Source organism: Micromonospora sp. NPDC000121, assembly GCF_042899165.1.
GTDB lineage: Bacteria > Actinomycetota > Actinomycetes > Mycobacteriales > Micromonosporaceae > Micromonospora.
Map to the genome: position 1 here is coordinate 54,617 of NZ_JBIAZP010000010.1, position 115,343 is coordinate 169,959.

General features: G+C 73.4%; 78 protein-coding genes and 3 pseudogenes. 43 read left to right on the forward strand and 38 right to left on the reverse strand.

All coding sequences use genetic code 11. The features are described 5' to 3' along the window. Positions 1-2,108 (reverse strand): tetratricopeptide repeat protein (locus ACFY23_RS24760; RefSeq protein ID WP_387051283.1); only part of this gene is annotated, 2,108 nt, incomplete at its 3' end. 173 nt (positions 2,109-2,281) lie between these two features. Here ACFY23_RS24760 and ACFY23_RS24765 point away from each other — a divergent pair. From ACFY23_RS24765 to ACFY23_RS24780, 4 genes are all read left to right on the forward strand, one after another. Further along, positions 2,282-2,464 carry a hypothetical protein gene (locus tag ACFY23_RS24765; RefSeq protein WP_350677049.1) on the forward strand — a complete coding sequence of 61 codons (183 nt, stop codon included), beginning with the start codon at positions 2,282-2,284 and terminating at the stop codon, positions 2,462-2,464. A gap of 10 nt (positions 2,465-2,474) precedes the next feature. Continuing rightward, positions 2,475-2,723: an aldo/keto reductase gene (locus ACFY23_RS24770; protein ID WP_350677047.1), complete on the forward strand. Its 249-nt coding sequence runs from the start codon at positions 2,475-2,477 to the stop codon at positions 2,721-2,723. A gap of 481 nt (positions 2,724-3,204) precedes the next feature. Further along, positions 3,205-4,722, forward strand: coding sequence for an alkaline phosphatase D family protein (locus ACFY23_RS24775; protein WP_350677045.1), 1,518 nt, complete (start codon positions 3,205-3,207; stop codon positions 4,720-4,722). Then, on the forward strand, positions 4,722-5,573 hold the full coding sequence (locus ACFY23_RS24780) for a polysaccharide lyase family protein (protein WP_350677042.1): 852 nt from the start codon (positions 4,722-4,724) through the stop codon (positions 5,571-5,573). Before ACFY23_RS24775 ends, ACFY23_RS24780 begins: the two co-directional genes overlap by 1 nt. Positions 5,574-5,852: 279 nt before the next feature. Here ACFY23_RS24780 and ACFY23_RS24785 read toward each other — a convergent pair whose 3' ends face one another. Further along, on the reverse strand, positions 5,853-6,005 hold the full coding sequence (locus ACFY23_RS24785) for a hypothetical protein (protein WP_350677040.1): 153 nt from the start codon (positions 6,003-6,005) through the stop codon (positions 5,853-5,855). Positions 6,006-6,186: 181 nt separating this feature from the next. Between ACFY23_RS24785 and ACFY23_RS24790 the strand changes: the two genes are divergently transcribed. Next, positions 6,187-6,450: a hypothetical protein gene (locus ACFY23_RS24790; protein ID WP_350677037.1), complete on the forward strand. Its 264-nt coding sequence runs from the start codon at positions 6,187-6,189 to the stop codon at positions 6,448-6,450. Positions 6,451-6,675: 225 nt separating this feature from the next. Here the strand turns inward: ACFY23_RS24790 and ACFY23_RS24795 are convergent, their stop codons facing one another. Then, positions 6,676-7,224, reverse strand: coding sequence for a hypothetical protein (locus ACFY23_RS24795; protein WP_350677035.1), 549 nt, complete (start codon positions 7,222-7,224; stop codon positions 6,676-6,678). A 95-nt stretch (positions 7,225-7,319) separates the two neighbouring features. Between ACFY23_RS24795 and ACFY23_RS24800 the strand changes: the two genes are divergently transcribed. Next, on the forward strand, positions 7,320-7,697 hold the full coding sequence (locus tag ACFY23_RS24800; protein WP_350677032.1) for a DNA/RNA helicase domain-containing protein: 378 nt from the start codon (positions 7,320-7,322) through the stop codon (positions 7,695-7,697). Positions 7,698-7,805: 108 nt separating this feature from the next. On the opposite strand, the gene ACFY23_RS24805 is transcribed toward ACFY23_RS24800, so the two are convergent. Continuing rightward, positions 7,806-9,620, reverse strand: a complete 1,815-nt coding sequence (locus ACFY23_RS24805) for a hypothetical protein (RefSeq protein WP_350677030.1) — start codon at positions 9,618-9,620, stop codon at positions 7,806-7,808. Positions 9,621-9,790: 170 nt separating this feature from the next. Here ACFY23_RS24805 and ACFY23_RS24810 point away from each other — a divergent pair. Beyond that, positions 9,791-10,371 (forward strand): annotated as a pseudogene (locus ACFY23_RS24810) (IS607 family transposase). Beyond that, entirely contained in the window at positions 10,368-11,747 is a 1,380-nt protein-coding gene (tnpB, locus tag ACFY23_RS24815) for an IS607 family element RNA-guided endonuclease TnpB (RefSeq protein WP_350677029.1), read from the forward strand. The pseudogene ACFY23_RS24810 and the gene tnpB overlap by 4 nt, the downstream one beginning before the upstream one ends. Positions 11,748-11,790: 43 nt before the next feature. On the opposite strand, the gene ACFY23_RS24820 is transcribed toward tnpB, so the two are convergent. From ACFY23_RS24820 to ACFY23_RS24835, 4 genes are read right to left on the reverse strand one after another with little or no spacing between them, the layout of a single operon-like run. Further along, entirely contained in the window at positions 11,791-12,615 is an 825-nt protein-coding gene (locus ACFY23_RS24820) for an SDR family oxidoreductase (protein WP_350677026.1), read from the reverse strand. Next, positions 12,612-13,454, reverse strand: a complete 843-nt coding sequence (locus ACFY23_RS24825; RefSeq protein ID WP_350677024.1) for an amidohydrolase family protein — start codon at positions 13,452-13,454, stop codon at positions 12,612-12,614. The genes ACFY23_RS24820 and ACFY23_RS24825 overlap by 4 nt, the downstream gene beginning before the upstream one ends. Next, entirely contained in the window at positions 13,451-14,638 is a 1,188-nt protein-coding gene (locus ACFY23_RS24830; RefSeq protein ID WP_350677021.1) for a mandelate racemase/muconate lactonizing enzyme family protein, read from the reverse strand. The genes ACFY23_RS24825 and ACFY23_RS24830 overlap by 4 nt, the downstream gene beginning before the upstream one ends. Then, a complete protein-coding gene (locus tag ACFY23_RS24835) occupies positions 14,638-16,020 on the reverse strand; it encodes an aspartate aminotransferase family protein (protein WP_350677019.1) in 1,383 nt (460 codons plus the stop codon). The genes ACFY23_RS24830 and ACFY23_RS24835 overlap by 1 nt, the downstream gene beginning before the upstream one ends. A 241-nt stretch (positions 16,021-16,261) precedes the next feature. Between ACFY23_RS24835 and ACFY23_RS24840 the strand changes: the two genes are divergently transcribed. From ACFY23_RS24840 to ACFY23_RS24900, 13 genes are all read left to right on the forward strand, one after another. Next, positions 16,262-17,077, forward strand: coding sequence for an IclR family transcriptional regulator (locus ACFY23_RS24840; RefSeq protein ID WP_350677016.1), 816 nt, complete (start codon positions 16,262-16,264; stop codon positions 17,075-17,077). Between the two features lie 252 nt (positions 17,078-17,329). Continuing rightward, positions 17,330-19,432, forward strand: coding sequence for a hypothetical protein (locus tag ACFY23_RS24845; RefSeq protein WP_350677015.1), 2,103 nt, complete (start codon positions 17,330-17,332; stop codon positions 19,430-19,432). Positions 19,433-19,457: 25 nt separating this feature from the next. Then, on the forward strand, positions 19,458-21,641 hold the full coding sequence (locus ACFY23_RS24850; RefSeq protein WP_350677013.1) for a hypothetical protein: 2,184 nt from the start codon (positions 19,458-19,460) through the stop codon (positions 21,639-21,641). 37 nt (positions 21,642-21,678) lie between these two features. Further along, complete coding sequence (locus ACFY23_RS24855; protein ID WP_350677010.1) at positions 21,679-22,941, forward strand: Gfo/Idh/MocA family oxidoreductase; 1,263 nt, start codon at positions 21,679-21,681, stop codon at positions 22,939-22,941. 23 nt (positions 22,942-22,964) lie between these two features. Then, on the forward strand, positions 22,965-24,197 hold the full coding sequence (locus ACFY23_RS24860) for a sugar ABC transporter substrate-binding protein (protein WP_350677007.1): 1,233 nt from the start codon (positions 22,965-22,967) through the stop codon (positions 24,195-24,197). A gap of 97 nt (positions 24,198-24,294) precedes the next feature. Next, the gene (locus ACFY23_RS24865) at positions 24,295-25,197 is read left to right on the forward strand and encodes a sugar ABC transporter permease (protein WP_350677005.1); all 903 of its coding nucleotides are present in this window, start codon (positions 24,295-24,297) and stop codon (positions 25,195-25,197) included. Further along, positions 25,194-26,096, forward strand: a complete 903-nt coding sequence (locus tag ACFY23_RS24870) for a carbohydrate ABC transporter permease (protein WP_350677002.1) — start codon at positions 25,194-25,196, stop codon at positions 26,094-26,096. Before ACFY23_RS24865 ends, ACFY23_RS24870 begins: the two co-directional genes overlap by 4 nt. Positions 26,097-26,104: 8 nt before the next feature. Beyond that, positions 26,105-27,127 (forward strand): NAD-dependent epimerase/dehydratase family protein, encoded by a 1,023-nt coding sequence (locus tag ACFY23_RS24875; RefSeq protein WP_350677000.1) that lies wholly within the window; start codon positions 26,105-26,107, stop codon positions 27,125-27,127. Positions 27,128-27,129: 2 nt separating this feature from the next. Next, positions 27,130-28,137, forward strand: a complete 1,008-nt coding sequence (locus ACFY23_RS24880; protein ID WP_350676998.1) for a dihydrodipicolinate synthase family protein — start codon at positions 27,130-27,132, stop codon at positions 28,135-28,137. Further along, positions 28,121-29,206, forward strand: coding sequence for a hydroxyacid dehydrogenase (locus tag ACFY23_RS24885; RefSeq protein WP_350676996.1), 1,086 nt, complete (start codon positions 28,121-28,123; stop codon positions 29,204-29,206). Before ACFY23_RS24880 ends, ACFY23_RS24885 begins: the two co-directional genes overlap by 17 nt. Positions 29,207-29,284: 78 nt before the next feature. Next, complete coding sequence (locus tag ACFY23_RS24890) at positions 29,285-30,124, forward strand: fumarylacetoacetate hydrolase family protein (protein ID WP_350676994.1); 840 nt, start codon at positions 29,285-29,287, stop codon at positions 30,122-30,124. Further along, positions 30,121-31,059, forward strand: a complete 939-nt coding sequence (locus ACFY23_RS24895) for a GNAT family N-acetyltransferase (RefSeq protein ID WP_350676992.1) — start codon at positions 30,121-30,123, stop codon at positions 31,057-31,059. The genes ACFY23_RS24890 and ACFY23_RS24895 overlap by 4 nt, the downstream gene beginning before the upstream one ends. Positions 31,060-31,129: 70 nt before the next feature. Further along, a complete protein-coding gene (locus ACFY23_RS24900; protein WP_350676989.1) occupies positions 31,130-31,984 on the forward strand; it encodes an SMP-30/gluconolactonase/LRE family protein in 855 nt (284 codons plus the stop codon). A 77-nt stretch (positions 31,985-32,061) separates the two neighbouring features. Here the strand turns inward: ACFY23_RS24900 and ACFY23_RS24905 are convergent, their stop codons facing one another. Genes ACFY23_RS24905 through ACFY23_RS24920 form a run of 4 tightly spaced genes read right to left on the reverse strand, consistent with a single transcriptional unit; the run spans position 32,062 to position 42,562 of the window. Further along, entirely contained in the window at positions 32,062-32,346 is a 285-nt protein-coding gene (locus tag ACFY23_RS24905; RefSeq protein WP_350676987.1) for an acyl carrier protein, read from the reverse strand. A 1-nt stretch (position 32,347) separates the two neighbouring features. Further along, a complete protein-coding gene (locus tag ACFY23_RS24910) occupies positions 32,348-35,434 on the reverse strand; it encodes an amino acid adenylation domain-containing protein (protein ID WP_350676984.1) in 3,087 nt (1,028 codons plus the stop codon). A 26-nt stretch (positions 35,435-35,460) separates the two neighbouring features. Further along, positions 35,461-36,969: an AMP-binding protein gene (locus ACFY23_RS24915; RefSeq protein WP_350676982.1), complete on the reverse strand. Its 1,509-nt coding sequence runs from the start codon at positions 36,967-36,969 to the stop codon at positions 35,461-35,463. A 1-nt stretch (position 36,970) separates the two neighbouring features. Continuing rightward, positions 36,971-42,562 (reverse strand): amino acid adenylation domain-containing protein, encoded by a 5,592-nt coding sequence (locus tag ACFY23_RS24920; protein WP_350819263.1) that lies wholly within the window; start codon positions 42,560-42,562, stop codon positions 36,971-36,973. Between the two features lie 183 nt (positions 42,563-42,745). On the opposite strand from ACFY23_RS24920, the gene ACFY23_RS24925 reads away from it, so the two are divergent. Beyond that, positions 42,746-45,565: a condensation domain-containing protein gene (locus ACFY23_RS24925; protein WP_350676977.1), complete on the forward strand. Its 2,820-nt coding sequence runs from the start codon at positions 42,746-42,748 to the stop codon at positions 45,563-45,565. An 81-nt stretch (positions 45,566-45,646) separates the two neighbouring features. Here the strand turns inward: ACFY23_RS24925 and ACFY23_RS24930 are convergent, their stop codons facing one another. From ACFY23_RS24930 to ACFY23_RS24965, 8 genes are all read right to left on the reverse strand, one after another. Then, positions 45,647-47,662, reverse strand: coding sequence for an amino acid adenylation domain-containing protein (locus ACFY23_RS24930; RefSeq protein WP_350819265.1), 2,016 nt, complete (start codon positions 47,660-47,662; stop codon positions 45,647-45,649). Further along, on the reverse strand, positions 47,659-50,547 hold the full coding sequence (locus tag ACFY23_RS24935) for a beta-ketoacyl synthase N-terminal-like domain-containing protein (protein WP_350687066.1): 2,889 nt from the start codon (positions 50,545-50,547) through the stop codon (positions 47,659-47,661). Before ACFY23_RS24935 ends, ACFY23_RS24930 begins: the two co-directional genes overlap by 4 nt. Then, positions 50,547-54,011, reverse strand: a complete 3,465-nt coding sequence (locus tag ACFY23_RS24940) for an amino acid adenylation domain-containing protein (protein WP_350819266.1) — start codon at positions 54,009-54,011, stop codon at positions 50,547-50,549. Before ACFY23_RS24940 ends, ACFY23_RS24935 begins: the two co-directional genes overlap by 1 nt. After that, the gene (locus ACFY23_RS24945; RefSeq protein WP_350687485.1) at positions 54,011-54,277 is read right to left on the reverse strand and encodes a phosphopantetheine-binding protein; all 267 of its coding nucleotides are present in this window, start codon (positions 54,275-54,277) and stop codon (positions 54,011-54,013) included. Before ACFY23_RS24945 ends, ACFY23_RS24940 begins: the two co-directional genes overlap by 1 nt. Next, positions 54,277-56,547: a beta-ketoacyl synthase N-terminal-like domain-containing protein gene (locus ACFY23_RS24950; RefSeq protein ID WP_350819267.1), complete on the reverse strand. Its 2,271-nt coding sequence runs from the start codon at positions 56,545-56,547 to the stop codon at positions 54,277-54,279. Before ACFY23_RS24950 ends, ACFY23_RS24945 begins: the two co-directional genes overlap by 1 nt. Then, complete coding sequence (locus ACFY23_RS24955; RefSeq protein WP_350681876.1) at positions 56,540-59,767, reverse strand: amino acid adenylation domain-containing protein; 3,228 nt, start codon at positions 59,765-59,767, stop codon at positions 56,540-56,542. The genes ACFY23_RS24950 and ACFY23_RS24955 overlap by 8 nt, the downstream gene beginning before the upstream one ends. 370 nt (positions 59,768-60,137) lie before the next feature. Next, on the reverse strand, positions 60,138-61,292 hold the full coding sequence (locus ACFY23_RS24960; protein WP_350681878.1) for a S8 family peptidase: 1,155 nt from the start codon (positions 61,290-61,292) through the stop codon (positions 60,138-60,140). 220 nt (positions 61,293-61,512) lie between these two features. Continuing rightward, on the reverse strand, positions 61,513-63,957 hold the full coding sequence (locus ACFY23_RS24965) for a hypothetical protein (protein ID WP_350681880.1): 2,445 nt from the start codon (positions 63,955-63,957) through the stop codon (positions 61,513-61,515). Positions 63,958-64,274: 317 nt separating this feature from the next. Between ACFY23_RS24965 and ACFY23_RS24970 the strand changes: the two genes are divergently transcribed. Then, positions 64,275-65,198: an ROK family protein gene (locus tag ACFY23_RS24970; protein ID WP_350681882.1), complete on the forward strand. Its 924-nt coding sequence runs from the start codon at positions 64,275-64,277 to the stop codon at positions 65,196-65,198. After that, entirely contained in the window at positions 65,195-65,896 is a 702-nt protein-coding gene (locus ACFY23_RS24975) for an N-acetylmannosamine-6-phosphate 2-epimerase (RefSeq protein ID WP_350681884.1), read from the forward strand. Before ACFY23_RS24970 ends, ACFY23_RS24975 begins: the two co-directional genes overlap by 4 nt. A gap of 108 nt (positions 65,897-66,004) precedes the next feature. Here the strand turns inward: ACFY23_RS24975 and ACFY23_RS24980 are convergent, their stop codons facing one another. Together ACFY23_RS24980 and ACFY23_RS24985 are read right to left on the reverse strand one after the other, a co-directional pair. Then, a complete protein-coding gene (locus ACFY23_RS24980) occupies positions 66,005-66,844 on the reverse strand; it encodes an aminoglycoside phosphotransferase family protein (RefSeq protein ID WP_350681886.1) in 840 nt (279 codons plus the stop codon). A 5-nt stretch (positions 66,845-66,849) separates the two neighbouring features. Then, positions 66,850-67,611 (reverse strand): response regulator transcription factor, encoded by a 762-nt coding sequence (locus ACFY23_RS24985; RefSeq protein WP_350681888.1) that lies wholly within the window; start codon positions 67,609-67,611, stop codon positions 66,850-66,852. 549 nt (positions 67,612-68,160) lie between these two features. Between ACFY23_RS24985 and ACFY23_RS24990 the strand changes: the two genes are divergently transcribed. After that, positions 68,161-69,408: an MFS transporter gene (locus ACFY23_RS24990; RefSeq protein WP_350819269.1), complete on the forward strand. Its 1,248-nt coding sequence runs from the start codon at positions 68,161-68,163 to the stop codon at positions 69,406-69,408. Positions 69,409-69,590: 182 nt separating this feature from the next. Here the strand turns inward: ACFY23_RS24990 and ACFY23_RS24995 are convergent, their stop codons facing one another. The 3 genes from ACFY23_RS24995 to ACFY23_RS25005 form a co-directional block, all read right to left on the reverse strand. After that, positions 69,591-71,129 carry a BCCT family transporter gene (locus tag ACFY23_RS24995; protein ID WP_350681892.1) on the reverse strand — a complete coding sequence of 513 codons (1,539 nt, stop codon included), beginning with the start codon at positions 71,127-71,129 and terminating at the stop codon, positions 69,591-69,593. A 420-nt stretch (positions 71,130-71,549) separates the two neighbouring features. After that, positions 71,550-73,157: an L-lactate permease gene (locus ACFY23_RS25000; protein WP_350681894.1), complete on the reverse strand. Its 1,608-nt coding sequence runs from the start codon at positions 73,155-73,157 to the stop codon at positions 71,550-71,552. 175 nt (positions 73,158-73,332) lie between these two features. Further along, positions 73,333-73,953 carry an L-threonylcarbamoyladenylate synthase gene (locus tag ACFY23_RS25005; RefSeq protein WP_350681896.1) on the reverse strand — a complete coding sequence of 207 codons (621 nt, stop codon included), beginning with the start codon at positions 73,951-73,953 and terminating at the stop codon, positions 73,333-73,335. A gap of 276 nt (positions 73,954-74,229) precedes the next feature. Between ACFY23_RS25005 and ACFY23_RS25010 the strand changes: the two genes are divergently transcribed. Then, positions 74,230-74,754 (forward strand): hypothetical protein, encoded by a 525-nt coding sequence (locus tag ACFY23_RS25010; RefSeq protein WP_350681898.1) that lies wholly within the window; start codon positions 74,230-74,232, stop codon positions 74,752-74,754. Positions 74,755-74,865: 111 nt separating this feature from the next. On the opposite strand, the gene ACFY23_RS25015 is transcribed toward ACFY23_RS25010, so the two are convergent. After that, complete coding sequence (locus tag ACFY23_RS25015) at positions 74,866-75,300, reverse strand: hypothetical protein (RefSeq protein ID WP_350819270.1); 435 nt, start codon at positions 75,298-75,300, stop codon at positions 74,866-74,868. A gap of 746 nt (positions 75,301-76,046) precedes the next feature. Between ACFY23_RS25015 and ACFY23_RS25020 the strand changes: the two genes are divergently transcribed. The 6 genes from ACFY23_RS25020 to ACFY23_RS25045 are packed head-to-tail and all read left to right on the forward strand — an operon-like array spanning position 76,047 to position 97,117. Then, entirely contained in the window at positions 76,047-80,414 is a 4,368-nt protein-coding gene (locus ACFY23_RS25020) for a peptidoglycan-binding protein (RefSeq protein ID WP_350681900.1), read from the forward strand. A 55-nt stretch (positions 80,415-80,469) separates the two neighbouring features. Beyond that, positions 80,470-84,057, forward strand: coding sequence for a DUF6603 domain-containing protein (locus tag ACFY23_RS25025; protein ID WP_350681902.1), 3,588 nt, complete (start codon positions 80,470-80,472; stop codon positions 84,055-84,057). 1 nt (position 84,058) lies between these two features. After that, complete coding sequence (locus ACFY23_RS25030) at positions 84,059-88,894, forward strand: hypothetical protein (RefSeq protein ID WP_350681904.1); 4,836 nt, start codon at positions 84,059-84,061, stop codon at positions 88,892-88,894. After that, entirely contained in the window at positions 88,894-93,411 is a 4,518-nt protein-coding gene (locus ACFY23_RS25035; protein WP_350819271.1) for a hypothetical protein, read from the forward strand. The genes ACFY23_RS25030 and ACFY23_RS25035 overlap by 1 nt, the downstream gene beginning before the upstream one ends. Continuing rightward, the gene (locus tag ACFY23_RS25040) at positions 93,408-95,252 is read left to right on the forward strand and encodes a hypothetical protein (RefSeq protein ID WP_350685983.1); all 1,845 of its coding nucleotides are present in this window, start codon (positions 93,408-93,410) and stop codon (positions 95,250-95,252) included. Before ACFY23_RS25035 ends, ACFY23_RS25040 begins: the two co-directional genes overlap by 4 nt. Positions 95,253-95,296: 44 nt before the next feature. Continuing rightward, complete coding sequence (locus tag ACFY23_RS25045) at positions 95,297-97,117, forward strand: hypothetical protein (RefSeq protein WP_350685982.1); 1,821 nt, start codon at positions 95,297-95,299, stop codon at positions 97,115-97,117. Positions 97,118-97,182: 65 nt separating this feature from the next. Here the strand turns inward: ACFY23_RS25045 and ACFY23_RS25050 are convergent, their stop codons facing one another. Both ACFY23_RS25050 and ACFY23_RS25055 read right to left on the reverse strand, forming a co-directional pair. Continuing rightward, positions 97,183-97,758, reverse strand: coding sequence for a DUF664 domain-containing protein (locus ACFY23_RS25050; RefSeq protein ID WP_350685980.1), 576 nt, complete (start codon positions 97,756-97,758; stop codon positions 97,183-97,185). A gap of 71 nt (positions 97,759-97,829) precedes the next feature. After that, a complete protein-coding gene (locus ACFY23_RS25055) occupies positions 97,830-98,354 on the reverse strand; it encodes an SMI1/KNR4 family protein (protein ID WP_350685979.1) in 525 nt (174 codons plus the stop codon). 263 nt (positions 98,355-98,617) lie between these two features. On the opposite strand from ACFY23_RS25055, the gene ACFY23_RS25060 reads away from it, so the two are divergent. The 7 genes and pseudogenes from ACFY23_RS25060 to ACFY23_RS25090 form a co-directional block, all read left to right on the forward strand. Continuing rightward, positions 98,618-99,322: a tryptophan 2,3-dioxygenase family protein gene (locus ACFY23_RS25060; protein WP_350685977.1), complete on the forward strand. Its 705-nt coding sequence runs from the start codon at positions 98,618-98,620 to the stop codon at positions 99,320-99,322. Positions 99,323-99,388: 66 nt separating this feature from the next. Continuing rightward, entirely contained in the window at positions 99,389-100,660 is a 1,272-nt protein-coding gene (locus ACFY23_RS25065) for a tryptophan 2,3-dioxygenase family protein (RefSeq protein WP_350819288.1), read from the forward strand. After that, positions 100,657-101,835, forward strand: a complete 1,179-nt coding sequence (locus ACFY23_RS25070) for an aminotransferase class V-fold PLP-dependent enzyme (protein WP_350685303.1) — start codon at positions 100,657-100,659, stop codon at positions 101,833-101,835. Before ACFY23_RS25065 ends, ACFY23_RS25070 begins: the two co-directional genes overlap by 4 nt. Then, the gene (locus tag ACFY23_RS25075; RefSeq protein WP_350685305.1) at positions 101,832-102,863 is read left to right on the forward strand and encodes a methyltransferase; all 1,032 of its coding nucleotides are present in this window, start codon (positions 101,832-101,834) and stop codon (positions 102,861-102,863) included. The genes ACFY23_RS25070 and ACFY23_RS25075 overlap by 4 nt, the downstream gene beginning before the upstream one ends. Before the next feature lie 202 nt (positions 102,864-103,065). After that, the gene (gene rpsD / locus ACFY23_RS25080) at positions 103,066-103,662 is read left to right on the forward strand and encodes a 30S ribosomal protein S4 (protein WP_350685307.1); all 597 of its coding nucleotides are present in this window, start codon (positions 103,066-103,068) and stop codon (positions 103,660-103,662) included. A gap of 79 nt (positions 103,663-103,741) precedes the next feature. Beyond that, positions 103,742-104,476 carry a VOC family protein gene (locus ACFY23_RS25085; protein ID WP_350685309.1) on the forward strand — a complete coding sequence of 245 codons (735 nt, stop codon included), beginning with the start codon at positions 103,742-103,744 and terminating at the stop codon, positions 104,474-104,476. A 376-nt stretch (positions 104,477-104,852) separates the two neighbouring features. Next, positions 104,853-105,587 (forward strand): annotated as a pseudogene (locus ACFY23_RS25090) (class I SAM-dependent methyltransferase); the annotation flags it as partial. Between the two features lie 108 nt (positions 105,588-105,695). Here ACFY23_RS25090 and ACFY23_RS25095 read toward each other — a convergent pair. The 9 genes and pseudogenes from ACFY23_RS25095 to ACFY23_RS25135 all read right to left on the reverse strand — a co-directional run bounded on the left by ACFY23_RS25095 (position 105,696) and on the right by ACFY23_RS25135 (position 110,426). Then, positions 105,696-105,944, reverse strand: a complete 249-nt coding sequence (locus ACFY23_RS25095) for a dihydrofolate reductase family protein (protein WP_350685326.1) — start codon at positions 105,942-105,944, stop codon at positions 105,696-105,698. Positions 105,945-105,959: 15 nt separating this feature from the next. Further along, positions 105,960-106,112, reverse strand: coding sequence for a hypothetical protein (locus ACFY23_RS25100; protein WP_350819273.1), 153 nt, complete (start codon positions 106,110-106,112; stop codon positions 105,960-105,962). 124 nt (positions 106,113-106,236) lie between these two features. Beyond that, positions 106,237-106,662: pseudogene (locus ACFY23_RS25105) on the reverse strand (RNA-guided endonuclease TnpB family protein); the annotation flags it as partial. Then, positions 106,566-107,348 carry a transposase gene (locus ACFY23_RS25110; RefSeq protein ID WP_350685311.1) on the reverse strand — a complete coding sequence of 261 codons (783 nt, stop codon included), beginning with the start codon at positions 107,346-107,348 and terminating at the stop codon, positions 106,566-106,568. The gene ACFY23_RS25110 and the pseudogene ACFY23_RS25105, both read right to left, overlap by 97 nt. Positions 107,349-107,361: 13 nt before the next feature. Next, complete coding sequence (locus tag ACFY23_RS25115; protein ID WP_350685312.1) at positions 107,362-107,640, reverse strand: hypothetical protein; 279 nt, start codon at positions 107,638-107,640, stop codon at positions 107,362-107,364. 452 nt (positions 107,641-108,092) lie between these two features. Beyond that, positions 108,093-108,506, reverse strand: a complete 414-nt coding sequence (locus ACFY23_RS25120; RefSeq protein WP_350685327.1) for a DUF6069 family protein — start codon at positions 108,504-108,506, stop codon at positions 108,093-108,095. Positions 108,507-108,530: 24 nt separating this feature from the next. Then, the gene (locus ACFY23_RS25125; protein WP_350685313.1) at positions 108,531-108,842 is read right to left on the reverse strand and encodes a hypothetical protein; all 312 of its coding nucleotides are present in this window, start codon (positions 108,840-108,842) and stop codon (positions 108,531-108,533) included. Between the two features lie 5 nt (positions 108,843-108,847). Next, positions 108,848-109,846, reverse strand: a complete 999-nt coding sequence (locus ACFY23_RS25130) for an RNA polymerase subunit sigma-70 (RefSeq protein WP_350685315.1) — start codon at positions 109,844-109,846, stop codon at positions 108,848-108,850. Between the two features lie 274 nt (positions 109,847-110,120). After that, a complete protein-coding gene (locus ACFY23_RS25135; RefSeq protein WP_350685317.1) occupies positions 110,121-110,426 on the reverse strand; it encodes a hypothetical protein in 306 nt (101 codons plus the stop codon). Positions 110,427-110,708: 282 nt separating this feature from the next. On the opposite strand from ACFY23_RS25135, the gene ACFY23_RS25140 reads away from it, so the two are divergent. The 4 genes from ACFY23_RS25140 to ACFY23_RS25155 all read left to right on the forward strand — a co-directional run bounded on the left by ACFY23_RS25140 (position 110,709) and on the right by ACFY23_RS25155 (position 114,576). Beyond that, positions 110,709-111,050, forward strand: coding sequence for a YciI family protein (locus ACFY23_RS25140; protein WP_387037961.1), 342 nt, complete (start codon positions 110,709-110,711; stop codon positions 111,048-111,050). A gap of 5 nt (positions 111,051-111,055) precedes the next feature. After that, positions 111,056-112,369, forward strand: coding sequence for a DUF6596 domain-containing protein (locus ACFY23_RS25145; protein WP_350685321.1), 1,314 nt, complete (start codon positions 111,056-111,058; stop codon positions 112,367-112,369). A 691-nt stretch (positions 112,370-113,060) separates the two neighbouring features. Further along, positions 113,061-113,366 carry a hypothetical protein gene (locus ACFY23_RS25150; protein WP_350685322.1) on the forward strand — a complete coding sequence of 102 codons (306 nt, stop codon included), beginning with the start codon at positions 113,061-113,063 and terminating at the stop codon, positions 113,364-113,366. A 259-nt stretch (positions 113,367-113,625) separates the two neighbouring features. Further along, a complete protein-coding gene (locus ACFY23_RS25155) occupies positions 113,626-114,576 on the forward strand; it encodes a DUF1152 domain-containing protein (RefSeq protein WP_350819274.1) in 951 nt (316 codons plus the stop codon). Positions 114,577-114,727: 151 nt separating this feature from the next. Here ACFY23_RS25155 and ACFY23_RS25160 read toward each other — a convergent pair whose 3' ends face one another. Next, positions 114,728-115,213, reverse strand: a complete 486-nt coding sequence (locus ACFY23_RS25160; protein ID WP_350686566.1) for a GNAT family N-acetyltransferase — start codon at positions 115,211-115,213, stop codon at positions 114,728-114,730. Between the last annotated feature and the right edge of the window lie 130 nt (positions 115,214-115,343).

Genomic DNA, 115,343 nt, shown 5'->3' on the forward strand with positions numbered 1-115,343 from the left:
GCGTCGGTGTCGCCGTGGCCGGCGGCCTGCTCGTACATCGTCAGGGCGCCGGCATGGTCGCCAGCCTCCTCCCGCCACCGAGCCAGAGCCGACAGCGCGCCGATGTCGCCGTGGTCGGCGGCCTGCACAACGGCCGCCTCGGCGCCGGCATGGTCGCCAGCCTGCTCCCGCAGATATGCCAAGTACCGCAGCGCGTCGGTGTCGCCGTGGCCGGCGGCCTGCTCGTACATCGTCAGGGCGCCGGCATGGTCGCCAGCCTCCTCCCGCCACCGAGCCAGAGCCGACAGCGTGCCGGTGTCACCGCGGTCGGCGGCCTCGCCGGCATCGGTGGGGTGGCGGCCGCTGAGCAGCTCGTGCAGCTCGACCACCGGCCACACCGCTTTCCTGTCGCCGTGGCCGGCGGCGTGCTCGTACATCGTCAGGGCGCCGTCGTAGTCGCCAGCCGCTTCCCGCAGATATGCCAAGTCCCGCAGGGCTCTGGTGTAGCCGCGTTCGGCGGCTTGCATTGCGAGGGCTTCGGCGCCGGCGTGGTCGCCGGCCTTCTCCCGTAGCTTTGCCAGATTCGACAGCGCGTCGACCCTGCCGCGGTGTACCGCTTGTTGGTAGAGCTGGGTGGCGCGGTGGTACCGGCCCCGCTGTTCGGCCTGTTGGCCGAGGTGGAAAAGGACGTTGGGGTTGGTGACGGTGCCGGCGGCGGCGATCCAGAATGCGGCGGGTGGGAAGGCGCCGGCACGTTCGCTGCGACCAGCTTGCTCGAGGTAGTCGGCAAGTCGGTAGTGCGGCTGCCCGCCGGAGAATGAGGAGTCGCCGGGTCGGGGTCGGATACGAGTCAACGGTCCCGGTACGCCGTGGCAAGGCCGCGCGGTGTAGGCCAGAGCCTGTTCCAGCCAGTCGTCGCCGGCCTGGTCCCAGTCGGTGTCGTTCATGTATCCGGGAGCGGCCTGCTCCAGCAGCGCGTGCGGGATCTCAAGGGCATTGCCAAGGCGCCGCGCGTCGATCGCGACATCGATGATGGCCCGCGCGGCGGGTGGGGCGTTGCGGTAGCGACGCAGTAGTTCGGGGACGCCGGCCAGGTGTTGAGTGATCCGTCCGGCCTGGGCATGCTCGGCAGCGTGACGCAATCGCGGGTCGCCGTCTGCAGCGGCTCGCAGGGCGCGCAGATCGGTGGCCCTGAACGTGTCCGGCACCGGGATCTCCACGGTCTCCGCAAGCAGGTCCCGCGCCTGTGGATACGGTTCATCTTCAGCGGCAGGGGGTGGGGCGGTCAGCGTTGTCCAGTACTTTGGCCATATTGTTCCCAAGATCAACACTGGTCCGCGGGCCGAGTCGCGTAGCAGGCTGCGCAGCCCAGCGCGGATTCGTTCCCCAACGCCACGATCCGGGGCGAGCAGGTAATGCTGGGCCTCGTTAAGCCACACGACCGTGTGCGGCCCGACCTTGTCCAAGTTCCGCGCCGCGGCATCAGGTCGGGACGGGTCGATCGGATGCCACAGCCACCACCTGTCCGGCAGGGACTGGATCGTCTCCCAGCAGGCCCGCGTTTTTCCCGTCGACGACCCGCCCACCAGCACCGCCATCCGGCTGGCTCCGCCAGCGGCAGCGTCTACCACCTGCCGCAGTTGCGCATCGTGGGCACGGGATACATACGGCGGCAACAGCGACAAACGGCCTCCGTGACCAGGCACATCGATCGCCCGATGTACCTCCAGCATCAGAGGCGTGTAATGGCCGATCGGCGCGCCCAACCGTGGCGAACGGCCCGACGATGTCCCTGTGGACGCTGCTGGCCGTCCACCTCGGTTAGTCCTCTTCTCAGCCCATGCCTGTTGGCGCAGCGTGAGCCACCAGTCCAGCGGGCGGGTCGGATACCCCTGCTGCTTGGCCGCCCAGCCCTGGAGAAAGGGCACCAGGAACCGCACCGCACTGGGGTCAGCGGGCACTGACTTGCCGCCGAGCCAGTCGCTGAGACTGCTGTCGGTCAGCTTTACCGGTGAGGGCTGCTGGCTGCCCTGCCTCACCACTACCCGATACTCCGGCGAGCCGGCCGCCTCGTATAACTCGCGTAACGCGGTAGCAAACCGCTCCGCGGCGGACAACAGTTGACTCATCGGGCGGCTGCCCAACACCGAGCTCCTGCTCCGGACCGGATCCGGACCGGAAAACTCTTCACCCCTCGCGGCCTGGGCATAGCCATACGGTAGTAGGCGGCCGCATCGCCGGAAACCGACCGGAGGCGCACAACGGAGGACACCAACCTCATCAAGACGCAGGAGTCCTCCCGATGTCGAGCCTTCCCGCCCTACTCCACGACAGCGCCCTCGGCGCAAGCATCGCTGCTGTGCTCTACGCCGCCACCGTCACGACCACGGCGCTCACCGCGCTGTTCGCTCGCACCCCTACCCGACGTCGGGCCGCCCAGACCGTTCTCAAGATCCTGCTCCGCCCCCGCAACGACCCCGAATGACAACGCGAAGTTGAGCGAGTTGGCTGCGGCGAAGGGAGTCACCGCCGGCCAGCTCGCCTTGGCCTGGGTGCAGCACCGGGGCGACGACGTGGTGACGATCCCCGGCACCCGGCGGCAGCGGTACCTGGAGGAGAACCTCGCAGCCCTGGACGTCGAGCTGTCCACCGAGGATCTCGCCGCCATCGAGGCCGCCACCCCGCCCGAGCAGGTCGCGGGTACCCGATACGACGCGACCAGCCTCATCTTCGTCAACGGCTGAGCCCGCCCGGCGCGATCTGGCTCGATCAGCTCACGGTCGTCCGTCAGGTCACGCCAGGAGGTCACGGCATGCGGCGGGTGACCACCCATGACCCGGTCATGTCGATCTGGAGCTGCAACCAGGCCAGCCGGACGAGACCTAGACGAGCTCCACCAGGGCTGATGACCTCGAACGACGCCTGATCCGACCGGCTCGCCGAGAGTTCACACCGAAGAGGTCTGCGGCGCCCACCTGAGTAACGCCTACTCCGTGTCCAGACGGTGGCCGCACCAGCCCTGGCCGGTTGTGATCTTCGACGGTCCACGGTGCCGTCAGTCCGGATTCACCTGCTGCTCACGGCCGCCCTTGACGCTGTCCGGGTCCAAAATCCCGAGCGATCGGAGTTGTCCGGGTGAACAATCCTTCCGACGACAACAGAATCGGCCCACCGCGCATAGGGCGACGCTCCTTCCTTGGCCTGACCGGTGTCAGCGCGGCAGCGGTGGCTCTCGGCACCGGCGTGCCCGCCGACGCCGCGCCGCTGGGCGGGGGGCGGGTGCCCGCCGATCCGTTCCGCCTCGGTGTGGCCTCTGGTGATCCCGAGCCGCACAGCGTCGTGCTGTGGACGCGGCTGGCTCCGGACCCGCTGGCCGCGGACGGGCATGGCGGGATGCCCGCCGCCGCGGTGGACGTCGAGTACGAGGTAGCTGAGGACGAGCGGTTCTCCCGAGTGGTCCGCCGGGGCCGCGCCGTCGCGACCGCGGAGCTGGCGCACTCCGTCCACCCCGAGGTGCACGGGCTGCGCCCCGGCCGCGAGTACTTCTACCGTTTCCGGGCGGGCAACCACATCAGCCCGACCGGTCGCACCCGCACCGCCCCAGCGCGGGAGGATCGCACGCCGGCTCTGTCCTTCGCGCTCGCCTCGTGCCAGGCGTGGTACCACGGGCACTTCACGGCCTATCGGCACATGGCCGCCGAGGACCTTGACCTCGTGTTCTTCCTCGGTGACTACATCTACGAGTACGGCATCAACTCCGGCAACCTGTGGCGCGCTGGCGTCCAGGTCGGGCCGGAGCATGACGCCGAGGTCCGGACCCTGGAGCAGTACCGGCTTCGGTACGCGTTGTTCAAGACCGACCCGCACCTCCAGGCGGTGCACGCACGCGCGCCGTGGGTGGTGACCTGGGACGACCACGAGGTGCAGAACAACTACGCGGACGTGTACTCGCAGTACGGAATCTCGCCCGCGGACTTCGAGCGGCGGCGGGCGGTGGCCTACCGCGCGTACTACGAGAACATGCCGCTGCGGAGCAGTTCGCTCCCGCAGGGGCCGGACATGCGGCTGTACCGCAGGATGACGTGGGGGCAGATCGCCGAGTTCAACGTGCTGGACACACGCCAGTACCGGGACAACTTTCCCACCGACAGCAGCGCCGGTGGCGAGCACACCGAGCCGAGCCGGTCGATCCTCGGCGCTGCCCAGGAACGCTGGCTGGTCGACGGCCTCCGCCGCTCCGAGGCCACCTGGAATGTGCTCGCCCAGCAGGTGGTGATGGCGCAGATCGACCGGGACACCGGGCCCGGGAAGACGTTCAGCATGGACCAGTGGGACGGGTTCTCGGCCAGCCGGGACCGGGTCCTCGACGCGGTGCGGCGGTATGACGTCGACAACCTGGTCGTGCTCACCGGCGACATCCACCGGCACGTCGCGGCTGAACTGAAGGCGGACTTCAACGACCCGGCCTCAGCCACCATCGGCACGGAACTCGTGGTGACGTCGATCGGTTCGGACGGCGACGGCTCGCCGACCGACAGCTACACCGCGCTCTGGATGGGTAACCCGCACGTCAAGTTCTACGACGGCCGCCGGGGTTATGTGCACTGCACGATGACTCCCGACCGGCTGACCTCCGATTTCAAGATCGTGGACTACGTCAGGCGCGACGACGCCGCTCCGCTGTCCACCGTCGCACGTTTCGTCACCGAGGCCGGCCGGCCCGGTCTGCGTCGGGAGGCGTGATGAGCAGCAACTGGACCCCGGTCCGCGACCTCGACGCGACGGCCGGGATCGGCCGGATCGATCTCACCTGGCAGGCCCGTTCCTACCGCCCGCTGGTCGACCACTTCGCGGTGTACGGCTCACCCGACCCCGGATTCCGGCCCGGCCCCGACACCCTCATCGGCAAGACCATCTACAGCCAGCTGCGCCACGACGGGCTCGGGCCGCGCGGCCAGACCTGGTACTACCGGGTGGTCACCGTGGACGCGGCCGGCGAGCGCAGCCGGGCCACGGACCTGCTGGCCGCCACCTCGGTCGAGTCGGTGACCATCAGCGGCCGGCCCATCGCTGTCATCGGTGACTTCGACCGCAAGAGCCTGGAATTGGCGTTGGCGCCCAACGGGTACCAGCAGTACTCCAGCACATTCCCCGACGGCGCCGACTACACCCACGGAGTGAGTACGCCGGAAGCCGACTGGCCGTACCTGCATCCGGGCCCGGCTGATCGGTGGGCGGGCAGCAGGTCCCACACGTTCCGTTTCCGGTTCCGGCTTCCCGAGCCGCCGGGGCGGGACCTCACGCTCGCGATCTGGCTGATCGACACGCATGCCAGCGCGCCCGGCCGCATCGCCGTGTCGTGCAACGGCCGGGCCGTGACCGACGTGCCGCTAGAAACGGGTGCCACGCGGGGGTCCTTGCAGGGCGACGCGACCGTACCGGGCAGCCCGCTACGCCCGTCCATCGTGGAGATCGCCCTGCCGCGGAACGCGTTCGTGGCCGGCGAGAACGTGTTGACGTTCGACAAGTCGGAGGGGTCATGGCACGCCTACGACGCGGTCGGCGTCTTCGAGCCGCCCGCCTCCGCGTCGTAACGTCGGCGGCCCGGTAGAGGCTGCCGGGTCACCAGGTGTGAGACGAGGAAAGGCCCGCGACCGCTGGCGGGCCTTTCCTCGTCGGTGCCGGAACCACGCGTACGCGCGGTGCACGGACGCCTCAGTTCAGCGTCGAGGTGTCGATCACGAACCGGCCCCGCACGTCGGAGGCGAGTGCCGCCCGTTAGGCCTCGTTGATCTTGTCGGCAGGGATGAGGCCAGAAGTCGCTGCCACCGAGCGTCATCGCCGCACACGACGCGGCTCGAAAACGGCACTCGTCACAGCGCATCCGAGTCGAGCACGTCATCGGCCACCTCAAGAACTGGCGGATTCTGGCCCGCTACCACGGCCGACGCGAACACTTCGACGCCTCCATCCGCGCCATCGCAGGCCTGCTGTCCGACCACCAACACACCGACCGCACCGAACACACCACCAAGCGACCGAAGGCCCTACCAGCGACAGCCCACCACCGATGAAGCGGCCAATCCCCGAGGAGACGGCGACTCCAGACAACGGTGCACGAGGTCGTTAGCCAGCAGGCAAGTCCAGCGGCGCCGTGATGGCGAGGAACTGCGGTTTGACCTGTCGAGCGGGTCGCGTTCACCGCGGATGCCTTACGGGCACCCGGACCTGCTGCTCGGTCGGGCCGCCGCCGCTGGCCTGATCACCGCCGAAGCCGCCGAGCTGATCAGCGCGACCCGATTCGGCGACGCACTGATCGAGCACCTGGCCGCTGAGCAGGGCGTGACCGCGTCGGCCCTGCGGATGCGGCGACGCCGTGCCGAGCGCGTCGTGGCCGCCGCCGTCACGCGAGGCGACCTGTCCGGCCCGATCCACTCGTCCAGCCGCCGCGAAGTCACCCTGGCGGCCTAAACTAAACAAGAGGATCATCAACCAAGGACTGCTTCCGTGGTAAACCCGGGTCCCCAATGGAGCCCGCAGGGGTTAAAGGTAAAGTTCGCTGCGGACGGCTCGTCTGACGGGTGGAGCACCAGTTTTGGAAGTCGGTGGCTGGTTGCCCCACGATGTCCGAATCTCCTGTTCAGCCGGTTGGCATTGGTGACCGCTAATGCCCTTGGTGACCGTTCGACGAACCAGTTATTGGCCCGTGGCTGGCCCACGGGTTCGGTGGCTGCCCGCTCTGGTCCGATGCCGCCACAGGGCCACGGCGACCAATCCAGCGGCGAGAACAGTCAGCATCGCACCGATCGCAAACCACCAACGGCCGGACCACTGCACAGGCGCAGGTGCTGCCACGACAGGCGTCGGGGTCGCTGCGGACGCGGACGGTGCGCCCGGCAACTGGCGGATCCCGAAACACAGCCCAGTGGCGCCGTCGACCGAATTCACCCGGTACCGGGTGCCAGCGCGAAAGTCGTAGCCGCAGCTGGCCTCGCCGCGGCTCACGGCCAGCCTGAGCGTGGCATCTGACCGACTGCCCTTCTCGACCGACTCGACCGCGAGTTGGACGACCCTGTCCGTCACCGCAGTGACAGTGCCGATGACGATAAGGTCCGCCCGCTCGTCCTCCTGGTCGGGCCGCAAGGCGCAAGAGCAGGCCCAAGCGGGCTGCACCGGTGAGACCAGCACGACGAGGCCGAGGCTGAGAGTGGTCAGGGCAACCAGAATCGCGGCGCGCAGCTTCATGCGATCACCGACGCGCGCGAAGCCCCAAGGGTTCCATCATTCGTGGAGTACGGGCCCTCATCGCCGTCACCGCACCCCGAATCCCCACCGACGCAATGCCCACCTGGCTCGCCCTGACCCGCCCCGCCATCACCCACACAGTCACCGCCGCCGCCGGCATCTTCCTCATGCGCGCAGCACTCACCCTCACCACCCCTGTCGCCCGCGACGGGCGGCTGGTGACTCGGCGGGACGAGTCGAAGGACCGGGCGTTCCGCAGCCGCAGGTCGGTCAGCGACGACGAGGCGGATCTGTTGATCCGCAACACCTACAAGGTGCTGCTGACCCGTGGCATGCGCGGCACCGTTCTCTACTCCACCGACGCCGAGACCCGGGAATTCCTGGCCTCGCTGGTCCGGTTGACGCGGAGTCTGGAGACCGTGTACGAGCCGGTCGCGCCCGGCGTCGTCGAGCGTCGTATCCCGCTGAACTGACGTCATGGGCTGATGTCGATCGACGACTCCCCCGAGTACCCGGAACTCGAGGGCGCGTACCTGATCGGAGTGAGTTCCCTCGGCGTTGGGGGCTCAGCGTGGCATGGGTCAGGTTTTGCGAACTGCGTTGGTGAAGCCGGCGATGAAGAGGGTGGCGAAGGTCCAGGCGAGCAGTTGCAGGAACCAGCTGGCGATGGTGATGGTTTGGCCGGCGGGGGTGTTGGTGGGTTGGCAGCGGTCGCGGGCGCTGGTTTTGATCAGTGGGGTGCCGAGGTCGAGGCCCACGCCGATCTGGTCGATGGTGGAGCAGGCGGTGACTGCGACCTCTCCGGCGATCGCCGGCTTCTGGGCGAGGCCGCCGTGGTGGCCGCTGGTGACGCTGAGGGTGACTGCGGTCGCGAGCGTGGCGAGGAGCAGGAGCAGGGCCCGCCAGGGCTGGTAGCCGTAGCCGAGGGTGATGCCGGTGAGGCGACCCCAGGCGCGTTCGGAGGTGGTCAGTCCGGCGCGCTGGATCTGGTCGCGGCGTTGGGCGATGAGAATGGTGCGGGCGTCGCGGTCGTGGCCGGCGGCGCGGTACGCGGCGGCGAGGTGCTGGTAGGGCTGGGCGGCGTAGCCGGGGGTGTGCTCGCGCAGCAGGGTCAGCCAGCGCGGCAGTGACGCTGGTCGCGGCAGGCCGCTGTAGGTGAGGCCGTCCAACTCGATCAGCGATCCCTGGTCCGGTGCCGTGTGCGTTGCTCGGTCGGTGTCGAGGCGGAGGGTCCCGCCGATGCGCGCACCGGTCAACACCAGCGCCGTCTGGCCGTCTGTGCTGGTGGCGGTGAACCCGTCGTCCAGGTGCACGTCCTGGTCGACCCGGAGGCCGTCGGTGTTGAGGGCGGGTCCGGTGGTGTTCTCCAGTCGTGCCCCGCCGCAGTAGAGGACGCCGCCGATGTGAGCACCGGGCAGCTGGATCGTGCCCAGCTCGCTGGCGCTGGTGGCGGTGAACCCGCCGTCCAGGGCCACGTCCCGGTCGACCTGGAGGTGGTCGGCTTCGAGGGCGGGCCCGTTGGTGTTCTTCAGCCGTGCCCCGCCGCAGTCCAATGTGCCGAGGTGGGCGGCGAGTAGCCGGATCGTGCCCTGCTCGCTGGCGCTGGTGGCGGTGAACCCGTCGTGCAGTAACACGTCATGGTCGACCTGGAGGTGGTCGGCGTTGAGGGCGGGCCCGGTGGTGTTCCGCAGCTGCGCTCCGCCGCAGTTCAGTTGGCCGCCGAGGCGGGCACCGAGTAGCCGGACCGTGCCTCGCTGGCTGGCGCTGGTGGCGGTGAACCCGTCGCGCAGGAACACGCTCTGGTCGACCTGGAGGCCGTCGGCGTCGAGGGCGGGCCCGGTGGTGTTCTCGAGCCGCGCTCCGCCGCAGTCCAATGTGCCGAGGCGGGCGGCGAGTAGCCGGACCGTGCCCTGCTCGCTGGCGCTGGCGACGGTGCTCCCCTCGAGCGAGAGCACCCGCGCGGCAAAGCGTGTGGCGTCGACCGGCGCGTCGTCCGAATCTGCCGCCTGCTCGATGCGGCATCCGGTCAGGGCAACCGCCAACAGGTGGGCATTGCGGAGATTCACGCCGCTGGGCAGCAAACAGTCGCGCAGCTCCAGCGCCAGGTCACTGGTGATGTTCTCCAGATCGACCTGACCGGCGATCCGGGCTCCGCGTAGCCGCAGGCCGTGTGGGTCGGGTTGGCTGACCAGACGGCCGCGGACGAGTTCGCGGATGACCGAAGCCGAGACCGTCCGCTCATGGCCCCAGGACCGCATCGCTGCCTCGTCGACCGGCCCGTCGCCGGCCAGATCGAGCACCTCGCCGCTGGCGACGGACTCGATCAGTCGCCGCTCGACAGGACTGTGCGCTCGACCGTCCGCATCCCTCACCCGCCGGCCGCCTGCTGACGTCATGGCGCCAATGATTGCAGCCACGTCAGCTACCGCGATCCCCTGACCGGGCCACGGCCCGCGACCCGTCGGTCGTTCGGCGTCGTGGACGATGGTAAGTGCGTCGGAGGGGGTTAGCGGCAGCTAGGGCGGCGGGGATCTTTGGTGCTCTCTGTCGCTCTATAGTGGAGTGTGTGAATTTGAAGGAGTGGGCGGCGTCGCAGGGCGTCGCGTACATCACCGCTCGTCGGCAGTACGCGGCCGGGACATTGCCCGTTCCTACATACCGGCTCGGGCGGCTCATCATGGTCGGCGATCCCCTAACGGGCGCCACTCGGAACGCCGGGCAGGTCGTGGTCTATGCCCGGGTGTCGTCGTCGGAGCAGAAGACGGATCTGGACCGGCAGGTCGCCCAGTCACCACGTGGGCGACCGGACGGCGTCTGGCCGTGGACCGGGTGGTGACCGAGGTCGGATCCGCACTGAATGGGCACGGCGAGAGGTTCCTGGCCCTGCTGCGCGACCCGGCCGTGACGACCATCGTCGTGGAGCACCGCGACCGGCTCGCGCGTTTCGGAGCCGAGTATGTCGAAGCCGCCCTCGCCGCGCAGGGGCGTCGGCTGCTCGTGGTCGACCCGGCCGAGGTAGACGACGACCTGGTGCGCGACGTAACCGAGATCCTGACGTCGCTGTGCGCCCGCCTCTACGGGCGGGGTGCCGCCGCGAACCGTGCCGGCCGCGCTGTCGAGGCCGCCACCAAGGACGACCCGGGGTGAAGACGATCCAGGCGTACCGGTTCGCCCTCGACCTGACCCCGGGCCAGGAGCGTGCGGTGCTGGCGCATGCCGGGGCCGCTCGCGTTTCGCACAACTGGGCGCTGGCGCGGGTCAAGGCCGTCATGGACCAGCGGGCCGCCGAACGAACCTACGGCGTGCCGGACGACCTGCTGACCCCACGCATGTCGTGGACGCTGCCCGCCCTGCGCAAGACGTGGAACGCCGCCAAGGAGCAGGTCGCCCCGTGGTGGAGGGAATGTTCGAAGGAGGCGTTCAACACCGGCCTGGATGCGCTCGCTCGCGGGTTGAAGAATTGGGCTGACTTTCGTTCCGGTAAGCGGGCCGGACGGCCGGTCGGGTTCCCCCGGTTCAAGTCCCGCCGCCGCACCACTCCGTCGGTGCGGTTCACCACCGGCACGATCCGGGTCGAGCCGGGCCGTAAGCATGTGGTGCTGCCCCGACTGGGACGGTTGAAGCTGCACGAGTCGGCCCGAAAGCTCGCCCGCCGCCTCGAAGCAGGCACCGCCCGGATCATGTCCGCCACCCTCCGCCGTGACGGCGGCCGGTGGCACGTCGCCTTCTGCGTCGAGGTTGAGCGATGCGAGCGAACGCCGGCCCGACCCGACAGCGTGGTCGGTGTGGACGTCGGGATCACGCACCTCGCGGTGCTGTCCACCGGCGAACTGGTCGACAATCCGCGCCATCTGAGCGTCGCGCAGGCCCGGCTGCGGACGCTGGGCCGGGCGCTGTCGCGCAAGCAGGGTCCGGACCGGCGTATCGGACGACGGCCGTCGAAACGGTGGGAACGCGCCGCTGCCCGGCTCGGCCGCGTCCACGCCCGCGTCGCGAATCTGCGCCGAGACGGCATACACAAGCTCACCACCCGACTCGCCCGCGAGCACGGCACAATCGTGGTCGAAGACCTCAACGTGGCCGGCATGCTCGCCAACCGCAGGCTGGCCCGGCACATCACCGACGCCGGACTCGCCGAGATTCGCCGGCAGCTCACCTACAAGACCCAGTGGAACGGCGCACGACTGATCATCGCCGACCGCTGGTACCCATCCAGCAAGACATGCTCGGGTTGCGGCGCGACGAAAGCCAAGCTCGCCCTGTCCGAGCGCGAGTACCACTGCCAGGCGTGCGGCCTGGTCATCGACCGCGACCGCAACGCTGCGCTGAACCTCGCCGCCCTCGCGGCCGAGCTCGACCCCGCCGGGAGTGGCCCGGTGGCAGCACGTGGAGCCGACCATAAGACCCGCGTACGCGGGCAGGTGGCCATGAAACGTGAACCCGGCACGGCATCCGCCGGTCAGACCGGGACCGTCCCACCGCAAGGTAGGACTGCCGATCGCGCGCTCACCAGAGCGCACTGAAGGTAACGGTGAGGCCGTCAGCGCGCCGGCAGTGTCGGCGCCGTCAGAGGCTGCTGCGGTACGGCGGCATGAACCGCAGTCTGGGCATCTGGTCGGCGAGCACTCCCCCGTCGACGACCAGGTGGGTGCCGTTGATGTAACGGCCGGCGTCGGAGGCGAGTAACAGGAGCGCGCCGACGCAGTCGGCCGGCGTGCCGTAGCCGCCGCGCAACGGGATTCGCTCCTCCCAGGCGGCGTCGAACGCCTGCCGGTCCAGGGAGAACTCGCCGTCGATCGGGGTGGCGATCATCCCGGGGGCGATCGTGTTGGCGGTGATGCCGTGCGGCCCCAGCTCGGCGGCGAGCGACCGGGTGAGCAGCTCGACGGCGCCCTTGGAGGCGTTGTAGTGGGCCAGTCCGGCCTCCGCCACCAGCCCGTTCTTCGAGGAGATGTTGACGATGCGGCCAGCCACCCCGTCGGCGATCATGTGCTCGGCGACGCGTTGCGCGAGGAAGAAGACGGCGTCCACGTTCACCCGCATCACCTCCCGCCAGTTGGCGACGGTGATCTCGTTGAAGTGTTCCAGCCGGGCCACCCCGGCGTTGTTGACCAGGACGTGCACCGGCCCGTGGGCACGCCGCAGCTCGTCCACCCAGGGGGCGATCGCCTCGGTGTCGGCCAGGTCGAAGGCGTACGGGTGGCAGGCGCGGCCGCGGTCGGTGATCGCGGCGGCGACCGCGTCGAGGTCGACGCCGGGCCGGTCGACGACCACGACGTCGGCGCCGGCGGCGGCGAGCCCGGTGGCGAAGGCCGCCCCGAGCCCGCGCGCCGCACCGGTCACCACGGCCAGCCGGCCGGACAGGTCGAAGGAGGGCGGTACGACGGTCATGCCAACACCAGCAGGTCGAGCGACGGGCGGTGGATCAGCTGCTCGATCTGCTCGGTGTCGAGCGGGTCGAGGCCGGGGATGCCGGGCACCCGGCCCACCGCCCGCAGCCCCTCGATCGAGGCGTCGACGGTGGTGAAGGGGTAGTCGCTGCCGAACAGCAGTTTGTGCCACACCCCGTAGTCCTGGACGAGCCGGAGGCTGTGCCAGAGCTGGAAGGGTCGGTAGTGCAGCGCGGAGACGTCGGCGTAGACGTGCCGGTGCTTACGGATGACCGCGATGCACTCCCCCTCGTACGGGTGGCCGAGGTGGGCCAGCACCATCCGCAGCTCGGGGTGGCGGATCGCCACCTCGTCGAGGTGCACCGGCAGGGCGTAGCGCAGCGGTGCGGCGGAGACGAAGGTGGTCCCGGTGTGCACGAGCAGCGGCAGTCCGTGCCGGACGGCGTAGGTGTACAGGTCGTCGTAGGCCGGGTCGGCCGGGTCGAATCCGGCGTACATGGGCATCAGTTTGATGCCGCGCAGGCCGAGGTCGCGGTGCCCGTGCTCCAGCTCGTCGCGCCAGCCGGGCTGGGTGGGGTCCAGGGCGAGGTAGCCGACCAGCCGGTCGGGCTGGGCGGCGACGTACGCGGCCACGGCGGCGTCGTCGACCCAGAGGCCGGAGCGGCGGGCCTTGCCGCCGACCACGATCGTCTTCGTGTCCTGCGGTGCGGTGGCCGCGTACTCCGACCACCGCACCGTCAGGTCGACCTCGCCGCCGTGTGCCCGGGCCGCCTCGGCGGCGAACGGGTCGCCGACGTGGTCCGGGCAGTCGAACAGGTGCGAGTGCACGTCGACGATCATCGGCGGTCCCGCTTCTCCCAGCCCTCGGCGAACATGTTCCAGAAGCCGTGGCTCGGCGGGTGCTCGACGAACACCTCGTCGACCAGCTCGACGCCGAGGCCGGGTGCGGTGGGCAGGTCGATGTGCCCGTCGACCACGGGCAGGGCGCCGCGCACCGCGTCGAAGACGTACTCCTCCAGCAGGCCGTCGAACGTCTCCAGGATCTTGAAGTTCGGCATGCCGAGGACCGCGTGCACCGAGGCGGTGGTGCACAGCGGCGAGTTGGAGTTGTGCGGGGCGACCACCATGGCGTGCTGGTCGGCGATGGCGGCGAGCTTGCGCACCTCGGTGAAGCCGCCGGCCATGGAGAGGTCGGGTTGGATGATGTCGACCGCGCCGGTGGCGAACAGCCGGGCGTACTCGTAACGGTTGTGGAAGTGCTCGCCGCCGGAGATGGGCATGGTGGCGCGGGCGCGCAGCTCGGCGTACCGCTCGATGTGGGTCCACGGCAGCGGTTCCTCGAACCAGCCGAGGTCGAACGGCTCCAGCTCCCGGACGAGCCGGGCGGCGGTGTGCATCGCGAAGCGGGCGTGGCCCTCGACGAACAGCTCGGTCTCGGGCCCGACGGCGTCGCGGACGGCGGCGACGATGTCGACCGAGCGGCGCAGCTCGGCGCGGGACAGCTCGCCGAGGCCGGCGCCGAACGGGTCGAACTTCAGCGCGGTGTAGCCCTTGGCGACGGTGGCGACGGCCCGTTCGGCGAAGGCGGCGGGCTCCCGGTCGCCGGTGTACCAGCCGTTGGCGTAGACCCGGACGCGGTCGCGGCAGGCCCCGCCGGTCAGCCGGTAGGCGGGCACGCCGAGGGCCTTGCCCATGATGTCGTAGAGGGCCTGGTCGACGCCGGAGACGACGATCCCGCCGACGTCGCCGCCGCGCAGGAAGTCGCCCTGGTACATGCGCAGCCAGATCTCCTCGACGTCGAACGGGTCGGCGCCGATCAGGTGCCGTCCGGCCATCGCCTCGGCGAGCTGGCAGGTCTCCCGCGACCGGTACGGGTGGGTGATCTCGCCGACGCCGGAGAGCCCGGCGTCGGTGTGCACGCGTACGTAGGAGAAGTCGCGCCAGGCGGTGCCGAGGGTGAGGGTCTCCACCCGGCTGATCCGCCCGGCCGGGCCGACCGGGCGTGTCTTGTCGACGGTCAGCATCAGCGCCGCCCTCCCCCGGTGGCGGTCGCGCCGCCCATGGTGGCGGTGCCGGCCAGCTCGGTCACCCCGCCGGCGGCGAGGGTGTCGCGGACGGCCGCCCGGGTGGCGTCGACGAGGTGGTCGATGTCGGCGTCGGTGTGGGCGTACGAGATGTGGTTGCGCTTGAGGTTCAGCGGCAGCTCGAAGATGCCGTGCTCGGGCATCCGCCGCCGGTAGCCGATGAACATGCCGGCATCGTTGCGGAGCAGGTCGTCGTAGCTGCGCGGCGCCGGGCCGGGCATGAAGTACGTCACGAAGACGGAGCCGTGGCCGGTGACCACGGCGGGGACGCCGAGGTCGGCGAGGACCTCGGTGATGCCGGCGCGGGCCCGCTCGCCGAGCCGGTAGACGTGCTCGTGCACGGGTTCGGCGCGCAGCTTGTCGAGGGTGGCGATGGCGGCGGCGACCACGGCCGGGTGGCCGTTGTAGGTGCCGGCGAAGAACGCGGGCGCGCCGGGGTGGGTGCTGAACAGGTCCATCAGGTCGGCCCGGCCGCCCAGGGCGCCGATCGGGTAGCCGTTGGCGATGGCCTTGCCGAGGGTGGTCAGGTCGGGGGTGACGCCGCTGATCTTCTGCCAGCCGCCGAGGTCGTGCCGGAAGCCGGTGATCACCTCGTCGAAGACGAGCACGCTGCCGGCCCGGGTGCACTCCTCGCGCAGGGTGCGCAGGAATTCCTGGTCGGGCAGGAGGCAGCCGACGTTGTGCGGCACCGGCTCGACGATGACGGCGGCGATGTCGTCGCCGTGCGCGGCGAAGGCGGCCCGCACGGCGGCCACGTCGTTGAAGCGCAGCACGAGGGTGGCGTCGAGGACCTCGGGCAGGATGCCGGTGGAGATCGGGTCGGCCACGCCCACCTTGTCGGGGGCGGAGATGACGTTGAGGCTGACCGAGTCGTGCCAGCCGTGGTAGCAGCCCTGGAACTTGACCACCAGGCGCCGGCCGGTGGCGGCGCGGGCGACCCGCAGGGCGTGGAAGGTGGCCTCGCTGCCGGTGCTGGTGAGCAGCACCTTCTCGATGCTGGGCACCAGCTCGGCGAGGGTCTCGGCGAGCCGGACCTCCCCGTCGGTGACGGCCACGCCGCACAGGTCCAGCCGTCTGCCGGCCTCGGTGACGGCGGCGTTGACGTCGGGGTCGTTGTGGCCGAGCAGGGGTGGCCCGAAGGCCGCGTGGTAGTCGGTGTACTGGCGCCCGTCGGTGTCCCAGAAGTGCGCTCCGGAGGCCCGGGCGATCACCAGCTCGGTGAGGCCGGGGATGCTGCGCTGTCCGCTGTTGACGCCGCCGGGGATGACGCGGCGCGCCCGCTCGGCGAGCGTGGCGTCGGTCGGGGCCGATCGTGAATTCACACCTTCTCCTCATCGGTGCGGCGCGGCGACCCAGCCCGGTCGCGCGCCGCGGGGGTGTCCGCCGCAGGAGGAACTTTTCGAGATTTCGGAACACTGTTCGGCATTGCCAAACGATGTTCGGGATACTAAGCACGCTTGATCGCGGTGGTCAACAGGTCGGGTGCCAAAATCTCGAACAGCTTTGTTACGCTGTTCGGCCTTGGCGAACAGATTCGGCTTCCCCCTGCCCGAAAGAAGGACCATGACCACCACCGAAGACGGAGACAGCTCCCGCTACCTGGTGCGCAGCGTCAGCCGCGCGGCCGAGGTGCTGGAGGCGCTGTCCGCCGCCACTCCCGGCGAGGGGCTCAGCGTCACCGACGTCGCCCGCGCCTGCGGCCTGTCCAAGAGCGCCGCGTTCGCCACCCTGCACACCCTGTGCCACCACGGCCTGGCCGCCGACGACGGCGAGGGGATGAACCGGCGCTACCGGCTCGGGATGTCCCTGGCGCGCCTCGGCGTCCGCGCCCAGGAGCAGCTCTCGCTACGCGACATCGCCCGCCCGGTGCTGGCCCAACTGACCCGCGACACCGGGCTCAGCTCCCGCCTGGCCGTCCCCGAGGGATCGCACGCGGTCGTCATCGACCAGGTCAGCAACGGCGAGCGGATCCAGATCGAGCTGCGGATGGGCACCCGCGAGCTGCCGCACTGCACCGGGCTGGGCAAGGCCCTGCTCGCCGAGATGACCCCGCCGCAGGTCGCCGAGCTGATCGGCCGCGTCGGGCTGCCCCGGCGCACCGACCACACCATCTGCGACCTGGACTCCCTGCTGGCCCACCTGGCCGACGTCCGCCGCGCCGGGTACGCCCTCGACGACGAGGAGGACGCCGAGGGGGTGTTCTGCATCGGCAGCGCCCTGCGCGACCACACCGGCGGATGCTGCGGAGCCATCAGCGTGACCGGGCTGAAGCTCGGCCTGCCCAGCTGGCGGTACCAGGAGCTGGGACGACAGGTGCGCCAGGCCGCCGACGCCATCTCCGCCCGGCTCGGCCACGTCCCGGCGGAGCAGACCCCTTGACAGCGGGTTCACCAGCTGTTTAACGTTCCGCCAACGTCGCGGCCCCGCCGCGACCGTCTCGGGCGAACCAGCTGACTCCCGACGTGCCGCAGCCCCGGCACCGGGCGTTCCGGTCAGCAGCTCCGCCGCCTGCGCGCCTCGCGCGTTTGCCCGACCTTCCCCCGTCCTGCGACGCCTCGCGGCGCCCGCAGACCCCCAGCACCGCCGTCCGGCGCCCGCCGGCCGGCGGTACCGCGAAGGTTGAGGCTCTCCATGGGTCTACTTGGCACGTCCGTTCCCACCCCCCACGACCAGGTCCTGCACGTCGACACCGTCGCCGACCTGGCCGACCTCACCCCCGCCTCGCTGACGACCCGCACGCTGGCGCGGGTCGCCGGCTACCACACCCCCGGCGACGGCGGCGGCATGCTGCTGCGCTGGGACCCCACCAGCACCGCCGCCGGCAACGGCGGCACCGTGCACGACCCGTACCCGGGCGGGCGCGGCGACCGGCGCGGCCGGTGGTTGGCCCTGCACGACGGGGTCGGCGACTTCCGGATGTTCGGGATCCTCGGTCGGGACACCCCCGCCGACGCCGCGCTGGACGCGATGGTCGCCGACCCGGCGATCCACCGGGTCGAGGCCCACACCGATCTGCGCTTCGTCAAGCGGCACACCTTCGGCCGCGGCGACATCGAGCTGGACTTCGGCGGGCACACGGTGCACACCGACGGCATCGAGCGCAACACCCACGACAACCCGTTCGGCGCGGTGCTCTACTTCCGGGGCGCGGTGACCGACACGACGATCACCCACACCCTCACCGAGACCGTCCCCGAGCTGACCGACGTGTTCCCGGTGCCCGACTCGGGGCGCTTCACCGTCGGCCAGTGGTGGACCGCCACCAGCAACGCCCTCACCGGCGCCGACGAGCGCGAACTACAGAAGATGGTCCAGGTCACCCAGATCGTCGACGGCACCCACATCCGGGTGGGCTACCTCAACGGCTGGACGCTGGAGCCTGGGCGCACCATCACGTGGCGGCGGGTCGAGCCGGTCCAGCGCGCCCACGTGCGCAACATGGTCTTCCTCGGCCACGTCGCCTTCACCGGCGAGTACCCCGGGTCCGGGCCGGACGACCGCGAGTACAGCGGCTCCCACCCGGTCGCCTACGAGTACGCGGTGCGCTGCGACGTCTCCGGTATCGACGCCACCGGCACCTGGTGGCCGGTGATCATGCGCCGCTGGTGCACCCACTTCACCACCGCCAACTGCACCCTGAAGAACCCGCCGACCGTGATGTACGGCGGCGCCGGCTACCTCACCCAGCAGATCTACTGCCTGTACGGGCACGTCGTCGACTGCCGCAGCTCCAACGCCCGGCACCTCAACGACCTCACCGCCTCGGCGTACTGCACGGTCGAGAACTGCCACGGCGACGGCGACGACGCCGGGGGCAACCCGTTCACCACCCACGGCCAGTACGAACACGACCTCGTCTTCACCGGCAACTCCGGCCTGATGGACATCGCCAACAGCGGTGGCCAGTGGGGCATCAGCGCCAAGCGGATCACCGTCCGCCGGCATGTCTGCTCCTGGTTCGTCGCCGGCACCAAGATCACCGACCTGACCCTGGAGGACGTGCGGGTCATCGCCCGCTCCACCTTCGACCCGGCCGGCACGCTCCAGGTCAACGCCGACGGCGCGCAGCTACGCGGCTGCTCGGCGCGGACGCTGAGCATCGCCCAGCGCTCGGCCCGTTCCCGCCGGCCCACGATCATCGCCGACTGCGACTTCGACCAGCCCGCCGGCACCGTCATCGTGCAGACCCCGGTGAGCAACCCGGTGCACTTCGTCCGGACCACCTTCCGCGGCCTGGACGGCGCGGTCATGCGCGGCGCCGGCCCGGTCCACTTCACCGACTGCACGCTGACCGGGGCGCCGGACGCGGCGCCGCTGCTGATCGGCGCGGCCGAGGTGGTGATACGCGGCGGCACCCTGACCGACACCGGCATCGAGCTGTCCGCCGTCCGCGACCAGCGCCTCGTCGTCGACGGCGGCACGCTGGTCACCGGCACCAACGCCCGCCGGGCGCTGCTCACCCGGGCCGCCGGCACCGGCGCGGTCCGGATCGAGCTGGGCGACTACCGCAGCGCGGCGGCCGACGCGGAGACCGCGCACGTGCGCATCGACACCGGCGTCAACCGGTACCGGGCCGCCGGCGCCCGCTTCTCCGGCGGGCGGCTGACGCTCACCGACGCGGCCTTCGGCGCCGCCTCCACCCTGCTGCACACCGGGTGCGTCGAGGAGGGGGTCGCCCGCGAGCTGCCCGCCGACTCCGCCCGCGTCGCCACCGGCGACAACCTCACCCTCTGATCCCCCCGCACGAGGAGACACCCCCATGGACCGCTCCGAACCGACCTCCCGCCGCACCCTGCTGCGCGCCACCGGCGTCGGCGGGCTCGCCCTCGCCGGTGCCGCCCTCGCCCTCGCCCCCGCCACCGCCGCGTCCGCCGCCCCCGAGCCCGACAGCACGGCCAACCCCCTGGCCCCCGGCCTCGACGCGGTCCTGCACGTCGGCACCGTCGCCGCCCTGCTCGGCCTGAACCCCGACACCCTGCACGACGGCCAGGTCGTGCACGTCGACGGGCACTACGCCGCCGGCGACGGCGGCGCCCGCCTCGTCCGCTGGAACGCGGCCAGCACCGCCGCGGGCAACGGCGGCACCGTGCTCGACCCGCACGGCGACCGGCCCCGCCCCGGCCGCTGGCTCCACCTGCACGACGGCGTCGTCGAGTTCCGGCACTTCGGCATCTTCGACGCGAAGACCCCCGCCGACGCCGCGCTGGACGCCATGGTGGGCGACCCGTCGGTGCACCGCATCGAGGCCCACTCCGACCTGCACTTCGTCAAGCGGCACAGGTTCACCCGCAGCGATCTCGTGCTCGACTTCGGCGGGCACACCATGTCCACCGACGGGATCGAGGACGCCGGCCGCGACGACCCGTTCGCCGCCGTGCTGTTCTTCCGCGGCAAGGTCACCGACGAGGTGCGCACCCACACCCTGACCGAGACGGTCCGGGAGGGCTGGGACTCGTTCCAGGTCGCCGACTCCGGCGCGTTCGCCGTCGGCCAGTGGTACGCCGTCGAGGTCAACCAGCTCGCCGGCCGCTGGGAGAAGGAGCTGCAGAAACTCGTCCAGGTCACCCAGATCGTCGACGGCACCCACATCCGGGTCAACTACAAGAACGGCTGGGAGCTGGCCCCCGGGCGCACCCTCACCTGGACCCGGGTCGAGCCGGTCAGCCGGGTGCACGTGCGCAACCTGGTGTTCACCGGCAACGGCGCCGACCAGTTCACCGGCTCCCACCCGATCGCCTACGAGTACGCCGTGCACTGCGACGTCGCCGACGTCGACGCCACCGGCTCGTTCTGGCCGGTCATCATGCGCCGCTGGTGCACGTACTTCCACACCACCCGGTGCACCCTGACGAACCCCACCTCGGTCACCTGGGGCGGCGCGGGCTACCTGACCCAACAGATCTACTGCCTGTACGGGCACGTCGAGGACTGCCGCACCTCCAACGCCCGGCACCTCAACGACTGGACCGCCTCGGCGTACTGCTACGTCACCAACTGTCACGGCGACGGCGACGACCAGGGCCCGTTCGTCACCCACGGCCAGTACGAGCACGACCTCGTCTACACCGGCAACTCCGGGCTGATGACCTTCGCCAACTCCGGCGCGGCCTGGGGCTCGGCGGCCAAGCGCATCACCGTACGCAAGCACGTCTGCTCCTGGTTCGTGGCCCGGGTGAAGGTCACCGACCTGACCCTCGAGGACGTGCAGGTCATCCGCAAGGCCGGGCTGGCCGGCTCCGGGATGATGTGGGTCAACGCCGACGGCGTGCAACTGCGCGGCTGCTCCGCCGACGACACGCTGATCATCTCCCAGCAGTCCACCCGGTCGCAGCGGCCGAACGTCATCGAGGGCTGCTCCTTCACCCTCGCCACCCCCGGTACCGACGTGGTGCAGGCCAGCGTCACCACCCCCGTGCACCTGGTGCGCACCACGATCCGCGGGGTCAACGGCCACACCTTCAGCGGCACCGGGCGGCTGCACCTGACCGACGTGACGTTCGTCGGCGCCCCCGACGCCGCGCCGGTCACCGTGAAGTCCGCCGACCTGCGCCTGTCCGGCGGCACGTTCACCGACACCGGCATCCGCCTCGCCGGCGCCGCCGACCAGCGGATCAGCGTCGGCGGCGGGGCGCTGTTCAGCGGGACGAACGCGGCGAAGGCGCTGCTGTCCCGCGCCGCGGCCACCGGCGTCGTGCGGTGGGAACTGGGCGGCTACCGCAGCAACACCGGCGACGCCGGCACCGCCCACGTCAGCGTCGACGCCGGCACCAACCGGTACTCCGCCGTCGGGACGCAGTTCACCGGCGGGAAGCTGCGGCTGGCCGACGCCGGCTTCGGCGAGGGGTCGTACCTGCACCACACCGCGTGCGTCGAGGAGGGCGTGGCCCGGGAACTGCCCGCCGCGTCGCCCCGGGTGCGCGACACCGGAAACCTGACGGTCTGACGCCGGCGACAACAAGCGAGAAGAGAGCGAGGAGCAGGTGGAACAGCAGGACCGGCCGGTGCGGGTGGCGCTGGTGGGCGCCGGGAACCGGGGACAGACGTACGCCCGGTGGGTGGCCGCCAACCCCGCACGTGCGCGGCTCGTCGCGGTCGCCGACCCGCGCCCCCACCAGCGGGGGCTGATCACCGCCGCCCACCCCGGCGCGGCGGAGTACGCCGACTGGCGGGACCTGCTGGCGGCGGACGTGCCGGCCGACGCGGTCGTCGTGGCCACCCAGGACCGGATGCACGTGGAGCCGGCCGTCGCGTTCGCCAAGGCGGGCCGGCACCTGCTGGTGGAGAAGCCGCTCGCGCCGACGGCGGAGCAGTGCCGGGAGATCGTCGACGCGGTCCGCGCCACCGGGGTGCTGTTCGCCGTCTGCCACGTGCTGCGCTACACCCCCTACACCGACCTGGTGAAGCGGGTGGTGGACAGCGGGGTGCTGGGCGAGATCGTCAGCGTCCAGCACCTCGAACCGGTCGGCTGGTGGCACTACGCCCACTCCTACGTGCGCGGCCCGTGGCGGCGGGAGGACCTGGCCACCCCGATGCTGCTGGCCAAGTCCAGCCACGACCTGGACTGGCTCGGCTACGTCACCGGCCGGCGCATCGAACGCGTCGCCAGCTTCGGCGGGCTGCGCCACTTCCGGCCCGACCAGGCCCCGGCCGGCGCCGCGCAGCGGTGCCTGGACTGCCCGGTCGAGCCGGACTGCCCGTACTCGGCGCCGAAGCTGTACCTGCCGGTGCTGCGCCAGCACGGACCGATCTGGCCGGTCAGCGTGGTCACCGACGGCACCGACGAGGCCGCGCTGGTCGACGCGCTGCGCACCGGCCCGTACGGGCGCTGCGTCTACGGCGGCGACAACGACGTCGTCGACCACCAGGTCGTGGCGATGGAGCTGACCGGCGGGGCCACCGCCACCTTCACCATGGCCGCCTTCACCGAACAGACCCACCGCCAGACCCAACTGTTCGGCACCCACGGCTCGCTCTCCGGCGACGGCGAGCGGGTCCGGGTGCACGACTTCCGCACCGACCGGATCGAGGTCCTCGACGCCGGCACGGTCGGCGGGTCCACCGCCGCCGACGACCACGGCGGCGGGGACACCGGACTGATGGACGCCTTCGTCCGCGCCGTCGCCACCGGCGACGGCCGGCACATCCGGTCCGGACTGGACGAGACCCTCGCCAGCCACCTCGCGGTCTTCGCCGCCGAGGCGGCCCGGCACACCGGCACGGTCGTCACCGTGCCCGCGCAGTGAACCACTCAGAGAGGAACGGACAGATGCGAGTTCGCAGGTTCGCGCCGGTCGCGGTCGCCGCGCTGGCGGCCGGGCTGCTCACCGCGTGCGGCGGGTCCGACGCCGGCGGCGACAAGCAGACCGTCACCATGTGGATCTACCCGGTGATCCCCGACGAGGCCACCCACCGGGGCTTCTGGGACAAGCAGGTCGCCGCGTTCGAGGCCGACCACCCGGACGTCGACGTGAAGGTCGAGATCTTCCCGTGGGCCAAGCGGGAGGAGTCGCTGACCACCGCGATCGCCGGCGGCAAGGGCCCCGACGTGGTCTACCTGATCCCCGACCAGCTCGGAAAGTTCGGCAAGATGATCGAGCCGGTCGACGAGTACCTGCCGGCCGACGCGAAGGCCGACTACCTGGACAACCTCCGCGAGGCGGTCACCCAGGACGGCAAGATGCTCGGCGCACCCATCCTGACCAGCGCCAACCCGCTGATGTGCAACGCGAAGGTGTTCACCGCCGCCGGCGTCACCGAGTACCCGCAGACGTGGGCGGACCTGCTCGCCCTCGCGCCGACGTTCAAGGCCAAGGGCTTCGACGTGACCAACTACTACGCCGACCCGAGCGCCACCCTGAACCAGTCCTTCTACCCGCTGCTGTGGCAGGCCGGCGGGGACGTGTTCGGCGCCGACGGCAAGTCGGTGGCGTTCGACGGCCCCGAGGGCGTCAAGGCGCTGACCTTCCTCAAGCAGCTCGTCGACGGCGGCTACGTGGAGAAGGAGCTGATCACCAGCATCCCCACCTTCGAGCAGACCAACGTCGCCAAGAACAAGGTGGCCTGCACCTGGCAGCACGTCCCGGCCGACGTCGAGGCGTTCTGGGGCAAGGAGAACATCAAGATCTTCCCGCCGCTGACCGACGTCAAGAGCGTCGGCTACGGCGCGGTGGGCAGCCTGTCGATCCTCAAGGGCAGCAAGGCCAAGAAGGCCGCCGGTGAGTGGATCACCTTCGCCACCCAGCCGTCCGTGGCCACCGCGTACGACACGGCGGGCGGCTACTTCTCCACGAAGAAGTCCGCCGGCTCGCTCTACTCCCAGGACCCCGTCAACGGGGCGGTGGAGAAGACCCTGCCCAGCATGACCGTCGGCTCGCTGAACGAGAAGAGCCGCGAGGTGATGGGCGTGCTCGGCCCCGAGATCCAGGCCGCGCTGATCGGCAAGAAGACCCCCGAGCAGGCCCTCGCCGACGCGGCCAAGGCCGCCGACGCGCTGCTCTGACCCCCACCGGCCCGCCGTCGCCGCGTCGCGGCGGCGGGCCGGGCACCACCCGAACCGGCCACGTCGGCCGGTCCGTACCCGCGAAGAGGATGGCGAGATGGCCGTACCTGCTCAGCTGCCGGCCCGCAGGGCCCGGCGGGTGATCGCCCGGCGCGAGGCACGATGGGGTCTGCTCTTCGTCCTCCCCGCGTTCCTGCTGTTCCTAACGTTCCGCTTCGGCCCGGCCATCGCCGGGCTGGTGCTCGGCTTCATGGAGTACACGATCGGCGGCGACGCCGAGTGGACCGGGCTGGACAACGCCCGCCACCTGGTCGACGACCCGGTGTTCTGGCAGTCGCTGCGGGTCACCGTCGCCTACACCCTGCTGTACGTGCCGCTGACCGTGGCCGTGTCGGTCGGGCTGGCGCTGCTGGTCCGGCGCGGCTTCCGCGGCGTCGGCTTCTTCCGGTCGGTGTTCTTCCTGCCCGTGGTCACCAGCCTGGTCCTGGTCGCCACCGTCTTCTCCTGGGTGTTCTCCTCCGCCGGCCCGTGGTCGCGGATCATGGGCTGGCTCGGCCTGCCCGACGATTCGTGGCTGGCCTCCAGCGCGCTGGTGGTGCCGGCGCTGGCGCTGGTCGGCGTGTGGTCGCACTTCGGCTACGGCATGCTGATCGTGCTGGCCCGGCTCCAGGACCTGCCCCGCGAGCAGGAGGAGGCGGCGCTCACCGACGGCGCTGGCCCGTGGCAGCGGTTCCGCTGGATCGTGCTGCCCCAGCTCAAGCCCGTCCTGTTCTTCCTGCTGGTGATCGAGACCACCGCCTCCTTCCAGGTCTTCGACCTCGTGTACGCGATGACCGGCGGCGGCCCGGCCCGCGCCAGCTACACCCTCGTCATGGCCCTGTACGACCAGGGCTTCAAGTACTTCGACCTCGGCTACGCCAGCGCGATCGGGGTGGCCCTGTTCGCGATGACCCTGGTCGTCGCCCTGGTCCAGCGGCTGGCCATCGGGAGAGACAAGTGACCGCCACGAGCACCGCCCCCACGCCCGCGCCCACCGTGCCAGCCCCGCCGACAACGCGGCGGCGCCGGTCGTACCGGGCGTTGCAGCCCGGACCCGCCGGCACCGCCCTGCGGTACGTGCTGCTCGCCGTCGCCAGCGTGGTCACCCTGTTCCCGTTCTACGCGATGGTCGTGTTGAGCCTGAAGCCGACCGCGGCCGTCGAGTTCCCCGGCAGCCTGCTGCCCTGGCCGATCGACCTCGACGCGTACGCCACCGTGCTCGACTCGCGGGACATCCTGCGGTGGCTGCTGAACACCACGATCTACTCGGTGGTCAGCGTCGTCGCCGTGCTGCTGCTCGCCGCGATGGCCGGGTACGCGTTCGCGAAGAAGCGCTTCCCCGGCCGCGAGACCATGTTCTGGTCGTTCCTGGCGATGGTGATGGTGCCCTACCACGTCACCCTCATCCCGACCTTCATCCTGATCGCGAAGGTCGGCGGGGTGGACACCTACTGGGGGCTGATCCTGCCGACGCTCGCGAACGCGCAGGCGGTCTTCCTGATGCGGCAGTTCATCCAGGGCCTGCCCGACGAACTGTTCGAGGCGGCGCGCATCGACGGCGCCTCGGAGTGGCGGATGTTCGTGCGGATCGTGCTGCCGCTGTGCAAGCCGATCCTGGCCACCCTCGGCGTGTTCGTCTTCCTGTGGCACTGGAACGACCTGCTCTGGCCGCTGATCATCGGGCAGAGCGGGGACATGCGCACGCTCACCGTCGGCATCGCCTCCCTCCAGCAGGAGAACGTGCCGCTCAACGTCATGCTCGCCGGCTCGGTCGTCGCGTTCGTGCCGATCTTCGCCGCCTACCTCGTCGGCCAGCGGTACTTCACCGAGGGCGTCACGATGTCCGGAATCAAGGGGTGAGAAGACCCGTGTTCAACAGTGAGTCCGAGTTGGAGGCCCGGCTGACCCGGCCGTCGGCGGCGCTCGTCGCCGACCTGGCCGGCGACTCCGGCGACCTGGTGGTGCTCGGCGCCGGGGGCAAGATGGGCCCGTCGCTGTGCCGGCTGGCCCGCCGGGGGCTCGACGCCGCCGGCCGCACCACCGACCGGGTGTACGCGGTGTCGCGCTGGTCGGACCGGGCGGCAGCCGACGCGCTGGCCGCCGACGGGGTGGAGCCGGTGGCGTTCGACCTGCTGGGCGACGGCGACCTGGGCGGCCTGCCCGACGCCGCCGACGTCATCTTCATGGTGGGCGCGAAGTTCGGCACCGCCACCGCCCCCTACCTGGCCTGGATGGTCAACGCGGTGCTGCCCGCCGCGGTGGCCCGCCGCTACCCGGCCGCCCGGATCGCCGCGTTCTCCACCGGCAACGTCTACCCGATGGTGCCGGTGGCCTCCGGCGGCTGCGTGGAGACCGACCCGACCGGCCCGGTCGGCGACTACGCGATGAGCTGCCTCGGCCGCGAGCAGGTCTTCGCGCACGCCGCCGCCACCCGGGGCACCCCCGTCGCCGTGCTCCGGCTCAACTACGCCGTCGACCTGCGCTACGGGGTGCTCGCCGACATCGGGCAGGCGGTGCTGGCCGGCGACCCGGTCGACGTCACCACCGGCCACGTCAACGTGGTCTGGCAGGGCTACGCCAACGAGGTCGCCCTGCGGGCGCTGCGGCACGCCAGCGCCGACGTGTGCACCCTGAACCTGACCGGCCCGGAGACCGCGCCGGTGCGCCGGATCGCCGCCCGGCTCGGCGCGCGCCTGGGCAGGCCGGTGACGTACGCCGGCACCGAGGCGCCCACGGCGCTGCTCAACGACGCCAGCCGCTGCCACGCGCTGTTCGGCTACCCGGACGTTCCGCTGGGCACCCTGGTCGACTGGCAGGCCGACTGGCTGGCCGCCGGCCTGCCGACCTCCGGCAAGCCCACCAAGTTCGCCGTCCGCGACGGGAGGTTCTGACCGTGTCCCTGGAGCTGCTGCGCGAAGGCACCGTCATCCCGGCGCACCCGCTGGCGCTGACCGCCGACCGTCGCCTCGACGAGCGGCGGCAGCGGGCGCTGACCCGCTACTACCTGGCCGCCGGGGCGGGCGGGCTCGCCGTCGGCGTGCACACCACCCAGTTCGCCGTCCGGGAGGCCGGGCTGCTGCGGCCGGTGCTCGCCCTGGCCGCCGAGACCGTCGACGCCGAGGCCGGCCGGCCGGTGGTGAAGGTCGCCGGGGCGTGCGGCCCCACCGCCCAGGCCGTCGCGGAGGCCGAGCTGGCGGCCGGGCTGGGCTACGACGCCGTGCTGCTGTCCCCCGTCGTGCCGGGCGCCGACGAGGCGTACCTGCTCCAGCGGGCGCGCGCGGTCGGCGAGGTGCTGCCGGTGATCGGCTTCTACCTCCAGCCGGCGATCGGCGGCCCGCGCCTGTCCCCGGCGTTCTGGCGGGCGTTCGCCGACCTGCCGTCGGTGGTCGCGGTGAAGCTGGCCCCGTTCGACCGGTACCGCACCCTGGAGGCGGTACGCGGAATCGCCGCCGCCGACCGGGGCGCGGAGGTGGCCCTGTACACCGGCAACGACGACCACATCCTCGGCGACCTGCTCGGCGAGTTCGCCGGCCGGCGGTTCGTCGGCGGGCTGCTCGGCCAGTGGGCGGTGTGGACCCGCGCGGCGGTGGCGATGTTCGACCGGGTGCGGGCGGCCCGCTCGGGCGACGCGGCGGCGCTGGCGGAGCTGACCGCCCGCGCGGCGGCGCTCACGGACGCGAACGCCGCGGTGTTCGACGCCGCCAACGACTTCGCCGGCTGCATCGCCGGGGTGCACGAGGTGCTGCGCCGGCAGGGGCTGCTCGACGGGGTGTGGTGCCTCGACCCGGCCGAGGGGCTGTCGCCCGGCCAGGCCGAGGAGCTGACCCGGGTGACCACCGCCTACCCGTGGCTGACGGACGACGACTTCGTCGCGGAGCGTCGCGATGACTGGCTCCGGTGAGCCGCCCGGGGCCGGCAGGCCCGGTCCGCTGGGCGGCCGGCCCGTGACCACGCTCCCCGGCGGGTACCGTCCGGTCACCGTGGTGTCCGTACCGGCCACCCTGCGCGCCCAGTTCTTCCCCGACCGGGTCGGCGACCGGCTGGCCGCCGTCACCGACGCCACGCTGGTCGACGACCACGCGGCACTCACCCGCACCGACCTGGCGCCGCTGCTGGCCCGGGCCGAGGTGCTGGTGACCTCCTGGAGCGTTCCCCGGCTCGACGCGGCCCTGCTGGACCGCGCCCCCGCGCTCCGGCTGATCGCGCACACCGGCGCGTCGGTCAAGCCGTTCGTGACCCCCGAGGTGTTCGCCCGCGGCATCACGGTCACCCAGGCGGGGCAGGGCATGGCCCGCTCGGTGGCCGAGGTCGCGCTCGCGTTCACCCTGGCCCTGCTGCACCAGACGCCCCGCTTCGACCACGCCCTGCACGGCGGCACGAGCTGGAGCCGGGCGGAACAGGCGCCACCCCGGCACGAGATCCTCGGCTGCCCGGTCGGCGTCGTCGGCGCGTCCCGCACCGGGCGGGCGTACCTGGAGCTGGTCCGGACCCTGGGGGCGGAGGTCAGCGTGTACGACCCGACCCTGACCGCGACGGACGCCGCCGCGCTCGGCGTCCGGCTGGTCGGCCTGGACGAGCTGCTCGCCGGAAGCCGGATCGTCGCGCTGCACGCGCCGACCCTGCCGGAGACCCGGCACCTGCTCGGTGCCCGCGAGCTGGCGCTGCTGCCCGACGGCGCCGGGCTGGTCAACACCGCCCGGTCCTGGCTGGTCGACGAGGCGGCGCTGGTCGCGGAGCTGTCCCGCGGCCGGATCGACGCCGCGCTGGACGTCTTCGACGAGGAGCCGCTGCCCACCGGCCACCCGCTGCGGGCGCTACCCAACGTGCTGCTCACCCCGCACCAGGCCGCCGGGACCGTGCAGGGTCGCCGACGGCAGGGCGAGATCGTCGTCGACGAGATCATCCGGCATGTGACCGGTCGGTCCCTCGCCCACGCGGTGACGCCCGAGCTGCTGGCCCGCACGGGCTGACCCGGCGTCCCGCCACCCCACCCGTACGTGATCGAGCGGGCCCCGCCCGCGGCCCCGCCGTCCACCAGAGAGGAAATCATGAAGTTCATGCGGATCGGCCCGGTCGGCGCCGAGCGGCCGGTGCTGTTCGACGGCGCCAGCCACTTCGACCTGAGCGGGATCACCGCCGACATCGACGCGGCGTTCCTCGCCGCGGACCCCGTCGAGCGCGTCCGAGCGGCGGGGCCGCTGCCGCCGCTCGACGTCACCGGGGAGCGGATCGGCGCCCCGATCGCCCGGCCCGGGGCGGTGCTCTGCATCGGGCAGAACTACAGCGCGCACGCCGCCGAGTCCGGAGTCGCCCCGCCGGACGAGCCGATCCTGTTCCACAAGTCGCCGAACACCGTGGTGGGCCCGTACGACCAGGTGCTGGTGCCGCGGGGCTCCACGAGGACGGACTGGGAGGTGGAGCTGGCCGTGGTCATCGGCAGACGCGCCCGCTACCTGGACTCCCCGGCCGAGGCGCTCGCCCACGTGGCCGGGTACGCGGTCACCAACGACGTGTCCGAACGGGACTACCAGTTCGCGGACCCCGGCGGCCAGTGGTCCAAGGGCAAGTCGTGCGAGACCTTCAACCCGCTCGGCCCGTGGCTGGTCACGCCGGACGAGGTGGGCGACCCGCAGGCGCTGCGGCTGCGTTCGTGGGTCAACGGCGAGCCTCGGCAGGACTCCCGCACCGCCGACATGATCTTCGACGTTGCCTATCTGATCTGGCACCTGTCCCAGTTCACCGTGCTGGAACCGGGCGACGTCCTCAACACCGGCACCCCGCAGGGGGTGGCGCTGTCCGGCCGGTTCCCCTACCTGGCGGCCGGCGACGTGATGGAGGTGGCGATCGACGGGCTCGGCCGGCAGCGCAACGTGCTCGCGCCGGCGTGACCGCCCCCGTCGAGTTCCGTCCGGCCACGCCGGCGGACGTGCCGTCCCTCCACGCCACGTGGGCCGAGGCGTTCACCAGCGCGCACGTGACCCGGCTCTACGCCCACGACCGCGACCGCTTCCGGCGCACCTTCGTCGCGGTGGAGGCCGGAGCGGTCGTCGCCGCCGTCTACTACCTGCCCCGCCGGGTACGCGACGCCGCCGGCGGCGTCGACCTGGTCGGCGGCGTCGCCAACGTCGCCACCCGGGTCCAGGCACGCGGTCGAGGTCACATCCGCCGCCTGCTCGACCTGGCCGTCGCGGCGATGGCCGCGGACGGCTGCGCCTGGTCGTTGCTGTTCACCGACACACCGGGCGTCTACCGGAGCAGCGGCTACGACACGTTCGCCCTGCGCCACCCGAGCGGTCGACCGGCGGCGGGCGGCCCCCTGCCGCCGGACTGGACCGTGCGCGCGGAGTCCCCGGTGGACTGGGCGGAACTCGCCCCGGTGCACGAGTCGTTCAACGCCCACCGGCCACTGAGCACCGTGCGGAACGCCGACGACTGGCGGCTCCGGGTGCCGGTCTGGTACGCCCCACCCACCCAGATACTGGTGGCCCGGCACCACGGCCGGACGGCGGGTTACCTGGCCGCGCAATGGGCCCCCGGGCGCGTCCGGGTACTCGAGGTCGCCACCTCGCCCGACCGGCCGGACGCCCTGCGCGTCCTGTTCAGCGCCGTCGCCCGCACCGCCGCCGAGCGCGACGTACGGCACTGCGCGGCCCGACTGCCGGCCGACCCGGCGATCGAGGCGGCGCTGCCGTGTCTCCTGACCGATCCGGTGACGGAGACCGACACCACCGGCATGGTCCGGCCGATCCACGCGGCGCCCGACCACCTGGCCGCGATCACCGGGGCGCCCGGCGCCTTCCACTGGCCGGCCGACTACTTCTGAACACCGGACGAGCCGCACCCCGCCGGCGACGGTGACAGGGGCAGCCCGCGCCACACACCAGGGAGGTTCGATGGACGTCGCGGAACAGGTCACCCCGCCGGTCGCCGGGCACGGCGAAGGGCCGGTGTGGTGCCCCGCCGACCAGCGGCTGCGCTGGGTCGACATGCTGGCCGGGGACGTCCTGGCGCTGGACCCGGTCACCGGGGCGGTCACCCGCCGGCACGTCGCCCAGGTGGTCGCGGCCCTGCGCCCGCGAGCCGGCGGTGGCCTCGTCGCCGCCGTCGAGCGGGGCTTCGCACTACTCGGGGACGACTCGGTGGAGCTGCTGCCCGAGCTCTGGTCGGACCCGTCGATCCGGATGAACGACGGCGGATGCGACCCGCTCGGACGCTTCTACTGCGGTTCGATGGCGTACGACGCCGCGCCGGGTCGGGCCGCGCTGCACCGGCTCAGCCCGGGCGGCACCGTCGAGACCGTGCTCACCGGGCTCACCGTCTCCAACGGACTGGCCTGGACCCGGGACGGCGGGACCGCCTGGTACGTCGACTCGGCCACCCACCGGATAGACGCCTTCGCCTTCGACCTGGCCACCGGCGAGCTGCGCGACCGACGGCCGGTGGTGGCGGTGCCGCCCGACGTGGGCACGCCGGACGGGCTCTGCCTCGACGTCGAGGGCGGTGTCTGGGTCGCCCTGTGGGACGGGGGCGCCATCCACCGGTACGCCCCGGACGGCCGCCTCACCGCGGTCGTGGAGCTGCCGGTTCGGCGTCCCACCGCATGCGCGTTCGGCGGCCCCGACCACGCCGACCTCTACGTCACCACCTCCCGCCAGGGCCTGCCGGCCGACGACCGTTCCCCGGCCGGGTCACTGTTCCGGATCCGACCCGAGGTGCCGGGATTCCCCGACCACACCTTCGCCGGCTGACCGCGCCGGGGAAGGTGCACGGATCTGGCGGCGGCCGGCGCGGCGTCGCAGCCACGATTCGCGGCGGATCGGCGCAGCTACCCGCCCACCCCACCGGACCCCGTGACAGCTCGCCCGGCCCCGGCCGCGCGCACCAACGCCACGACGTCGTCGAGGGTGTCCAGGGGGCGGCCGGGGCCGTTCAGCTCCACCTCGACGCCGTACTCCAGCTCGATCGCGTCGACCAGGCGCAGCAGGCCGAGGGAGTCCACGCCGAGGGCGACCATCGACCCGCCGGCCAGCACGTCGGCCGCCGCGACCTCCCCGGCCGTGGCCTCGCTCACCAGCTCGGCGATCCGCTCGCGCAGGTCGGTGCCAGCCATGTCAGAACTCCTTTGCGGACTGCCGGACGATCTCGGCGATCTCGGCGATGGTCGGGGTCTCGAAGAAGTCGTCCAGCGGCACCTCGACTCCGAGCCGCTGCTGGATCCGGCCGCTGATCCGGGTGATGGTCAGCGAGTGCCCGCCCAGGTCGAACAGGTCCTCGTGCACCCCGATGTCGGGGACGCGCAGCACCTCCTGCCAGATCTGGCGCAGCTGCTCCACGACCGGGTCGTCGCCGGTTCCGTCGGCGGCGGTCCCGCCCGGGGCCACCCCGACCGGGGCCCGGGGCGCCGGGGCGGGCAGTGCGGCCCGGTCGACCTTCCCGTTCGGGCTCAGGGGCAGTTGGTCGAGCATCACGTAGTCGGTGGGCAGCACGGCCTGCGGCAGGCTGAGCGCCAGGTGCTGTCGCAGCTCCGCCGGCTGCGCGGCCGCCCCGGCGCGGGCCACCACGTACGCGACGAGGCGCGGCTCGTCCGCGTCGTGCCGCAGCGCGGTGGCCGCCGCCGCCACGGCCGGGTGATCGAGGAGCCGGGCGTCGATCTCCCCCAGCTCCACCCGGTGCCCACGGATCTTGACCTGGTCGTCGAGGCGGCCGAGGAACTCGATCCGCCGGTCGGGCAGCCACCGGCAGCGGTCGCCGGTGCGGTAGAGCCGCTCGCCGGCCCGCCCGAACGGGTCCGGCACGAACCGCTCGGCGGTGAGGTCGTCCTGCCCGAGATATCCGGCGGCCAGCCCGGCGCCGGCCAGGTACAGCTCGCCGGGCAACCCGAGCGGCACCGGTCGGCGGGCCTCGTCCAGGACGTATGCCCGCACGTTCGGCAGCGGCCGACCGATGGTGACCTCGTCGGCGCCGGCGGGGATCTCCGCCATGGTCGCGTAGACGGTCGCCTCCGTCGGCCCGTACCCGTTGACCAGGCGGGCGGTGCGGGCCCGCAGGTCCCGCGCGAGGGCGACCGGTAGCGCCTCCCCGCCGGCGACCGCGACCAACGGCGCCGGCGTGCCCCCGGCGTGCGGGGCCGGCGCGCCGAGACCGGCGTCCAGCAGCACCCGCCAGCCGGACGGGGTGGCCTGGGCGTGGGTCACGCCGGTCTCGCGGACCAGCCGCAGCACACCCGCACCGTCCAGCGCGCCGACGGCCGAGGCGACGACGACCCGGCCGCCGGTGACCAGCGGCAGGAACACCTCCACGGTGGAGATGTCGAACGACAGCGACGTCAGGTGCAGCCACCGGTCCTGTGGCCCGCTGCCCAGCAGGTCGCGGACGCCCAGCAGCAGGTTCGCCAGCGCGCCGTGCCGCACCGCGACGCCCTTGGGCCGGCCGGTCGACCCGGAGGTGTAGAGCACGTACGCGAGGTCGTCGGCGTCCGGCGGCCCGTCGGCGGGCCCGGCCGGGACCGGGCCGTCGAGCAGGTCGGTCCCGTCGAGGGCGAGGGTGGGCCGGCCCGTCTCGACGGCGGGGCCCGTCACGACCAGCGCCGGGGCGGCGTCGGCGAGGATCGCCTCCCGCCGGGCCGGCGGGTTGCCCGGGTCGACCGGCAGGTAGGCGGCGCGGCAACGCAGCACCGCCAGCACGGTCACCACCGCCTGCCAGGAGCGGTCCAGCACGACGGCCACCAGCGTGCCGGGGCCGACCCCGCGCCCGCGCAGCAGCGCGGCGAGCCGGAGGACGGCGGCGTCGAGCTGGGCGTAGGTCAGCGTCCGGTCGCCGTCGACGAGGGCCGGCGCGTCCGGCTCGGCGGCGACCCGGGCGGCGAACAGCGCCGGCACCGTCACGGCGGGGTACGCCCGGATGGTGTCGTTGACGGCGCGGGTGACCTGGTCGAGTTCGTCGGCGGGCAGCAGCGGCAGGTCCGCCACCGGGCGGTCGGGTTCGGCGACCACGGCGGCGAGCATGGTGCGCAGGTGCCCGCCGATCCGGCGTACGGAGGCGGTGTCGATGGCCGCCGGGCTGTGCTGGAGGCTCACCGTGACGCCCGTCGGGGTGTCGACGATCTGCACGTGCAGGGCGTTGCGGGCGGCGCCGCAGAACAGGGTCCACTCGACCTCGCTGGCCACCCCGGGGAACGCCGGTTCCGCGCCGCGCCGCCGGTAGGCGACGCTGACCGGGGTCAGGGCCGGGGCGGGCCGCAACCCGGACACGGCATGGGCCAGCGGCACGGCGCGGTGCCGGTACACCTCGCGCAGCCGGGCCCGGACGGCGAGGGCGTGGTCGCGGAACGTGCCCCGCGCCGGGGCGGCCGCGACGGGCAGCTCGTTGACGAACAGCCCGACCTGGTCGGCCTGGTCCGGGGTGCGGGTGGACAGGGCCACCCCGACCGGCGTGCCCTGGTTGCCGTAGCGCTCAAGCAGGGCATGCAGCACGGCGAACAGCAGCTCGAAGCGGGTCACCCCGATCGACCGGGCGGCCCGGTCGACGCCCTCGACCAGGCCGGGGGGCAGGTCCAGGGGCACGGCCTCGCCGGGCTCGGCGGCGGTGGGCAGCCGGCGCAGGCCGGGCAGGACGACGTCACCGGGGCCGGACCAGTGCCGCGCCCAGTGGTCTCGGGCGGCGGGCAGGTCGGCCGCGACGCGTTGCTGCTCGGCGGCCGCGAGGCCGGCGTACCCGTCGGCGTGGGGTGACGGCGCGGCCGGGACGCCGGCGCGGGCGGCGGCGTAGGCGGCGGCCAGGTCGCGCACGAGGACATCCTTGGACGTGCCGTCGAAGGCCAGGTGGTGCGCGGTGACGAGAAGCAGGTGGCTGCCGTCGGCAGCGGTCAGCAGGGTGAACCGGGCGAGCGGGCCGGTGCCCAGGTCGTGCGGGCGGGCGATCTCCTCGGTGACGCGGGCGTCGGTCCACTCGCCGACCGCGACCGTCGGGCGCGTGTCCGCGGGGGCCAGGTGGGGGATGCCCTCGTCGTCGGTGACGACGCGGGCGGCCAGGACCGGGTGCCGTTCGGTCACCGCGGCGCACGCCGCGACGAGGGCTCGACGGTCGAGTTCGGCGGCGAACCGTACGCCCACCGCCATGTGGTACGCCGTGCCGGCGACGCCGGCCTGCTCGGTGAACCAGACGGCGTGCTGCGCGGAGGTGGCCTCGGCGGTACCCACATGTGCTCCCATGGTCGTGCTGGTGGTCAGTTGTCGAAGAGGTCGGTGAGCTGCCGCTTGAGCACCTTGCCGCCCTCGTTGCGGGGCAGCCGGTCCAGCAGCAGGAGCCGGGAAGGCAGCTGGTAGTCGGCCAGCCGGTCGGCGAGGAAACCGCGCAGCACCGGCAGGGACAGCCCGTCCGGGCCGGCCGGTGGGCGGGGCACGACGGCGGCGGCCACGGCCGAGCCGAGCACCGGGTGCGGAACGCCGAGGACGGCCGCCTCGGCGACCAGGGGATGCTCGTGCAGGGCGGCCTCGACCTCGATGGTGGAGACCTTGAACGCGCCGGTCTTCACGACGTCCTGGTGCCGGTCGGTGAGGTACAGGTAGCCGTCGGCGTCGATCCGGCCGACGTCGCCCATCCGCACCCACCCGTCGCGGAAGGTGGCCCGGTTGGCCGCCTCGTCCCGGTAGTACGCGCGGGGGTGGGGGGCGCGCAGCCACACGTCGCCGGTGGCCCCGGCGGGCAGCGGGTTCCCGTCGGCGTCGGCGACCATCAACTGCCCACCGACCGGCCGCCCGACCGCGTCCCGGCGCGACGGGTCGTAGATCATCGTGGTCTGGGCCGGGGCCGCCTCGGTGGAGGTGTAGTAGTTGACGATCGTGGCCTGCGGGAACGCCTCGGCCAGCCGGGCCGCGACCGCCGGGGCGAGCGGGGCGGCGGTGGAGCCGATGAGCTGCACGCCGCCGGTGTCCCGCCCGCGCAGCGCCCCGGAGTCGAGCAGCTCGACGGCGATCGACGGGACGACGAACACCGTCCCGGTGCCGGGCGTCTCGACCAGCCGGGCGAACCGGGCCGGGGTGAAGCGGGGCAGGGTGAGCGCGGTGGCCTTCGCGGTGAGCGCGTTGACCAGCATGGTCTGCCCGGCGTTGGTGCCGATGGCGAACGCGTGCAGGAACCGCTGCGAGTGGGCCAGCGCCAGCCGGCGCGGGTGGGTCGGCGCGCCCACGGTGAGGTTGGCGTGGCTGGCGGCCACTCCCTTCGGGCGGCCCGTGGTGCCCGAGGTGTAGAGGATCTGGGCGAGGTCGCCCGGGCGGGGGCCGTCGGGGTCGGGGCCCGTGCCGGGACCGGCGAGCAGGTCACCGACCGTCCAGGTCGACACGCCGGGTGGTACCGGCGGGGCGGGGGTGTCGTCGCCGTGCAGGACGGCGGTGGCCGCGCAGTGGGTCAGCGCGTACCCGAGTTGCCCGGCGGCGAGCCGGTCGGACAGCGGCACGGCGACGCCGCCGGCCCGCAGGACCCCGCAGTACGCCACGGCGAACCGGGTCCAGTCGCGGGCGCCGAACAGCAGGCCGACCCGGTCGCCCTGGCGCAGGCCCCGGTGCCGCAGCGCGGCGGCCACGGCGGTCGCGCCGGCGGACCACTGGGCGAAGGTCAGCGTCGCCACGCCGTGCACCTCGACCGCGATCTGGTCGGGGTGCAGGCCGGTGCGCCAGTTGAGCAGCTCGGGCACGGTACGGAAGAGGCTCCGTCCGGTCGTCGTCGCGGCGGTCATCTCAGGCGGCCCTCCGTCCGGTCGTGGCGGGTTCCCGGCGGTCCTGGACACCGGTGACCCGCGCGCGGCGCTCCTCGATGCCGACCAGGTCGTCCGGCGGCGCGTCGGGCACCTCGTCGTCGAACCGGGCGAGGGCCGGCGTGAGCAGCGACACCAGCGCCGTCAGCGCGATGCAGACCCCGAACAGCACGTACAGCAGGCCGTGGCCGCGGCCCGGACCGACGCCGATCACGACGCCGACCGTGGCGGCCAGCGCGCCGTCGGGCAGCAGCATCGGCTCGGCGACCCGGGCGGCGAACGGGGCGACGACGCCCCAGCCCAGCGGCAGGGTGGACTGCGCGACCATCTGGTTGAGCGCGAAGACCCGGCCGTGGACGCGCGCCGGCACCTTGGTCTGAATGATCGTGTTGTAGACGCCGTTGACGATGCCGAGCGCCAGGTACATGCCGAACGCGCCCGCGCCGACGAGCAGCAGGTTCGGTCGCAGCCCGGTCAGCACGGCGGCCACCGCGATGCCGCAGGTGCCCAGCAGCACCGCCCGCATCCGGCGCCGGCGGGGGCCGCCCCAGACCAGCATCACCAGGCCGCCGACGGCCGCGCCGACCCCGCCGGCGAGCGCGACCCGGGCCACCTCGTCCAGGTCGGCGAAGCCGAGCACGAGTGGGGAGAGCAGGAACAGCACCGGGAACAGGAAGAAGTTCAGCGCCGCGAAGAACGCCAGCATGGCGCGGAACTCCCGGCGGCGCAGCGAGTACCGGAAGCCGGCGACGATCTCGGCGCCGAGGCCCTCGCGCCGTCGCAGCGCCAGGGTGCGCGGGAACCGTACGGCCGCCAGGACACCGATCGCGAACAGGTACGACGCCACGTCGATGAGCAGGATGCCGCGCAGCCCGACAGCCTGCAGCAGGGCCACGGCGAGCAGCGGCACCGTGAACTGGGTGAGGCCGACGGCCGTCTGGGTGAGACCGTTGGCGTGGCCGAGGTAGCGCTTGGGCACCAGTTGCGGCACCGCCGAGACGAACGCGAGGCGCTGGAACGCCAGCGCCACCGACAGCCAGGCCGTCAGCGGGTAGAAGTGCCACACCTCGGCCCGGTCGGCCAGCACGAGCCCGGCCATCACCGCGTTGGCGCCGCCGGCGGCGACGTTCGCCAGCAGCAGGACGCGCCGCCTGCTGGTCCGGTCGACCAGCGCCCCGGCCAGCGGGGCGACGAGCAGGCCGGGCAGCAGACCGAGCACGGCGAAGAGGGCAAACCGGGCGAGCGATCCGGTCTCGGTGTAGATCCACAGAGGGATCGCGAAGGTGGTCAGCGCGGTGCCCAGGCCGGAGACGACCTGGCCGGTGGCGACAAGGCCGAAGCGGCGCATGCTGGGCGGCGGCGCGGTGTCCGCCGGGGTGTCCGCGCCCGGTGGCGGGGGGCCGGCGGGTCGGTGGGAGACGGCGGCGAGCTGCCAGGCGGGCCGAGCGGCGTCCGGATCGTCCGGCGCGTCGAGGCGCCGGCGCACGTCGGTGACGATCTCCGGACCGGCCGGCGCGGGTGGCGGCACGTCGAGGCGCCGGTGCACGCCGGTGACGATCTCCGCCAGCTCGGCGGCCCGGTACTTGAGGAAGTAGTGCCCGCCCTCGTCCACCACCACCAGGGCGGTGCGGTCGGCGAGGAAGTGCCACTCCCGGTACCGCTCCTCGTGGTAGTCGGTGCTGCGGTCGCGTTCGCCCACCACCGAGATGACGGGCGCGCGCAGCGGGGTGACCCGCTGGCGCATCAGGTCGGTGAAGTAGTCCTCGGAGACCTCGGCGTCGTGGCGCATCGCCCGGACCAGGAACCGGACCTCGTCGGGCGCGAGCGACCCGACGGCGGTGCCCTGCGCCTGCAACCAGGTGCGGTAGATCCGGTCGCTGCGCAGGCGTTCGGCCAGCCGCAACCGCAGCAGCGGGCCGAGCGGCCCGCCGGCCGGCCGGGCGAACGGGAAGACCGCGCCGAGGTACACCGCCAGCAGGTCCCGGCCGGCGGCCTCCAGCCGGCGGGCGACCTCCACGGCCAGCGCGCCGCCGGGGCCGCAGTGTCCGTAGATGATCAGTGGGCCCTCCACCCGGGCCAGGATCTCCGCGACGACATCGGCGGCGACGTCGGCGACGGGCGCGGGCTCGTCGGCAAGGCCGATGTCGTGCCCGGGCACGGCCACCGACAGCAGCCGGTACCCGGCCGGCAGCGCGTCGGCCAGCGGTTGGTACACCACGGCGCTGCCACCGCCGTACGGGACGCAGACCAGGGTGGCGACCCGGTCGGCGGCCGGCACCGGCGGGGTCAGCTCGTGCAGCAGCCCGGCGGGGCCGGCTCCGGCTCCGGCGACGAGCGCCGCCAGCTCGCGTACGGTGCGGTGGCGGAAGAGGTCCATCACGCTGACCGCCGGCGCCTCGGCGCCCACGACGGCGGGCAGCTCCCGGCGCAGCCGCGCCACCACCTGGGTGGCCAGCAGCGAGTGCCCGCCCAGGTCGAAGAAGTCGTCGGTGGCGCCAACCTCCGCCACCCCCAGCACGGCCCGCCAGATGCCGGCCACCAGCGTCTCCACCGGCCCGGCCGGCGCCACCCGCTCCCCGTCCGGCGGTGCGTCGGTCGGCTCGGGCAGGGCCCGCCGGTCCACCTTGCCGTGCTCCTGCAGCGGCAGCCGGTCCAGGACCATCCAGCGGGTCGGCACCATGTGCTCGGGCAGCCGGTCGGCCAGGCGGCGACGCAGGCGCGCGGGGTCCGGCCCGTCCGCGTCGGGCGTCGGCTCCAGATAGGCCACCAGCCGGTCCTCGCGCAGCAGCACCGCCGCCTGCCGTACGCCGGGACAGTCCCGCAGGGTGGCTTCGATCTCCCCCAGCTCGACCCGGTAGCCGCGGATCTTCACCTGGTGGTCGCGGCGGCCGAGGAACACCAGTTGCCCGTCGGCGTTCCAGCGGCCCAGGTCGCCGGTGCGGTAGAGGCGGGCGCCCGGGGGTCCGTACGGGTCGGGCACGAACCGCTCGGCGGTGAGGCCGGGCCGGTTCAGGTAGCCCCGCGCGAGCCGGTCGCCGCCAAGGTACAGCTCGCCGGGCACCCCGACCGGCACCGGGCGCATCCGCTCGTCGAGCACGTACACGCGGGCGTGCGGCAGGGGCCGGCCGATCGGCACCGGGCCGGTGCGCGGGCCGTCGGCGACCACCTCGTGGGTGGCCACGCCGACGGTGGCCTCGGTGGGGCCGTAGTGGTTGAACACCCGGGCCGGGCCGGCGGTGGCGAGCGGCCCGATGCGCTCCAGGTCGGACGCCTCGCCGCCGAGGATCAGCGCGCGGGCGGGCAGCAGCTCGGCCGGCTCGGCGTCGGCGGTGAGCGCGGCCAGGTGCGACGGAGTGATCTTGAGGTAGTCGATGTGTCCGGCGCGCAGCCGCTCGGCCAGTTCGGCGCCGGTGCAGCGGCGGGGCAGCAGGTGCACCGCGCCGCCGGTGGCCAGCGCCAGGTAGAAGAGGGTGACGCTGAAGTCGAACGACATCGACTGCAGCAGCCCGTACCGGGCGGCCGGGACGACCGCGAACCGGTCGGCCACCCCGTCGAGGTAGCGCAGCACCTCCCGGTGCGCGACGGCGACGCCCTTCGGCGTGCCCGTGGAGCCGGAGGTGTAGATGACGTACGCGAGGTTCCCGCCGGTCGCCCCGGTCTGCGGTGGGGTGTCGGGCGCCGCGGCGACCTCGACGGCGATCTCGTCGAGGCAGGCGGCCGGGACCTCGGCGGGCAGCCGGTCCCGCAGGTCCGCGCTGGTGAGCACCACCGTCGGACGGGCGTCGGCGAGCATCAGGGCCAGCCGGGCGGCAGGCTGCTCCGGGTCCAGCGGCAGGTACGCGCCGCCGGCGCGGAGCACCCCGAGCAGCGTCGCGGCCAGGTCGACGGACTGCTCCAGCAGGACCCCGACCAGCCGGTCCGGGCCGACGCCGCGGGCGCGCAGCACGTGGGCCAGCCGGTTCGCCCGCTGGTCCAGCTCCCGGTAGGTGAGCGTGTCCGGCCCGCAGACCACGGCCGGCGCGTCGGGCGTGGCGGTGACGAAGGGGGTGACGAGGTCGGCCAGGGTGGCCGCCGGGCCGGTGACGCCGGCGCCGGCGGCCGGGTGGTCAGGGCGTGCCTGGTCCGCGCCGGCGTCGCCGCGCTCGGGCCGGGCGAGGGCGAGCACCCGGTCCCGCTCGGCGGGGCCGAGCAGGTCCAGGTCGACGACGGGCAGGTCCGGCCGGGTGACCGCGGCGCGCAACAGCGTCTCGAAGCTGCCGGCCAGCCGGCGTACGGTGGCGGTGTCGAACAGGTCGGTGTTGTGGACGACCATGCAGCGCAGGCCGTCGGGGGTCTCGCCGACGTAGAGCGACAGGTCGAAGCGGGCGGTGGTGGCGTCGGTGCCGACGCCCTCCGCGCGCAGGCCGGCGGGCCAGGGGTCGCCGCCGCGGGCGTAGTTCTGCAGGGTGAACAGCACCTGGAACACCGGGGCGCGGCTGACGTCGCGGGCGACGTTGAGCTCCTTGACCAGTCGTTCGAACGGAATCTCCTGGTGGGCCAGGGCCCGGACCACGGTGGTGCGGGTGCGCCGCAGCAGGGCCGCGAAGCTGGGCTCGGTGGCCGGGGCGTCGGCGGTCGCGGCGACCGGCGAGAGGTCGGCGCGCAGGGCGAGGGTGTTGACGAAGAGACCGACGAGGTTCTCCAGCTCCGGCACCACCCGGCCGGCGACCGGGGATCCGATCGCGAAGTCCCGCTGCCCGCTGTACCGGAACAGCACCGCCTGGAGGCCGGTGAGCAGGGTCATATAGAGGGTGGCGCGATGGGCGCGGCTGAGCCGGCGCAGGCCGTCGGTGAGGTCGGCGTCGAGCGCGAAGCGGTACGTGGCACCGGCGTACGACTGCACGGCCGGCCGGGGCCGGTCGGTGGGCAGCTCCAGCGCAGGCACGCCGGTCAGCGCGCGGGTCCAGTACGCGAAGCCGTCGCCGGTGGCCGGCCCGTCGAGGCGGTCCCGCTGCCAGGCGGCGTAGTCGACGTAGTCGACGGCCGGGGCCTGGGGCGGGGCGCCACCGTCGCGCAGCGCGGCGTAGGTGGCGGCGATCTCGCCGAGGAGCAGGTCCAGTGACCAGCCGTCGCTGACGATGTGGTGCATCGCGAGGTGCACGAGGTGCTCCTCGTCGCCGAGCCGGACGACCAGGACACGCAGCAGCGGGGCGTGGCCGAGGTCGAAGGGGGTGGCGACGGAGGCGTCCACCAGCGCGCGGGCGGCGGCCTCCGATGGTGCGGCGGTGACGGTGACCGGCACCCGCACCTGCGGGAGCACGTGCACGACGGGTTCGCCGTCGGCGTTCTCGACGAACCGCATGCGCAGGCTGTCGTGCCGGCCGGCGGTGGCGTCGAGCGCGGCGCGCAGGAGGTCGACGTCCAGCGGCCCGCGCAGCCGGGTGGTCGAGTAGACGACGTACGCCGCGGTGCCGGGGGTGAGCTGTTCGGTGAACCAGATCCGTTCCTGCCCGAACGACAGGCGGGGGTCTGCGGGGGGACGGGTGGCGGCCGGCGCGAGGACGGGGCTCCGCGACGGTACGTCAACGTTGGTCACGCGTGCCTTCTCGGTGCGGTGACGGACGGGAGCCAGTAGTGTGCACGCCGCAACCAACCGGATGGATCGGCTGATCGGTCCACTGTGGACAAGATGATCGAGGCGATCCGGACGCTGATCGGTCCACGGTGGACAAGATGATCGAGCGATCCGGAACCGGAACGGACCGTCGTACGGTCGGGAATGCGATTCACCGACATGGTCGTGCCCGCCGAATGGGCGTCGGACGCCCTCGTGCACGCCGAGTTCACCGGCGCCGGGGCCGGAACGGCGCCGCTGACCTGGGCCCAGCAGGTGCTGTGGCGAGCGCTCACCCGGTTCGGGTCCAACCACCGCTTCCTCAACCTGCGGCGTACCGTGGCGGTCTCCGCGCGGGCCGGCGCGGACGTGGCCGGTGCGGCCCGCGCGGTGGGTGAGCTGGTCGGCCGGCACTCCGCGCTGCGCACCCGGCTGCGCGTGAGCGACGGCGAGCCGCGCCAGGAGACGGCGTCGGCCGGGGTGCTGCCACTGCTCGTCTGCGCGGGCACCGACGACGGGTCCGCAGCCGCCCGCGAGGCCGCCGGCCGCCTCGGCGACGTCGCGTTCGACCACGCCGAGGAGTGGCCGCTGCGGGTCGCGCTGGTCACGGTGGACGACCGGGTACGGCAGATCGTGGTGGTGTTCAGCCACACCACCGTGGACGCGCACGCCGCCGAGGTGGTGCTGCGCGACCTGCGGCTGATCCTGCTCCGGGGTCCGCTGCCCACGCCGCCCGGCCCGCAGTCGGCGGAGGTGGCCCGCCACCAGCACGGGGCCGACCGGCGCCGCTCGGAGCGGGCCGTCGCGTACTGGCTGCGGGAGTTCCAGCGCCTGCCCCGCCGGCCGCTGACCCCGACCGGGCCGGGGCTCGATCCTCCGCTGCGCCGGGGCGTCCTGGTCTCCTCCGCCCTCGACACCGCCGCCCGTCTGATCGCGGCCCGGCAGCGGGTCAGCGTGTCGGCGGTGCTGCTGGCCGGGTACGCGGCGATGGCCGCCCGCGATTCGGGGCCCGACCTGTGCGGCCTGTTCCCGATGGCCCACAACCGGTTCCGCAGCCAGTACGCCGACGCGGTCGCCAACCTCGGCCAGATCGGCTTCTGCGTGGTGGACCTGGCCGGGCGTCCCGACTTCGACGAGTTGGTGTCCCGGGTCTGGGCCGCGTCCCTGGACGGCCTGCGGCACGCCTACTACGCCCCGCCCGCGCTGCGCCACGCCTTCGAGGCCCAGGGCGTCGACATCGACTCGGCGTTCCTGCCGTACCACTACTTCAACGACGTCCGACTGGCCACCGGCGGTGTCGAGCCGGCGCCCCGGGTGACCCCCGGCGAGCTGCGGGCCGCCAGGGACCGCAGCACCTTCTCGTGGACCGCCGGCCTGCAGCAGGCGGCCTGGCACCTGCTGGCCCACGTGGTCGACGAGCCGGCCGGGGTCGGCGTCACGCTCACCGCCGACACCCGCCACCTGCCGATGGACTCCGTCGAGCCGTTCCTGCGCGGGCTGGAGGAGCTGCTGGTCGAGGCGGCCTTCGCGGCGGTGCCGTGGCCGTGGTCGTCCGCCCGCGCCGGGCTCCCGGCGGCCGCCGGGCCGGTCGCCCCCGACGTCACGGGCGCCGAGCAGGTGGCGTACGCGTCGTTCCACGGCGGACGCGCCGCGAGCGCGCCGCTGACCTGGGGGCAGCGCGCGATGTGGCGCACCGTCGAGGAGTTCGACTCCCCCGCCGCATACCGGGTGCTGGGCCTCCCCCGCACCCTGACGGTCCCCGCACGGGCCGACGTCACCGTGCCCCGGGCGCTCGGCGCCGTCGGCGCGCTGGTCGCCCGGCACGAGTCGCTGCGTACCCGGTTCCGCCTCCGCGACCGCGAGCTGCACCAGGAGGCGGCGGCGACGGGCCGGCTGCCGGTCCTCGTCCACGCGGTGGCCCGGCCGGCCGACGACCCGGACGGCCGGCACGCCGCCACCGCCCTGACCGCCCGGCTGCACGAGCCGCGCTTCGACCACGTCACCGAGTGGCCGCTGCGCGTCGCGCTGGTCACGGTCGACGACCGGGTGCGGCGGATCGTCGCGGTGTTCAGCCACTCCGTCGTGGACCTGCACGCCGCCGACACCGTGCTGCGTGACCTGCGGGCCCTCCTGCTGAGCGGCGCGCCGGACACGCCGCCCGGTCTCCAGTCGCTGGACCTCGCCGAGCGGGAGCGCCACGTCGAGGCGCGGCGCTCGCAACGGGCGGTGGCGTACTGGGTCCGGCAGTTGGACGGTCTCACCGGGAGCCTGGCCGACCCGGACCGGTCCGCGGCGGAGTCCCGCCACCTGCGCGGCTCGCTGGTGTCCGCGGCGCTGCACCACGCGGCCGGGCTGGTGGCGGCCCGGCACGGGGTCAGCACCTCGGACGCCCTGCTGGCGGCGACCGCCGCCGTGCTGGACGCGGACAGCGGGCGGGACGCGTGCGGGATCGTCGTCATGGCCAACAACCGCTTCCAACCCGACCACGACCGGGCCGTCGGCACCCTGAACCAGATCGGGTTCTGCCGGGTGGACCTGGCCGACCGGCCCGGCTTCGCCGAGCTGCTGTCCCGTACGCGCCGCTCGGTCCTGGAGGCCTACCGGCACGCCTACTACGACCCGGCCGCGTGGGAGCAGGCGGTCACCGAGCTGGGCCACGACCACCGGACCTTCCTGGCCCCGTTCTGCTACCTCAACGACGCCCGCCTGTCGCGCCCCGCCCGACCCTCGGCGGCCGACCCGGACGAGGCCGACGTGCGGGCCATGCAGGCCCGGAGCACCTTCCGGTGGCTGCCGGACCTGGCGGAGTTCCCCTGGCGCTGCCGCCTCCAGGTGCGCGACGCGCCCGGCGCCGTCGAGCTGGTCGTCACCGCCGACACCCGGTACCTGCCGGCCCCGCGGGCCGAGGGGCTGCTGCGCGGCGTCGAGGCGCTGCTGGTCGAGGCGGCGTGCGGCGCCACGGCGCACATCGCGGCTCCCCGGTGACCGGCGGGACGACCGCGCCCGCCGGTCCCCCTCTCCCTCCTCCGGTGACGCCGGCGGCCACGGGCGACGTCACCGGCCCGGTCATGGATGCCCGACGTTCGACAGTTCGGCGGCGACGTCGGCGGTCGCGACGCGCCGGCGGACCCGGGCCGGCGGGGCGGGCAGGGCACGCCGGTCGACCTTGCCGTTCGCGGTCGCGGGCAGCTCCGGCAGGACCACGTACCGCAGGGGCACCATGTAGTCGGGCACCTGCTGCGCCATGAAGGCGCGCAGCGCGCGTTCGGCCACCCCCTGCGGGTCGGCGTCGCGCTCGGCCACCACGTACGCCACGAGCGTCGCCGCGGCGCCCAGGTCGTCGCGCAGCAGCACGACGCTGTTGGCGACGGCCGGGTGCCGGTTGAGCACCGACTCGATCTCGCCGAGTTCCACCCGCTGACCGCGGATCTTCACCTGCGTGTCGATGCGCCCGCCGTAGTGGAGGTGCCCCTCCGGCGACCACCAGGCCAGGTCGCCGGTGCGGTACACCCGCTGCGGCCACCCGGCGACATCCGTCTCGACGAACCGCTCCGCGGTCAGGTCGGGCCGTCCGGCGTACCCCCGGGCCAGGCAGTTGCCGCCGAGGACCAGTTCCCCGGGCAGGCCCAGCGGGGCGAGCGCGCCGTGCTCGTCGAGGACGTACGCGGCGACGTTCGTGATCGGCCGGCCGATCGGGACGGTGTCGTCCGGTTCGGGCCGGCGACACGGCCAGGCGGTGACGTCGATGGCGGCCTCGGTGGGCCCGTACAGGTTGTGAACCTCGACCCGCGGCAGGACGGTGGTGAGCTTGTTGACGAGCTTCGGTGGCAGCGACTCCCCGCTGCAGACGACCCGGCGCAGGCCGGTGCAGCGGCCCAGGCCGGCCTCCTCGACGAAGAGGGCGAGCATGGACGGCACGAAGTGCACCGTGGTCACCGACTCGCGGGCGATGACGTCGACCATCTCCTGCGGGTCGCGGTGCGCCTGCGCCTCGGCCGTGACCAGGGTCGCGCCGGTCATGAACGCCCACAGCAGCTCCCACACCGACACGTCGAAGGTGTACGGCGTCTTCTGCAGCACCACGTCGCCGGGGCCGATGCGGTACTCGTCCTGCATCCACACCAGCCGGTTGGCCAACGACAGGTGCGTCATCTGCACGCCCTTGGGCGCCCCGGTGGAGCCGGAGGTGAAGATGACGTACGACAGCCCCCGCACCACCTCCTCCGGGGCCCGGTAGTCGCGCCAGTCGACGGGCGCGGCGGGCAGGTCACCGCCGGTCAGCGGCCGTACGGGCACGGCCGGCCCGCCGCCGGCGCCCAGCGCCGCCCGCCCCGCGTCGTCGGCCAGCACCAGCGCCGCGTCGGCCGCGCGGAGCATGAGGTCCAGCCGGGGACGCGGGTGGGACGGGTCCAGCGGCAGGTACGCCCCGCCGGCCAGCAGGACGCCGAGCACCGCGACCACCATCTCGGGGCTCCGCTCGGTGCACAGCCCGACCACCGACCCGGGTCCCACGCCCTCGGCGCGCAGCCGCCCGGCCAGCGCCGCCGCCTCGTCCAGGAACTCGCGGTAGGTGCGGTCCCGTCCGCCGCCCCGCAGCGCGACGGCGTCCGGGGTGAGCGTCGCCTGACGGCAGATGGTCTCGTGCACGGGCGTGCGCGGCGCGGGCGTCGGGGCGGGGTTGAAGCCGAGCAGCGTCCGGCGCTCCGCCGGGCCGACCAGCGCGGCCTCCCGCACCGGCCGGTCCGGGTGGGCGGTGAGCCAGGCGTGCAGGGTGTCCAGGCGCTCCTGCAGGTACGCGGGCTCGCCGTGGTGCCGGGCGAACCGGACCGGCACCCCGGCCAGGACCGCCTCCGCCCCGGGGCGACCCGTCGTGGGCGCGGCCAGCACGACGTCCGCGGACACCGGCTCCTGCTGTCGGCGGCGCGCCTGCTCGCGTACCTCCGTCAGGGTGCTGTCCGGGCAGACGCGCACCAGGACGTCGCCCCGCGGGCCGTGCACGGCGACCGACGTCGCGGCCGAGAGGCGGTGGCAGAGCACGGCCGCCACCGCCGCGACCAGATCGAGATCGTCGTGGCCGCTCATGCCGTCACCATCCCCGCCAGCGCCCGCGGCGTGGGGTCGGCGGACAGGGCCTCCACCGCGATGCGCACCCCGAACCTGCGCTGCACCTGGGTGATCATGCGGATGAACAGCAGCGACTCGCCACCCAGCACGAAGAAGTTCGCGTCCGGGTCGATGTCGGGGGTGCCGAGCATCCGGCCCCACAGCTCCATGATCTCGTCCACCACCTCGGTCTCGCCGGTGCCGGCGGAGGGCGGCGCCGGTTCCTGCAGGTCGGCGGCCGGTGTCGCCGGTGCGGCGTCGAGCCAGTGCCGGGTGCGGGCGAACGGGTACGTGGGCAGCGCGACCCGCCGCGCGCCGGTCTCGCCGCGCACCGCGGCCCAGTCCACGGCCGCTCCGGCGGTCCACAGCCCGCCGAGTCCGGCGAGCACGTCACCGGCGTCGACCTGCGCCCTTGGCCGGGGTTGCAGGGCGAACGTGGGCACCCGCCCCCGGTCCTGCGTCGTCTGCCGGGCCATGCCGGTCAGCGCGGTGCCCGGCCCGACCTCCACCAGGACCGGGTCGGGTAGGCCCAGCGCGGTCAGCAGCGCGTCGTGGTAGCGCACCGGGCTGCGCAACTGCGCGGCCCAGTAGCCCTCGGCACGGGGCAGCCCCTTGCCGAGCAGTACGCCGTCGATGCTGCTGACCACCGGAACGGTGCGGGGGTGCTGGACGATGCGGTCGGCCTCGTCGCCGAGCAGTCGTGCCGCGTCGGCCATCATCCGCGAGTGGAAGGCGCGCTGCGCGGGCAACGCCCGGCAGTGCACCCCGGCCGTTGCCAGGCGCTCCCGGAGCGCGGCGAGCTGCGCCACCGGCCCGGCGACCACGACGAACTCGGGGGCGTTGCGCGCGGCCACGTCGAGGCCGTCCAGGCCCGCGAGCTGCTCCTCGACGGTGGACAGCGGCGCGAGCACGGCCAGCATGCCGCCCTCGGGCGCGTCCTGCATCAGCCTGCCGCGGGTCGCGACCAGGCGCAGCATGTCGTCGGCGGCCATCTCACCGGCCAGCGCCGCGGCCGCGAACTCGCCGATCGAGTGGCCGATCAACGCCGCTGGGCGGACGCCCCACGACACCAGCAGTTCGCCGAGGGCGAGTTCGTGCAGCGCCAGCGCGGGCTGGGTGACGTCGGTGCGGTGCACGATCCCGTGCGGGTCGTCGTTGACCAGCACGTCGCGCAGGTCGAGCCCCAGGACCGGGGCCAGCAGCTCCGCCCCGTGGTCGAGGTCGGCCCGGAAGGACGGGTAGCGGTCGTAGAGGCCCCGCGACATGGCGGGGAACTCCGCGCCCTGCCCGGGGAACAGGAACACCACGCTGGGCCGGCGCGCCGCCTCGCGGACCGGCGCCTTGGGCAGCCGGGCCAGCGCCGCGGGGACGTCCCGCGCGGCGACCGCGAGCCGGTGCGGGAAGTGCCTGCGGTACGTCTGCGACGTCAGCGCGACATCGCCGACGGCCAGGTCGGGGCGCTGCCGCAGGTGCTCACCGAGCTGCTCGGCGGCCTCGCGGGCCGCCTCCGGGCTGCGCGCGGACAGCACGATCAGCTCGGTGCGGGCCTCGGGCACGGCGGGACCGGGCGTGGCCGAGGCGTCGCCCTCCTCCAGCACGACGTGGGCGTTGGTGCCACCGAGGCCGAAGGAGCTGACCGCCGCCCGGCGTGGGCCGCCCGGAGAATCCCACTGCCGGGCCACGCTGTCCACGGTGAACGGGGTCGACCCGTCGAGCAGCTCGGGTCGGGCCTGCTTGAGCCCGGCCAGCGGCGGGATCTGCCGGAAGTGCAGCGCCAGCGCGGCCTTGATGAGCCCGGTGACGCCGGCCGCCGCGTCGAGGTGGCCGACGTTGGCCTTCACCGAGCCGATCGAGCACGGCTGCTCGCCGCGACGGAACACCTCGGTCAGCGCCGCCAGCTCGATCGCGTCGCCGACCTCGGTGGCGGTGCCGTGCGCCTCGAGGTAGCCGACGGTCGCGGGGTCGACGCCGGCGGCGGCGTACGCGCGCGTCAGCACGTCGATCTGTCCGGCGATGCCGGGCGCGGTGTAGCCGACCTTCATGCCGCCGTCGTTGTTCACCGCCGAGCCCTTGATCAGGGCGTACACGGTGTCTCCGTCGCGGCGGGCGTCCTCGGCGCGTTTGAGCGCCACCATGGCGACGCCGTTGCCGGGGACGGTCCCGTCGGCCGAGGCGTCGAAGGGTCGGCACGTGCCGTCGGGCGACATGATGCCCTTCGTCTCGTAGAGGTAGCCGGCCCGCTGCGGCACGGCCACGCAGGCGCCGCCGGCGAGCGCGACGTCCGAGTCGCCGGTGCGCAGGCTCTGGCACGCCAGGTGCACCGCCACCAGCGACGTCGAGCAGGCGGTCTGCACGGTGACGGCGGGACCGCCCAGGTCCAGCCGGTACGCGACCTTCGCGGCCAGGTGGTCCTTCTCGTTGCCCAGCACCACCGACAGCAGGCCCTGGGTCTCGACCAGGCCGGGCTGCGCGAACACGTGGTGCAGCGCGTAATAGTTGAATCCGGCCCCGGCGAACACGCCGACCCGGCCGAAGGGTTCGCGGGTGGCCAGGCCGGCGGACTCCAGCGTGGCCCACGCCGTCTGCATCAGCAGCCGGTGCTGCGGATCCATGGTCTCGGCCTCCCGCGGCGTGATGCCGAAGAAGGCGGCGTCGAACAGGTCCGGGTCGGCCAGCACGCCGCGCGCCGGCACGTACGCCGGGTCGTCGAGCCGGTCGGCGGGCACGCCCGCGGCCAGCAGCTCGCCGCGGGTCAGCTCGCTGATCGTGATCTTCCCGGCGGCCACGTTGGACCAGTACTCCCAGACGTCGGCGGCGCCGGGGAACCGGCCCGCCATGCCTACGATCGCGATGTCGCCGTTCATCAGGATGTGCCTGCTCCTTCGGTCTGTGCGTGCAGATGCCGGGCCAGCGTCTGGACGGTCGGGAAGCGGTAGAGGTCGGTCAGCGGGACGGCCCGGCCGGCCAGCCGCTCCTGGAGCAGCCGGCGCACGATGGCCAGCCGCAGCGACTCCCCGCCGACGTCGAAGAACGCCTCGTCGACGTCGAAGTCGTCGGTGCCCAGCGCCTCCACCCAGGCCCCCGTCACCAGCTCCTCGAACTCGGCGAGTGACGCCGAGCGCTGGGCGGGAATCCGCGCCGACTGCCCGGCCGTCGCGTCGGCGGTCGCCGTCGCAGCGGCGGGCAACGCGGCAACGGCGGGCGTCGGGGCGGCGGGCTGCGGCACCGTGGCCAGCGCGCCGAGGGCACGGAAGTCGACCTTGCCGTTGCGGTCGAGCGGGAACTCGGCCACGGTCACCCACTGCCGCGGCCGGGCGTAGGGGGCCAGCTCGGCCTCCACCGCGCGGCGCACGTCGGCCACGACAAGGCCGTCGGGCGCGGGCTTCAGCGCGGCGCACAGGCGTACGCCCGTCACCGGGTCGCCGGTGGTGAACACCACCGCGTCCAGAACGCCGGGCTGCGCCCGCAGCCTGCGCTCGACGTCGACCAGTTCCACCCGGTGCCCGGCGATCTTCACCTGGCGGTCGTTGCGGCCCAGGAAGCGCAGTTGCCCGTCCGCACCCCAGCGCACCAGGTCCCCGGTGCGGTACAGGCGCAGTCCCAGGCCCGCGTGCCGTAAGAACGACGCGTCGGTGCGTGCGGCGTCGTCGAGGTAGCCGTCGGCGAGCCCGGTGCCCGCCGCCCACAGTTCGCCGACCGCGCCCGGCGGGACGAGACGCCCCGACGGGTCGACGACGTACAGGTCGGTGCCGTGCACCGCCGTGCCGATCGGCAGCGGGTCGGGCGTCGCGTCGGCGTGGTCGACCGAGTACGTCGTGGTGAACGTGGTGTTCTCGGTGGGGCCGTAGCCGTTGGTGAGTCGCAGCCCCGGGCAGGCCCGCAGCACCCGGCGCACGTGCGCCGGGGAGACCACGCCGCCGCCGGTGAACACCTGCCGCAGCCCGGCGAACGCGTCCGGGCGGTGGTCGGCGACCAGGTGGAACACCCCCGAGGTGAGCCAGGCGTGGGTGATCCCGGCGGTGCGCAGGAACCCGGCCAGGCCGCTCGGCGTCGGCTCCCCGGGTGGGAACACGACCACGGTGTCGCCGTTGGCCAGCGGCACCAGCAGCTCCAGCGTGGACGCGTCGAACGCCAGCGGGGACAGCCGCATCATGCGCATGCCCGCCGGGTCGGCGAACAGCCGCAGGTCGTCGGCCAGCCGCAGCACCGCGCGGTGCGGCACGACCACGCCCTTGGGCACGCCCGTGGAGCCCGAGGTGAAGGAGACGTACGCGGTCCGCGCCGCGTCGGCCGGCGCCGCGTCGACCGGACCGTCTTTCGGCTGCGCCGCCCCGTCGAGGCGGGCGAGCGGGCAGTCGGCCGCGCCCGACCACTCGGGGCCGGGCGCGCCCGCGCCGAGGCGGGCCCGTGGCGCGACGGCCGCGGCCAGGTGCGCCCGCCACTCGGCGGTGGCGTGCTGGTCGACTGCGACGTAGTGCGCGCCCAGCCGCAGCACCCCCAGCACCGCGACGGCCTCGGCGGCCGAGCGCGGCACCTCCAGGATCACCGCGTCGCCGGCGCGCACGCCGTGCGCGTGCAGCAGCCGCGCCTGCTCGACCGCGTGCTCGTGCAGGTCGCGGTAGGTCAGCGTGAGCCCGGCGTGCGCGTCGACCAGCGCGGTCCGCTCGCCCGCGGCCTGCGCGTGGGCCGCGAACCGGCTCCACACGTCGTCGGCGGTGTCGTGCGACCCGCCCGCGCCCAGCGCCCCCAGCCGGGCGTGCTGCCCCGCCGACAGGGTCGTGACGTCGCGCAGGGCCGCGTCCGGGTCCGCGGCCATCTCCCGCAGCGCCGCCTGGAACGACTCGGCCAGCTCCCCGGCGTCGGCGGCGGTGAGCGCCGACGTGGCGTATTCCAGGGCGAAGCGGGGACGGTCGGACCACGACTGGAGGTAGAGCAGCGCGTCGAACACCGCGCCGTGGCAGTGGCCCTCGTGCACCCGCCAGGTGCGGCCGCCCGCGACCAGCTCGTCGGGTACCAGCTCGTGGTGGGCGGCGAAGCCGAGCTGCGCGAGCGGGTTGCGGCCGGGGTCGGTGCTGACGCCGAGCCCGGAGACGACCCGCTCGAACGGCACGTCGGCGTCGGCGGCCGCCTCGGCCAGCGCGGCGGCCACGCCGCGTACGTGGTCGCGTACGCGGACGTCGTCGGGCGCGGCGCAGCGCACTGGGACGACCCGGGTGCACAGGCCCACGATGGTGTCCATGCCCGCCTCGAACCGCCCCGCCGCCGGCACGCCGAGGACCAGGTCGGTCAGGCCGGCGCGGCGGGACGCGGCCAGCGCCCACGCCGCCATGGCCACCGACGTCACGGTCACCCGGCAGTGCCGGGCCAGCTCGGTCGCGGCCTGCGCCGTCGCGGCGTCGAGGTGGAAGGGCAGGCGCGCGCCACGCCCGTCGGCCTCGACGACCGGCGGCAGGTCGGTGGGCAGCGCCACCGTCCACGGCGCGCCGTCCAGCCGGTCCGCGACCCGGGCCAGCGCCTCGTCCACCGCCCCGGCCCTCTCCCGCGCGGCGAGCCGCGAGCCGACCCAGTCGGGCGACGGCGCGGGGCTGGCCGGAGCGGCGCCCGCGTAGAGTTCGGCGAACTCGCGCCAGAGCACCCCGATGCTCCAGCCGTCGCTGATCGTGTGGTGCACCAGCATGGTGAGCAGGTCGCGCTGCCCGGCGCGGGTCAACACGAAGACGACCGGCGGCTGTTCGAAGGGGCGCAGCAACCGCGCGGCCGACCGGCCGTAGAGGTCGTGCATGGCGCGTACCGGGTCGTCGCCGGGCAGCGTCTGGTGCAGCAGCCGGGGCTCGTACGGCGCGGGCAGCACGATCCGGGCCTGGCGTGGGTCGCGGACGAACCGGGTGCGCAGCGCCTCGTGCCGGGTCGCCAGCTCCCGCAGCGCCGAGCGGGTCCGGGCCGCGTCGAGCGGCCCGTCCGCCTCGAGGGTGAACATCAGGTGGTACGGCGCGTCCCGGTCGAGCAGGTGCGCGGCCAGCATGGACCGTTGGCCGGGCAGCAGCTCCAGTTCGGCGGGCCGCTGGGCGGCCACCGGCGGCGCGGTGTCCACGTGGTCCACCGCGCCGGCCAGCGCCTGCGCCAGCGGCAGCGCCGACAGCAGCCGGGCGCTGTCGACGTGCGCGCGCAGCTCGCGCTGGCCGAGCGAGACCAGCGCGATGGCCTGCAGCGAGGTGCCGCCCAGGCCGACAAACGACTCGGTGGCCGCCGCGTCCCGGAGCTGCTCGGGCGCGAGGCCGAGCAGCTGCGCGGCGAGCGGCGCCCAGGCGGTGAGGTCGGGTGCCGCCATCACACGCTCTCCGTCACGGGCTTGTCCAGCGGCACCTGGCTCGCGATGTCCCGCAGGTCGGCGAAGCGGGGATTCTCCAGCACGTGGCCGAACATCACCGCGAGGTTGAGTTCCTGGCGGATCAGGGTGCTCAGCCGCAGCGCGCTGAGCGAGTGGCCGCCGAGGTCGAAGAAGTCGTCCTCGTCGTCGACGGTGTCGACGCCGAGCACCTCCATCCACAGCTGTTCGAACTCGGCCGCCCAGGTCCGGTCGTGTACGTCGCGCATCAGTGGTGCCTCTCTGTGTCCAGTCGGGTCGCGGGGGCGTCCAGGTAGTGCCGGGTGGCCGCGAAGGGGTAGGTGGGGGCCGGCACGCGGCGCCGGCCGGTGTCGTGCGTGGGGTCCCAGGCGTCGACGACGCCCAGTTGCCACAGCGCGCCGACGGTCGCCAGCAGCCGGGCGTGCCGGTCGGCGGGCAACACGGGCTGGTCCGGGCCCAGGTGCGGGGTGACGCTCGTGCCGACCTCGATCCAGAGCACCTGGTCGAGGTCGACGGGCGGCGTCGCCGGCGCAGGCGGTTCGGCCGCCTGCGCCCGCCAGTACGCGAGGTCGTCGTACTCGGTCAGCGGCTCTCCGCCGGACGTGTGGACGGGCAGGTCCGGCGGGCGGAGCCGGCTGCCGTCGACGTCGGCGCCGCGGATCAGCGCCAGCGCGTCCGCGACGGACATGATCCCGGCCACGACCGCGCAGGCCAGCGCGCCGAGGCCGGTGCCGGCCAGGGCGCGCGGGGCCACGCCCCGGCTGCGCAGCGACCACGCCAGGCCGACGGAGGCCAGCAGCCGGGTGCAGCGCTCCCGGACGGCCTCGTCGAGGTCGCGCCCGCGCAGCAGCGCCACGCCCTCGTCGACGACCCGGCGGTACACCGGGTCGGCGTCGTAGTTGGGCCGGTTGCCAGTCAGCTCGCCGGCCCCGGTGAGGTGCAGCGCCACGCCGCGCGCCCGCGCCTTGGCGGCGACCTGCCGGACCGTCGGCGGTGAGCCGTGCGGCCCGGTCAGGAACGCGGCCCGCCACGGCAGTTCCGCCCGGCCGGTCCGCAGCGTGTACGCGAGGTCGGCCAGCTCCCCGGGCGCCGTCCCGGCTGCACACGCCACCACACGGTCCACGCTGTCCTGCGCCGCGGCGGCGGTCTTGGCGGAGACCAGGACCAGCTCGGTCACGTGGCGGCGCGGCCGGGGCCGGGCGGCCGGGGCCTCCTCCAGCACGACGTGGGCGTTGGTGCCGCCGATGCCGAAGGCGCTGACGCCGGCCCGGCGTACGCCGTCGATCGGCGTCCAGGGGCGGGCCGCCGCCGGCAGCTCGAACACCGAGCCGTCCAGCCGGACCGCCGGGTTGGGCGTGGCGAGGTGGGCGATCGGCGGGATCATGCGGTGCTTCAGCGCCAGCACCGTCTTGATAAGGCCGATCACCCCGGCGGCGGTGTCCAGGTGCCCGACGACCGACTTGGCCGCGCCGAGCGCGCAGGGCGCCCGGTCGGGCCGGTCGGTGTCGAAGACCTGCCGTAGCGCCGCCACCTCGATCGGGTCGCCGAGCGCGGTGCCGGTGCCGTGGGTCTCGACCAGGCCGATGGTGTCGGGGTCGACGCCGGCCACGTCCAGCGCGGCCGAGATCACGCCGGCCTGGCCGGTGGGGCCGGGCGCGGTGAAGCCCGCCTTGCGGGAGCCGTCGTTGTTGATCGCGGAGCCGCGGATCACCGCGTGCACGGTGTCGCCGTCGCGCAGCGCGTCGGCGAGTCGCTTGAGCACCACCACGCCCGCGCCGTCGCCGGGCACGGTGCCGTCGGCCGCGGCGTCGAAGGCCCGGCAGCGGCCGTCGGCGGAGAAGATCCCGCCGGGCTCGTGCAGGTGCCCGCGCCGTGTCGGCGGGGCCACCGTGGCGCCCCCGGCCAGCGCCAGGTCGGCGTCGTACGTCAGCAGGGCCTGCGCCGCCTGGTGGACCGCGACCAGCGACGTCGAGCAGGCCGTCTGCAGCGTCAGCGCCGGGCCCTGCAGGTTCAGCTTGTACGCGATCCGGGTGCTGGCGAAGTCCTTGTCGCTGCCGATGATCAGCCCCAGGCCGCCGGCCGCCTCGACGGCGCGCTCGTCGGGCCACACGTTGTCGAGCAGGTAGACGTTCAGGCCGGTGCCGACGTACACCCCGATCCGGTTGCCGTCGGGGGCGACCGGCGGGTGGCCGGCGTGCTCCAGGGCGGCCCACGCGCACTCCAGCAGGATCCGCTGCTGCGGGTCCATCAGGGCGCTGTCCGACGGCGAGTAGCTGAACAGCCGGTGGTCGAAGCGGTCCGCGTCGCGCAGCACCGCCCGGGCGGGCACGAAGTCGGGCCGCTCCACCAGGTCCTTCGGCACGCCCCACCCGACGAGCTGCTCCGGGGTGAAGAAGGTGACCGCGTCGACGCCGTCGACCACGTGGTGCCAGAACAGGTCCAGGTCGCGTTCGGCGCCGGGGACGCGGACGGCCATGCCGACCACGGCCACGGCCGCGCTGTCGTCGAGCTCAGCCACGGCTGCCTGCCCCGGCCCGGCGGGCGGCGAGCAGGGCGCGGCCCTGGCGGCGCTGCGCCGCGTGGGCGTCGGCGACCACGGGGGCCGCCTGTTGCAGGTGCGCGGCGCAGCCGGCGACCGTGCCGGCGCGGAACAGGTCCGTCACGGAGATCTCCAGGCCCTCCTCGGACAGCCGCTGCTGCAACGCGATCAGCGCGAAGCTGTGCCCGCCCAGGTCGAAGAAGTTGTCGTGCAGCCCGATGTCGCCCCGGTCGAGCACCTCGCCCCAGGCGGCCCGGATCCGCTCCTCCAACCCGGTGCCGGCGGTGTGCTCGCGTCGCGCGGCGGGCGCGGCGGCCGTGCGCGCGGCGCGGCTGTCGGCCAGCAGCCGGGCGGTGTCCACCTTGCCGTGCGCGGTGAGCGGGATCGCCGCGACGGTCAGGATCCGCGACGGCACCATGTACGCCGGCAGGATCGCCCGCACGTGGGCGCGCAGCTCGCGTTCGGCGTCCGGGCCGACGTCACCGACGACGAAGGCGATCAGCTGGTCGTTCTCGGCCGCGACGGCGCACGAGCGCACCGCCGGGTGGGTCAGGAACGCGCCCTCGACCTCGGCCAGCTCGACGCGGTAGCCGCGCAGCTGCACCTGGGTGTCGTTGCGGCCGAGGTACACCATGTTTCCGTCGACGCCCCACTTGACCACGTCGCCGGTCTTGTACATGACGCCCCCGCCGTACGGGTCGGGCAGGAAACGTGCCTCCGTCAGCTCCGGGTTGTCCACGTAGCCGTGCGCGACGAGCACGCCGCCGCAGTACAGCTCCCCGGGCACGTTGAGACCGGTCGGCCGCAGGTCGTCGTCGAGGACGTAGCAGCGCCCCGACGGCAGCGGCACGCCGATGTCGCCCTCCCTGACCCGGGCCAGGTCGGCGGCGGGCACCTGGACGATCGTGACGTGGATGGTGCCCTCGGTGATGCCGTACATGTTGACGAACACCGCGCGCATGCCCGGCGCGCCGGCGACCAGCGACGTGACCCGCGACCAGCTCAACGCCTCGCCGCCGAGGACGACGTAGCGGATGCTGGAGACCTCGTCCGCGCGCAGCAGCCGCAGGTAGGGGGGCAGCAGCCGGTAGAGCGCGCCCGGGGTCTGGAACACCACCGTGACGGCCTCGCGGCGCACCAGCGCGGCGAGCCGCTCCCGGTCCACCAGGTCGGCCTGGTCGGCGATGACCAGCCGGCCGCCGGTGGTCAGCGCCCCCCACATCTCCCACACCGAGGCGTCGAACGAGAACGAACTCGCGGCCAGCCACACGTCGGCGGCGGTGACGTCGAGGCCGGCCGGGGTGGGGCTGTTCAGCGCGTCCAGGCCGCCGTGCCCGACCATGACGCCCTTGGGCACCCCGGTCGAGCCGGAGGTGTAGATGACGTACGCCTGGTCGCCCGGCCCGGGGAACGTCTCCGCGACGACGGACGCCCCGTCGAGGGTGTGCGCGTCGGCCAGCCGGATGTCGCGGCCCCGCGCCAACGCGGCGGCGAGGTCGGCGGTGCCGGCCTCCACCAGCATGATCGGCATGGCGGCGTTGGCCGTGATGAGTTCGAGGCGCTGCTGCGGGTACTCGGGGTCCAGCGGCACGTAGACGCCGCCAAGCTTCCACACGCCGAGGATCGCCGCGATGACCGCGGGCGAACGGCGCAGCAGCAGCCCGACGCGGTCGCCGCGCCGCACGCCCCGGTCGGCCAGGCCCGCCGCGATCCGCCCGGCCCACCGGTCCAGTTCGGCGTAGGTGACCTCGACGTCCCGGTGGCGCACGGCCACCGCGTCCGGGGAGTTCGCCACATGGCCGGCGAACCGGCGCAGCACCGACGGGTGCGCGGCCGGCTTCTCCGGGATCGGCGGGTTGAGCCCCTCGGTCAGCAGCAGCCGCTCCGCCGCGTCCACCATGGACGGCTCGGCGTCCGGCTCGTCGACGACCGACCGGAGGAAGGTCAGGTAGTGGGTGAGCAGCGTGGTGACGGTCTCCGGGGTGAACAGCTCGGTGCTGTACTCGGCGCGCAGGAACGGCGCGCCGGTGGACACGTCGAGGGTCAGCCCCAGGTCGAACTTGGTGACGTCGATCTCGACGTCGACCTCGGTCAGCTTCACCCCGTCGAACTCGGGGAACGCGAACGGGAAGTTCTGCACGGTCAGGGAGGTCTGGAACAGCGGCGCGTGGCTGAGCTGCCGCTCCCCCACGGTCGCCCGCACGATCTGCTCGAACGGCACGTCCTGGTTGGCGAACGCGGCCATGCTGGCCCGGCGGGCCCGCTCGACCAGCTCCGCGAAGCCCGGCCGGCCGGACACGTCGAGCCGGATCGGCAGCGTGTTGACCAGGCAGCCGACGATCCGCTCCTCGGCCTCGTCCATCCGGTTGGCCACCGGCACCCCGACCACCACCTCGTCCTGGCGCGCGTACCGCGACAGCACCGAGGCGTACGCGGCCAGCGTCACCGCGAACAGCGTCGCGCCCCGCGACCTGGCCCAGCCGGTCAGCCGCTCGACCAGCGCGGGCTCGACCGGGCGGCGCAGCACCGCGCCGCGGGCGCTGAGCACGCTCGGCCGGGGGAAGTCGGTGGGCAGCGCGAGCTGCGGGACGTCCCGCAGCTCGGCGCGCCAGAAGTCCAGCCCGGAGCTGTCGCGCTCCCAGGACTCGCGCTGCCGCCGCGCGTACGCCAGGTAGGACTCCGCCGGTTCGGCGTACGCGTGCGCGTCCGGGCCGGACACCGCGGCGTTGTACTCCGCGGCGAGGTCCCGCAGCAGCAGGCCCACCGACCAGCCGTCGCAGGCGATGTGGTGCACCAGCACCGCGAGGGTGTGCTCGTCCGGGCCCCAGGAGCGCAGGAAGGCGCGCAGCACCGGCCCGTCGTCGAGCCGGAACGGGCGTCGGGCCTGCTCGGCGACCAGGGTGTGCAGGTAGGTCTCCTGGGTGGCCCGGTCGGCCCACCCGCCCGCCTGGACGTCGATGTCCGCGTGCGGGGTGGGCGACACCCGCTGGGTGAGCACCCCGTCGTCCAGCGCGAAGGTGGTGCGCAGGGCGTCGTGCCGGGCGACGACGCGGATCAGCGCCCCGCGCAGCGCCTCGGGCCGCAGCGCGCCCCGCAGGTGGACCGCGAAGGCCACCACGTACGCCGGATTGCCGGGCTGGAGCTGGTTGAGGAAATAGAGTCGTTCCTGAGCGAAGGAAGCACGACCGGTACGAACCATGCGTCGATCGTGGTCCGCCGCACGTCCCGTCCGGCAGAGCGACCTTCCCCGCCCCGGCGGGGAAAACCTCCCGGTCAGGTGCCGGACAGCCGCACGACCTCACCGCCTCGGCGGTGCTGCGCGCCCCGACCCGCCGCGCCGGCGGGCCCGGGCCGCGCCTTCGCCGGACACGGCTCGGCCCCCGGTCCGGCGGGTCGACCGTCGGACCGGGGGCCGGTCAGGGGCTGGGCATGCCGGGCAGGTCCCGACGGGACCAGCCGGCGGAGGGTGGGGAGGGACGGTCCGACTGCTCGCCGGGTGCGGGCAGGGACCGGAGCGGTGCGTGGGGTGGCCGACTGGTGCCGGCCACCCCACGAAGGTCGGTGCGCGGTCAGAGGCCGCCGGTGAAGACCAGCCGGTTGGGCGTGCCGGCCAGGTCGCCCTGGACGACGCCGGTGGTGGCGTTGCCGACCAGCCAGCTGTGCAGGGTGGCCTGGGAGGTGTCACCGTTGACGCTCTTGTAGAGCGCGGCGATGCCCGCGACGTGCGGGGTGGCCATCGAGGTGCCGTTGAAGACGGCGGTGGTGTTGTTCGGTTGGGTCGACAGGATCGCCGAGCCGGGGGCGTAGAGGTCGACGCAGGCGCCGGTCGAGGAGTAGCTGGCCCGAGCGTCGGTGCTGGTCGACGCGGCCACGGCCACGGCGGCGGTCACCGCCCGGGGCAGCCGGTCGCAGGAGTCCGCGCCGGTGTTGCCCGCCGAGGTGGCCAGGAAGACACCAGAGTTGATCATCCCGGTGATCGCGGCGGCCATCGTGTCGGAGTAGGTCCAGTTCCACGAGGTGTTGGCCACCGCCGGCTTCGCCGCGTTGGCGGCCACCCAGTCGATCGCGGCGATGGTGGCCGAGGTCTTGCCCGACCCCTGGCAGTTGAGGATCTTCACGGCGTGCAGCCGGACGCCCTTGGCCACCCCGTACGTCTTCGAGCCGATCGTGCCGGCGACGTGGGTGCCGTGCCCGTTGCAGTCGGTGTTGCGCCGGTCGACGGCGTTGTAGTCAAAGCTCGCCCGGCCCTCGAAGTCCGGGTGGTTCACGTCGATTCCCGAGTCGATGACGTAGGCGTGCACACCGGAGCCGGTGGCGGTCGTGGTGTAGCTGTTGGACAGCGGCAGGGTGCGCTGGTCGACCCGGTCCAGCCCCCAGGACGGCGGGTTGGCCTGGGTGCCCTCGGCGACGTTGTCGAGCCAGGCGTCCTGCTCGACGCCGAGCACCGCGGGATCGCGGCGCAGCGCCTGCACCTGCCCGGCGGTCAGCTCGGCGGCGAAGCCGTTGACAGCCCGCTCGTAGACGAACCGCGGGGTGATCGACAGGGCACGGGCGAGGCCGCGCGGTTCGGCGCCCGGACGCAGCCGGACGATGTACTCGCCCGACACCGGCCGCACGCCGGGCGCCGCGGACGCCGCGCTGACCGGTGCCGACGACGGGGACGCGGGTGCCGCCGCAGCCGGTGCGGCGACCAGGGTGCAGCCCGCCGCCAGCAGCGAAGCCATCAGGACTCTTGATCTCACATTGCCTCCCAGACTCACCCGACGTCATCGCTGGATGACGCCGCGGTGAACGGGACGCTAGTCGGACCACTGTCGAGCGTCAATGCCTTGACCCGGATCGATCAAGTAGGACGAGCCCCGACGTTCCGCACCTGGACATCAGGCGTGCCACGGCCGGCGCTCCGGATGTCATCCGGGGCACCGGCCGTGGGACCAAGCGGGGTCAGAGCATGGCGCACTGCCCCTGCACGGGGCCGGTCACCTCGTTCTGCTGGCCGTCGTCCTGCGGTGCCGGTTCGTTGCCGGTGCAGCGCAGGGGGCCCTCGATCACGTTGCCCGCCAGTACCGACGGCCCTCGTCCGTCGACCACGGTCACCGGTCCCGCCACCGACGAGTCGACCAGCCTGAAGTCACCGGTGGTGCCGCTGGCGGAGAGCGGCCCGACCACCGAGCTGTCCCGCACGGTCACGCCGGCGGCCCGCTGGGCCACGACCGGTCCCTCGATGGTGCTGTCCCGGACCACCAGCGCCGCCCCGTCGCCCACCGAAACCTGCCCGGACACCGTGGCGTCCCGCAGGCAGGTGGTGCCCGTCGTGACGTCGAGCGGCCCCGCGTACGTGCCACTGACGACGCGACTGCACACGGCGGGGAGCGCGAAGTTCCACCGGTACAGGCGGGACACCCGGCCGTAGTAGAGGTTGCCGTCGCCGCCCTTGACGAGGAAGGCCACCCGGCCGGAGGCCAGCTCCACGGCGTCCCACGTCGCCGGGTCGATCCGCCAGAGGCTGTCGGACACCGACGCGTAGAAGAAGCCGTCGTCGGCGAGGACCAGACCCCGCTCGTGGCCGTACATCGTCGTCTCGTTCGGGAAGAGCCGTTCCGACCTGGTGACCGTGCGGGTCGCCGGATCGAAGGTGAACAGCGTCCCGTCGGACAGGCCCCAGATGGTGCCGGCCGAATCGACGACCAGTGCGTTCACGGCCGAGCCGCCGGGCGCGGGAACCACGCGCTCGACCACCTGCCGGGTCCGCGGATCGAACACGAACAGTTCGGCCTCGGTGGCGGTCGCCTCGATGCCGTATCCGCCGTTGACGGAGGTGCCGCCGTAGAGCAGTCCGTCGTGCTCGACCAGGCTGACCACGCTCTGCTGCGGCACGATGTCCCGGTAGGTCTGCACCGCACCCGTCGACGGTGTCCAGAAGCTCAGTGCGCCGCCGAGGCGACCCGCGCGGGGGATGCTGCCGACGGCGACCGTCTCACCCAGGTCGACGAAGGCCTGTGCCCGCTGTTGCTCGTCACCGAGGACCGCCTTGGGAGCCGGGTTGGACCCGTACGCCCATGGTCTGGTGGTGTCGTAGGAGAGCAGGTTGCCGTCCGGGTAGCGACCGTAGAGCAGGTGGTCGCCGCGGATTCCGAATCCCTCCACCTGCCCGGCGCCGGACAGCAGGGCCATGGAGTCGTCGGCCGGGTCGAAGCGCGCCATGCCGGGCGGGGAAAGGAACCCGCCGATGTAGATCGACCCGTCCGGCCCGGTCCCCATCGCCTGGATCGGGTTGGGGGCGCCCTCCAGGTCCTGCTCGCCGATGTACCGGGTCGCCCGGGTCTGCGGGTTCCAGAGGTAGACGCGGCCGTAGTAGTACGTCATGGACAGGGTCGGTCCGGGCCACGCCGGGTCGGCCAGGTCGATCCATTCCCAACTGCCCGGCAGCGCGTTCGGCTTCCATCCGACCGGCGTGTAGGTGTGGGTCTGGAGGTCGTACCGGACGATGCCCTCGGCCACCATGCGGAAGTAGACGTACCGGCCCGTGGGATCGGCCTCGGAGACCATCCGACCGGAGATCGCGGGCACGATCTTCACGACGGCTCCGTCGCCGAGGCGGTAGACGACGAGGTCACTGGAATGGTCGAGCCGGATGAACAGGTATCCGCCGGCGAGGGTGAGGTCGTAGACGGCTTCCTCGTCCGCGTACTGTGCGGGCAGCGTGATCGGCCGCACCTCACCGGTGGCGCGGTCGAAGCGGGCCAGCTTCGCGTTCGGCTTGGTGCCGAAGTAGACGTACCGGTCGTCGATCGCGAGCGCCTGGCCGTAGGTCTCGCCCGGGACGATCTGACCGTGGTCGGTGAACCGCTTCGTGGCGGGGTCGTAGGAGAAGAGCTTCCCGCTGGGGTACGTCCCGCCGTAGACGACACCGTCCGGTGCTGCGGCCATCCGCCAGATCTGCTCGCCCGGGTACGGCACGCCCAGGGACGTCACCGAGGTGTCTCCGGGGGACCAGGTGTAGACGGCGCCGTTGGTCATGCCGAAGTAGACGGCACGTTGCGGCTTGGCGAAGGTGACCGCCCAACTACCGGTACCGGAGGGCAGTCGCTGGCCGAAGACCACCTTTCCCGACCTGATGTCCGTGACCTGGAACATCGCCGTGACCTCGCTGTTGCCGGCGGTCACCCAGTACGCCTGCGGGCGCCCCTGCTGGTCGACGCCCTGCGCCTGGTACTGCGAGAGCACCCGCGAGTTGATGGCGTGGCCCAGGTCCTGTTCCGCACCGACGATCGGGGCGGGAGGCGACGGGGCGGCGTGCACCGCACCGCCGGCGGTGGCGACGAGGAAGCCGGCGAGCAGCCCGCCGGCAGTGAGTAAGGCGGCGAACCGCGGCCTTGTCCGTTTCATTGGTCTCCTTCATTGATCAATGGAGCGTGGCTTGAAACTTGCGGCCGGGTCCGTAATTTCCACGGGGTCGCCCCGCCCCCGGGATCAAGAGCCTGGACCAGCGCCGGCGGCGCCGCAACTCCCCACCGAACGCGGACGGATCGCAGCGGGCAGGCGGTGAGGACCCGATCCCGGTACACGTCTCCGATCCGCCGCAGCGTAACTTACGGTCTAGGCCGATACCAGGCCTACGAGGGCGGCTTCGGCCCGGCGGCGTTGGTCGCCGCCGGTCAGCCAGGACGACGCGACAATCACCGGCCATCCCGAGAGACGGAACCATGATCGACAGCTTCGCAGCGGGGAACGCGGACGTCGCGTATCTCGGCATCGACATCGGGGGCACGAAGACGATCGCCCTGCTGCTCACCCCCGACGGACAGGTGGCCGCCCGGGTCCAGGCCCCCACACCCGCCCGGCACGGGCCGGCGATGGTGCTCGACACCGCCGCCGAACTGGCCGGGCGACTCCTGGACAGCGGTCGGGTCGCGGGCGTCGGGGTGGGCGCTGCCGGCACGCTGGATCCCGCCACCGGCACCGTCCGGTACGCCACGGACAGCCTGCCCGGCTGGCGCGGCACCAAAATCGCCGACGAGTTGGGCGCCCGACTGGGCCGCCGGGTGCACGTCGACAACGATGTGAACGCGGCCGCGCTCGCAGAAGCGTGGACGGGCGCGGGGCACGGCCGGGAGCACCTGCTCCTGGTCGCCGTCGGGACCGGCCTCGGCGGGGCTCTAATCCGGCGCGGCAGCCTCGAACGCGGCGCCCAGGGGGCGGCAGGCGAGGTTGCCCACCTGCCGGTTCCCGGCGCGGGGCAGCTGCGCTGCGGGTGTGGGCGCCGGGGGCACCTGGAGGCCGTGGCGTCCGGTAGTGGAATCGCCGCCGCCTACGCCCTGGCCGCCGGCGAGCAGGTGAGCGGGCGGGAGGTCGCCGGCCGCGCCGCAGCCGGCGAAGCCGCCGCCCAGCGGGTGCTGGATCACGCCGGCGAGACGCTCGGGGCGGCCCTCGCCGGACTCGTCGCGTTGCTCGACCCGGAGGCGGTCGTCCTGGCCGGCGGCGCGGCACCGGCGGTGCTGTCCGCCGCGACCCGGGCCTACCAGGCGGAAGTGCTACCGCCCTGGACCCACGTACCGCTGCTACCGTCCGCGCTGGGTGACGACGCCGTGGCGATCGGGGCAGCCCGAATGGCGATGGAGGACAAGTGACAGTCTTCGACGTCATGCGGGGTGGTCTGGTGGTTTCCTGCCAGCCGCTGCCCGACGAGCCCGACGACCCGATGCGGGACGCCTACGTGCAGGCCCGGGTGGCCGCCTCGGCCGCGATGGGCGGCGCGGTGGCGATCCGCGCCAACGGGTCGAACGACATCGAGGCGATCCGCGCCACGGTCGACGTGCCCGTGATCGGCCTGGTCAAACACGGCACCGCCGGGGTGATGATCACCCCGACCCCGGCACACGCGGTGCAGGCCGCCACGGCCGGGGCGCACGTCGTGGCCGTCGACGCCACCGACCGGCCCCGCCCGGACGCGGGCAGCTTCGCCGACACCGTACGCGCGGTGCACTCGCGCACCGCCGCCCTGGTACTGGCCGACATCTCCACCCTGGCTGAGGGCCTGGCCGCAGTCGACGCCGGTGCCGACGCGGTGGCCACGACACTGTCCGGCTACACGCCGGCCAGCCCGCCGACGGAGGGGCCCGACCTGCGACTCGTTGCCCAGCTCGCCGAGCGGCTGGAGGTACCGGTGATCGCGGAGGGCCGCTACCGCACGACGCAGCAGGTCCGACAGGCTTTTGAGGCCGGGGCCTACGCCGTCGTCATGGGCAACGCCGTCACCTCACCACTGTGGATCACGCGGCGTCTGATCGAGGCCACTCCTCGCGCGCCCGAGCCCGGTGGGCGGTAGCGCAGCCGGGGTGCCGGCACCCGGGCGACCCGGGCGGTACCGCACCGGCGAGGCGCCGGGTGCGGCCCGAGTTCGTCATCTGGTACCCGGTGCGCGGCGTGCACCCGACTAGTATTCGCCGCGCCCGAAGGCGGCCAGCTCCGCCGAGTGGCCGGGGTTGCTGACGTACGTCGCCCCGATCGGGGCGGTCACCCGGCACCACATGTCGAGCCGCTCCACGTCGATGCCGGCCGCCTCGGCCAGCTCGTCGCGGCGGCGCAGCATCTCCGCGCGGTCCAGGCCCTCCAGCACGTAGTCGACCGCGTCGAAGCACGGGTCACCGGCGCAGGCCATCGGGTCGATGGCGACCAGGCCCTTCGCGCCGCCGCTGAGCACGTTGCCCAGGTGCAGGTCGCCGTGCAGCAGCACGGTGTCGGTGGGCACCGCGAACAGGTCGTCGCGCAGCCGCTTCGACTCGGCGAGGTCGGCGCCCCGCCGTACCGCCGAGTTGAACAGCACGTCGATCCAGTCCTCCAGCCGCCGCGGCGCGGCGGCCGGGTCCCCGGCGCCGTGCAGGTCGTTGAGGAACGCGGCGTACTCCCCCGGCGACGGCGGCTGCGGCATCTTCTCCACCAGCGTGCCCGGATGGATCGACTCGAGCAGCACGGCGCCCCTGACGGCCGCCAGCACCGACGGCACCCGCCCGCTGGGCGCGAACTGGCGCAGCATGTCGACCTCCTCCCGCACCGCGTAGCTGTCGGGCGACAGTTTCAGCACCGCGTCGCCCTCCGGGCCGCGACACCGGAACACCACCGAGGAGTTGCCGGACTTGAGCTGGTCACCGAGGTCGAGCTCCCACTGTGCGACGAGCTCGTCGAGCCGCTGGGTCAGCGTGCCGACCCAGCGGTGCGCCGCCTTGCCGAACCGCGGCTCCAGCCGGTCTGCGATCGCTTCCAGATCCAGGGTCATCCCACTCACCTCTCCATCGATCGCGCGCCGGCGCAGGCGGCGGAGCCGCCCCCGGGCAGGGACATGGCGCCACGCCTGCGGGTCAGCGGTACGCCGCCACGGGTCACCGTGTCGAGACTCGACGCGTACGGCCCCGGGCGCTCCAGCCTGGCCTTGCGGGCGACCTCGATCGCCTCGTGCCGGTCCGACACGTTCAGCTTGTTGAAGATCATGGAGATGTGGTTGCTGACCGTCTTCGGCGAGAGATTGAGGCGCGTGGCGATCGCCCCGTTGCGCATGCCCGACGCGATCAGCTCCAGCACCTGCCGCTCGCGCGTCGTCAGCTCCGGGAAGAGCTGCTGGTTGCGCGGCTCCCGGCCGAGTTGCGCGACGAGCTGGTCGGCCACCCGGGGTCCGAGGATCACCTCGCCCGTCGCGACGCCCCGGATCGTCCGCACGATCCCGTCTCCCGGGCAGCTCTTGAGCACGTAGCCCCGCGCGCCCGCGCGCATGGCCGCGAAGACCGCCCCCTCGTCCTCCACCGCGGTGAAGACCAGCACGGCGGTCGAGGGCGACATCCGGGCGATCTCCTGCAGCGTCACCCCCACCTGGAAGCCCGGCAGCTCGATGTCGAGCACGAGCACGTCCGGGCGCAGCGACGCCACGCATGTCATCGCCTCCCGCGTGGTCCCCGCCTCAGCGACCACGCTGACCTCAGCCGAGGGGGACAGCAGGGCATGCAGGCCCCTGCGTACCACCGGCTGAGCGTCGGCCAGCACCACCGTCACGGCGCGAGGTCGTGCCTCGTCCGCGGCACCTCCCGGATCCCGCCTCATCGTATGAGCCAGTTCCGAGGTCGAGCCAACGCTGACCATTACGACACCTCACCCCGTCCCAACCGGCCCGCGGCGCCTCCCTCCCGGAGGCGCCGCGGACGCGCCGACCTCCGCGTCGGCGTGAACATCTACTGACGGCGAACAGAACAACACATGAAGTCAGCCCGGCGAAAGCCATGTCAATCTTCTGACGCATTTTCCGAAATCGATTAAATGCGGGGCCTTCGGAGGCGTTTCTCACTGCCGGAACGGGCCACACAGACCCGGAACTGCGGGACGACATACCGGCAGGCCCCGCCTATGCACCACGCGAGGAAACCCCGCGCGTCCGCCCCGATCAGGCCGGGCGGCTAGCGCACCGCGTGCCGGACGTCCACGGGCAAAGTTCCCCGCCCACCCGGGAAGTCGTCCCGCCCCCGGTCCGCCGAACGCCCTGTCCCACCCGGTGCCGCCACCACGAGGATTGACGCCGGCCGCTCCACCACACAAGGATGTGCGAATATGCCCTTGTCACGAATGATTGATTTTTCGTCCCGTTTGGTGCCGACCGATCCGCTACGCAGGAAACTGATCGCGATCCGGCTGGCCGAATCGATCGGCAAGGGAGTCTTCCTCAGCGGCAGCGTCGTCTACTTCACGCTCCGCGTCGGGCTCGACCCCAAGCAGGTCGGCCTGGGCCTGTCCGCGGCCGGCCTGTCCGCCTTCATCTCCTCGGTCGTGTTCGGCGTGATCGCCGACCGGGTGGGCGCGCGCAGGCTGCTCGTCATGCTGTTCGCCGCGCTGGCGGTGGGCTTCGGGCTCTACTCCCTCGTGGACAACGCCATCCACTTCTTCGCCCTGGTCATCGCCGTCGGCTTCATCGAGTACGGCACCGGCCCGACCAACGGGGCCCTCGTCGGCAACCTCGTGCCCGCCGAGGAACGGGTCAAGCTCAAGGCCATGATGCGGTCGGTGTTCAACATCGGCTTCAGCATCGGCATCGGCGTGGCCGCCGTCGCCGCGCTCGACCAGCGGCTGCTCGTGCTGATCCCGCTCACCACCGCCGCGCTGATGGCCAGCGCCGCGCTGCTGGTCACCCGTCTGCCCGACACGCCGTCGCGTCCCGTCCCGGTGGGCTTCAAGCGCTTCGCCGCCGTACGCGACCCGCGCTTCCTCGCCGTCATCGGCGTCTCGACGGTGCTCGCCTCCCACGTCACCGTCATCCTGGTCACGATGCCGCTGTGGGCGCTCGACCGCACCTCGCTGCCGCACTTCCTGATCCCGTTGCTGCTGATCTTCAACACGGTGTTCGTGATCCTGTTCCAGGTGCGGGCCAGCCGGGGCGCGGACACCGTGGAAGGGGCCGGCCGGCTCGCCCGGCGCTCCGGCTACTGGCTGGCCGGCGGCTGCGCGGTCATCGCGGTGACCGCGCTCGACGACAACGTGGCGCTGGTGTCCGTCGCGATCGTCGCCGCGGTGCTGATCCTGTCGGTGGCCGAGGTGATGCAGGCCGCCTCGGGTTGGGGCCTCGCGTTCGGCCTCGCCCCCGAGCACGCGCAGGGCGAATACCTGGGCGCGTTCGACCTGCACGTCATCACGCAGAACATCATCGGCCCGGCCGCGCTGTCCGGCCTGGTCATCGCCTTCGGCTTCTGGGGTTGGCTCGGCATCGCGGTCGCCGCCCTGGTGGCGTCCGCGCTGATCATCCCGGTCGCACACCGCAGCCAGGCCACCCTCGTTCCGGAAACGGCCTCCGCGACGAGCGCGTAGGCCGCAACGCCGGCCGGGTCCTCCCGGCCGGCGGCGCGTACGGCAGCGCGCCGAGCGCCACGAGCGGCCGTCGCGCCGGGCGGCGGAACGCGGGCCGGCCCCGAGGTGGGGACGGCCCGCGCCCGCGTGGCGGCGGGGGTGGAGCGGGGTCTGCCGGTGTTGTCGGCGGAGGACCCGGAGGCTCAGGAGGCGTCGAGGCCCGTGGGCGCCGGCCGCGCGGCGGAGGTCACCAGGTCACGGATCTCCGGGGCCATCGTCGCGCTGAGGGGTTCGCGACGCAGCTCGCGCAGCAGCCCGGCAACCATGCCGACCATCACGAACAGGAACGGCAGTGCGGCGAGGATGGTCAGCGACTGCAGGGCCGACAGTCCACCGGCGAGCAGCAGCACCGCGGCCACCAGGCCGGTCAGGACGCCCCACATGGAGACCAGCCATGCCCTCGGTTCGAGGTTGCCGCGCGAGGAGAGCGTGCCCATCACCACCGACGCGGCGTCCGCTCCGCTGACGAAGAAGAGGGCGACCAGCACCATCACCAGGATCGCGGTGACGGTGAAGAGCGGGAACTCCCGCAGGACCGCGAAGAGCGCGGCCTCCGGGCTCTCCGCCACGGCGGCCGACAGGTCGGTGCCGCCGAGTTGCAGGTCGATGGCGGTACCGCCGAACACCGAGAACCAGACGAAGCTGACGAGGCTCGGAATGGCCACCACGCCGAGGACGAACTGGCGGATGGTACGGCCCCGGGAGATCCGGGCGATGAACGCGCCGACGAACGGGGTCCAGGAGATCCACCACGCCCAGTAGAAGATGGTCCAGCCCGCCATCCACTTCTCGCCCCCGAAGGCGCCCGTACGGAAGCTCATCGGAATGAGGTCGTAGAGGTACCCGCCGGTCGACGCGGTGAGGCTGTTGAGGATGAAGACCGTTGGGCCCGCCACGAGCAGGAAGAACATCAGCGCCACCGCGAGCACCATGTTGATGTTCGAGAGGAACTGGATGCCGCGCTTGACGCCGGTGACGGCGGACACCACGAACGCCACGGTGAGCACCGCGATGATCCCGATCGCCAGCGGCGTGGACTTCGGCACGTCCCAGAGGTTCGTCAGGCCGCTGTTGATCTGGAGGGCGCCCAGACCGAGGGAGACCGCCGACCCGAACAGCGTCGCGAAGATCGCGAAGATGTCGACGGCCTTACCGGGGCCCCGGTTGGCCCGTTCTCCGATCAGCGGGAAGAAGGCGCTGCTGATCAGGCCGCGCCGGCCCTTGCGGAAGGTGAAGTAGGCCAGCGTCAGACCCACCACGGCATAGATCGCCCACGGGTGCAGCGCCCAGTGGAAGAACGAGTACTCCATGGCCACCCGGGCGGCCTGCGGGGTGTTCGGTTCGGTCAGACCGCGCGGCGGGGTTCCCAGGTGGGACAGCGGCTCGGCGGCGCCCCAGAACATCAGTCCGATGCCCATGCCGGCGCTGAACATCATCGCCACCCAGGAGACGGTGGAGAATTCCGGCTTCTCGTCGTCCCGGCCGAGTTTGATCCGCCCGTACCGGCTCAGCGCCAACCAGGCCGACAGCACCACGAAGGCGGCGCTGGCCAGCACGAAGACCCAGCCGAACGCCTTGACCACCCAGTCGAGCGCCGCACCGGTGACGGACGCCAGGTTGTCGGTCGCCACAATGCCCCAGAGGACGAAGAGCACGGACACCGCGGCGGCGACGCCCAGCACCGTCCGGTCGACGTCCCCGCGACGGCGGCCGGGCTGGACTGGTGCTCCGTCTGGCGGAGTGTTGCTCTCTGTTGACGTGCCTGTGGCGGACACGGCCATGGTCTGTGGACCTCCGTGGGCTCGCGGGAACGCAGGCCACGGTTCCGGCGTTGCTTCCCGCCAGCAGGCCCGCAGTTCCGGTTTGTCCCGACCAGCTCAGCGGTCTGGGACTCGGAATGCTCTCTCCGGCTTGTAGGTGATCTCGTCTGAATGGCGAACGTACGTGCGGTTCGCCGGCCGCACCGACGTCGGCGACGGGCCGCAATCACTCTCGGTGTCAATCTTGGAGATGACCCTGCGGTTTCATGACAGTCTCGTGACAAGACCGGCGAATGTCACGGAACTGGACTGACGCGGGACGGGCCCTGGGGCTGGCTCGCGTCAGGGCACCATCCACGACAGCACGGGCGTGGCCTGCAAGCCGACCAGCAGACACATCAGGGCCAGCAGCGCCGCGCTCCAGCCGAACATGCGCCGGAACAGGTCGCCCTCCCGACCACTGAGTCCGACGGCGGCGGCGGCGATCGTCAGGTTCTGCAAGCTGATCATCTTGCCGAGCGTGCCGCCGGAGGCGTTGGCCGCGGCGAGCAGGACCGGGTCGAGGCCGGCCCGCTGCGCCGCCGCCACCTGCAGCGCGCCGAACAGCGAGTTGGACGAGGTGTCCGAGCCGGTCAGGGCGACCCCCAGCCAGCCGAGGACGGGCGCCAGAACGGCGAAGAAGCCACCCGCGCCGGCCATCCAGACGCCGAGGGTGGCGATCTGCCCGGCGCCGTTCATGGTGAACGACAGGGCCAGCAGCCCGACCACCGTCAGGACGGCCCACCGCAGCTCGAACAGGGTGCGCCCGTACAGTCTCACGGCCTCGCGCGGTGACACCCGCAGCAGCGCCGTCGTGATCAGGCCGGCCACGACCAGCAACGAGCCGGGAGCGGCGAACCAGGCGAAGCGGAAGGTCGTCAGCGGTGACGGTGCTCCGGACGCCGTGACGACGTGCAGGCCGGGCCAGGAGATCGTCAGCGTGCCGGCGTCGAGCAGGTGCTTGACGGCCGGCACCTGGGAGACGGCGAAGACCGCCACGATCGTCACGTACGGCGCGTACGCCAGCCACTGCGAGCCCCGCGGCGGCGCCGCGTCGCGCTCCTCCGGCAGGCCCCCGCCGGCCGCCACGGGAACTCGCTGCCGCACCGCCGGCCGGCGGGTGACGAGCAGCAGCACACCCATCCCGGCGAAGGCGGCCGTGATGTCGGCGAGCGCCGCCGTCAGGAAGTTCGCGGTGACGAACTGGGCCACCGCGAAGGCGCCGCCGCACGCCAGCGCCGGACGCCACAGCTCCCGTACGCCCCGACGGCCGTCGACGACGACGAGCAGCACCAGCGGCACGACGACCGCGATCACCGGGACCTGCCGGCCGGCCATCATGCCCAGCTCCGTCGCGGGCAGCCCCGTCACGCCGGCCAGCGTGGTGATCGGCAGGCCGAGCGGCCCGAAGGCCGCCGGAACCGTGTTGGCCGCCAGCGCTACGGCGGCTGCCCGGACCGGGGTGAAGCCGAGGGCCAGCAGCATGACCGTGGTGACGGCCACCGGGGTGCCCTGGCCCGCCAGCGCCTCGAGCAGCGACCCGAAGCAGAACGCGATCACCATGGCCTGGATGCGGCGGTCGTCGCTGATCCGGGCGAAACCCTGCCGCAGCGTCTCGAAGTGCCCTGTGTGCACGGTAAGGCGGTAGATCCAGATGGCCGTGCCGAACGTCCAGACGAGCGGGAAGAGAGCGAAGGTCGCGCCCTGCCCGGCGGCCAGCAGCGTCTGCGACAGCGGCATCCGCCACCACCAGCCCAGGACGACCGCCACGGTCAGCGCGCCGAACGCCGCGATCCAGGCCCGCGTCCGCACGACCCCGAGCAGGACGAACAGGGTCAGCAGGGGCAGCGCGGCGCAGGCGGCGCTGAGCGCGAGCGACCCGGCGACAGGTTGCAGGGGCTGCTGGTACATCGAGACCGCCTCGGCTGCGGACGCCCCCGGTCGCGGCGGCGTGGAGTACGGCTCATCTCACCGGACACAGCCGGGGCGACGCGCCTTCCACCTTGCGCAAGCTGTCGTGCCGACCGCGCACGCTCGAAGGGGAAAGGCGGCGAACAGGTGGACGCCGATCAGGGCGGCGGATGGCTCACTCGAAGCGGGACGGGTCTCCTGCTCCCACCCGCAGGATCTCCGGCTCGGGTTGCGACAGGTCGACCACGGTCGTCGGCTCCTTTCCGCAGTCGCCGGCGTCGATCACCGCGTCGAGGACGTGGTCCAGCCGTTCCTTGATCTCCCATCCCTGGGTCATCGGCTCGTCCTCGCCGGGCAGGATCAGGGTGCTCGACACCAACGGCTCGCCGAGTTCGGCCAGCAACGCCTGGGCGACCGTGTGCCGGGGGACGCGGACGCCCACCGTGCGTTTCCTGGGGTGCAGCAGCCGGCGCGGCACCTCACGGGTGGCGGGCAGGATGAACGTGTAGCTGCCCGGGGTGCTCGCCTTGACCAGTCGGAAGACCGCGTTGCTGACCTGCACGAACTGGCCGAGTTGGGCGAAGTCCCGGCACACCAGCGTGAAGTGGTGCCGTTCGTCCAGCCGGCGGACCTCCCGGATCCGGTCCAGCCCGTCCCGGTTGCCCAGCCGGCAGCCGAACGCGAAGCACGAGTCCGTCGGGTAGGCGATCAGCCCGCCGTCCCGGATCAGGTCGGCGACCTGCCGGAGGACCCGGGGCTGGGGATTGTCCGGGTGCACGTCGTAGTACCTCGCCATACGCCGAGACTAGTCCTCCCGCCGTAGCTGGTAAATTCGGCGTCTTCGCTGGTAGTGGGCCACTCTGGCCCGGTGTTTGGTGGCGACGCCGCCGTCGTGACCAGCCATGCATATCGTCGAGCGCCTCCTGGCCCAATCGGAAGCCCCCCTTCTTCGACCTGGGCGGCGGCGATGGTCCCGGGGCGACCGGCGCGGGCCTGCGACCGCTAGACGGGAGATGGAGTGATCTCGGAGTATCAGCGAGAGCTACGGGAGCGTTATCTGACCGCCCCTGTCATGCCCGCGCCCCCTCCCTGGCGTCCACCGGCAGGCCGGTTCCCCACCGTCGCGGTCGGTGGGCTTCTCGGCATCGGCTTCGCGGTGGACCCGGCCGACGGCCATGACCTGCTCATGGTGGTCTCCAGCCAGGGCCGAGGCCTCTTCGACGCACCCACCGGCAAGAGGATCGCCCGGGACCGGGACCCCGACCCGGATCTCCATGAGCCGTCCGGTCCCGACCTGTCCTGCCCCGGTATCGGCCCCCTCGCCGGGTCGCACGTCCGCATCGCCGGCCTGTACGGCGGTGGCCTCCACACCACCACCGATGACGGCTGGTCCGTCGACGTCGTCGCCCCCGACTGGCCGAACCATCGCGTCCTGCTCTCCACCTACGGTGGCCCCTGGCGCGGGGCGGCCGGAGACACCTGGTGGCACATCTTCCACGCCGCCTACTCGGAGCTTCGGGCCGCTGGCTTCTCACCGTCCGGGCGTACCCTCGTCGTCGCCACCAGCAGCGACGTCACGCTGTGGGTACGCGACTGAGCCGGGCGTCCCGCACGACTCCCGCCGCCCCTGCGGCCGTCAGCGACCCGACGACGGGCCGGGCGCCCACCAGTCGTCCAACGGATCCCAGTTGGTGGCGTACCGGACGGGTCAGGCAGCCGACGGAGGTGTTTGCTGAGCGGCCCCGCGTACGGGCTGCGGTAGGCGAAGACGGTCACCGCGCCATGATGCCGACCGGCACCGACAAGAACCGGTCGGGCCGGTCAACTCCGCAGGTAGCGCAGCACCGCCAGGACTCACCAGGAAGCTGTGCGCGAGTACGCGTACCGGGCCGACCGGTCGGGTCTTCGGCTGCCGTTCGACGCCGGTGCCGCCGCCGTATCGGTCGGCCAGCCGCAGCTGCACCCGCCCGAGTGCGGTGGCGCCGAACAACGCCAACGGTGCTGCGGCGAGCGCGAGCGGCAGCCCGGTCAGTCCACGAACCGTCGGGTCGACGAACCACCGCCGCAGCAGTCCGCTGCCGCCGCCACGGCTGGTCCTGTCACGGGTAGGCGTGGTCAGGTCGGACGTGCTCACCTCGGCCATCTCGGCTCCCTCGGTCCTGGACAGTGGCAGTTCGATGCTCGTCGCGCCGAGCCGGGGCCGCGATCGTGGCACCACGCGGCCGATGGTGGGGGTAGCAACACCACCCACGTGCCGCGGGCCGGAGTGGGCGCCTCAACCGCGCCTGCCTGACCGGTCGGCTCGACGGCTCGGACCGGTGACCAACCGGATGGACGGGCAGCGGTTGTCGTGCGGACGGCTGAAAGATCCGGACCCCGTGTCCCGGCCGCCCGGGACAGCGGACCCTGTCGCTGGTACACCCCGGGCCGACAGACTTGCGACGAGGTGGCCGCCAGGTGCCGCAACCATTGGGCCGCAACGGCTTCGCCGGCACAGCCCGCTCGCACCACACCTGGCGGACGGTTCGGCCACCACGACATCCGGACGCACGCTCCCGGGCCGACGTCGGCCATTGGAGCGGCGTCCGCACGGGGAGGGGAAGGGATGCGACCACGTGGGCACCGGGCCCGGCGCTGCCGGCGTTACCGCGCCGCGACGCCCGGCGACAGGTCGGCGTCGGGTCTCCGTCAGAGGAACGGACTGAGTGGACGCCCGGCCCGCCCGGTCGGCTCGGCCCGCCCGTCGTGGATCCGATGGTTGCCCGACGGCGGGGCGGACGTTCCGCACCGTTGCGCGGTAGGCGCGGCGGAGCCCGGCGACTTCAATCGTTCTGGACACCGCGCGACTCCTACCGTCCCGTCGCTCGGCCATTGGCGAAGGGATGCGCGATGACGGCTCCGTCCGGTCTGCCTCTGGTGCTCAGCGGTCCCGTCGTGCGTCGGGTCGACCCGACCAGCGTCACGGTGTTCGTCGCGCTGCGCGCGGAGTGCACGGTGACGCTCAGCGTGTTCGCGGTCGGCGCGGCCCCCGGGTTCGCCCGTGGCGCCACGGTCGGCACCGCCAGCCGTACGACGGTGCGGCTCGGGGAACGACTGCACGTCGTCGCGGTCACCGCGAGCGGGATCACCCTGCAACCCGGCACCCTCTACGGCTACGACCTGGGGTTCTCCGGCGGCTCGGCCGCCGGAAGCCTGTTCGACGCCGGCGTGGTCGCCGCCGACGCGGCGGCGGCGCGGGCGGCCCTGACGTACGTCGGGCACGCGCAGGCGTCGGCCGCCGCGCCCGCGTTCCCGACCTTCGCGACCCCGCCGGCCGACCCGAACCGGCTGCGGATCTTCCACGGATCGTGCCGCAAGCCGCACGGCGAGGGCTACGACGCGCTCCCCGCCCTCGACCCGATCATCGCGGCCTCGGCCGGCGACCCGGCCCAGCGCCCCCACCAGCTCGTGCTCGGCGGGGACCAGATCTACGCCGACGACGTGGCCGACCCGCTGCTCGCGCTGATCCACGGCCACGACGCGCTGCCGGCGAACGGCAGCGAGCCGGCGGTGCCCGCGTACCTGGGGGTGGCCGCCCGGCTGGGCCTGGCCGCCGAGGTGCTGCCGGTGGGGACGACCGACCAGCCGACGGACGTGCGGTACGCGCCGGGCAAGCGCGCCGACACGATGGCGAAGGACGCGAAGTTCACCTCCGGCGCGGCCGACAGCCACCTGATGTCGCTGCGCGAGTACCTGTGCATGTACCTGCTGGTCTGGTCGGACGTGCTGTGGCCGGAGAGCTGGCCGAGGTTCGAGCACGTGCTGCCGGCGGACACCCGGATCCTGAAGGACCCGCAGGACCGCCGCCCCGGCGAGACGGTGTACGACCTGATGCTGGCCGGGCGGGCGTACACGCCCAGCGCGCAGCAGAAGGAGATCATCGAGCGGTTCGAGCGGTGGCAGCGGCAGGCCCTCGCGCTGCGGATGTTCCGGCAGGGGCTGGGCGCGGTGCGCCGGCAGTTGGCGAACGTGGCGACGTACATGGTGGCCGACGACCACGAGGTCACCGACGACTGGAACATGACCGGCTCGTGGGTCACCGACGCGGTGGTCAACTCGCCACTGGGCCGGCGGGTGGTGCGCAACGCGATGGCCGCGTACGCCGTGTTCCAGGCGTGGGGGAACACCCCCGACCGGTACGCCGAGTCTGGCGCCGCCGGGGAGCCGGGCCGGGCGGCGCTGGCCGCGCTGCGCGGCTGGGTCGCCGCCCCCAACGACGGCGACGACCTGTCGTTGCGGACCCGCCTCGGGTTGCCGACCGCGGTCACCAGCGAGGGCCGGCTGGCCCGGCCGGCGGGCGCCCTGACCTACCACTGGGCCGTCACCTGGCCCCGCTACCAGCTGGTCGCGTTGGACACCCGCACCTGGCGGCAGTACCCGGCCGGCGCCGGCAAGCCGGGCGGTCTGCTCTACGACGACCAGCCGCTCAACGAGATGATCAGCGGCGGCGGCGTGCTGGGCGACGACGCGGTCACCGTCGTCGCGCAGCCGGTCGCCCTGTTCGGCGTGCCCGTCCTGGAGCAGCTCGCGCAGCCCCTCGCGAGGGCGTTCGCCGGCCGGTACGAGGCCGACGCGGAGGACGCGTGGGTGACCAGCGACGCCGCCGTACACAAGATCCTGGCCCGGCTGTTCGCCGCCGCGCCGCCCGGCGCGGACGGCGTCCGGCGGCGGCGGCTGGTCATGCTCGGCGGCGACATCCACTTCGGCTCCGCCGAGCGGATCCGCTACTCCGCCACCCTGCCGTACGCCTGCGGGCCGGACCCGGCGAAGCCGTTCGAGGGGGTCAACCGCACCGAGGGGGTGCTCGCCGGGTTCGTGTCCAGCGGGTTCCGTAACGAGGACAGCAAGACCCGGATCCTGCACGCGCTCGGGTACGTGCCGCTGCTGGACGCCACCGGGCGGATCGACCTGGTCGGCTGGGCCAACGAGCTGCCCGACAAGGAGGGCCAGCGCATGCAGGCCGGGGTGCAGGTGACGCTGGCCGCCGACGACGTGACCGGCTGGTGGGTCTCCGGGCGGCCCTCGGTCAGCGACGTCGACGCGCTGAAGGTGTTGACCCGGCAGCCGGAGTGGAACGTGTACGTGCAGTTCGTCCGCCACGACGAGGCCGACCCGGAGGTCGCCCGCGACGGCACGCCGGAGTCGGTGGTGGACCCGGCCGGCCTGCCGCGCGACCAGGCGCTCGGGCAGTACCTGGCGGCGGCCCGGAACCTGGACCACTACAAGGGGTCGTGGGGCAACGGCAAGGAGATCGTCGGCCGTAACAACCTCGGCGAGATCACCTTCGACTGGCCGGACGGGGAGTGCAAGTCGGCGACGCAGCGGCTGTGGTGGCACCTGCCCGGGGAGAACCGGGCGGCCGCGCTGACCACGTTCACCGTGGACCTCTCCTTCGGCTGCTCGCTGGCCGTCACCCCGCCGTACGGGGGGTGGAACCTGCGCGCCGACGACCGGGACGCCACGGCGACGGCGAAGGCCCGCTACGACGGGCTGGAGCGGCCGGCGGATCTGGTGAAGGACCGCTGGGTGACCCGCCTGCAGCAGGACCTGGCGACCCTGGGGTTCCTGGCGCCGGCGGCGGTCGACGGGGTGTACGGCCTCGTCACCTACTGGGCGGTGCTGGAGTTCCAGACGTACGCCCGGCGGGAGCGCGCCGCGGTCGAGCCGGCCGGCGCCACCGCGCCCCGCTACTCCGACCGGCTGCAACCGGTGGACGTGCCGGAGGCCGAACGGTACCTCGGGCCGGTCAGCGGCATGGCCGACCTGGCCACCCAGGTGGCGATCAAGCACTGGTTGGACAAGCGGTGGCGCTCGCCCGTCGTGGTCGAGGCGTGGCAGGTCACCGGGGACGTCCCGCAGCGGCTGGACAAGCCGAACGTGTGGAACTTCGACGAGGTCACCGCCGCCGACCAGCGGGTGTACTCGCGGGTGGTCACCGGGCGGCCGGCGGGCGCGGGCCGGGCCCCGGATGGGTTCCCGGAGCTGATCCGGCTGGGCGCGTACCGGGCGCACGCCACGGAGGCCGAGTGGAGCGGCCCGGTGCTCGACGCCGAGTCGGAGCTGCTGCCCGAGGCGGTGCTGCCGCGCCCGCAGGACCACCTCAGCGGCCCGTCGCTGGCCGCGCTGGTCGCGGCGATCGGCGCCGGCGGGGACGCGGGCGCGCGCGCCGCCCGGCAGCTGTCCACCTTCAAGGTGCTGCGGGCCGTCGCCGAGAACCGGGTGCCGGACGCGGCCGGCAGCTACCTCGACGCGGTCGCCGCGGACGACCCGGCGGTGATCCGGTTCGGGCCGTTCGGCTGGCGGGCGCACGGCCCGCTGGTCACGCCGACGACCGTGCCGACGTACCTCGACCTGAACTCCGAGCCGGGCGAGATGTGGGCGTACCTGGCGTTCCTGCGCGCCACCGACCGGGACGCCTACGACGCGATGGGCGGGCTGGCGGGCGTCACCGCCGCCCCCGGCTGGGGACGCGACGGCGGCGGGCTGCTCTTCACCGACCTGCGGGTGCTGCGCGCCCGCGCGGCGCGGACCGACCCGACCGGCGCCGCCCGCGAGGGCATCAGCACCACGCTGGAGCTGCTGGGGCTGCGGTCGTGGCACTGGATGCACCGCTACGCGCTGGCGCTGCGCGGCCACGACGGCGTCCGCCGGGGCATCTGGACGTTCGCCCGGCAGCGGCTGCACGACCTGCTCGCCACCGACTGGGACTCCCCCGACCCGGACGTCTCCCCCACGGTGGCGAACGTGCCCGGCGCCGATGGCAACCCGCGGCGGGCCCGCGTCGGCGACGTGTTCACCTCCGAGCGGGCGGTGGCGCTGCTCGCCTGCTGGCAGCAGCACCGGGCGCACCAGCTCGTCGCGGTCGGGCCGCCGTCGTCGAACGCGGAGAAGCCGGAGTTCCGCACCCGGGCGCGCGCCGCCACCCCGCTGCACCTGGTGCTCACGAGGGCCAGGGCGCTGGGCGCGGACTTCGGCGGGGCGCCCACCGGCTGGACCGACGCGCACGAGACCGCGCTGGTCACCGCCATCGGCCAGGTCGTCGCGGGCGACGCCGAGGTCGCCACCGCGCTGACCCGGCTCGCCGCCTGGCCGTCCTGGCCGACAGGGCGGCACTACACGCTGCCGCTGGACGCGCTGCCCGCCGCCGAGCGGGGCCTGTCGGCGGCCCGCGGGTCGCTGCGGCTGGACCTCGGCGACCTGCCGCGGGTGACCGCGTGAGCAGCACACCACCGGCGACGGACAGCGGCCGGCAGCACAAGGGACGGGACGGACGATGAGCGACGCCAAGAACGCGCTGGCACTGCTGTGGAACGAGATCCGGCTGCTGGCCGAACCGGTGCTGGCCGCGTACGAGCCGTGGCAGCGGGCCCGGCTGATGCGCGCGTTGGGCTGGGACCTGGAGGCGGTCAGCGGCTTCGACGCCGCCCGCTTCGAGGACTGGGTGAAGACCATCGGCCCGGCCCTCGACGCGCTCGCCTCGGCCGCCGAGGGGGAACTGGACAGCCTGGAGGCGGTGAAGAAGCTCGGTGCCGCGGCCGGCGACGCGTTCGGCAAGATCGGCGCACTCCCGCCGACGTTGCAGGGGAACCTGCCCGACGTGGCCGGCCTGCCTGAGGAACTCGCCGACGACCTGCTCGACCTGCTGGTGCTGACGTACCTGCTGCGCCGGGCACCGTGGACGGTGCCCGTGCTGGACCTGCTGGGCCTGGTCACCCCCGCCGCGGACGGCCTGCCCAGCGCGCCGATGCCGCCCGGCGACGCCCCGATCCGGCTGCCCCGCCGCCGCGACGAGCTGCACCTCGAACGCGTCGTCGACCTCGTCGCCGACCCCGGCGGCTACTTCCGCAACCTGTACGCCCCGGCCGGCTGGGACACCCCGGAGGGCGTGGCGGAGCTGTCCGCCCGGCTGCTGCCCCGGCTCGCCCGGGCGCTGCGGGCCCTCGGCCTTGACGCCGACCAGGGCGTACGCCCCGGCGTCGGCCCCGACCAGGGCGAGGTGGGGCGGCGGCTGGCCGACAGCCTGCTGCGGCTGCGGTTCACCGGGCTGCGCACCCCCGGCGGGGAGCCCCCGCCGACCGGTGCCGGGCTCGCGCCGTGGCAGCCCACCTTCGGCGTCGGCGTCACCCTCGGCCTGGCGAGCTGGGACGGCCGCTTCACCGTGATCCTCGCCCCGACCGGCGAGGCGCACCTGGAGGGGTCGATCGGCGCGTGGAACGTCGCCACCGACCTCAGCGGCGCCGGCCCCGCGATCGCCGTCAACAGCGACGGGGTCACGTTCAGCGGCGACGCGGCCGTCGTGAAGTGGGCCGCCGAGATCGCCCGCATCGCGCCGGCCGGCGAGCCCGGCTGGATCATCGGCGCGCCGGAGGGCACCCACCTCGCCGTCGGGCAGCTCGTCATCACCGGCCGGGCCAGCCTCGGCGCCGGCCGCGACGACGTCGAGCTGGGCGTGCAGGCCGGCCGCGCCGAGCTGGTCGTCCGCGCCGGCGACGGCGACGGGCTGCTCGCCAAGCTGCTGCCCGCCGACGGGCTGCGCCTCGGCCTCGACCTCGGCGCCGCCTGGTCGATGCGCACCGGCCTGCACCTGGCCGGGGCCGCCGCCCTGGCCGCCGAGTACCCGGTGCACCTGTCCTGGCACGGCATCGGCGTCGAGGGGCTGCGGATCGCGTTGCAGGCCTCCACGCAGACCCGCGCGGTCAGCCTGCTGATCACGACCACCGTGAAGGCCACGCTGGGGCCGCTGCACGTCACGGTGGAGAACATCGGCGTCCGCGCCGACCTCACCTTCCCGCCGGCGCTGCCGGCCGGCAGCGGGGACGACGCCCGCGGCGGCAACCTCGGCGTGGCCGACCTGGCCCCCGGGTTCAAGGCGCCCGACGGGGTCGCGCTGCGGATGGACAACGGCCTCGTCTCCGGCGGCGGCTACCTGTTCGTCGACGAGCCCCGCGGCATGTACGCCGGAGCCCTGCAGCTCGGCATGGCCTCCACCACGCCGCTCGCCCCGATGAAGGGCTTCCGGCTCCAGGCCACCGCGATCGTCAACACCCGCAACCCCGACGGCAGCCGGCTGACCGAGGCCGACGGCAAGCACAGCTTCTCGCTGCTGCTCGCCGGCACGTACGAGTGGTTCCCCGGGCTGATGCTGTTCTGGGGCATCTCCATCACCGGCCTGGGCCTGGTCGTCGGGCACAACCGGCGCAGCAACCCCGAGGAGTTCCGCAACGCCGCCCGCGCCGGCACCCTCGACGCGCTGCTGTTCCCGCAGGACCCCGTCGCCAACGCCCCGGCCGTCATCGCCACCCTCAGCCGCCTGTTCCCGGTCGACACCACCGGCACCGTCCTCGGCGCGATGGTGCGGCTGAACTTCCTCGGCGGGCAGGTCGTCGCCGACCTGGGGGTGCTCGTCGAGTTCCCCGACCCGGTGCGCATCCTGCTGCTCGGCAAGCTCGTCATCGACTTCAAGGACGCCGGCAAGTTCCGGCTGGACTCCTTCGGCATGGTCGACTTCGCCCGCCGCGAGATCAGCCTCGACGCGGCGTTGATCGATTCGAAGCTGTTCGGCCGGCCGGTCTCCGGGGAGATGGCGCTGCGGGCCCGCTGGGGCGCCGGGCGCACCTTCGCCATGTCGATCGGCGGCTTCCATCCCCGCTACACACCCCCGCCCGGTTTCCCGCCGGTCAAACGCTTCAGCATCGCCCTGCAGAAGTCCGGCAAGGGCATCAACCTGGAGGCGTACCTGGCGGTCACCAGCAACACCGCCCAGTTCGGCGCCGAGCTGAAGCTGCACTTCGAGGGCGGCGGCTTCGTCATCGACGGCCGCGCCTGGCTCGACGTGATGTTCCAGTTCAAGCCGTTCTGGTTCACCGCCGAGATCGGCGCCACCGTGTCGCTGAAGTACGGCGACAAGGAACTGCTGGCGATCAACCTGCTCATCGGCGTCTCCGGGCCCGGCCCGTGGAAGGCCTGGGGCGAGGCGCGGATCAAGTTCCTGTTCTGGGAGGTGTCGGCGAAGTTCAACTGGACCGACGGCGACACCGCCGCGGCCGACGAACCCACCCACGTCGACGCCGCCGAGACGCTGCGCGCCGCGCTGTCCGCGCCCGAGGCGTGGGAGATCCGCCCCGCCATCGGCGCCGGCGAGCCGGTGACGCTGCGCGACCTGACCGGCTGGACCGGGCCGATGCTGCTGCAACCCGGCGCGCAACTGTCGGTGCGGGAGAACGTGCTGCCGCTGGACACCGACCTGCAACGCGTCGGCACGTCCCGGATCAGCGGGCCGAACCGGTTCACGCTGACCGGGGTGAGCGTCGGCACCGGCGACGACGCCCTGGCCGGCAGCCTCGGCGACACCGTCGAGGACGACTTCGCGCCGGGGCAGTTCCGCGACCTGTCCCCGACCGAGCAGCTCACCACCCCCGGGTTCGTGCGGCTGGCCGCCGGGCGGACCGTCGCGCTGCCGGAGGGCACCACCCTCCCGTCGGCCGACCTGACCACCTTCGCCGAGCTGGCCGACGACTCCGCGTACGACCGGATCATCATCGACGACCCGGACGCCGCCGGCCGGCCCCTGCCCGCCCAGCCGACGACGGCGCGGCTCGCCGCCCGCGGCGGTGACCTGCTGGCACGGTTCGCGGCCACCGCGCCGGCCGCCTACGCCGGCAGCCGCCGCGGCGGCGCCGCCCGCTTCACCGGCCCCACCCTGGACCTGGCCGCCACCGCGCCGGCCGCCCGCGCGCCGCGCGCCGCCGCCGCGACCGTGCCGGCGCAGCGACGCGCGACCGCCGCCCCGGCGGCGCCGCGCCGCCCCCGCGTCCGGGTGCCCCACCCGAGGATCACGCCCGTCGAGCTGGAGGTCTGCTGACATGGGTGGCCTGCGTTTCCTGCCCTGGGTCCGCGACGGCGTCGCCCGCGTGGTCTCCCACACCGACACCCTGGCCGGCGTACTGCCCCGCCCCCGCGCCGAGGTGACCCTCACCGTCGCCGCGCTCGGCACCGACACCGCCACCGGCGACACCGAGCAGATCACCGGCACCACGACCGCGCTGCTGCACGGGCCGGGCGACGTCGTCGGCGTCGACCCGCAGGAGGTCATCCGCAGCTACCCGGCGCCCGGCGCGGAGAACGTCGAGGTGTCCCTGCTGGCCGCCGTCGAGTTCGACGACCCCGACCTGCCGTGGCGGTACACCCCGGCCCGGCCCGACGCCAACGGCGGGCTGCGCCCGTGGCTGGTCCTCGTCGTGGTGCCGGTCGGCGAGGGCGGTGCGGAGCTGCGCACCCAGCCCGGTCAGGCCCTGGCCCGGCTCGCCACCACGGTGCGGCACCTGCCGGTGCTGGCGGAGTCCTGGGCGTGGGCGCACGCCCAGGTGCTGGTCACCGACGACGACGAGGACCTGTCCAAGGTGATCGCCTCCGCCCCGGAGCGCACCCTGTCGCGGCTGTTGTGCCCGCGCCGGCTCGCCGCCGGCACCGACTACCTGGCCGCCGTGGTGCCCGCGTTCGCCGCCGGGGTCCACGCCGGACTCGGCCAGACCGTCGACGACGCCGGCCCGCTCGCGCCCGCCTGGGGTCCCGACTCGGCCCACCCCGGCCCCGACGATCCGGTGCTGCTGCCCGTCTACCACCACTGGACGTTCCGCACCGGCCCCGACGGCGACTTCGAGTCCCTGGCCCGCCGGCTGCGGGCCCGCGTCCTGCCCGACGACGTCGGCCGGCGGCCGGTCGACATCGCCGCGCCCGGCGGCGGCCTGCCCGCCGGCGACGACGAAGGCGTCGAGGGCCGCTCCGTGCTCGGCTTCGAAGGCGCCCTCGCCGCGCCCGGCATGACCCCGACCGTCTGGGCCGACGACGTCCGCCAGGCCTGGCAGGGCGCGCTCACCGACCTGCTGCGCCACGCCGACGACCGGCTCACCCCGCCGCTGTACGGCAACATCCACTCCCAGCAGGGGCAGGTCCCGACCGGCGACGCGGAACCGCGCTGGCTGGCCGGACTCAACCTGGACCCCCGCTACCGGGCCGCCGCCGCCCTCGGCACCCAGGTGGTGCAACGCCACCAGGAGGACCTGGCCGCCGCCGCGTGGGAACGGGCCGCCGAGCTGCGCGAGGCCAACGAGCAGCTCCGCCGCGGCCAGGCGGCCCGGGACACCGCCACCGCCCTGTTCGCCCGCCGGGTCGACCCGGACTCCCCCGGCACGCCGGTCGGCGACGACCAGCTCGTGGCCATGACCCAGCCGGTGCACGACCTCGTCGACGCCGGCTCCGGCGCCCGCCTCGCCGCCACGGGCGACCCGCTCGACCGGCAGCTCGACGGCAACCCGGGCGCGCGGGCCGCCACCACCGCGCCGCTGCGCCGGCTGCTGCGCCCCCGCGGGCCCCTCGCCCGCCGGGTCGACGCCGACGGCGGGCCGACGGCGCTGGCCCGGCTGGCCGGCGGCGCCAGCGCGGTGCCCGCCGCGAAGGTGCCCGCCGGCGGCAAGGTGCTGGACACGCTGGTCACCGACGGCCGTGGGCTCGGCTCGCTGACCCGCGCCGTCATCGAGCAGGCCGCCCAGAACCCGTGGTGGCACACCACCAGCACGACCGGCGTGCAGGCGCTGGCCGCCGACGACCCGGCCGGCGTCACGGCGGGCATCCGGGCGCTGGCCGCCGACGACTCGGTCACCACCGTGGCCACCAACGCCGGTGACCTGCTCGGCGGCGACCGGTTCTTCCTCGGCGCCGCCGACGGTCGGTTGTTCGAGCGCCGCCGCGTCGGCGAGCAGTGGGTGTGGCGCGACCACGGCCTCCCGCCGGGCACCGCCGTGGCCACCTCCGGCGCCACCGTGGCACCCCACCGGGTGTTCGTACGCACCCGCGACAGCCGGCTGTTCGAGCGGCGGTGGGACGGCGACCGGTGGGTGTGGCGCGACTGCGGGGCGCCGCCACTCGGGGTACGCAGCCGCCCGACGGCCGGCGGCAACCAGATCTACCTGCTCGGCGGGGACGGCAACCTGTACCGCTACGACCCGGCAGCCGGGTCGTGGACGTCGCTGGGAGCGCCGGCGATGTGGTCCACCGAGCGGCTCTGGGGCACCCCCCGCCCGATCGGGTCGACGGTGCTGGTCGCCACCAGCCACAACCGGCTGTTCGTCCACGGCGGGCAGTGGAGCCAGGTCGGCAACGACGCCATCCCGCCGGTGTGGGGCTCACCGGCCAGCCAGCACCCGTCCGCGTACGGGTCCCGCTTCTCCTACGTCACCACGGACGGCTGGCTGGTCTCCCAGCTCTCCGACGGGTCCCTCTACCGGCACGACGCGGCCCCCGAGGGGCGGCGGGTGGTCTCGCTCGGGCAGCAGGCGGCCCAGATCGGCGAGGACGACGGCATGTCGATCATCGCTCTCGGCGCGCCCGACGCCAACCCGGGCGACGTGCGCCTGATGCGCCGCTTCCGCTGGTACCACGACGGACACGAACGGGAGTACTGGGGCTGGGAAGTGATCGGGTCCGCGCCGGCCGGCGGTCTCGGCCGCCACCGCCCCGGCCCCGTGCTCGGCGAGTTCCGCAGCGGCGAGATCTTCGCCGTGACCGGCGACGGCCGGCTCACCTCGTGGCGTTGGGGCTACGCCCCGACCGGCTGGATCGACCACGGCACCCCCGCCGACCCGCGCGGCGCCGGCCCGGACACCGCGCCCGCCCCGGCGCACCTGCGGTTCGCCCCCCGGGTGGGGCTGCTCGCGTCGCTCCTGTTCACCCACACCGTCCCGGTGGGCACGGGCAGCCGAGCGCGGATGCAGATCGCGCACAACATGGGCGACGACGGGGCGGTACGGGAGAGCGTCCTCACCGCCGCCGTGGACGGACCGGCCATTCCCGTGGCGGCCCGCGCCACCGCCACCACGATCGGCCCGCTCACGCCGAACGGCCGGCCGGCCCTGGTCACCGCCGCCCTGCTGCCCGCCCCCGACGGCACCTGCCGGATCAGCTACTGGGTCGGCCGGGACGCCACCGCCACCGGCACGGCCGCCGCCGGGTGGAGCGGCCCGTACGAGCTGCCCGACCCGGTCAGCGTCCACTCCGCCGGCCTCGACGTCGCCCTCGCCGACCTCGACGGCGACGAGCAGCCCGAACTCGTCGTCGCGTACGGGGTCAGCCGCCCCGGCGGCACCGAGAACCGGGTGTACTACCGCGTCGGGTGGGGCCTGGACGCGGCCGGCACGGTGACCCGCGGGTGGGGCGACTCGCAGCCCACCCCGCAGCAGCTCGACGTCATCACCGCCGTCGGCGTCGACGTGGTCGACATGACCGGCGACCAGGTCCCGGACCTGCTGGTCTTCGCCGCCGGCTCGGTCGGCGCCACCCCGGTGGCCCGCTACCTCACCGGGCTCGGGCTCAACCGGCGCGGCCGGGTCGTGAACGGCTGGACGACCGCCCGCGCGGTGCCCGACGAGGCGGCCGTCGCCGGCGCCGCCGGGGCGGGTGTCGCCGTGGCCGACGTGACGGGCACGCGCCGCCCCGACCTCGTCGTCGCCCGCCGCAGCGGCACCACCGTCACCTACCGCACCGCCTTCGACCTCGACCCCGCCGGCGTGCCCGTCAGCTGGAGCCCCGCGGTCACCGTCACCGGGGCCGCCGACACCGGCACCGCCCGCGGCTGCACGGTCGCGATCGCCGACCTGCGGGCCGACCTCGTCGCCGACCGGGCCCGGATGGGCGACGACTTCATGGCCGCGGCGGCGGCCCACCAGGGCCGGCTCGCCCCGGCGCAGTCGCTGGCCCGCAACCACCGGCCCGCGCCGGTCGACCTCGCCACCGCCGCGGCGGCCGTCCGCGAGACGGTCCGTCCCGAGACCGCCGTGGCCGGGGAGGTGCTCGCCGGGCTCACCCTCGGCGACGGCGACCTGGTCGACGCCCTGCCCGACAGTGGCGACCCGCTGCGCCGGCTGCTCGCCGGCGTCAGCTTCACCGTCCCCGCCTACGAGCTGCTGCGCGGCCTGTCCCAGGAGCACGTCGTGCCGAACCTGCCCGCGGTGGCGCCGGAGACGATGACCGCGCTGGCCGCCAACCCCCGGTTCATCGAGGCCTTCCTCGTCGGGCTCAACCACGAGATGAGCCGGGAGATGCTGTGGCGGGAGTTCCCCGCCGACCCGCGGCAGACCTGGTTCCGGCAGTTCTGGGACGTACGCGGCGCCGTCTCGGCCGGCGCGCCGCTCACCGACATCCCGCCGCTGACCGACGACGCCTGGCGCAACGGGCCGTTGGGCAGCCACCTCACCGCCGTCGGCGCCCCCGGCGAGCAGTCCCTCGTGCTGGTCATCCGCGGTGAGCTGCTGCGCCGCTACCCCTCCACCATCGTCACCATGCGCCAGGCCGCGTGGACCGGCCCCGAGCTGCGGGAACCCACCGGCCCGGACGTCCTGCCCATCTTCCACGCGTGGCTGTCGCCCGACCTGCTGCTGTTCGGGTTCCCGTTCACCGCCGACGTCGCCCGCGGCGCCACCCGACAGGCCGACGGCGCGGCCGGCTACTTCTTCCTGCTGCGCGAGCAGCCGGCCGCGCCCCGCTTCGGCGTCGACCTCACCGGCGACCCGCTGCCGCCCGACGCGGTCGTCTTCGCCGCCCGGCACGGCCGCAACGCCGCCGACACCGCCCTCGCCGTGCTGCAACGCCCCGTCCTGCTCGCCCGCCACGCCAGCGACCTGCTACCGACGCCGGAGAACCAGTGATGACCACCTCGTCGTACGCCGCGAACCGGCCGCCGCTGGCCACCGTGCTGACGCAGACCCCGTGGACGCTGTCCGCGCTCGCCCCCGCGGTGATGCTGCCGGTGCGCCTGGAGACCCGGTTCGCCGGCGCCACCCTGAAGATCCGCGTCTATCCCGACCAGATCCACGTCGACGACCACGAGCCGGACCTCACCGTCGAGGAGATCGCCGCCGGCCGGGCGTACTGGGGCGAGGGCCGGCCCGGCGGCGTCACCGGCGCACCCGACGAGGCGGCCTGGAACGACCTGGTCCGCCGCTTCGGCGCGCCCCGCGCCGCCTGGATCGCCCGGGTGATGGAACCCGTCGCGGGCGACTTCCCCGAGCTCGAGCCCCGCCCCGGCCCCTGGTGCGAACCGGCCCGGGCCCGGCTGCTGCCCACCCGCTGGTACGCCGTCGGCCGCACCGCCAGCGGCCGGCTGTTCACCGGCACCTCCGGCACCGTCACCCCGGACCTGCCCGTCGGGCCCACCCCCGTACCGGCCGGGGGCGCCGGCACCATCGACCAGGTGCCCGCCGAGGCGCCGCCGGTGGACGCCGGGATGCGCTGGACCGTCGACTTCGCCACCGCCGAGGCCGCCGGCATGGCGCTGACCGTCACCGTCCCCACCGGCGCCGACGGGCGACCGGAGACGGTGGAACGGCTGCTGGTGTTCGGGCTCGACACCGCCGCCACGCCCGACGCCTCCGCCAAGGCCCTCGGGCGCCTGCTGGAGGCGCACGCCGCGACCGACGGGCTGGCGTTCCTCGCCCCCGACACCCCCACCAACAACACCGCCACCGCCGCGCCGGCGGCGGCCCCCACCACCGCCGCGCCGAGCGGCGCCGACACCGCCACGGCGGCCGAGGCGCCCGAGGCCGCCGCCGCGCTGGTCGCCGCCGCCCTGGGCGTGTCGCTGACCGCCGAGTCAGACGACGCGGTGACCGCCGCCCGCGGCACGCCGACCCGCGCGGGCGCGCCGACGGCGCTCGCGCGCGGCGCCGGCGCCACGGCGGCCGACCGGCCCGCCGGACGGCTGGTGCGCCGCCTGCTCTGGCCGGCCAGCTTCGGCGCCCTGCTGCGGGACCTGCTGCCCGTCGCCACCCCCGCCGAGCAGGTCGCGTTGCGCGAGCACTTCGTCGCCCACGTGCACGCCGACGGGCCGCTGCCCACGCTGCGCATCGGCCGCCAGCCGTACGGGCTGCTGCCGGTGGCCAGCCTGCGCGACTGGAGCCCGGTCGGCGGCGCCGTGCCCCGGGCCGTCGGGCTGCTGACCAAGCTCTGGCAGCAGGTGTGGCTGCCCTCCCCCGTCCCCCGGATCGTCCCCGGCCTCGCCGACCCCGAGCGCACCCTGCTGGACATCCTGGCCACCGACGCGCGGGTGCTGGAGGTACGCGCCCGCAGCATGCTCGGCAACGAGTACGTCAGCTGGCTGTGGCGCTTCGCCCGCCTCGGCCTCGGCCCGGACTGGCGGGAACAGGTCGTCGAACCGGCCCGGGACCTGCTCGCCGCCCTCGGGCTGGGCAGCCCCACCGACCCGCGGCTGTCCCTGGCCGTGTTCGCCAAGGAGGCGTACGCCCTCGGCACGCCCCTGCTGGACGGGCCCGGGGAGCCCCGCGCCGACCGGATCCGCGCGTACCTCGACGCGCTCGCCGCCGTCGGCCTCGAGGGCGACGAGGTGCCGGCGAGTCCCGGGGACGGGCCGGTGCCGCTGTTCCACCGGCTGCTGCGCGCCGCCCTGATCGCCGAGCACTCCGCGGCCGCGCACGCGTTCGCCGCCGAGGCGGCCCTGCCCGCCGCGGCGGAGATCCCGGAGCCGGAGCTGGTCGACATCCGCCCGCACGACTCCACGCGCGTGCTGCGCCGCCGCCTCGCCGTGCCCGTGCCCGGAGCCCCCGGCGAGACCGTCGGCAGCTATCTCGCCAGTGCCCAGCTCGACCCACGCCACGTCCGGGCCACCGCCGACCTGCGCGCCTTCCGGGCGGCTCTGACCGACCTGGGCGACGCGCTCGACGCCGGGCTGTCCCCCGCCGACCTGCACCGGCACGTCGCCGGCACCCTCGGCCTGGCCACGCACCGGCTGGACGCCTGGATCACCTCGCTGGCCACCCGCCGGCTGGCCCAGCTCACCGCCGGGCCGCCGGCCGGGGTGCACGTCGGCGGGTACGGCTGGCTGGTCGACCTGCGGCCGGCCGGGCCGCCACGGATGGTGCCCCGCCCCGCCGACGTGCCCGACACCGTGGCGCCGCCGACGCTGCCCGCCGCCCCCGACGGCGCGGGACACGTGCACGCCCCCTCGCCGGCGCAGGCCGTCACCACCGCCGTGCTGCGCAGCGCGTGGCGCTCCCACCAGGGCGGCGACCACCCGATGGCCGTCGACCTGTCCTCCCGCCGGGTCCGCCTCGCCGAGCAACTGCTCGACGGCGTCCGCGCCGGCCAGAGCCTCGGCGCCCTGCTCGGCTACCGCTTCGAGCGCGGCCTGCACGACCACCCCGACGGCCCGCTGGACCAGCTCCTGCCGTTGTTCCGCCGGCTCGCGCCGGTGCGCGCCCACCGCGTCGACGCCGACGAGGACACCACCACCGTCACGGCGACCGTCGAGTCGGCGGCGACCGTCGACGGGCTGGAGCTGCACCGGCTGCACCAGGCCAAGGCCATCGAGACACAGCTCGCCGCGCTGCCCGGCGCGGCCCGCACCGCCGTGCGGCAGGTGCTCGCCGACCTCGCCGACGCCACCGACGCCGTGGCCGACACGCTGCTCGCCGAGAGCGTCCACCAGCTCGCCCTGGGCGACACGAACCGGGCCGCGGCGGCCGTCGACGCCGCCTCCGGCGCCGCCGCCAGCCCTCCGCAGCTGCACGTCACCCGCACCCCGGCCACCGGCGCGACCCTCACCCACCGCGTGCTGCTGCTGGTCAACGTCGACAACCGGCTGGACCGACTGCGGCAGGACTGGCCGGCCGCCCGCGCCCAGCACCCGCGCATCATCGGCAGCCCCGCCGACGCGCTCACCTCCGTGCTGCTGCCGCCCTCGCCGCGCGTGTTCTGGCGCTACCGCTGGCACGCCCCCGACGGGGTCACCGCCACGCCGTGGCGCGACGCGAGCCTGGACCGGCTGCAGACCCCGGCGATCGACCTGCTCGCCGCCCCGCCGCACCCCGGCCGCCCCGACGACGCCGAACTGGACCGGCGCATCGCCCTCGTCACCTGGGCGAAGCTGCGGCCCGCCGAGGTGCGACCGGACTGGACGCTGGAGCTGGCGTACGACCGCGACCCGGCCTGGGCCGCCGACAAGCTCGGCCTGGCCGAGTTCCTGCACGCCGTCAACGTGCTGCGGGACCTGTTCGGCCGGTCCCGGCCGGTCCTCGCCGCCGACCTCGGCCTGGACCCCGACGCGCCCCCGCAGGTGGATCCGGTGCTGAAGGCCCAGACCGACGAGCTGTGGCAGTCGGCGCGGACCGCCGCCGCCGCTCTGCGGGCCGTCCCGGCCGTCGACGCGCCCGGCTGGGACGAGACGGCCGTCCGCCTGCTGCTGGACACCGCCGCCGGGTTCGGCGTCACCGGCGCGGTGCCCCCGCCGCCGGCCGCCGGCACCGCCGGCGCGGTCGCCGAGGCCGCCCTCGTCGCCGGCCACGAGCTGGACCGCCGGCTGGCCGCCCACTGCCGGGTCGTCGCCGACCTGCACGACCGGGCGCCCTGCCCACCGTCGGCCTGCACCTGCGACCCGGCGACCGACTTCGACCGGTCGACCGCAACCCCCGCGCGGCGGCGGGACGCCCAGATCGCCCGCGTCCGGGCGCTGCTCGGCCCCGACATGCCGGTGCTGACCGCCGCCGGCGCGCCCCAGCCGGCGCAGCTGGCCGCCGCGCTGGCCGCCAGCGATGCGCTGCAGGGCGGCTCCCCGCACCCGGTGCGCCGGTGGCTGTCCCGCTACGGCCGGGTCCGCCCCGCCGTCGGCCGGCTCCAGGAGGTGCTGACCACCGCGCAGGCCCTGGACGCCGGCGGCGTGGTGAAGCTGCCCGCCACGGTCCGGGTGGCGCAGCTGCCGTACGCCCCCGGCGACCGCTGGGTGGGCGAGGCCCCACCGCGCGCGAACACCGAACCGGTGTCCCTGGTCGTCGTCGCCCCCGGCGGCATCGACCCGACCAGGCCCGTGCACGGCCTGCTGGTCGACGAGTGGACGGAAGTGGTGCCCGCCGGGCGGGTGCAGACCGGCCTCACCTTCGAGTACGACGCCCCCGGCGCCGCCGCGCCGCAGGCCGTGCTGCTCGGCCTCGCGCCCGACGGCGACGCGACGTGGCAGCCGGCCACCCTCGCCAACGTCCTGGAGGAGGCCCTCGACCTGGCCGTCGCCCGCGCCGTCGACGTCGACTCCCTCGGCGCGGCCGGCCAGTTCCTGCCCGCCCTCTACTTCCCCACCAACGTCGCCGAGACCACGACCACCACCGACTTCGTCCCCGACGCGACGCTCGCGCCGCAGGGCGGACAGGAGGGCCAGTGACCACCGTCGAACCAGCCCTGGCCGACACGCACACCCCGTCGGTCACCACCTGGACCCGCCTCGAACCGCGTACCCGCCGCGCCGACCTGGCCCCCGCCGTGGAGGCCCGCACCGCGGACCCGCTGTGGCTGCTCGCCCGGCAGTGGCAGCTCGGCGAGTTCACCGGCGAGGACACCGGGTCGCCGGTGAGCGCCCGGGTGCACGCCGAGGCCGCCCCGTTCACCCGCTACCGGCCCGGCACGGCCTCCGGCAGCACGGTCGGCCTGCCCGCCGCCACCCCGCTGGAGGCGGTGGTGGAACGGGAGTCCGCCGCCACCGCCGGCGACCTGCGCTTCGCCGTCGAGAGCGGCCAGCAGTTGCTGCGGCTGCTCGCCGCCGCCGGCGCCGGCGAGCTGGCGCCCCGGCTGTGCGCCAGGTATCCCGTCCCGGCCGTGCCGCCCGACGCCGCGTCGGCCGCGGACACCGAGACCCTCGGCTACCTGCGCATCGCCGCCGGTCGGGTGCCGCACGGCGACCTGGCTCTGCGCGCGTGCGCCGAGGGCCGCTTCGTCGCCGAGAACGAGGTGCCGTCCACGCTGGTCGGCGCGGTCAACGGCGCGATCGCCGAGTGGATGACCTGGCTGGGTGTGCCGCCCCGCCCCGCCGGTCCGCCGGACGGCTACCTGCTGCAGTTGCCCGCCGTGCTGGCGCCGGGCGCGTCCCGGCCCGCCGCGCCGCCCTGGCCGCCCGAGGACTTCACGCCCCTGTTCAGCGCCCCCGGCCAGGAGGGGCCCGCGTGGCGGCGCGAGCGGTTGGAGTACGACTTCGCCGTCGGCGCGCACGGCTCCGCCGGCGAGCTGGTCCTCACCGCCCACGAGTACGACGGCGACCGGCTGGACTGGTACCACTTCGACCACGAGCCCGGGGCGACCCTCGACGCCGCCCCGGCGGTCGAGGACGTCGTCAAGGTGCTGCTGCCCACCCCGGTCGCGTACGCCGGCATGCCCTCGACCCGCTTCTGGGAGTTGGAGGACGCCCGGGTCAACCTGGCCGGCATCGGCGCCGGCGCCGGCGACCTGGCCCGGATGTTCCTGGTCGAGTACGGCCTCGTCTACGGCAACGACCACTTCCTGGTGCCGCTGGAACTGCCCGTCGGGTCCGCCACCCGGATCCGGTCGCTGATCGTCACCGACACCTTCGGCATCCAGACGCTCGTGCCAGCCGCGCCCGACGACACGGCGCTGTTCCGCCCGTCCGGGGCGACCGCCGGCGGCGCGGCCGACGTGCTGGTCCTGCCCGCCACGGCCGCCGCCACCCTCGACTCCGAGCCGGTGGAGGAGGTACGCCTCGGCCGCGACGAGATGGCGAACCTGGCCTGGGCCGTCGAACGGACCGTCACCGGCGCCACCGGCCGGCCCATCGACCGCACCGCCCAGGTCGGCAGGGCGGCGCCGCCACCGCGGCCACCGGTCGCCGACGCCGGGGCGGTGCCCAGCCTGTCGTACGCCTTCGCCACGACCGTGCCGGACAACTGGGTGCCGCTGATCCCCGGACCGACGCAGGACCGGCCCGACGTGGTCCGGCTGCGCCGGGTTCCGCTGCAGCAGCCGTCCCGCGAGGGGCCGCCGGTCGCGGTCACCGGCCACAGTCGCCTGCTCGACTGGCGCTGGCGTGGCGACGACCTGGTGGAGCTGGCCATCCCCGAGGAGGAGGTGCCGCGCGCCGGCACCCGGCTGCTGCGCCAGTGGCAGCTCGCCCGGTGGACCGACGGTTCGGTGCACCTGTGGCTGGGCCGCGCCCGCCACACGGGCACGGGCGAGCTGTCCAGCGGCCTGCGCTACGACACCGTCCAACCGCGCTGAACGACCCACCCGCGCACCGACCGAACCAGATCAGCGGAGACGACATGACGATCACCTGGAAGAACGACCTGCCGCTGCCGATGGCCCGGCCCCGGTACTACGACCACCAGTACCTGCGCGCCGGCGACCTGACCCAGGCGCTGGACTACCTGCTGGCCCGGCAGAATCTCGCCGCCCGGCTGCTGCAGCCCCGAGGCGTGGTCACCGGCCTCGACGTGACCGCCACCGGCAGCGACGTGACGATCGGCCAGGGCGTGGCGATCGACGGCGCCGGCCGGGTGATCGTGCTTGCGGAGAACACCCGCAAGACCCTGCCCGCCGAGGGCAGCAGCTGGCACGTGGTGATCCGCTACCACGAGTACCTCACCGAGCGGCGCGACGAGGGCGGGATCGCCGGGGAGACCCGGTGGACCGAGGAGGGGCGCATCGAGTTCTCCGCCGCCGCCCCCGCCGATCCGGCGAACGCCATCGTGCTCGGCACGGTCACCCGTGCCGGCGGCACGATCACGGTGCAGAGCACCGGGCGGGTGGCGGCGGGCCTCCGGGTCCCGGTCGGGGCGATCGTGCCGGCCGTCGGCGCCGGCGCCCAGTCCGGCATCACCTTCCCCAACGACCCGGGCGGCGGCGCGGGCGACGAGGCGTACATCCGGTACTGGCCGTACAGCGGCGAGAACACCATCCTGCGCATCGCCAACAACAACGACCCCGACGACATCATCGCCTTCACCCAGCACAACGCGGACCGGCTGCGCATCGCCGGCGGCATGCTGCACCTGGGCAGCCTGGAGGGGGCCATCGTCTCCCCCGGGCAGGTCGTCACCGCGCTCGGCTTCTGGGGCCCCGGCGTGCAGCACGCACAGCTGTCGTTCCGCGCCGGCAAGGGCTTCGAGCTGGTCGACCGCAGCAACGACGGGCCGGCGCTCGGCTACGGCGAGGGCAGCAAGCCGTACGCCGACCTGGCGGTCAAGGAGCTGCGGGCGGCGAGCCTGCGCGGGCGCGGCGGGCTGTCGCTGACCGCCGAGGGCGGCTTCGCCGTGCGGGCCACCGGCGGGGTCACCGTGGTGAAGGACGCCACCGGCAACGGCGGCCTGACCGTGCAGGGCGGACTGTCGGCACAGGGCCTGTCGGTGGCCGGCGACCTGTCCATGCCCAACTGGAGCTCGATCAACGGCGGCACGCGGCTGCACATCAACGGCCCGGAGCGGCTGCACCTGCTCAACGCCGCCGGTGTGTGGGTCGGCTACGGCGGCGGCAGCGGAGCCGACACCGGCTGCCTGTGGGTGGAGAAGCGGGGCCACTTCGGCGGCGACGTGCGGATCAACGGCACGCTCGTGGCGGGCCCCTCGACCCCGCCGATCGCCTCCTGGAGCGGCGGCGGCATCAGTACGTTCGACCTGTTCGCCTCCGCCGCCATCTATCTCGGCAACGAGTCGAGCGGCTACAACATCAGCCTGATGGCCGGCACCGGCGTGATCAAGGGCAAGTCCAAGCAGTTCGCCATCGACCACCCACTGGACGCCCCCGACGCCACCGAACGCCGCCAGCTCATCCACGCCGCCATCGAGGGACCGGAGAACGGCGTCTACTACCGGGGTGAGGCACGGCTCGACGGCGGCAGCGCCACTGTGGAACTGCCCGCGTACTTCGAGGCACTGACCCGGCCGGAGGGCCGGACCGTGCACCTGACGCCGGTCTTCGAGGACGACGAGCCGGTCTCCGCGCTGGCCGCGAGCCGGGTGAAGGACGGGGCCTTCCGGGTCCGCACCGTCGACGGGTCGCCCGCCTCGCACGCCTTCTACTGGGAGGTCAAGGCCGTCCGTGCCGACCTGGAGCCGCTCGAGGTGGAGGTGCCGGCGACGCACTGACCCGCGCTCGGGGCCGGGCCACCGGAAGGACGCCCGGCCCCGGGGGCCGTCCATTCGTCAGGGGTTCACGCGCGCGGCGCGGCCCCGGGCCGCCATCCGGCCGGCGGGTCCTCGCCGACCAGCCCGTCCACCGCCTCACGCAGCAGGTCGGCGTGGCCGGTGTGCCGGCCGTACTCCTCGATGAGGTCGCAGACGAGCCGGCGCAGGCTGGCGTGGCGGCCGTCGGGCGTCGCGGCGTGGACGAGTTGGTCGAGCCCGCCGTCGGCCAGGGCCGCGTCGAGCCTCGCGCGGGACCGTTCGACGGCGCCGTCCCACAGCGCGTAGAGCTGTTCGGGGGTGTCGGCGGCGGCGGAGGCGAACACCCAGTCGTTGCCGCCGTCCCAGGCCGCGCTTTCCCAGGGCGCGCTGATCGGCTGCCCGCTCAGCTTGATCGTGAAGGTGCTGTCCTCCACCGCGGCAAGATGCTTGAGCAGGCCACCGAGGGTCAGCGAGGAGGCCCCGAAGCGGGTCCGCAGCGCGGCGGCGTCGAGACCGTCGGCCTTCCAGCGGAAGGTCGCACGCAGCCGGTCGAGCGCACCGACGAGATGCTCGACCTCCGTGCCGGACAGGGGCGGCTCCCACGGGCACTCGCTGTCGACCATGGCGCCACTGTAGTCCGCACCCCCGACACCCGGTCGGGCGTGCGGGTGCGCCTGCTCAACTGACGAACCCGTCAGCGACAGAGGGAGTCGACGAACGACTCGAAGTCGGGGAACTCCGCCCGCGCCGCCTCGATCACCTCGGCCGGGGTCCGTCGCGCCCGCGGCGCCCAACGTTCGGCGATCGCGGTGCGGCGGGCGTCCGGACGGGGGCGGTGCTCGTGGCGCGGCCACATGGTCGCCTCCAGCGGGCCGAAACCACCGGCCAGCAGCCACAGGTAGGCCCCCAGGTCGCGGGCGACGACGGACGTCTCGCCCTCGGAGCCGAGGAACACGACCGGCTGGCGGTCAACCGGCTCGTCCGGCCGGACCAGCCAGAAGGCGGCCAGCCCGCCGGTGCCGTCCTGGCCGAAGATCCGCAGGTCCACGCCGTCCATCGAGCTGTTGCCGCTCCACGCGTGCCACCACTCGGCCGTCTCGTCGGGGGTGAGAAAGCTGCCGTACGGCTCGAAGTCGACGCCGTCGCCGCCGGCGTAGTCGAAGCCGCCGTCCTGGGCCTCCCGCAGCGCGGCGGGAAGGGTGAGTTCTCCTCCGGTCACCGCCGCACAGTAGCGGGGCACCACGACAGGAACGGCGCGACCCGGCTCGACCGCCGGCCCGGGGCAGCAATGACGTACCTCATATTGACGTGGATCGTCCAAGGTGATGCGTTGGCCACTTCCCCGGGATGACGCGAAGCCCTTTCTCTGTTGGACCGAAACAGACTGCAATCAAGGGGTAGCGCATCGCTTCCCGTCGTTGCATACTTGCCGCCGACGCACGGCCGAACCCGGCGTGCCGATGCCGACCGAAAGGCAATTCCGTGAAGCGCGACCAGTCGCCTGTGTTGCCGGGCAGTGGCGCCACCGACTACGCACGCTATATGCGCACGGACGTGCTGCTCGACCTGCAACGGTCACCGGCCGAGATGCTCCACCGCGACGAACTGCTCTTCCAGGTGGTGCACCAGTCGACCGAACTGTGGCTCAAGCTGGCGGTGGCCGAGTTGACCGAGGCGACCGCCCGGGTGGGCGCCGGGGACCCCGCGGCGGCCGAGGCGCTGCTGGCGCGGGCGACGCTCGCGGTGCGGCTGGTCACCGACCAACTGGAGATGTTCCGGCATCTGTCGCCTGCGGACTTCCAGGCGATGCAGCCCGCGCTGGGCAACGGTTCCGGCGCCGAATCGCCGGGCTGGCGGCAGGTCCAGGCGGCCAGCCGGCAGCTCGGGCGGGCGTTCGCCGACTGCCTCGCCGACCGGGGGATCGCGGTGGCGGCGTTGTTCCCGGCAGACCCGGCGGAGCCGGTCCACCGGCTGGCCGAGGCGATGGTGGAGTGGGACGAGCGGGTGTCGCTGTGGCGCGCGCGGCACTACGAGGTGGCGCTGCGGGTTGGCGGTTACGCGCCGGCCGGCGCCCCTGACACCCCGGCCACCATGCTCGCCAAACTCGTCGGGCACCGGTTCTTCCCCGATTTGCGGCAGGCCCGGCTCCAGCCCGCGGGCGACGATTCCGGTGCCGCCCGGCCCTGACATCCGCACGTGCCGGCGGTGACCGGCGTCCTCCCATTGTGGTGCCGATTCGGAAATGTCGAGGGGCTGTTCGTGCGCGAATTGACGAGCTGGTTGTCGGGTGCGGCCGACCCGCGCACGTTTCCCTACCCGGTGGTGGTGCGCGAATTTCATCGGGTCGGTAAACACTTCGTCGAAAAGGAACTCCTCGCCCTGCTCGACGAGGCGCGGGCGACAGTGGCCGGCGCGGCGGCGGCCGGTGGCGACGACGAGGCGCGGCTGTTGACCGACTTCCTCGACGTGGCGCTCGACAAGTGGGACGGTCGCTACGACTACCGCAGCTACCTGGCCCTCCGCCTGCTCCGGCTGCCCTGCGGCGCGGACGACCCGTCCCCGGCCGGGGACGACGCCGTCTCCCGGCGCGCCCGTGACCGGCTGTTCGTCCGCCTGGTCGCCGACGCGTTGGCCTTCGAGTTGGCCGCTGCCGCCCACACCACCGATCTGCTCCCGCAGCAGCGTCCGGGGCCGCCGGTGGTGACCAAGCGCTGCCGACTCGGCGTCCGGGCCGCCCTGCCCCCGCTGGCCCGCCTCGGCCTGGTCGGGGCGGTCGGCGACGGCGATCCGGCGGCCACCGCCGCCGCGCTGCACTCCCTCGCCGCCGGCCTCGACGCCGACGGGGATCGGCCGCTGCGGCTGAGCATGCTGCCGGTTCACGTGACCCACGACGAATACCTGTTCATCCGGGTGCTCCAGGCGTACGAGTGTCTCTTCGCCGGGGTCGCCGACGAACTGCGCGCGGTCGTCGCCGCGCTGACCGGGGACGCGCCCCGTGCGGCGGCCGACCGGCTGGAATACGCCGCGGGCCTGCTCGGCGCCGCCGGCCCGCTCTTCTCGCTGCTGGCCACCATGCAGGCGGAGTCGTTCCGGACGTTCCGGCAGTACACCGAGGGGGCCAGCGCCATCCAGTCCCGCTCCTACAAGCTTGTGGAGTCGCTCTGCCGTACGCCGGAAAAAGACCGGCTGGACTCGGTGGCCTACCGGTCGGTGCCGGAGGTGCGGTCCCTGGTGCGGGCCGGGCAGCCGACGATCGACGACGCGTACCGGTCGGCCGTGCGTGCGGGCCGGCTCGACGGCGCGGACCGCGCGCTGGTGGCGCGGCGGATGGAGACGTTCGCCGGGGCCCTGTCGCAGTGGCGGCGCACCCACCACCGGATCGCCACCCGGATGCTCGGTCCCCGCTCCGGCACCGGCTACACGGAGGGCACCCCTTATCTGGCGGCGGTCCGCGACGTGCCGGTCTTCACGGCAGTCACCGCCGATTCCCGCCCCGTCGACCCGGTTGGAGGCCGCACCACGTGAGTCCATCCGACGCGGTACCCGGGCCTGACGCGCCCCGGTGCCTCGACGCCGCCGCGCAGGCCGCGCTGCGCGCCGAGTTCCCGCTGCTGGAGACCTGTGTCTACCTGAACAACAACTCCACCGGCGCGGTGCCGAGGGGTGCCGAGCGGGTGCTGCACGACTACTGGGAGACGCTGCGCACCTGGCGGGACGACGTGTGGCAGGGCTGGCACGTCGGCCTCGACCGGTACGCCGACTCGGTGGCCGCCCTGATCGGCGCACCACCGGGCAGCGTGGTCACCGACGCGAACCTGAGCACGCTGCTCGCCCGGGTGGCGTCCTGTTTCGACTACCGCCCGCCGCGCGACCGGGTCGTCACCACCGACGTGGAGTACCCGACGGTGCCGTTCGTCTTCCGGGCGTTCGGCCGCTACGGCGCCCGCCTCGACGTGGTCGGCACCGGCGGTCCCCACCTCGACCAGGACGCCCTGGAGGCGCGCCTCGACGAGCGGACGCTGCTGGTGTGCGTGTCGCATGCCAGTTTCACCTCCGGCGCCACCGTCGACCTGCCCCGCCTGGTCGCCCGCGCCCACGACGTCGGCGCGCTGGTGGTGGTGGACGCCTTCCAGACCGTGGGGGTGGTGCCGCTGGACGTCACCGCGCTCGGCGTCGATGTCGTCCTCGGTGGCGCCCACAAGTGGCTCTGCGGCGTCGGCACCGCCTTCCTCTACGTCCGCCCCGACCTGGTGCCGGAGCTGGCACCGGCCGCCACCGGCTGGCAGGCCGGCGACCGGGCACTGACGTTCCAGCCGTCCACCGGCTGGGCGCCCGGCGCCCGGCGGTTCGCCGGCGGCACCCCGTACCCGCTCACCTCCCTGGTCTCGCAGGTCGGCCTGGACCTGCTGGCCGGGGTCGGCACCGAGGCCATCCGGCGGCACTCGCTGGCCCTCACCGAGCGGGTCCTGGACCGGGCCGGCGAGTCCGGCATCGCGGTGGTCAGCCCCACCGCGCCGCACCGCCGCGGCGGCGTGGTGTGCCTGGACGTGCCCGACGGCGAGGCGGTGAAGCGGCGGCTGGCCGCCCGTGGCCTGATCTGCAGTTGGCGCGGCTACCTGCGGATCGGCCCGCACGTCTACAACACCCTCGACGAGGTCGACGCGTTCATGGACGCGCTGGACAAGGAGCTGCACCGGTGACCGTCACCCTCTCCCCGCGGGCGCTGATGAGCCTGCTCGCCAACGGCCCCAAGGCGATGGACGTGCTGGAGACGGCGTTCGGCATGGGCCTGCTCGACGCGCTGGAGCCCGGGCCGGTCCACCTCGACGCGCTGGCCACCCGGTTCGGGGTACGCCCGCTGCGGCTCTACAAGTTCCTCGACTGCCTGGAGAGCCTCGGCTTCCTGACGCGCGACGAACCCGACGACGACATCGGCACGACCAGCTACCGGGCCGTGCCGGGGCTGCGCGACGCGGTCGCCGCGGTGGTCGGCCCCGGCGCGGTCGAGCGCGACCGGGACCGCTACCCCTGGCGGCGGCTGCACGGCCGGCTGCCCGAGAGCCTGCGCGGCCAGGTCAGCATCGGCGACGACGACTTCGCCTGGCCGCCGAAGACCGACGCGCAGACCGCCGACTTCGAGCGCAGCATGGCCGTCGGGCTGGGACCGGTGGTCGAGACGGTACGGCGGCACGCCGACCTGCTGTGGCCGGACCGGCATCACCTGCTGGACGTGGGCGGCGGCGACGGGACGCTCGCCGCGCACATCCTGGACACCGCGCCGGGCCTGCGGGCCGACGTGTACAACCTGCCGGCGGTGGCGCCGCTGGTGACGGCCACCCGGGTCGCGCGGGGGCACGCCGAGCGGCTGGGGTTCGTCGGCGGCGACTTCCTCGCCGAGCCGCTGCCCCAGGGGTACGACGCGATGTCGTTCGTGCGGGTGCTGCACGACTGGCCGAACCAGGTGGCCCGCCGCCTCGTGGAGCAGGCGTACGCGGCGCTGGAACCGGGTGGGCTGCTGCTGATCTGCGAGGAGTTCCGCACCCCGGACCGGCTGGCCATGCAGTTCTTCTGGAGCTACTTCCTGATCGGCGTGGACAGCTGCGTCAGCCGCCTGCGCGAGACGGACTTCTACACCAAGCTGCTCGCGGAGGCCGGTTTCGAACGGGTGGCGGTGCTGCCCGGCGCCTGGGAACTGGTCGTCGCGTACAAGCCGAACCCGGCCGGCTGACCGTCTCCCGCCCCGACGGCGCTCTTCGGCCCTCTTCGTCGCCTTGCGGCCTGACCGAACGGCAAGGTCACCTTCGTCGCGCCTGCCCACCGGGGCCGTCCCAGGTCTCGGTGCCGGCGCAGGCGGATCACCCGGACCGGGTGGGGTGGGCTCACCCCGGTGCGGGACAGAGTGGTGACCCACGACAGTCAGGGAGGGCACCATGACGCTCCGCTCCAAGGTCAACATCGCGCCGACCGACGACGTCCCGCTCAAGCCGGCGCACGGCTACCGACTGCGCCGGCAGCGGCATCCGATCGGTGTCCGGGGCGGGCCGCGCCGCGCCCCGCGCGGCTACCGGCTGCCCGACGCGGAGCGGCAGCAGATCCGGGCCGCGTACGACCTGCGGGAGCGGCAACTGGTCCGGGCGCTGGTCACGGCCGCCCGGCAGCCCGGCGACGCGGCGGAGAACCTGGCCGGGCAGTTGGAGCAGCGGCTGGACGCACTCGTGCACCGCGCCGGTTTCGCCCGAAGTGTCGGCGAGGCCCGCAGCCTGGTCGAGCGCAACACGTTCACCCTGGACGGCGGCAAGGTCAACCGCCCCTCGTACCTGGTCCGACCGGGGCAGATCATCCAGGTGCGCCCGGAGCGGCAGTGCCCCACACCCGCCGTGGTCGCCGCGGGCGGGTTCCGCGACGTCGAGGCCCCGCCGTACCTGGAGGTCCGGCCGGAGGAGTTCACCGCGACGCTGACCCGGGAACCGCGCCGGCAGGAGGTGCCCGACCTGTGCACCGTCCCGCTCACCGTCCGGTCCGACTAGGGGCCTGTGTCTTCGGCGCGCCGAACGGCCACTCCGGTCGGGCGCCCGCCGACTAGACACAGGCCCTAGCATCGTCGGCATGGCAACGCGGCTCGTTCAAATCAACATGAAGGCTCGGGACGACTCCGCGCTGGGCGGCTTCTGGGCGGAGGTGCTCGGCTGGGGAGTCTCCAGCGAGGGACCCGGCGTGACCAACCTCGAACCCGAGGGCTTCGTCTACCCCGACCCCGTCGCCGTCTGCATCGACCTCATCGTCTCCCCGGAACCCAAGACGGTGAAGAACCGCGTGCACGTCGACCTCGCCACCACCTCGGCGGCCCATCAGGCGGAGGTGGTCACGCGCCTGAAGGATCTCGGCGCAACACCCGCCGACGTGGGCCAGGGCGACGTCCCATGGACGGTCATGGCCGACCCAGAGGGCAACGAGTTCTGCGTGCTGGACCCCCGACCGCTCTACCGAGACACTGGACCGATCGCCGCGGTGGTGGTCGACTGCGCGGATCCGCGAGCCATGGCCCGCTTCTGGGGCGAGGCCATGGACTGGACCCTGCACGAGGTGACCGACCACCACGCGCTACTGCGCTCCGTCAAGGGCGTCGGCCCATATCTGCAGTTCACCCGCACACCCGACGTGAAGGCCGTGTGGAACCGCGTCCATCTCGACGTCCGCCCGTACCCGGGTGACGACCTGGAGGCCGAGGCGGCCAGACTGCGGGCTCTCGGCGCCACCGCCATCGACCTGGACCAGGATGTCCCGTGGACGGTCCTCGCCGACCCGGAAGGCAACGAGTTCTGCATCCTCACCCCAGCCTGACCCAAACCCTCGTCATCCGCGCACTACCGCCACCAGCCCGGACTCTGCGACGCGCCCTGGCCGTGTTCGCTGCTTCGCCCCGCATTGCCGGGGGCTGATCTCAACTTCTTCGTCAACGCACGGGTCAGCGGCGCCGTGCTGGGCGCGGGCCTGACGGAACTCACCGGACGACCGTAGAACGCCTCGGAGGGCGACTTCGCCCGAGGACCAAGGAACTTGCGCCGCGGGGCGCCAGCACATACGTTGCCGACAGATCTGGGTGATACATCGGAGTGATACATCGCAGCGACATTGACCGACTACCCAAGGCAGCGAGGCCAGGCCACGCGCGGCGTGGGATGGTGACGGTCAGGGAGGCAGCGACATGTCCAGCGGGCAGTTGTATGACACCATCGGAGCCACTTACACCGTGACGCGGCGCACCGAGCCGCGGATCGCCGCAAGGATCTGGGCTGCGCTCGGCGGTGCGCGGACGGTACTGAATGTCGGGGCCGGCACCGGCTCCTACGAGCCCCCCGACCGCGACGTCACCGCGGTGGAGCCGTCGGCGCTCATGCGGGCGCAGCGCCCCGCAGGCGCAGCACCGTGCGTGGCTGCCGCCGCGGAGAGCCTCCCGTTCAACGACCAGTCCTTCGACGCCGCGATGGCTGTTTCCACCGTTCACCACTGGCCGGACCCGATCGCCGGGCTGCGCGAGATGCGGCGCGTGGCCCGCCGCGTGGTGGTGTTCACGCACGACGCCAGCGACACCGGATGGCGCCGCCGGTTCTGGCTCACCCGCGACTACCTGCCCGAGGTCGCAGACCTTCTCGCCGGCCGACCTTCGCTGACCGAGCAGGCCCGCGCGATCGGAGCCCGCATCGAGCCGGTGCTCATTCCGTGGGACTGCGCCGACGGCCTCTTCGAGGCCTACTGGCGCCGGCCCGAGGCATACCTGGACGATCAGGTACGCCGCGGAGTATCGGTATGGGCCAGAGTCGGCCCGGAGGCCGAGCAGCGGGCAGTGCGGAACCTCCGCGCAGAACTTGCCTCAGGCCGGTGGGCCGAACGCAACCGCGACCTCGTCGCTCTCGACGCAGCAGAGCTCGGCCTCCGGCTGCTCGTAACCTGAACCCGCCGCAGACCGGGTGGTCGGCCGGGTTAGCCGACTGCCCGGTTCGTACCGTGGCTCACGGGGGACGTGCCGTGAGCTCGATCGCGTGGACCACCGCTCTGCAGCTCAGGACAGCACACGGTAGGTCACGTGCGTAACCGAAGTCGCGGCTCGCGACTTCACCTGCTCGAGTTTCAGCGGCGGGACGCCCTCGAACAGCCGCGTGCCGGCGCCGAGCGTGAGCGGCACAATGTGCAGCCGCAGCTCGTCGACCAGGCCGGCGGCGAGATACTGGTTGATGGTGGTCGCGCCGCCCTGGATCGCGACATCGCCGTCGCCGGCCGCCGCGCGCGCCTGCGCCAGTGCCGACTCGATTCCGTCGGTGACGAATTAGTACGTGGTGCCGCCGTCCATCGGCTGCGGGTCGCGCGCGTGATGGGTGAGCACGAAGACCGGGGCGTGGAACGGCGGATCGTCGCCCCACCAGCCGTTCCACTGCCGATCCCACTCGCCACGCACTGGGCCGAACATGTTGCGCCCCATGTTGACATCCTCCCGGCCCTGAAGGGCCGGGATTCCCCCGGTCGCCCGTGGGGCTTCCTGCTTCATCGCCGACTGCCCGCCCGGAGGGGAGTCCGTTGAGGTCTTACACCAGCTCCACAGGCGTTTACCTGTCCGCCAGCCCGGCGGCCAGAAGGTTCCTCGCTGCGTTGACGTCCCGGTCATGGATCACACCACACGGGCATTCCCACGACCGGATGGCCAACGGCAGGGATTCAGTCAGTTGCCCGCAGTCCGCGCACAGCTTGGACGACGGAAACCAGCGATCCACCGCGATCAACTCACGGCCGTACCAGGCGGCCTTGTACTCCAACATGCTCCGCAACTCCGACCAAGCCGCGTCGGAGATCGCCCGGGCCAGCCGGTGGTTACGCAGCATGTTCCGCACCGTCAGGTCCTCGATCACGACCGTTTGAGTCTCGCGGACGAGTCGAGTCAACAGTTTGTGCAGGTGGTCCCGTCGCCGGTCGGCGATCCGCACGTGAATCCTGGCGACCTTGAGTCGGGCTTTGGCCCGGTTGGCCGAGCCTTTCTCCTTGCGCGCGTGTTCCCGCTGGGCCTTGGCGAGCCTCTCCGCCGGTCGGCCCGCTCGTGACGGGGGTTGGTGACCTTCTCCCCGGTAGACAAGGTCACCAGGCTGGTCAGCCCCGCGTCGACGCCGACCGCCGTGTCGAGAAGTGGGAGCGGCTGGACGGTCGGGTCCTCGACGAGCAGAGACACGAACCAGCGGCCGGCCGCGTCTCGAGACACGGTGACGGTGGACGGTACGGCGCCGTCGGGCAGCGGACGCGACCACACGATGTCCAGCGGGGCGTCCATCTTCGCGAGAGTCAGTTTCCCGTCCCGCCAGCGGAACGCCGACCGGGTGTACTCGGCGCTGGCCCGGGACTTCCTCTTGGACTTGAAACGGGGGTATCCGGCGCGTTTGGCGAAGAACGCCGTGTAGGCGGCGTGCAGATGCCGCAACGCTTGTTGCAGCGGAACGCTGGACACCTCGTTGAGGAATGCCAGTTCCTCGCCGCGTTTCCATTCGGTCAGTGCCGCCGACGATTCCGCGTAGCTGATCGAGCGGCGTTGGGTGGCGTATGCGCGGGTCCGCATCTCGAGGGCTTTGTTGTGGACCAGACGCACGCATCCAAAAGTGCGGTGGAGTTGTTCGGCCTGCTCAGGGGTGGGATAGAAGCGGTACTTGTATGCCCGCTTCACCACCCCGCCCACATTTCACAAGCTATCAGTCCACTGTGTTACACGATCGTTGAGGGGAGGCGGCGGCGTTTCCTCCCGGCCCTGAACGGCCGGGTTTCCACGCCGCAACGCGGATGAACGCTTTGGCGGCGGTCATCTGGTCGACCTCGGCCCGGTTCTCCTCGGGAGTGTCGAACATCCAGGCGTGCAGCTTGTCGCCCGACCCGTCGCTGCCGTCGTCGCCGAACGGGCGTTCCTCGGTCTGGTTGAGCCCGGCCGAGTACCCGTCGGCCGAGATCGTGATGTCGCTGATCACCCTGCCCATTCGTTGTTCTCCTCCTCGTAGTGACCTTCGCCGCCTTCGCGGTGAGCTTCCTGCCAAGCGTCAGCATGAGACCGACGCAGCATGACGTCCGATGCGAATCCTGCGCCGAACACATTGATCTCTTTGACCTACGCTCAACCTGGTTCATCACCGGCCTGCGAGTGCGATGTCACGCGAGCCTCCCTGGTAGCCGTGCAGGAACGTGTGATGGCCATGGAGCCTTTCCAACCCCCCGTCGCCAACAGCCCTCCCTCCCCTGCCGGCTACGGCGTGACAGCCTCCCGCAGGTGTAGGTGTCAGGGCTCGGCTGCGAGCGCGTCCTGGCGCGGCTTGAGCCTGACGTCGACCCGGGAGAGGGTCAGATTGATCAAGACGGGAACCTGGAATGGAGGGTGGCAGCACCGGGGGCCACGTAGTGCTCTTGCGCCGCGCGTTGTCCGGTTGCGGGATCGTCAGTCAGTCCGAATGCGGAGGCTCCGCGCCAGGGTGGGGATCATCACCGTCGCAGGGACGAGGTGTAGCCCGAGGAGGGCGGTGGTGGTGGCGGTGTTCGCCCCAGAGAGGAGAGGCGGGACCAACGAGATCGCGGTCAGCGACACTGCCGTCCACACGAATCGCTCGGCGGGGCGGGCGCTCCAGCGAAGAAGAGCGACGGCAATGACGATGCCCACGACCGAGAACAAGCCGGTCACCACGGCGAACCCGGACAACGGGATCGTCTCGTCACCATCGGGGACCTCGAAGTCGACGCCAGCGGCCTGCGCAAGCGCAGCGCAAGGGTGGTGGCCACCATCGCTGCGAGCGTGGCAATGAAGCCGGTGACGGCGAGCCCGCGGAGTCGGTGGGTTTGGCTGGTCTGGCCCGATCCCGGGCCGGCGACGCTCCCAGTGTCATTCATGCTGTTCATGTCGTTCCTCCGTCGTGCGGTAACCGGGCGTACGGGGTGTGTCGACTGGCGTGTGACGGTCCTGGCCCTGGGCGTGGCGATGCGTACCCTCGCCGTGCGACGGCCGGGGTTTCCGCAGGGCGCGCACGCCGGTGCCGCGGAGCCAGAACCGGGCGTCGCGTCCGAGGACCGACCCGCGCTCGCCGTCGCGCAGCCCCAGCTGCACCCGCCTGCGGGTGACAACGCCGAACGCGTCGCACCACTCCGCCGCGACCACCGCGACACGCCCGCCACCGCGCAGCGCGGGCGTCCACACCGGGACTACTCCGTGCCGTCCGCCGGCAGGCGCTCCGGCAGCCCGAGCCGCGGGAACTGGTCGTCGTGGAAGATGATGATCTCGGCGATCGCCCCGCCGGTGACGCGCAGGACATCGATCGTCAGCGGCACGTACGCGCCCTCCCGCTCCCGCCAGAGATAGAAGGCGACGGCGGGCTGCCGGTTCACGGCGGTGGGAACGGCGCGCAGACCCGTCATGCCCTCGAAGCCGTCGTCGACCCAGCTGTTCACCACCGCGTCGCGGCCGACGGACAGGCCCGGCGTGGGCGGCATCGAGCACCGGACGTCGTCGCGCAGCATCGAGGCGAGCGCCGCGATGTCCGTGGCCACGCTGGCGTCGGTGAATCGGCGCACCAGCTCGCGCGTCCCGGCGTCCTCCTCGCCGCCGGTCCAGTCCTGCCGCTCGGCGGGCAGGTGCTCCCGCATGCCGGCGCGGGCCCGCTGCAGCGCACTGTTCACGGAGTTGACGGAGTCCCCGAGGAGCTCCGCGACGTCCTTCGCCGGCCAGCCGAGCACGTCCCGCAGGATCAGCACGGCCCGCGGGCGCGGCGCGAGGTGCTGGACCGCGACCAGGTACGCCAGCTCGATCGTCTCCCGCGCGACGGCGACGGTCTCCGGCTCGTCCGCGTCGCCCGCGGGCAGTTCGTCGAGCAGCCGGTCCGGGTAGGGCTGCAGCCACAGCACCTCGCCGCCGGTCGCGGGCTCCGGGCGGCACTTGGCGAGCAGGTCCAGGCAGGCGTTGGTGGCGATCCGGTACAGCCAGGCCCGGAACGTCGACCGCCCCTCGAAGGTCTCCCGCCGCCGCCAGGCACGGAGGAACGTCTCCTGCACGGTGTCCTCGGCGTCCTCGAACGACCCGAGCATCCGGTAGCAGTGCACGTGCAGCTCCCGCCGGTGCCGCTCCGCCAGCCCCGAGAACGCCGGCTCGTCGACCTCGCCCAGCCTGCTCCCGCCCAGCTCCTCCAGCCGCATGCTCGCACTCATCACGTCATCCTTCCGCCTCGTCGTGTCCCGTCGTAGGTGTGACGGGTGCGGGCGCGACAACTCATCACTAGGGTCAGTGGGCATGGCTGATCCAGTGAGCGCTTCTCATCCTTGGTAGGTCAGGTTTTCGACGTGATGGAGAACGAGGACGGCCTGCACCATTGCGGTCGTCCCGAGGGGCTGCAGCGCAGCTGGTCAGGATTTTTTTTCCAGGTCTTGAGGGTGGCGACAGCGCGTCGAGCTGCTACGGCTTCCGCATCGCCTCCAGGCCGATTCACCGCGCCGGACCCGGCTCGCTGGACGGCTCCTGGAGCTGGCTGACGCCGTCGAGCAACTCGTCCCAGAGACTCTCCGTGGCCTTCCGGACATCCGAGTTGAGGTTGCGGTGAACAATCCCCTTCGCATCGGCCAAGCCCATTCCGGTTGCGTCAGCGACGGCCTTGATCACCGAGATCGGCGAATCGGTGCGTCGGAGCAGCTCCTTGGCTGCCTGATCAGCGTCGGCGCCCGACCCCAGCATCCGCCGCGCCATCTCCGTCAAGAGCCGGATCCGCTCCGCTCCCGTCGCCCTGTCGGTCACGGCGGGAGCCTATCGCCGACTACCATCTCCGCCCCGCGCGCAGGTCAAAGGAGCGGGACCGGCTCCGCAGCGGCCGGATCGCGGCTGGAGGATCTCGACATGTGCCCGTCCCCCGATGGGCCAGCGGCGTGCCAGGGGTGATCCCGCAGCCGGGAGCCGGAGGGGTGCGGCGTCGAATATTTTTTGGCGGGCGTGTCCATCTGGCGGCGTCTCGTGCGTAGAACTTGCGTGCGGCCGCCGCCGCACGAGGGCGACGACGACAGGAGACGGATCGTGAAGTACATGCTGCTGATCAATGCTGGTGCGGTGGACGAGAACGGTGTGAACACCGACTGCACGGTCGAGGACTGGATCGCGTACGACAAGGAGGTCAAGGACGCCGGTGTCTTCGTCTCCGGGGAGTCGCTGGCCGACCTGGTGACCGCCACGACGGTGCGGGTCGAGTCGGACGGCCAGCGGGTCGTGACCGACGGACCGTTCGCCGAGACGCGCGAGGTACTCGGCGGCTTTTACGTGATCGACGTGCCGGACCTCGATGCCGCGTTGGACTGGGCGGCCCGCTGCCCCGGCGCCCGCGGTGACGGCTCGGTCGTGGTCCGGCCGGTGGCCGAGTTCGGGATCTGACCGCGATGGACGGACGGGCGGCCGGCGCCGGAGCGCCGGACAACGCGCCGGCGGTGTCGCACGAGACGCCGGTGGCGTTGGTGGCGGCGGTGTTCCGCGAGGAACGCGGCCGGCTGCTGGCCGCCCTGGTCCGCCGCTTCGGGGACCTGGACCTGGCGGAGGAGGTCACCTCCGAGGCGGTCGAGGCGGCGCTGACGTCGTGGCCGGTCAACGGGGTTCCGCCCCGGCCGGGGGCGTGGCTGATGACCACGGCCCGGCGCCGGGCGATCGACCGGTTGCGCCGCGACCAGGCGTACGCGGCGCGGCTGGCCATCCTCCAGGTGGAGGCGGAGCGGGTTGGCCCCGTCCCGGCACCGGACGTGGGCGGTGACCTGCCGGACGAGCGGCTGCTGCTGTTCTTCACCTGCGCGCACCCGGCGCTGGCGGCCGAGGACCGTGGCGCGCTGACGCTGCGCTTCCTTGCCGGGTTGACCACGACCGAGGTGGCGCGGGCGTTCCTGGTGCCGGCGGAGACGATGGCCAAGCGGATCACGCGGGCGAAGAAGAAGATCAGACAAGCGCGGATCCCGTTCCGGGTACCGTCCGCGGACGAGTTGCCGCAGCGGTTGCCGGGGGTCCTGCAGGCGGTGTACTCGATCTTCACCGAGGGGTACGCGGCGAGCGCCGGCCCGCGGCTGCAACGGATCGATCTCGCCGAGGAGGCCATCCGGCTGGCCCGGATACTGCGCCGGCTGCTGCCCGCCGAGCGTGAGGTGGCCGGGCTGCTCGCTCTGATGCTCCTCGTCCATGCCCGACGCGACGCGCGCACCGGGCCGGACGGCGAACTGGTCCTGCTCGACGATCAGGACCGCGGTCACTGGGACCGCGCCATGATCGAGGAAGGGATCGGGCTGGTCCGGGTCGCGTTGACCGGCGGGCCGCCCGGCCGGTACGGAGTGCAGGCGGCGATCGCCGCGCTGCACAACGAGGCGGCCGACGTGGCTACCACCGACTGGCCACAGATCGTGGCGCTCTACGACGTGCTGCTGGCACTGACCGAGTCCCCGATCGTCGCGGTGAACCGGGCAGTGGCTGTGGCGATGCGCGACGGCCCGCAGGCGGGCCTGGTGCTGCTGAACGAACTCGCCGGCGAGACGCTGCTGCGCGGCTACCACCCCTACACGGTCGCCCGGGCCGACCTGTTGCACCGAGCTGGCCGTCACGCCGAGGCGGCCGTTGCCTACCGGCAGGCGCTCGACCTGGCCGGCACCGCACCCGAACGGGATCTCATCCGGCGCAGACTGAACACCGTCGAGCAGTCGGGCACCTCTGGAGAATGACATCGGCGTGCTCGCGAGCAGATGTCATGTCAAACAAGGCCGACGCGACTCGGTCGGCCACTCAACTCGGCTAGGGCCGCGTTGAGCGACATCACGGCGTCGCTCTACACACGCACGGTCGGCGACATGAGCGGACCCCTCCTCTTGGAATGCCATCGACAGAGATTGCTGGTCGGCTCTACCGTGCATCCGATGCCTCGTGATCGCCCCTCCTTGACCGTCCTGCATGCCTTCGGTGTCAACGGACCATCTCGACCGCTGGACGGTGGTCAAGGCACCTCATGGGTGGTGGATGACCTGGTACTCAAGCCAGAAGGGGGCCCGCCGTACGAATGGCTGGCGGGTGCGCTTCGCCGACGTGACACCTGACGGATTTCGTCTTGCGACGCCGGTCTGTACCCGTGGCGGAGCCTGGGTCTGTGAGGGATGGTCGGCAACGCGGTGGGTCGAGGGCAGTGAGCCGGACTACTCCGTGGTCTCGACGTGGCGGCAGATCCTTACCGCTGGTCGGGCATTTCACCGGGCAGTAGCTCATCTCAAACGCACGGACTTCCTCGATACGCGACAGGACTGGTGGGCACGAGCCGATAGGGCGGTCTTGGGGAAGCGTGCCCTCCGGTTTCACCCGGAGTTTGCGGCCCTGGCGCGACGGCTGCAGGGTGCACTGGAGCCATTGGGACGCTCTCAGATCGTGCACGCGGACCTGACGAACAACGTATTGTTCGCTCCCGGGCTTGCTCCGGCGGTGATCGACATCTCACCTTACTGGCGGCCGCCCGAGTACGCCGAGGGCGTCGTGGTGGCCGACGCGCTCTGCTGGCATGGGGCACCGGCGACCCTGTGGGAAACGGTGGACGTGTCGGTGGCAGCGGTAGCTCGCGCACTGCTGTTCCGGATGGCTACGACAAATGAGCGCGTCGCTTGCGGGGCTGATGTCGCAGATCTGCAGGACGAAGCCCGTCGGTACGGTCTCGCGGCCACAGCCATCGGCTTGTGACAAGCGGGACCCTCTGAAATGGCAACCGGGTCTCTTCCCTGCAAACGCCCATCATGCACCGTGACGCTCGCTCAGCGACACGACCGAGCGTCCGCGTCGCCGCACGTTCGTTACGCATCGCGACGCTCGGTCGACGGCATCTTCCGTAGGATCCCGCCACATGCGGGTGCCCCGGCGCTCTGTCAGCGGCATGGGTGTGGCGGATCATTAAGCGGTGATGAACCCTGCCGCGCCGCCGGCCGAGCCCGGTGCATTCTCGTTGGCTGTTCCACCGCTGTTTGCCGCGCTCGCTCCGGCGCGGAGCATCCTCATCGCCGGAGCGGGCGGGGGGTTCGACGTGTACGCCGGCCTGCCCTTGGCGTTCGCCCTGTGGCGCGGCGGCGCACAGGTGCACCTGGCCAGCCTGTCCTTCTCCGAACTCGAGTTGATCGACCGGGACGCGTGGGTAGCGGAGCACGTCGCGGCGGTGCAGCCGGACACCACCAGCCCTGACTGGTACTTCCCCGAACGGACGCTCGCCCGGTGGCTGGCAGCTCAGGAGCTGCCGTCGACCGTGTACGCCTTTCCGCCGCTCGGTGTCCAGCCGTTACGGGCCGCGTACCGACACCTGGTCGAACACCACGACATCGACGCGGTGGTGCTGGTCGACGGCGGCACCGATGTCCTGCTGCGCGGCGACGAAAGCGATCTCGGCACCCCGGTGGAGGACATCACCAGCCTGGCCGCCGCGGCCGCGCTGGACGTGCCGATCAAGCTGGTGACCAGTCTCGGCTTCGGCATCGACGCCTACGACGGCGTCAACCACGTCCAGGTGCTGGAGAACCTCGCCGCACTCGACCGCGAGGGCGGCTACCTGGGCGCGCTGTCCATCCCCGGTTCCAGTCGGGAGGCCGCGCTGTACCGTGATGCTGTCGCCGACGCCCAGGCCGCCACCCCGGACCGGCCGAGCATCGTCCAAGGACAGATCGCCGCCGCCACGAGTGGCGCGTTCGGAGACGTCCGGTTCACCCGGCGCACCGGCGGCGGCGACCTGTTCGTCAACCCGCTGATGGCGATCTACTTCACCGTCGACCTCGACAAACTCGCCGCCCGATGCCTGTACCTCGACCGCATCGAGAACACCATCGGCAGGCGACAGGTCATCACGCGCATCCAAGGGTTCCGCGACGAACTCCTCAACGCGCGCATCCCCCGCGCGTTCCCTCACTGAACGGCCGGGACGGCGGCAGATCCGGATGCCTTGGCCTGAACGTCCTGTTCTGCCCCGTCACTGGCTCCAGCGTCGCGCTGCACTGGTCGTGCGACCTGGCAAGTTGACGTGGCCACGGGAAAGCGGCAGATGCCTGCGCCTGGGCCTATCGCTAAAGCTTGATCCAGTAACGCCGGGCGGGGCCGAACTTGGTGTCCCGGATGCACTCGAGTAAACCGCCACACCGCTCGATTATCTTTGCCGAAGCGGCATTGTCGACCGCGCAGACGGCCAGCAGCCGATCCAGGCCGAGCGTTCGCGCCTCGTCGAGCATCTGGCCCATCGCCCAGGTGGCCAGCCCGCGTCCGCGCGCGGACGGTCGGATACCGAAACCGATGTGCCCGGCCCACCGCACGTAGTCATCACTGCCGTGCCGCAGTGCGATCCCGCCGAGCACGCGATCGCTCTCGACTATCCATCGATACGTGCAATGGTCGTCCCGTAGCCTCGCCACCCAGGCCGCGAAACCGGCCGGCGAATCTACCTCGTCGGACGGGCCCAGTCCGTAACCGTCCTCATGCAACCCCGGACCCCACTCTTCATGAGCCTCAAGCCAAGCACTGTGCAGGCGGACAGCAGGTGCGGTCAACTCGGGCACGCGACGACAATACCTGCCAGCACAGGCATGGACGTGAGCGTGAACATTCCGCAAGCGCTGGGCTCTCCTCGGCAAGGAAGGAAGGGCACCTCGACGGTCACAGGCACCGTATGCGTAGGAGTTCGCGTCT

Excerpts from the sequence above, each read along its gene's own strand:
- ACFY23_RS24765 (WP_350677049.1), top strand. The coding sequence starts at position 2,282 with ATGTCGAGCCTTCCCGCCCTACTCCACGACAGCGCCCTCGGCGCAAGC.
- ACFY23_RS24780 (WP_350677042.1), top strand. The coding sequence starts at position 4,722 with ATGAGCAGCAACTGGACCCCGGTCCGCGACCTCGACGCGACGGCCGGG.
- ACFY23_RS24790 (WP_350677037.1), top strand. The coding sequence starts at position 6,187 with ATGCCTTACGGGCACCCGGACCTGCTGCTCGGTCGGGCCGCCGCCGCT.
- ACFY23_RS24795 (WP_350677035.1), bottom strand. The coding sequence starts at position 7,224 with ATGAAGCTGCGCGCCGCGATTCTGGTTGCCCTGACCACTCTCAGCCTC.
- ACFY23_RS24800 (WP_350677032.1), top strand. The coding sequence starts at position 7,320 with ATGCCCACCTGGCTCGCCCTGACCCGCCCCGCCATCACCCACACAGTC.
- ACFY23_RS24805 (WP_350677030.1), bottom strand. The coding sequence starts at position 9,620 with ATGACGTCAGCAGGCGGCCGGCGGGTGAGGGATGCGGACGGTCGAGCG.
- ACFY23_RS24820 (WP_350677026.1), bottom strand. The coding sequence starts at position 12,615 with ATGACCGTCGTACCGCCCTCCTTCGACCTGTCCGGCCGGCTGGCCGTG.
- ACFY23_RS24825 (WP_350677024.1), bottom strand. The coding sequence starts at position 13,454 with ATGATCGTCGACGTGCACTCGCACCTGTTCGACTGCCCGGACCACGTC.
- ACFY23_RS24830 (WP_350677021.1), bottom strand. The coding sequence starts at position 14,638 with ATGCTGACCGTCGACAAGACACGCCCGGTCGGCCCGGCCGGGCGGATC.
- ACFY23_RS24840 (WP_350677016.1), top strand. The coding sequence starts at position 16,262 with ATGACCACCACCGAAGACGGAGACAGCTCCCGCTACCTGGTGCGCAGC.
- ACFY23_RS24845 (WP_350677015.1), top strand. The coding sequence starts at position 17,330 with ATGGGTCTACTTGGCACGTCCGTTCCCACCCCCCACGACCAGGTCCTG.
- ACFY23_RS24850 (WP_350677013.1), top strand. The coding sequence starts at position 19,458 with ATGGACCGCTCCGAACCGACCTCCCGCCGCACCCTGCTGCGCGCCACC.
- ACFY23_RS24860 (WP_350677007.1), top strand. The coding sequence starts at position 22,965 with ATGCGAGTTCGCAGGTTCGCGCCGGTCGCGGTCGCCGCGCTGGCGGCC.
- ACFY23_RS24865 (WP_350677005.1), top strand. The coding sequence starts at position 24,295 with ATGGCCGTACCTGCTCAGCTGCCGGCCCGCAGGGCCCGGCGGGTGATC.
- ACFY23_RS24885 (WP_350676996.1), top strand. The coding sequence starts at position 28,121 with ATGACTGGCTCCGGTGAGCCGCCCGGGGCCGGCAGGCCCGGTCCGCTG.
- ACFY23_RS24890 (WP_350676994.1), top strand. The coding sequence starts at position 29,285 with ATGAAGTTCATGCGGATCGGCCCGGTCGGCGCCGAGCGGCCGGTGCTG.
- ACFY23_RS24900 (WP_350676989.1), top strand. The coding sequence starts at position 31,130 with ATGGACGTCGCGGAACAGGTCACCCCGCCGGTCGCCGGGCACGGCGAA.
- ACFY23_RS24905 (WP_350676987.1), bottom strand. The coding sequence starts at position 32,346 with ATGGCTGGCACCGACCTGCGCGAGCGGATCGCCGAGCTGGTGAGCGAG.
- ACFY23_RS24915 (WP_350676982.1), bottom strand. The coding sequence starts at position 36,969 with ATGACCGCCGCGACGACGACCGGACGGAGCCTCTTCCGTACCGTGCCC.
- ACFY23_RS24925 (WP_350676977.1), top strand. The coding sequence starts at position 42,746 with ATGCGATTCACCGACATGGTCGTGCCCGCCGAATGGGCGTCGGACGCC.
- ACFY23_RS24930 (WP_350819265.1), bottom strand. The coding sequence starts at position 47,662 with ATGAGCGGCCACGACGATCTCGATCTGGTCGCGGCGGTGGCGGCCGTG.
- ACFY23_RS24935 (WP_350687066.1), bottom strand. The coding sequence starts at position 50,547 with ATGAACGGCGACATCGCGATCGTAGGCATGGCGGGCCGGTTCCCCGGC.
- ACFY23_RS24940 (WP_350819266.1), bottom strand. The coding sequence starts at position 54,011 with ATGGCGGCACCCGACCTCACCGCCTGGGCGCCGCTCGCCGCGCAGCTG.
- ACFY23_RS24945 (WP_350687485.1), bottom strand. The coding sequence starts at position 54,277 with ATGCGCGACGTACACGACCGGACCTGGGCGGCCGAGTTCGAACAGCTG.
- ACFY23_RS24955 (WP_350681876.1), bottom strand. The coding sequence starts at position 59,767 with ATGGTTCGTACCGGTCGTGCTTCCTTCGCTCAGGAACGACTCTATTTC.
- ACFY23_RS24960 (WP_350681878.1), bottom strand. The coding sequence starts at position 61,292 with ATGGCTTCGCTGCTGGCGGCGGGCTGCACCCTGGTCGCCGCACCGGCT.
- ACFY23_RS24965 (WP_350681880.1), bottom strand. The coding sequence starts at position 63,957 with ATGAAACGGACAAGGCCGCGGTTCGCCGCCTTACTCACTGCCGGCGGG.
- ACFY23_RS24970 (WP_350681882.1), top strand. The coding sequence starts at position 64,275 with ATGATCGACAGCTTCGCAGCGGGGAACGCGGACGTCGCGTATCTCGGC.
- ACFY23_RS24980 (WP_350681886.1), bottom strand. The coding sequence starts at position 66,844 with ATGACCCTGGATCTGGAAGCGATCGCAGACCGGCTGGAGCCGCGGTTC.
- ACFY23_RS24990 (WP_350819269.1), top strand. The coding sequence starts at position 68,161 with ATGCCCTTGTCACGAATGATTGATTTTTCGTCCCGTTTGGTGCCGACC.
- ACFY23_RS25000 (WP_350681894.1), bottom strand. The coding sequence starts at position 73,157 with ATGTACCAGCAGCCCCTGCAACCTGTCGCCGGGTCGCTCGCGCTCAGC.
- ACFY23_RS25005 (WP_350681896.1), bottom strand. The coding sequence starts at position 73,953 with ATGGCGAGGTACTACGACGTGCACCCGGACAATCCCCAGCCCCGGGTC.
- ACFY23_RS25010 (WP_350681898.1), top strand. The coding sequence starts at position 74,230 with ATGCCCGCGCCCCCTCCCTGGCGTCCACCGGCAGGCCGGTTCCCCACC.
- ACFY23_RS25015 (WP_350819270.1), bottom strand. The coding sequence starts at position 75,300 with ATGGCCGAGGTGAGCACGTCCGACCTGACCACGCCTACCCGTGACAGG.
- ACFY23_RS25020 (WP_350681900.1), top strand. The coding sequence starts at position 76,047 with ATGACGGCTCCGTCCGGTCTGCCTCTGGTGCTCAGCGGTCCCGTCGTG.
- ACFY23_RS25025 (WP_350681902.1), top strand. The coding sequence starts at position 80,470 with ATGAGCGACGCCAAGAACGCGCTGGCACTGCTGTGGAACGAGATCCGG.
- ACFY23_RS25030 (WP_350681904.1), top strand. The coding sequence starts at position 84,059 with ATGGGTGGCCTGCGTTTCCTGCCCTGGGTCCGCGACGGCGTCGCCCGC.
- ACFY23_RS25035 (WP_350819271.1), top strand. The coding sequence starts at position 88,894 with ATGACCACCTCGTCGTACGCCGCGAACCGGCCGCCGCTGGCCACCGTG.
- ACFY23_RS25045 (WP_350685982.1), top strand. The coding sequence starts at position 95,297 with ATGACGATCACCTGGAAGAACGACCTGCCGCTGCCGATGGCCCGGCCC.
- ACFY23_RS25050 (WP_350685980.1), bottom strand. The coding sequence starts at position 97,758 with ATGGTCGACAGCGAGTGCCCGTGGGAGCCGCCCCTGTCCGGCACGGAG.
- rpsD (WP_350685307.1), top strand. The coding sequence starts at position 103,066 with ATGACGCTCCGCTCCAAGGTCAACATCGCGCCGACCGACGACGTCCCG.
- ACFY23_RS25085 (WP_350685309.1), top strand. The coding sequence starts at position 103,742 with ATGGCAACGCGGCTCGTTCAAATCAACATGAAGGCTCGGGACGACTCC.
- ACFY23_RS25100 (WP_350819273.1), bottom strand. The coding sequence starts at position 106,112 with ATGGGGCGCAACATGTTCGGCCCAGTGCGTGGCGAGTGGGATCGGCAG.
- ACFY23_RS25115 (WP_350685312.1), bottom strand. The coding sequence starts at position 107,640 with ATGGGCAGGGTGATCAGCGACATCACGATCTCGGCCGACGGGTACTCG.
- ACFY23_RS25130 (WP_350685315.1), bottom strand. The coding sequence starts at position 109,846 with ATGAGTGCGAGCATGCGGCTGGAGGAGCTGGGCGGGAGCAGGCTGGGC.
- ACFY23_RS25140 (WP_387037961.1), top strand. The coding sequence starts at position 110,709 with ATGCTGCTGATCAATGCTGGTGCGGTGGACGAGAACGGTGTGAACACC.
- ACFY23_RS25145 (WP_350685321.1), top strand. The coding sequence starts at position 111,056 with ATGGACGGACGGGCGGCCGGCGCCGGAGCGCCGGACAACGCGCCGGCG.